Annotated in this window: 106 protein-coding genes and 1 pseudogene (2 of these 107 cut by a window edge); 48 read left to right on the top strand and 59 right to left on the bottom strand. The window is 73.4% G+C overall.

Annotated features, from left to right (window positions below):
• Both RKE38_RS04000 and RKE38_RS04005 read left to right on the top strand, forming a co-directional pair.
• Nucleotides 1-1,120 carry the 3' portion of a hydantoinase B/oxoprolinase family protein gene (locus RKE38_RS04000; protein WP_316006153.1) on the top strand. The gene continues 824 nt to the left of window position 1, outside the view, so 1,120 of the gene's 1,944 nt are visible here — the last part of the coding sequence; the start codon falls outside the window, past its left edge; it ends in the stop codon at nt 1,118-1,120.
• A gap of 9 nt (nt 1,121-1,129) precedes the next feature.
• Nucleotides 1,130-1,690, top strand: coding sequence for an NYN domain-containing protein (locus tag RKE38_RS04005; protein WP_316006154.1), 561 nt, complete (start codon nt 1,130-1,132; stop codon nt 1,688-1,690).
• Nucleotides 1,691-1,749: 59 nt separating this feature from the next.
• Here the strand turns inward: RKE38_RS04005 and RKE38_RS04010 are convergent, their stop codons facing one another.
• Nucleotides 1,750-2,256 (bottom strand): MarR family winged helix-turn-helix transcriptional regulator, encoded by a 507-nt coding sequence (locus tag RKE38_RS04010; protein WP_316006155.1) that lies wholly within the window; start codon nt 2,254-2,256, stop codon nt 1,750-1,752.
• A 129-nt stretch (nt 2,257-2,385) separates the two neighbouring features.
• Between RKE38_RS04010 and RKE38_RS04015 the strand changes: the two genes are divergently transcribed.
• From RKE38_RS04015 to RKE38_RS04025, 3 genes are all read left to right on the top strand, one after another.
• Nucleotides 2,386-3,177, top strand: a complete 792-nt coding sequence (locus tag RKE38_RS04015; RefSeq protein WP_316006156.1) for an SDR family NAD(P)-dependent oxidoreductase — start codon at nt 2,386-2,388, stop codon at nt 3,175-3,177.
• 159 nt (nt 3,178-3,336) lie between these two features.
• Nucleotides 3,337-5,145 carry a SpoIIE family protein phosphatase gene (locus RKE38_RS04020; protein WP_316006157.1) on the top strand — a complete coding sequence of 603 codons (1,809 nt, stop codon included), beginning with the start codon at nt 3,337-3,339 and terminating at the stop codon, nt 5,143-5,145.
• 199 nt (nt 5,146-5,344) lie between these two features.
• Nucleotides 5,345-5,884 (top strand): hypothetical protein, encoded by a 540-nt coding sequence (locus tag RKE38_RS04025; protein WP_316006158.1) that lies wholly within the window; start codon nt 5,345-5,347, stop codon nt 5,882-5,884.
• A 53-nt stretch (nt 5,885-5,937) separates the two neighbouring features.
• Here RKE38_RS04025 and RKE38_RS04030 read toward each other — a convergent pair whose 3' ends face one another.
• Complete coding sequence (locus RKE38_RS04030) at nt 5,938-7,734, bottom strand: hypothetical protein (RefSeq protein ID WP_316006159.1); 1,797 nt, start codon at nt 7,732-7,734, stop codon at nt 5,938-5,940.
• A gap of 145 nt (nt 7,735-7,879) precedes the next feature.
• The gene (locus RKE38_RS04035; protein ID WP_316006160.1) at nt 7,880-8,179 is read right to left on the bottom strand and encodes a DUF1905 domain-containing protein; all 300 of its coding nucleotides are present in this window, start codon (nt 8,177-8,179) and stop codon (nt 7,880-7,882) included.
• Between the two features lie 207 nt (nt 8,180-8,386).
• Here RKE38_RS04035 and RKE38_RS04040 point away from each other — a divergent pair, with 207 nt between their 5' ends.
• From RKE38_RS04040 to RKE38_RS04055, 4 genes are all read left to right on the top strand, one after another.
• On the top strand, nt 8,387-8,584 hold the full coding sequence (locus RKE38_RS04040; protein ID WP_316006161.1) for a hypothetical protein: 198 nt from the start codon (nt 8,387-8,389) through the stop codon (nt 8,582-8,584).
• Between the two features lie 191 nt (nt 8,585-8,775).
• Nucleotides 8,776-9,081: a hypothetical protein gene (locus RKE38_RS04045; protein ID WP_316006162.1), complete on the top strand. Its 306-nt coding sequence runs from the start codon at nt 8,776-8,778 to the stop codon at nt 9,079-9,081.
• 99 nt (nt 9,082-9,180) lie between these two features.
• Nucleotides 9,181-9,789 (top strand): YdeI/OmpD-associated family protein, encoded by a 609-nt coding sequence (locus RKE38_RS04050; RefSeq protein WP_316006163.1) that lies wholly within the window; start codon nt 9,181-9,183, stop codon nt 9,787-9,789.
• 33 nt (nt 9,790-9,822) lie between these two features.
• On the top strand, nt 9,823-10,716 hold the full coding sequence (locus RKE38_RS04055; RefSeq protein ID WP_316006164.1) for an arylamine N-acetyltransferase family protein: 894 nt from the start codon (nt 9,823-9,825) through the stop codon (nt 10,714-10,716).
• A gap of 44 nt (nt 10,717-10,760) precedes the next feature.
• Here the strand turns inward: RKE38_RS04055 and RKE38_RS04060 are convergent, their stop codons facing one another.
• Nucleotides 10,761-11,147, bottom strand: a complete 387-nt coding sequence (locus RKE38_RS04060) for a hypothetical protein (protein ID WP_316006165.1) — start codon at nt 11,145-11,147, stop codon at nt 10,761-10,763.
• Nucleotides 11,148-11,237: 90 nt separating this feature from the next.
• Here RKE38_RS04060 and RKE38_RS04065 point away from each other — a divergent pair, with 90 nt between their 5' ends.
• Together RKE38_RS04065 and arr are read left to right on the top strand one after the other, a co-directional pair.
• A complete protein-coding gene (locus RKE38_RS04065; RefSeq protein ID WP_316006166.1) occupies nt 11,238-11,960 on the top strand; it encodes a DinB family protein in 723 nt (240 codons plus the stop codon).
• Nucleotides 11,957-12,367: an NAD(+)--rifampin ADP-ribosyltransferase gene (arr, locus tag RKE38_RS04070; RefSeq protein WP_316006167.1), complete on the top strand. Its 411-nt coding sequence runs from the start codon at nt 11,957-11,959 to the stop codon at nt 12,365-12,367. The genes RKE38_RS04065 and arr overlap by 4 nt, the downstream gene beginning before the upstream one ends.
• Nucleotides 12,368-12,434: 67 nt before the next feature.
• Here arr and RKE38_RS04075 read toward each other — a convergent pair whose 3' ends face one another.
• The 3 genes from RKE38_RS04075 to RKE38_RS04085 form a co-directional block, all read right to left on the bottom strand.
• Nucleotides 12,435-12,962 (bottom strand): DUF4231 domain-containing protein, encoded by a 528-nt coding sequence (locus RKE38_RS04075; RefSeq protein ID WP_316006168.1) that lies wholly within the window; start codon nt 12,960-12,962, stop codon nt 12,435-12,437.
• Nucleotides 12,963-13,045: 83 nt separating this feature from the next.
• Nucleotides 13,046-13,444, bottom strand: coding sequence for a VOC family protein (locus RKE38_RS04080; RefSeq protein ID WP_316006169.1), 399 nt, complete (start codon nt 13,442-13,444; stop codon nt 13,046-13,048).
• Nucleotides 13,445-13,572: 128 nt separating this feature from the next.
• Complete coding sequence (locus tag RKE38_RS04085) at nt 13,573-14,190, bottom strand: hypothetical protein (protein ID WP_316006170.1); 618 nt, start codon at nt 14,188-14,190, stop codon at nt 13,573-13,575.
• A gap of 320 nt (nt 14,191-14,510) precedes the next feature.
• Between RKE38_RS04085 and RKE38_RS04090 the strand changes: the two genes are divergently transcribed.
• Complete coding sequence (locus RKE38_RS04090; RefSeq protein ID WP_316006171.1) at nt 14,511-15,221, top strand: DUF72 domain-containing protein; 711 nt, start codon at nt 14,511-14,513, stop codon at nt 15,219-15,221.
• Between the two features lie 95 nt (nt 15,222-15,316).
• Here the strand turns inward: RKE38_RS04090 and RKE38_RS04095 are convergent, their stop codons facing one another.
• The gene (locus RKE38_RS04095) at nt 15,317-16,990 is read right to left on the bottom strand and encodes a M28 family peptidase (protein WP_316006172.1); all 1,674 of its coding nucleotides are present in this window, start codon (nt 16,988-16,990) and stop codon (nt 15,317-15,319) included.
• Nucleotides 16,991-17,140: 150 nt separating this feature from the next.
• A complete protein-coding gene (locus RKE38_RS04100; RefSeq protein ID WP_316006173.1) occupies nt 17,141-18,064 on the bottom strand; it encodes a hypothetical protein in 924 nt (307 codons plus the stop codon).
• Between the two features lie 232 nt (nt 18,065-18,296).
• Here RKE38_RS04100 and RKE38_RS04105 point away from each other — a divergent pair, with 232 nt between their 5' ends.
• From RKE38_RS04105 to RKE38_RS04115, 3 genes are all read left to right on the top strand, one after another.
• Nucleotides 18,297-19,466 (top strand): CoA transferase, encoded by a 1,170-nt coding sequence (locus RKE38_RS04105; RefSeq protein WP_316006174.1) that lies wholly within the window; start codon nt 18,297-18,299, stop codon nt 19,464-19,466.
• A 17-nt stretch (nt 19,467-19,483) separates the two neighbouring features.
• Nucleotides 19,484-20,128, top strand: a complete 645-nt coding sequence (locus RKE38_RS04110; RefSeq protein WP_316006175.1) for a hypothetical protein — start codon at nt 19,484-19,486, stop codon at nt 20,126-20,128.
• A 91-nt stretch (nt 20,129-20,219) separates the two neighbouring features.
• Nucleotides 20,220-20,720: a hypothetical protein gene (locus RKE38_RS04115; protein WP_316006176.1), complete on the top strand. Its 501-nt coding sequence runs from the start codon at nt 20,220-20,222 to the stop codon at nt 20,718-20,720.
• A 37-nt stretch (nt 20,721-20,757) separates the two neighbouring features.
• Here RKE38_RS04115 and RKE38_RS04120 read toward each other — a convergent pair whose 3' ends face one another.
• Both RKE38_RS04120 and RKE38_RS04125 read right to left on the bottom strand, forming a co-directional pair.
• Nucleotides 20,758-22,077, bottom strand: a complete 1,320-nt coding sequence (locus RKE38_RS04120) for an acyl-CoA desaturase (RefSeq protein WP_316006177.1) — start codon at nt 22,075-22,077, stop codon at nt 20,758-20,760.
• Nucleotides 22,078-22,204: 127 nt separating this feature from the next.
• Complete coding sequence (locus RKE38_RS04125; RefSeq protein ID WP_316006178.1) at nt 22,205-23,311, bottom strand: ferredoxin reductase; 1,107 nt, start codon at nt 23,309-23,311, stop codon at nt 22,205-22,207.
• 86 nt (nt 23,312-23,397) lie between these two features.
• Here RKE38_RS04125 and RKE38_RS04130 point away from each other — a divergent pair, with 86 nt between their 5' ends.
• The 3 genes from RKE38_RS04130 to RKE38_RS04140 all read left to right on the top strand — a co-directional run bounded on the left by RKE38_RS04130 (nt 23,398) and on the right by RKE38_RS04140 (nt 26,946).
• Nucleotides 23,398-24,726: a helix-turn-helix domain-containing protein gene (locus tag RKE38_RS04130; RefSeq protein ID WP_316006179.1), complete on the top strand. Its 1,329-nt coding sequence runs from the start codon at nt 23,398-23,400 to the stop codon at nt 24,724-24,726.
• A gap of 67 nt (nt 24,727-24,793) precedes the next feature.
• Entirely contained in the window at nt 24,794-25,798 is a 1,005-nt protein-coding gene (locus RKE38_RS04135; RefSeq protein ID WP_316006180.1) for a carbamate kinase, read from the top strand.
• Between the two features lie 5 nt (nt 25,799-25,803).
• A complete protein-coding gene (locus RKE38_RS04140; RefSeq protein ID WP_316006181.1) occupies nt 25,804-26,946 on the top strand; it encodes a ring-opening amidohydrolase in 1,143 nt (380 codons plus the stop codon).
• A gap of 118 nt (nt 26,947-27,064) precedes the next feature.
• Here the strand turns inward: RKE38_RS04140 and purH are convergent, their stop codons facing one another.
• From purH to RKE38_RS04155, 3 genes are read right to left on the bottom strand one after another with little or no spacing between them, the layout of a single operon-like run.
• On the bottom strand, nt 27,065-28,690 hold the full coding sequence (gene purH / locus RKE38_RS04145) for a bifunctional phosphoribosylaminoimidazolecarboxamide formyltransferase/IMP cyclohydrolase (protein ID WP_316006182.1): 1,626 nt from the start codon (nt 28,688-28,690) through the stop codon (nt 27,065-27,067).
• The gene (purN, locus tag RKE38_RS04150; protein ID WP_316006183.1) at nt 28,687-29,313 is read right to left on the bottom strand and encodes a phosphoribosylglycinamide formyltransferase; all 627 of its coding nucleotides are present in this window, start codon (nt 29,311-29,313) and stop codon (nt 28,687-28,689) included. Before purN ends, purH begins: the two co-directional genes overlap by 4 nt.
• Before the next feature lie 60 nt (nt 29,314-29,373).
• A complete protein-coding gene (locus tag RKE38_RS04155) occupies nt 29,374-29,982 on the bottom strand; it encodes a helix-turn-helix domain-containing protein (RefSeq protein ID WP_316006184.1) in 609 nt (202 codons plus the stop codon).
• A gap of 85 nt (nt 29,983-30,067) precedes the next feature.
• Here RKE38_RS04155 and RKE38_RS04160 point away from each other — a divergent pair, with 85 nt between their 5' ends.
• Nucleotides 30,068-30,574, top strand: coding sequence for an ester cyclase (locus tag RKE38_RS04160; protein ID WP_316006185.1), 507 nt, complete (start codon nt 30,068-30,070; stop codon nt 30,572-30,574).
• 44 nt (nt 30,575-30,618) lie between these two features.
• On the opposite strand, the gene RKE38_RS04165 is transcribed toward RKE38_RS04160, so the two are convergent.
• Nucleotides 30,619-31,605 (bottom strand): LLM class F420-dependent oxidoreductase, encoded by a 987-nt coding sequence (locus tag RKE38_RS04165; protein ID WP_316006186.1) that lies wholly within the window; start codon nt 31,603-31,605, stop codon nt 30,619-30,621.
• Nucleotides 31,606-31,727: 122 nt separating this feature from the next.
• On the opposite strand from RKE38_RS04165, the gene RKE38_RS04170 reads away from it, so the two are divergent.
• Entirely contained in the window at nt 31,728-33,389 is a 1,662-nt protein-coding gene (locus RKE38_RS04170) for an MFS transporter (protein WP_316006187.1), read from the top strand.
• Here RKE38_RS04170 and RKE38_RS04175 read toward each other — a convergent pair.
• On the bottom strand, nt 33,306-34,541 hold the full coding sequence (locus RKE38_RS04175; RefSeq protein ID WP_316006188.1) for a DUF6350 family protein: 1,236 nt from the start codon (nt 34,539-34,541) through the stop codon (nt 33,306-33,308). The two genes, RKE38_RS04170 and RKE38_RS04175, sit on opposite strands and share 84 nt — an antisense overlap.
• A gap of 159 nt (nt 34,542-34,700) precedes the next feature.
• Between RKE38_RS04175 and RKE38_RS04180 the strand changes: the two genes are divergently transcribed.
• Nucleotides 34,701-35,201: a SigE family RNA polymerase sigma factor gene (locus tag RKE38_RS04180; RefSeq protein WP_316006189.1), complete on the top strand. Its 501-nt coding sequence runs from the start codon at nt 34,701-34,703 to the stop codon at nt 35,199-35,201.
• Nucleotides 35,194-36,612, top strand: coding sequence for a hypothetical protein (locus tag RKE38_RS04185; protein ID WP_316006190.1), 1,419 nt, complete (start codon nt 35,194-35,196; stop codon nt 36,610-36,612). The genes RKE38_RS04180 and RKE38_RS04185 overlap by 8 nt, the downstream gene beginning before the upstream one ends.
• A 78-nt stretch (nt 36,613-36,690) precedes the next feature.
• Here the strand turns inward: RKE38_RS04185 and sucD are convergent, their stop codons facing one another.
• The 5 genes from sucD to RKE38_RS04210 form a co-directional block, all read right to left on the bottom strand.
• On the bottom strand, nt 36,691-37,584 hold the full coding sequence (gene sucD, locus RKE38_RS04190; protein ID WP_316006191.1) for a succinate--CoA ligase subunit alpha: 894 nt from the start codon (nt 37,582-37,584) through the stop codon (nt 36,691-36,693).
• An 18-nt stretch (nt 37,585-37,602) separates the two neighbouring features.
• Nucleotides 37,603-38,787 (bottom strand): ADP-forming succinate--CoA ligase subunit beta, encoded by a 1,185-nt coding sequence (gene sucC / locus RKE38_RS04195; protein ID WP_316006192.1) that lies wholly within the window; start codon nt 38,785-38,787, stop codon nt 37,603-37,605.
• Between the two features lie 147 nt (nt 38,788-38,934).
• Complete coding sequence (locus RKE38_RS04200) at nt 38,935-39,942, bottom strand: DUF3048 domain-containing protein (RefSeq protein WP_316006193.1); 1,008 nt, start codon at nt 39,940-39,942, stop codon at nt 38,935-38,937.
• A gap of 117 nt (nt 39,943-40,059) precedes the next feature.
• Nucleotides 40,060-41,607 carry a M4 family metallopeptidase gene (locus RKE38_RS04205; RefSeq protein ID WP_316006194.1) on the bottom strand — a complete coding sequence of 516 codons (1,548 nt, stop codon included), beginning with the start codon at nt 41,605-41,607 and terminating at the stop codon, nt 40,060-40,062.
• A 110-nt stretch (nt 41,608-41,717) separates the two neighbouring features.
• Complete coding sequence (locus RKE38_RS04210; protein ID WP_316006195.1) at nt 41,718-43,757, bottom strand: M4 family metallopeptidase; 2,040 nt, start codon at nt 43,755-43,757, stop codon at nt 41,718-41,720.
• Between the two features lie 378 nt (nt 43,758-44,135).
• Here RKE38_RS04210 and RKE38_RS04215 point away from each other — a divergent pair, with 378 nt between their 5' ends.
• Nucleotides 44,136-46,043, top strand: coding sequence for an alpha/beta fold hydrolase (locus tag RKE38_RS04215; RefSeq protein ID WP_316006196.1), 1,908 nt, complete (start codon nt 44,136-44,138; stop codon nt 46,041-46,043).
• Nucleotides 46,044-46,181: 138 nt separating this feature from the next.
• Nucleotides 46,182-46,763: a hypothetical protein gene (locus RKE38_RS04220; protein WP_316006197.1), complete on the top strand. Its 582-nt coding sequence runs from the start codon at nt 46,182-46,184 to the stop codon at nt 46,761-46,763.
• 99 nt (nt 46,764-46,862) lie between these two features.
• Here the strand turns inward: RKE38_RS04220 and RKE38_RS04225 are convergent, their stop codons facing one another.
• On the bottom strand, nt 46,863-47,264 hold the full coding sequence (locus RKE38_RS04225; RefSeq protein WP_316006198.1) for a cobalamin B12-binding domain-containing protein: 402 nt from the start codon (nt 47,262-47,264) through the stop codon (nt 46,863-46,865).
• Between the two features lie 138 nt (nt 47,265-47,402).
• Here RKE38_RS04225 and RKE38_RS04230 point away from each other — a divergent pair, with 138 nt between their 5' ends.
• Together RKE38_RS04230 and RKE38_RS04235 are read left to right on the top strand one after the other, a co-directional pair.
• Nucleotides 47,403-48,389: a lipase family alpha/beta hydrolase gene (locus tag RKE38_RS04230; RefSeq protein ID WP_316006199.1), complete on the top strand. Its 987-nt coding sequence runs from the start codon at nt 47,403-47,405 to the stop codon at nt 48,387-48,389.
• A 117-nt stretch (nt 48,390-48,506) separates the two neighbouring features.
• Nucleotides 48,507-49,295: a M23 family metallopeptidase gene (locus RKE38_RS04235; protein WP_316006200.1), complete on the top strand. Its 789-nt coding sequence runs from the start codon at nt 48,507-48,509 to the stop codon at nt 49,293-49,295.
• Nucleotides 49,296-49,531: 236 nt separating this feature from the next.
• Here the strand turns inward: RKE38_RS04235 and pcrA are convergent, their stop codons facing one another.
• Together pcrA and RKE38_RS04245 are read right to left on the bottom strand one after the other, a co-directional pair.
• Entirely contained in the window at nt 49,532-52,018 is a 2,487-nt protein-coding gene (pcrA, locus tag RKE38_RS04240) for a DNA helicase PcrA (RefSeq protein ID WP_316006201.1), read from the bottom strand.
• A 62-nt stretch (nt 52,019-52,080) separates the two neighbouring features.
• Nucleotides 52,081-53,415: an FUSC family protein gene (locus tag RKE38_RS04245; protein WP_316006202.1), complete on the bottom strand. Its 1,335-nt coding sequence runs from the start codon at nt 53,413-53,415 to the stop codon at nt 52,081-52,083.
• Nucleotides 53,416-53,488: 73 nt separating this feature from the next.
• Here RKE38_RS04245 and RKE38_RS04250 point away from each other — a divergent pair, with 73 nt between their 5' ends.
• Nucleotides 53,489-54,343, top strand: a complete 855-nt coding sequence (locus tag RKE38_RS04250; RefSeq protein ID WP_316006203.1) for a uracil-DNA glycosylase — start codon at nt 53,489-53,491, stop codon at nt 54,341-54,343.
• 7 nt (nt 54,344-54,350) lie between these two features.
• A complete protein-coding gene (locus tag RKE38_RS04255; RefSeq protein ID WP_316006204.1) occupies nt 54,351-54,920 on the top strand; it encodes a GNAT family N-acetyltransferase in 570 nt (189 codons plus the stop codon).
• A gap of 15 nt (nt 54,921-54,935) precedes the next feature.
• Here the strand turns inward: RKE38_RS04255 and RKE38_RS04260 are convergent, their stop codons facing one another.
• Nucleotides 54,936-56,315: a HAMP domain-containing sensor histidine kinase gene (locus RKE38_RS04260; protein WP_316006205.1), complete on the bottom strand. Its 1,380-nt coding sequence runs from the start codon at nt 56,313-56,315 to the stop codon at nt 54,936-54,938.
• On the bottom strand, nt 56,312-57,004 hold the full coding sequence (locus RKE38_RS04265; protein ID WP_316006206.1) for a response regulator transcription factor: 693 nt from the start codon (nt 57,002-57,004) through the stop codon (nt 56,312-56,314). Before RKE38_RS04265 ends, RKE38_RS04260 begins: the two co-directional genes overlap by 4 nt.
• Before the next feature lie 159 nt (nt 57,005-57,163).
• Between RKE38_RS04265 and RKE38_RS04270 the strand changes: the two genes are divergently transcribed.
• The 3 genes from RKE38_RS04270 (at nt 57,164) to RKE38_RS04280 (ending at nt 60,560) form a co-directional block, all read left to right on the top strand.
• Nucleotides 57,164-58,324, top strand: coding sequence for a hypothetical protein (locus tag RKE38_RS04270; RefSeq protein ID WP_316006207.1), 1,161 nt, complete (start codon nt 57,164-57,166; stop codon nt 58,322-58,324).
• A 10-nt stretch (nt 58,325-58,334) separates the two neighbouring features.
• A complete protein-coding gene (locus RKE38_RS04275; protein WP_316006208.1) occupies nt 58,335-59,315 on the top strand; it encodes a quinone oxidoreductase in 981 nt (326 codons plus the stop codon).
• 90 nt (nt 59,316-59,405) lie between these two features.
• Nucleotides 59,406-60,560 carry a DNA polymerase IV gene (locus RKE38_RS04280; RefSeq protein ID WP_316006209.1) on the top strand — a complete coding sequence of 385 codons (1,155 nt, stop codon included), beginning with the start codon at nt 59,406-59,408 and terminating at the stop codon, nt 60,558-60,560.
• A gap of 59 nt (nt 60,561-60,619) precedes the next feature.
• On the opposite strand, the gene RKE38_RS04285 is transcribed toward RKE38_RS04280, so the two are convergent.
• The 3 genes from RKE38_RS04285 to RKE38_RS04295 form a co-directional block, all read right to left on the bottom strand.
• Nucleotides 60,620-60,982: a hypothetical protein gene (locus tag RKE38_RS04285; RefSeq protein WP_310150111.1), complete on the bottom strand. Its 363-nt coding sequence runs from the start codon at nt 60,980-60,982 to the stop codon at nt 60,620-60,622.
• A gap of 95 nt (nt 60,983-61,077) precedes the next feature.
• On the bottom strand, nt 61,078-61,755 hold the full coding sequence (locus tag RKE38_RS04290) for a response regulator transcription factor (protein WP_310150114.1): 678 nt from the start codon (nt 61,753-61,755) through the stop codon (nt 61,078-61,080).
• Complete coding sequence (locus RKE38_RS04295) at nt 61,742-63,076, bottom strand: PspC domain-containing protein (RefSeq protein ID WP_316006210.1); 1,335 nt, start codon at nt 63,074-63,076, stop codon at nt 61,742-61,744. Before RKE38_RS04295 ends, RKE38_RS04290 begins: the two co-directional genes overlap by 14 nt.
• A gap of 125 nt (nt 63,077-63,201) precedes the next feature.
• Between RKE38_RS04295 and RKE38_RS04300 the strand changes: the two genes are divergently transcribed.
• On the top strand, nt 63,202-64,608 hold the full coding sequence (locus RKE38_RS04300; protein WP_316006211.1) for a PspC domain-containing protein: 1,407 nt from the start codon (nt 63,202-63,204) through the stop codon (nt 64,606-64,608).
• A gap of 5 nt (nt 64,609-64,613) precedes the next feature.
• Complete coding sequence (locus RKE38_RS04305) at nt 64,614-65,033, top strand: hypothetical protein (RefSeq protein ID WP_316006212.1); 420 nt, start codon at nt 64,614-64,616, stop codon at nt 65,031-65,033.
• Nucleotides 65,034-65,062: 29 nt separating this feature from the next.
• Here RKE38_RS04305 and RKE38_RS04310 read toward each other — a convergent pair whose 3' ends face one another.
• Both RKE38_RS04310 and RKE38_RS04315 read right to left on the bottom strand, forming a co-directional pair.
• On the bottom strand, nt 65,063-65,719 hold the full coding sequence (locus RKE38_RS04310; RefSeq protein ID WP_316006213.1) for a response regulator transcription factor: 657 nt from the start codon (nt 65,717-65,719) through the stop codon (nt 65,063-65,065).
• Nucleotides 65,716-66,840, bottom strand: coding sequence for a sensor histidine kinase (locus tag RKE38_RS04315; protein WP_316006214.1), 1,125 nt, complete (start codon nt 66,838-66,840; stop codon nt 65,716-65,718). Before RKE38_RS04315 ends, RKE38_RS04310 begins: the two co-directional genes overlap by 4 nt.
• Nucleotides 66,841-67,017: 177 nt before the next feature.
• Here RKE38_RS04315 and RKE38_RS04320 point away from each other — a divergent pair, with 177 nt between their 5' ends.
• Complete coding sequence (locus RKE38_RS04320; RefSeq protein WP_316006215.1) at nt 67,018-67,746, top strand: hypothetical protein; 729 nt, start codon at nt 67,018-67,020, stop codon at nt 67,744-67,746.
• 34 nt (nt 67,747-67,780) lie between these two features.
• On the opposite strand, the gene RKE38_RS04325 is transcribed toward RKE38_RS04320, so the two are convergent.
• Nucleotides 67,781-68,476 (bottom strand): NUDIX hydrolase, encoded by a 696-nt coding sequence (locus RKE38_RS04325; protein ID WP_316006216.1) that lies wholly within the window; start codon nt 68,474-68,476, stop codon nt 67,781-67,783.
• A complete protein-coding gene (locus RKE38_RS04330; RefSeq protein WP_316006217.1) occupies nt 68,473-69,624 on the bottom strand; it encodes a glycosyltransferase in 1,152 nt (383 codons plus the stop codon). Before RKE38_RS04330 ends, RKE38_RS04325 begins: the two co-directional genes overlap by 4 nt.
• Nucleotides 69,625-69,658: 34 nt before the next feature.
• Between RKE38_RS04330 and RKE38_RS04335 the strand changes: the two genes are divergently transcribed.
• From RKE38_RS04335 to RKE38_RS04345, 3 genes are read left to right on the top strand one after another with little or no spacing between them, the layout of a single operon-like run.
• Nucleotides 69,659-70,480: a PIG-L deacetylase family protein gene (locus RKE38_RS04335; RefSeq protein ID WP_316006218.1), complete on the top strand. Its 822-nt coding sequence runs from the start codon at nt 69,659-69,661 to the stop codon at nt 70,478-70,480.
• A complete protein-coding gene (locus RKE38_RS04340) occupies nt 70,477-71,544 on the top strand; it encodes a lysylphosphatidylglycerol synthase transmembrane domain-containing protein (RefSeq protein WP_316006219.1) in 1,068 nt (355 codons plus the stop codon). Before RKE38_RS04335 ends, RKE38_RS04340 begins: the two co-directional genes overlap by 4 nt.
• Nucleotides 71,541-72,038, top strand: a complete 498-nt coding sequence (locus RKE38_RS04345) for a hypothetical protein (protein ID WP_316006220.1) — start codon at nt 71,541-71,543, stop codon at nt 72,036-72,038. The genes RKE38_RS04340 and RKE38_RS04345 overlap by 4 nt, the downstream gene beginning before the upstream one ends.
• Nucleotides 72,039-72,266: 228 nt before the next feature.
• Here the strand turns inward: RKE38_RS04345 and RKE38_RS04350 are convergent, their stop codons facing one another.
• On the bottom strand, nt 72,267-72,986 hold the full coding sequence (locus RKE38_RS04350) for a 4a-hydroxytetrahydrobiopterin dehydratase (RefSeq protein ID WP_316006221.1): 720 nt from the start codon (nt 72,984-72,986) through the stop codon (nt 72,267-72,269).
• 140 nt (nt 72,987-73,126) lie between these two features.
• Here RKE38_RS04350 and RKE38_RS04355 point away from each other — a divergent pair, with 140 nt between their 5' ends.
• Complete coding sequence (locus RKE38_RS04355; RefSeq protein WP_316006222.1) at nt 73,127-73,813, top strand: hypothetical protein; 687 nt, start codon at nt 73,127-73,129, stop codon at nt 73,811-73,813.
• On the opposite strand, the gene RKE38_RS04360 is transcribed toward RKE38_RS04355, so the two are convergent.
• From RKE38_RS04360 to RKE38_RS04375, 4 genes are all read right to left on the bottom strand, one after another.
• A complete protein-coding gene (locus RKE38_RS04360) occupies nt 73,747-75,300 on the bottom strand; it encodes a DUF222 domain-containing protein (RefSeq protein ID WP_316006223.1) in 1,554 nt (517 codons plus the stop codon). The two genes, RKE38_RS04355 and RKE38_RS04360, sit on opposite strands and share 67 nt — an antisense overlap.
• A 170-nt stretch (nt 75,301-75,470) precedes the next feature.
• Nucleotides 75,471-76,316: an aminoglycoside phosphotransferase gene (locus tag RKE38_RS04365; RefSeq protein ID WP_316006224.1), complete on the bottom strand. Its 846-nt coding sequence runs from the start codon at nt 76,314-76,316 to the stop codon at nt 75,471-75,473.
• A gap of 134 nt (nt 76,317-76,450) precedes the next feature.
• Nucleotides 76,451-77,380 (bottom strand): cobalamin biosynthesis protein CobB, encoded by a 930-nt coding sequence (locus RKE38_RS04370; protein WP_316006225.1) that lies wholly within the window; start codon nt 77,378-77,380, stop codon nt 76,451-76,453.
• Complete coding sequence (locus tag RKE38_RS04375) at nt 77,377-78,687, bottom strand: Mur ligase family protein (protein WP_316006226.1); 1,311 nt, start codon at nt 78,685-78,687, stop codon at nt 77,377-77,379. The genes RKE38_RS04370 and RKE38_RS04375 overlap by 4 nt, the downstream gene beginning before the upstream one ends.
• A 130-nt stretch (nt 78,688-78,817) precedes the next feature.
• Between RKE38_RS04375 and RKE38_RS04380 the strand changes: the two genes are divergently transcribed.
• Nucleotides 78,818-80,062 carry an AGE family epimerase/isomerase gene (locus tag RKE38_RS04380; protein WP_316006227.1) on the top strand — a complete coding sequence of 415 codons (1,245 nt, stop codon included), beginning with the start codon at nt 78,818-78,820 and terminating at the stop codon, nt 80,060-80,062.
• A 101-nt stretch (nt 80,063-80,163) separates the two neighbouring features.
• On the opposite strand, the gene RKE38_RS04385 is transcribed toward RKE38_RS04380, so the two are convergent.
• From RKE38_RS04385 to RKE38_RS04405, 5 genes are all read right to left on the bottom strand, one after another.
• Nucleotides 80,164-80,526 carry a hypothetical protein gene (locus RKE38_RS04385; RefSeq protein ID WP_316006228.1) on the bottom strand — a complete coding sequence of 121 codons (363 nt, stop codon included), beginning with the start codon at nt 80,524-80,526 and terminating at the stop codon, nt 80,164-80,166.
• A 199-nt stretch (nt 80,527-80,725) separates the two neighbouring features.
• Nucleotides 80,726-81,451 carry a lysophospholipid acyltransferase family protein gene (locus RKE38_RS04390; RefSeq protein ID WP_316006229.1) on the bottom strand — a complete coding sequence of 242 codons (726 nt, stop codon included), beginning with the start codon at nt 81,449-81,451 and terminating at the stop codon, nt 80,726-80,728.
• Nucleotides 81,452-81,456: 5 nt separating this feature from the next.
• On the bottom strand, nt 81,457-83,037 hold the full coding sequence (gene guaA, locus RKE38_RS04395; RefSeq protein WP_316007595.1) for a glutamine-hydrolyzing GMP synthase: 1,581 nt from the start codon (nt 83,035-83,037) through the stop codon (nt 81,457-81,459).
• A gap of 77 nt (nt 83,038-83,114) precedes the next feature.
• The gene (locus RKE38_RS04400; RefSeq protein WP_410055430.1) at nt 83,115-83,459 is read right to left on the bottom strand and encodes a DUF3817 domain-containing protein; all 345 of its coding nucleotides are present in this window, start codon (nt 83,457-83,459) and stop codon (nt 83,115-83,117) included.
• Complete coding sequence (locus RKE38_RS04405; protein WP_316006231.1) at nt 83,446-84,195, bottom strand: SURF1 family protein; 750 nt, start codon at nt 84,193-84,195, stop codon at nt 83,446-83,448. Before RKE38_RS04405 ends, RKE38_RS04400 begins: the two co-directional genes overlap by 14 nt.
• Before the next feature lie 139 nt (nt 84,196-84,334).
• Between RKE38_RS04405 and RKE38_RS04410 the strand changes: the two genes are divergently transcribed.
• Both RKE38_RS04410 and RKE38_RS04415 read left to right on the top strand, forming a co-directional pair.
• Entirely contained in the window at nt 84,335-86,155 is a 1,821-nt protein-coding gene (locus RKE38_RS04410; RefSeq protein ID WP_316006232.1) for an ABC transporter ATP-binding protein, read from the top strand.
• The gene (locus RKE38_RS04415) at nt 86,152-87,930 is read left to right on the top strand and encodes an ABC transporter ATP-binding protein (protein WP_316006233.1); all 1,779 of its coding nucleotides are present in this window, start codon (nt 86,152-86,154) and stop codon (nt 87,928-87,930) included. Before RKE38_RS04410 ends, RKE38_RS04415 begins: the two co-directional genes overlap by 4 nt.
• Before the next feature lie 592 nt (nt 87,931-88,522).
• On the opposite strand, the gene RKE38_RS04420 is transcribed toward RKE38_RS04415, so the two are convergent.
• The 4 genes from RKE38_RS04420 to guaB all read right to left on the bottom strand — a co-directional run bounded on the left by RKE38_RS04420 (nt 88,523) and on the right by guaB (nt 95,149).
• On the bottom strand, nt 88,523-90,271 hold the full coding sequence (locus RKE38_RS04420) for a GMC family oxidoreductase (RefSeq protein WP_316006234.1): 1,749 nt from the start codon (nt 90,269-90,271) through the stop codon (nt 88,523-88,525).
• Entirely contained in the window at nt 90,268-91,860 is a 1,593-nt protein-coding gene (locus tag RKE38_RS04425; RefSeq protein WP_316006235.1) for a succinic semialdehyde dehydrogenase, read from the bottom strand. Before RKE38_RS04425 ends, RKE38_RS04420 begins: the two co-directional genes overlap by 4 nt.
• 159 nt (nt 91,861-92,019) lie before the next feature.
• Nucleotides 92,020-93,141 carry a GuaB3 family IMP dehydrogenase-related protein gene (locus RKE38_RS04430; protein ID WP_316006236.1) on the bottom strand — a complete coding sequence of 374 codons (1,122 nt, stop codon included), beginning with the start codon at nt 93,139-93,141 and terminating at the stop codon, nt 92,020-92,022.
• A 421-nt stretch (nt 93,142-93,562) separates the two neighbouring features.
• Complete coding sequence (gene guaB / locus RKE38_RS04435) at nt 93,563-95,149, bottom strand: IMP dehydrogenase (protein ID WP_316006237.1); 1,587 nt, start codon at nt 95,147-95,149, stop codon at nt 93,563-93,565.
• 208 nt (nt 95,150-95,357) lie between these two features.
• Between guaB and RKE38_RS04440 the strand changes: the two genes are divergently transcribed.
• Nucleotides 95,358-95,651, top strand: a complete 294-nt coding sequence (locus RKE38_RS04440; RefSeq protein WP_310150196.1) for a WhiB family transcriptional regulator — start codon at nt 95,358-95,360, stop codon at nt 95,649-95,651.
• A 19-nt stretch (nt 95,652-95,670) separates the two neighbouring features.
• Nucleotides 95,671-95,892 carry an RNA-binding S4 domain-containing protein gene (locus tag RKE38_RS04445; RefSeq protein WP_316006238.1) on the top strand — a complete coding sequence of 74 codons (222 nt, stop codon included), beginning with the start codon at nt 95,671-95,673 and terminating at the stop codon, nt 95,890-95,892.
• Here the strand turns inward: RKE38_RS04445 and RKE38_RS04450 are convergent.
• The 3 genes from RKE38_RS04450 to groES form a co-directional block, all read right to left on the bottom strand.
• The gene (locus RKE38_RS04450) at nt 95,889-97,415 is read right to left on the bottom strand and encodes a hypothetical protein (protein WP_316006239.1); all 1,527 of its coding nucleotides are present in this window, start codon (nt 97,413-97,415) and stop codon (nt 95,889-95,891) included. The two genes, RKE38_RS04445 and RKE38_RS04450, sit on opposite strands and share 4 nt — an antisense overlap.
• Before the next feature lie 85 nt (nt 97,416-97,500).
• Nucleotides 97,501-99,117, bottom strand: coding sequence for a chaperonin GroEL (gene groL / locus RKE38_RS04455; RefSeq protein ID WP_316006240.1), 1,617 nt, complete (start codon nt 99,115-99,117; stop codon nt 97,501-97,503).
• Between the two features lie 140 nt (nt 99,118-99,257).
• Entirely contained in the window at nt 99,258-99,551 is a 294-nt protein-coding gene (gene groES, locus RKE38_RS04460; RefSeq protein WP_316006241.1) for a co-chaperone GroES, read from the bottom strand.
• A 256-nt stretch (nt 99,552-99,807) separates the two neighbouring features.
• Here groES and RKE38_RS04465 point away from each other — a divergent pair, with 256 nt between their 5' ends.
• The 3 genes from RKE38_RS04465 (at nt 99,808) to RKE38_RS04475 (ending at nt 102,809) form a co-directional block, all read left to right on the top strand.
• A complete protein-coding gene (locus tag RKE38_RS04465; protein ID WP_316006242.1) occupies nt 99,808-100,617 on the top strand; it encodes a GNAT family N-acetyltransferase in 810 nt (269 codons plus the stop codon).
• A gap of 36 nt (nt 100,618-100,653) precedes the next feature.
• A complete protein-coding gene (locus tag RKE38_RS04470; RefSeq protein WP_316006243.1) occupies nt 100,654-101,883 on the top strand; it encodes a THUMP-like domain-containing protein in 1,230 nt (409 codons plus the stop codon).
• Nucleotides 101,884-102,098: 215 nt separating this feature from the next.
• Nucleotides 102,099-102,809, top strand: coding sequence for a hypothetical protein (locus RKE38_RS04475; protein WP_316006244.1), 711 nt, complete (start codon nt 102,099-102,101; stop codon nt 102,807-102,809).
• An 11-nt stretch (nt 102,810-102,820) separates the two neighbouring features.
• Here RKE38_RS04475 and RKE38_RS04480 read toward each other — a convergent pair whose 3' ends face one another.
• Both RKE38_RS04480 and RKE38_RS04485 read right to left on the bottom strand, forming a co-directional pair.
• Nucleotides 102,821-103,645 carry a ribokinase gene (locus RKE38_RS04480; protein WP_316006245.1) on the bottom strand — a complete coding sequence of 275 codons (825 nt, stop codon included), beginning with the start codon at nt 103,643-103,645 and terminating at the stop codon, nt 102,821-102,823.
• Nucleotides 103,645-104,628, bottom strand: a complete 984-nt coding sequence (locus RKE38_RS04485; RefSeq protein ID WP_316006246.1) for a nucleoside hydrolase — start codon at nt 104,626-104,628, stop codon at nt 103,645-103,647. The genes RKE38_RS04480 and RKE38_RS04485 overlap by 1 nt, the downstream gene beginning before the upstream one ends.
• 146 nt (nt 104,629-104,774) lie before the next feature.
• Between RKE38_RS04485 and RKE38_RS04490 the strand changes: the two genes are divergently transcribed.
• The gene (locus RKE38_RS04490) at nt 104,775-106,034 is read left to right on the top strand and encodes a glycoside hydrolase family 3 N-terminal domain-containing protein (RefSeq protein WP_316006247.1); all 1,260 of its coding nucleotides are present in this window, start codon (nt 104,775-104,777) and stop codon (nt 106,032-106,034) included.
• Between the two features lie 104 nt (nt 106,035-106,138).
• On the opposite strand, the gene tsaD is transcribed toward RKE38_RS04490, so the two are convergent.
• From tsaD to alr, 6 genes are read right to left on the bottom strand one after another with little or no spacing between them, the layout of a single operon-like run.
• On the bottom strand, nt 106,139-107,188 hold the full coding sequence (tsaD, locus tag RKE38_RS04495) for a tRNA (adenosine(37)-N6)-threonylcarbamoyltransferase complex transferase subunit TsaD (RefSeq protein WP_316006248.1): 1,050 nt from the start codon (nt 107,186-107,188) through the stop codon (nt 106,139-106,141).
• Nucleotides 107,185-107,640, bottom strand: coding sequence for a ribosomal protein S18-alanine N-acetyltransferase (rimI, locus tag RKE38_RS04500; RefSeq protein WP_316006249.1), 456 nt, complete (start codon nt 107,638-107,640; stop codon nt 107,185-107,187). Before rimI ends, tsaD begins: the two co-directional genes overlap by 4 nt.
• Nucleotides 107,637-108,296: a tRNA (adenosine(37)-N6)-threonylcarbamoyltransferase complex dimerization subunit type 1 TsaB gene (gene tsaB / locus RKE38_RS04505; RefSeq protein ID WP_316006250.1), complete on the bottom strand. Its 660-nt coding sequence runs from the start codon at nt 108,294-108,296 to the stop codon at nt 107,637-107,639. Before tsaB ends, rimI begins: the two co-directional genes overlap by 4 nt.
• Nucleotides 108,296-108,781 (bottom strand): tRNA (adenosine(37)-N6)-threonylcarbamoyltransferase complex ATPase subunit type 1 TsaE, encoded by a 486-nt coding sequence (gene tsaE / locus RKE38_RS04510; RefSeq protein WP_316007596.1) that lies wholly within the window; start codon nt 108,779-108,781, stop codon nt 108,296-108,298. Before tsaE ends, tsaB begins: the two co-directional genes overlap by 1 nt.
• 13 nt (nt 108,782-108,794) lie before the next feature.
• Nucleotides 108,795-109,985: an alpha/beta hydrolase gene (locus RKE38_RS04515; protein WP_316006251.1), complete on the bottom strand. Its 1,191-nt coding sequence runs from the start codon at nt 109,983-109,985 to the stop codon at nt 108,795-108,797.
• Complete coding sequence (gene alr, locus RKE38_RS04520; RefSeq protein WP_316006252.1) at nt 109,982-111,163, bottom strand: alanine racemase; 1,182 nt, start codon at nt 111,161-111,163, stop codon at nt 109,982-109,984. The genes RKE38_RS04515 and alr overlap by 4 nt, the downstream gene beginning before the upstream one ends.
• A gap of 188 nt (nt 111,164-111,351) precedes the next feature.
• Here alr and RKE38_RS19565 point away from each other — a divergent pair.
• Nucleotides 111,352-112,002: pseudogene (locus tag RKE38_RS19565) on the top strand (MFS transporter); the annotation flags it as partial.
• 534 nt (nt 112,003-112,536) lie between these two features.
• On the opposite strand, the gene RKE38_RS04530 reads toward RKE38_RS19565, so the two are convergent.
• A protein-coding gene (locus tag RKE38_RS04530; protein WP_316006254.1) for a bifunctional ADP-dependent NAD(P)H-hydrate dehydratase/NAD(P)H-hydrate epimerase crosses the window boundary here: on the bottom strand, nt 112,537-112,635 show its end. It continues 1,308 nt past the right edge of the window; only the last 99 of its 1,407 coding nucleotides appear in the window; its start codon lies off the right edge, out of view — the gene reads right to left on this strand; the stop codon is at nt 112,537-112,539.

The following is a 112,635-nucleotide window of genomic DNA, read 5'->3' on the forward strand; positions in this document are numbered from 1 at the left end:
CACCAAGGTCAGCGACGCGCCGGCTGACCCCGAGAACGGCCGGCCCGCCGGGCCGCGTCTCATCATCGACTTCACCGGCACCAGCCCGCAGGCCAGGGGACCGATCAACCACTGCGGCGACTACGTCGGCGGCAACTTCCTCAAGAAGTGGCTCGCGCCGATCCTGCGCAACCTGGCCGAGTCACCCGAGCGGATGGCCGAGCTCGACGTCAACGAGGGCGTCGTGCCGCTCATCGAGATGCGCTTCCCCGACAAGGGCACGCTGCTCACGCCGATCTACCCCGCGCCGACCAACGCCCGCACCTTCGTCATCCTGCGGCTGCTCGGCGTGCTCGCCGGGGTCGTCGCCAAGGCGGTCGACGGCCGGATGCCCGCCGACCAGGAGACGATCCGCTACACCGGCGTCTACGGCAAGGACCGCGACGGCAACGACTACCTCATGCGCGAGGTCCTCGGCGGCGGCTCCGGCGGCCGCCACTACGCCGACGGCGAGGACACGATCCACGTGGTCCCCGACAGCCGGAACCTGCCGACCGAGTTCACCGAGTCCCGGTTCCCGTTCGTGGTCGAGCGGCTCGGGCTGGCGGTCGACTCCGGGGGTGCCGGGCGCCACCGCGGCGGCCTGGGCTACGAGAAGCACATCCGGATGCTGCGCGACGCCCACTTCATGTCGATCGCCGACCGCTCGATCCTCGCCTGCTGGGGGGTCAGGGGCGGCAAGGCGGGTATGCCGTTCAGCGTCACCATCGACCCCGGCGGGCCGGACGAGCGGGAGGTCGACGCGCTGGCCGATGCCGAGCCGGTGCGGGCCGGGCAGGTCATCCGGATCCGCACCACCGGCGGCGGCGGGTGGGGCGACCCGCTCGAGCGCCCCTACGCCGAGGTCGAGCAGGACCTGCGCTGGGGCAAGGTCTCCTTCGAGGGCGCGCACGCGGCATACGGCGTCGTGGCCTCGGGCACCAAGGACGAGCCGGTGGTCGACGAAGGGGCGAGCGACGCCCTGCGGGCCAGGATGCGGGGCGAGCGCGAGGAGTCGGGGGACCAGCCGTTCTTCGACCGGGGTCCCGGGTACGCCCGCCTCTCGGAGGGGAAGGCGGCAGCGGACGTCGACTGGCTCTAGCCTCGGGTCATGCCTCCGGCCGCGCGCACGACCTACGTCCTCGTCGACGGGGAGAACCTCGACGCCACCCTCGGCAACTCGATCCTGGGTCGGCGCCCCCGCCCCGAGGAGCGGCCGCGGTGGGAGCGGCTGCTGCAGTTCGCCCGCGAGCGCTGGAGCCAGGACGCGACCGGCCTGTTCTTCCTCGCCGCAAACACCGAGCTGCCGATGGCGTTCGTGCAGGCGCTGCTCGCCATCGGCTACCGGCCGATCGCCCTGTCCGGCGCGGCCGGCGAGAAGGTCGTCGACATCGCCATCCAGCGCACCCTGGCCGAGCTGCGGTCGCGTGAGGCGGATGTGCTGCTCGTCAGCAACGACGGCGACTTCGTCGACCAGGTGGAGGACCTGCTCGACGGGCGCCGGGTCGGACTCGTCGGCTTTACCGAGTTCCGCAACCGCGACTTCGTCGAGCTCGCCGAGGACGGGTTGGAGATGTTCGACCTCGAGTACGACGTGCAGGCGTTCAACGAGCGGCTCCCCCGCGTCCGGATCATCCCGATCGAGGAGTTCGACCCGGTCCAGTTCCTCTAGGTCCGGGGAGGGAACGGGTCGGGCCGCCGCCGGTGACCGGTCAGGCCGTCCGGCACCGGTCAGGCCGGTGGGCTCGCGTCCACGGCGGGGGCCCAGCCGCCCTCCTCGCGGATGGCGAGCAGGATCCGCCGGGTGATCTCACGGAGCTGCCTGGCCTGCGCGGCCGTCAACCGGTCGAGCACGAGGTCGTGCACGGTGCGCACGTGCCCCGGCGTCGCCTGCTCGAACGCCTCCAGCCCCTCCTCGGTGAGGACGGCCAGCGTGAAGCGGCCGTCGGCCGGGTCGGGGGTGCGACGCAGCCAGCCCCTCGACTCGAGCCGCGTGGCGGCGCGCGACAGGCGTGACAGCGAGCTGTTGGCGTAGCCCGCGAGGACGCTCATGCGCAGGGTGCGCTCGGGGGCGTCGGCGAGGGCGTAGAGCACGCCGTACTCGAAGTGCGTCAGGCCGGAGTCTCGCTGGAGCTGGCCGTCGAGGGCGGCGGGGAGCCACTCCAGCACGGTGGCCAGCGAGGCCCAGGTCTCGAGGGCGTCGCCGGTGAGGCGGGTGGGCGCGGGCTGCTCCGGCATGGCGGCAGCGTACGCGAACGCAGCGCGCTCGGACCGCCTCCGTGACTTGATCCGGAAAGTCATCGCCATCTAAGGTCACTTGCTCAGTCAAGTAAAAGAAGCAGCATGTGACGTGGATCGGGAGAGAGCATGGACCTGGGACTGACCGGCACGAGGGCCTTCGTGAGCGGCTCGACGCGAGGGATCGGCCTGGCCATCGCCCGGGCGCTGCTCGCCGAGGGAGTGGCGGTCGTCGTCAACGGCCGCGACGAGGAGACCGTCCGGGAGACGGTGGGCCGGCTCGAGGCCGAGCACCCGGGCAGCACCGTCGCGGGGATCGCAGGGGACTTCGGCGACCCCGCCCAGGCGACCCGGCTCGTGGAGTTGCTGGAAGACGTCGACATCCTGGTCAACAACGTCGGGATGTTCGAGGTCAGGGCGTTCGAGGAGGTCGGCGACGACGACTGGCAGCACTACTTCGACGTCAACGTCATGAGCGCCGTCCGGCTCTCCCGGCGGCTGCTGGGGCCGATGCTCGAGCGCGGCTGGGGCCGCGTCATCGTCATCAGCAGCGAGTCCGGGGTGAACGTCCCCGCCGACATGGTCCACTACGGCGTCACCAAGGCGGCCACCCTCGCGCTGGCCAACGGCCTGGCCAAGCGCACGCGCGGCACGGGCGTCACGGTGAACACGATCCTCGGCGGACCGACGTGGTCCGACGGCGTCGCCCAGGCCGTCGAGCAGGTCGCGCACGGCATGGGCACGTCCGTCGAGGACCTGAGGTCGCACCTCGTCTCCACCACCCCGACGTCCCTGGTGCAGCGCTTCCTCGAGCCGGCCGAGGTCGCAGACCTCGCCGTCTACCTCGCCAGCCCTCGCTCGTCCGCCACGAACGGTGCAGCCCTGCGCGCCGACGGTGGCGTGCTCACGACGACCCTCTGAGCGGCGGACCCGTCCAGCCCGGAATGCCGGAGAGTTCAGCGCGAGGGGGCACCGGGTGGCCGCCGGGCGGTACCTTGGGCCATCGAGCATGCGGTCCAACCCCTGGCCTCCATGAGCGAGCGCGCACCGCCGCGCGTCCATCTCGAGGAGGAGAGGGCGTTGGCCACGAGGACGGAGCCAGCCCAGCAGGGCGACGCGACGGCGTCGTCACGGCTGGTCGCCCTGTCGGCCGTCACGGCTCACCTCGCCAAGGCCGACGACCTGGCCACCATGTCCGACGTGATCACCCGTGAGGCCGGTCGCGTGCTCGAGGCCGATGCCGCGATCGTGGTCGTGCGCGAGGGCGTCGGGCGGCTGCGTGCCCACGGGACGGTGGGGCTGACACCCGAGCAGCTCACGCTCTACTCCGTCTTCGACCTCGACCTGGAGGGCCCGCTCGGCGAGGCCGTGCGCACCGGGTCCGTCGTGCGGATCCGGGACCGCGACGAGCTGGTCGCGCGGTACCCCTCCCTCGACGACGGCGTGGAGCGGTCGTCGGTGACGCTGCCCCTGCTGCGCGGCGGCGACGGCACGCCCGCCCTGGGCGCCATGGCCTTCCGGTTCGACAACCGGTGCATGGACCTTGCCGAGGACGAGCTGGCGGTCCTCTCGGTGCTCGCCGACGTGTGCGCCCAGACCGTGCAACGGCTGGCTGCCGAGAAGGAGCGGGCCGAGCAGGAGGCACGGGTGCAGTTCCTCGCCGACGCCTCGACCGTGCTCGCCTCGACCATGGACTACCACGAGACCCTCGCCCAGGTGGCCGGCCTGGCGGTGCCGTTCCACGCCGACTGGTGTGCGGTCGAGGTGCTCGAGGCCGGCGTCCTGCGGAGCCTGACCGTCGCCCACGTCGACCCGGCGAAGATCGCGCTCGCCCGCGAGGTGCAGTCGCGCTGGCCGTCCGACCCGGAGCGACCGAGTGGGTCCGCCGTCGTGGCCCGCACCGGCCAGAGCCTGCTCGTCGAGGAGGTCACCGACGAGATGCTCGTCGAGGGCACCCGGGACCCCGAGCACCTGCGCGTGGCGCGCGAGCTGGGGCTGCGCAGCGCGCTGTCGGTGCCGCTGCGGGCCCACGACCGGGTCCTCGGGGTGCTCACCTTCGTGTCCGCCGAGTCCGGGCGGCACTACACCTCGGCCGACGTGCCGTTCGCCGAGGACCTCGGGCGCCGAGCCGCCCTGGCGATCGACAACGCCGAGCTGTACTCCGAGAGCCGCCGCGTCGCGGCCGAGCTGCAGGCCACCCTCTCCCCGCAGGAGCTCCCCGCGCTCGACGGCTGGGAGTTCGCCGACCTGTACCAGCAGTCGGGCCGCACCGAGGTCGGGGGCGACTTCTACGACGTCGACGTCCTGCCCGACGGCCGGCTCGCGGTGGTCATGGGCGACGTCATGGGTCGAGGAGTGGACGCCGCCGTGGCCGGGTCGCGGCTGCGTGCTGCGACCCGGGTCCTGATGACCCAGGACGCGCACCCCGATGCCCTCGCCACGGCAGTGGACGCGTTCATGGAACGCGACCCGCTCATCCCCCTGGCGAGCGCGGCATACCTCCTGCTCGACGAGGGTCACGACGAGGGCTGGGCGACGGTTGCCGGTCACCCTCCTCCCCTGCTGGTCCGCGCCGACGGGTCGACCGAGTACATGGAGCTCGGTCGCTCGCCCCTGCTCGGGGTCGGCCCCACCGAACGCGCGGCGTCGGCCTTCCCCTTCTGTGCCGGCGACACGCTGCTGCTGTTCACCGACGGGTTGGTGGAGCGGCGCGGCGAGGACCTCGGGCAGCGGCTGCGGGAGCTGCGCGAGGTGGTCGCCGAGGGCATGCGCGACGGCGCAGGTGAGGGATCCCTCGGCGACTTCCTGGCGAACCTCGCGGAGCGCATGCTCGGGACGGAGCGCCACGACGACGTCGCCGTCCTGGCGCTGCGCCGCCGCCCGGCCTGACACGCGGCGCCGAGGCGCCGGACCACCGCGGCCCGGCGGTCCCGGCCGGGATCTACGCAGAATGGTGGAGCGCCCCTGCACCGCTCCGGGCGCACAGTCGAAGGTGGTCGACCGGGTCCGTCCACCCGTGGAGGCGCGTCGGCCACCCCGATCGAGCCCGGTACCGCAGCCGGGCGGCTGGAGACGCCGAGGAGGAGCAATGAGTCGCATCCACGTCAAGGGCCGCCGCGCCCCAGCGCCGCCGGCCCAGGAGGACCCGGTCGTGCGGCAGTACCGCTTCCTGCTGCGCGAGGCCCCGCCTGACGCGGTGGAGGCGGCCCATCGGGACGGCCTCGGGCGCCTGTCCCCCGAGGAGCAGCGGGAGGTCCTGGGAGCAGTGCAACGAGGGCTGGTCGCCGGCCAGCGGCTCCGGCCGGACGACACCGACCAGCTGGCCCACCTGCTCGTGCTCGGGGAGCGGCGCACCCCGAACGCCTTCATCGCCGCCTGCAGCCCCAGTGCCCTGAGGTCCTTGTCGCGGGTCGTGGTCGCGAGCGATGCGTGCTTCGGCCTCTTCGGACGGTATGCCGCCTGGGACGGCAAGGATCCCGAGCCCGCGGACGACTCCGCATGGGCCGATGCCGGCTTCAATCCCGACAGCGGCCGCTGGAACCCGTCACGGAAGGCTCCCACCGACGCCAGCGGCATCGCCAGCGGAACCGGTGGTGGCCTGGGTGGCGACGGGGGTGGCGGCGGCTGAGGGTCGCGGGGGTCCGGGAGCCGTGACGACGCCCGGACCCCCGCAACCGCTGATCACTGGGTCGTGAAGGCGATGTCGTCGTAGATCGGCAGCGGCGTCGAGTCACCCGTCGTCAGCAGCAGGCTGATCGACGCCGACAGGATGTAGCTGCACTTGGGCAGCGACGACACGGCCACGGGGTTGTTCGACGCGTCGAGCAGCTGCGTGACGGTCCCGTGGAAGTCGGGCGCGATCGCTGGCAGCGCGTAGTGGTACGGCCCGCCAGGTCCCGAGACGCCGATCGACATGCTCCCCAGGTTCGGCTGCGCCGCGGTGTAGTCGACGGTGAGGCTGTTGTGGATCCGGGCGCACCCGTGCCCGATGAGCTCCTCGATGTCGATGCTCACCGCGCCGAGCTGGTCGTCGACCCGCGTGGGCACCCACGAGCCGTGCTTCTGCACGTGGTCGTATGCCGTGTTGGCCAGGGCGACGCGCTCGGCGATGCCGGCCTGCACCTGGGTCGAGGGTTGGCCGACCTGGCGCATGACCATCCGGAGCGCGACGTACTCGTCGACGGCCAGACCCGCCGAGGCCGTGCTCTGACCCGCGACGACGGCTGCGAGGTCGTGCGTCTGCGAGGAGAGCGTGCGGCTGTCGAGGCCGAGCAGGTTGTTGTTCGGCACGAACAGGCCCGTGGTGAGGCTGTTGTCCTGCGGGACGGCGATCCAGCCCTGGGCGTCCGGCGTCACGGCGATCTCGTCCGGGCCGTTGGCCCCGAGGACGACGACGGCCTTGGTCTCGACGGGCGGCAGCGAGCCGGTGAGCCGCTCCCACGTGCCGATCTGCATCCGGACCATCTGCGCGGGCAGGACCGGCTTCCAGCCGCTGCCGTCGTCGTGTTCGAACCGGTACTCCGCCGGCTGGCCGCCGAGCAGCCGGCCGAGCACGCCGTTGAGGCGCAGCGCGGAGTAGAAGGCGCGGTCGTCGCCGATGGTGCGCCCGGTGCCGCCGGGCCCGCTGTCGAAGCCGGTGACGGTCTTGTAGACGCCGATGTGGTCGAACCACGGGTAGGGCTGGTCGGTGTCGCCCGGGACGTCCTCGACGCACAGCTCGACGCAGAAGCACGGCCCGACGTTCTGCCGGTCCTGCGCACGGCCCCGGGACCGCGGCTCCTGCAGCAGCACGCCGGTGGGGCCGTCCACCCGGAAGTAGACGTCGGGACCCGCGACGAGCTCGATGTTGATCCACGGCGACCACGGCGTCCTGCTGAAGTCCGCCACCGTGTAGTCGATCCGGAAGTGACCGCTGACGTCGGTCGTCGCGCTGCCGAGGGCGTCGTCCTGCAGCCAGTCCACGTCGAACGCGCTGACCGTGACCCCGGGCACGCCGATCTCCGTGTCGCAGACCCGGACGTGGCCACAGATGGACCACCAGCCGAGGCGTCCGCGCAGGCCGCACCAGATCCGGTGCGGGATCTCGTAGGACCAGGCCGCGGCATACCCCTCCTTGGTCTCGCGCCACTGCGGAGCCAGCGTCGTCAGCGTGAAGCTGAGTGGCTTGGGCGGGACCTTGTGGCCGGTCATGGTGCCGCAGTAGACGTCGACGTCGAAGGCGCCGCCCTCGTACCCGTCGCGCAGCTCGATGCTGAAGCCGCCGTCCTCCCCGACGACCCCCTCACCGAGGAGGGAGGTGGCGCGCTCGGCGGCGGCCGACTCCTCGAGCACCGTGGTGGTGTGCTTCGGCTCGGCCGCGGCAGCCTGGCTGACACGGTCGCCGGCGGCGTCGACGAGGCGGATGGTGGCGCCCACCAGCGGTTCCCAGCAGTCGTCGCAGAGCAGGCCGACGAGGCGGCCCGAGATCACGTATGACATGGCGTTTGGCTCCTATTACGTACGGCAGACCCCCGACGAGCCTGTACGCCTGAAGGAGCCGCGCCCGGAGGCAGTGATACCCCACCGGCCTCGAACGGACCCAAATGAGCGAAATGTCGTGCGCAGCAGGGCTTTCCGCCCCGCGTCAGGCCAGGCGCTCCTCCAGCCGGACCTCGACGAGGTCACCCACCGCCTTGCCGACCTGCTTCTGCAGCCTGGCCGAGACCGGGAGCATGTGGCTGCCGTCCCCGAGGGCCATGAACGACGTGGTGAAGGGCTGGCCGTCGATGGTGCCGCGGACCTTGACCCTCCCCCGCGTACCGAAGTACTCGACGGAGGGTCGCCACTTCACGCACGTCCAGGCGTCGTCGCTGCTCGTGGCCCTGCAGAGGGTCTCGGTGAACGTGACGTCCAAGGGGCCCGGGCCGTGCGTTCTGGTGCTCATACCGAGTTGGACCGCACCCGGCGCCGGGACTCATCGGCCAAGCGTGCCGGGCGCGCCCGTTTGTCCCCCGCCTGGGGCTTTTGGCATCGGCCGTTCGGGTGATTCCGCCGCCCTGACCGGACCGAGGGGTTTGGCGTCTCGTTGTAGGGGCAAGGACGAGGGACGTGCACAGAAGGGAAACCGGGCACGGTGGTGGAGAGGGACGACGTGGGGCCTGCGGCGGAGGAGCTGGACGACACCGCCCTGCGCCAGGAGATCGAGCTCCTGGCCGAGCTCCTCGAGAAGGTGGCGGACGCGCCCCGACCGTTGTGCCAGGAGGAGATCGACCGCGCACTGCACGTGGCCGAGACGTCCGAGGGACCAGGCGCGACGGCACCGCGCGGCGACGAGGAGCGCTCGCTGTGACCGGACATCACGGCCGGCGGTAGCTCGCCGGCACGCCCGGCGGCCCGCACCTGTGCGGTCGTCACCCTCCTGCACGGGCCGTACTGGACGTTTCGCCTAGCCACCATGGCGGAGGCACACCCACGGCCACGCTCCTAGGGTCACGGCACAGCGCGTTCAGCTGTGACCGTCACTGAACATGAAGGAGCGCCATGGTCGGCAAGCGCATCATCCTCGTCCCGGCATTCGCCGGGGCCCTCCTCCTCGTGGGGGTGTCCTCGGCGAGCGCCGGGGAGATCACCGGCAACGGCAAGCCCGCACAGGGCGCCACCCACGCCAACTCGATCTGCGCCTACTCGGGGCAGAACGACACCCCGAACGACCCGTTCCCCGAGGGCGGGCGCGTGCAGAGCTACGGCCAGCTGGTGAGGGTCGGGCTCAAGGACGCCGTCCCCGCCCCGGGCGTCGCCTGCAACGGGCACACCGGTTTCCTGGCCGGCGGCGGCGAGGAGCCCTGACGGGCCGGCTTCGGCCACGGCGCGCGGCGGGCGAGGCTCGCCGCGCGCCGTCACGTCTGCCGCGCCGGCGGCGTCGGTGCCCGGTGACAGGATGACCGCATGTCCGGTGCAGAGCCTCCCGAGGAGCAGCCGCCCCAGGAGGTGGCCGGCCTGCCGGTGGTCTCGTTCGCGACCGTGGCCGACTGCGAGGCGTGGTTCCGCGAGCACGGCACCGACCGGCGGGGCTTCTGGCTCAAGATCGGGCGCGTGGGCGCGGCCGCGAGCGTCACGTATGCCGAGGCACTGGACGTCGCCCTCTGCCACGGCTGGATCGACGGGCAGAAGCGGGGCTACGACGAGAGCCACTGGTTGCAGCGGTTCACCCCGCGTGGGCCGCGGAGCAAGTGGTCGCAGGTCAACCGGGACAAGGCGCAGGCGCTGATCGCCGCCGGCCGCATGCAGCCCGCGGGCCAGGCGCAGGTCGACGCGGCGCAGTCGGACGGCCGGTGGGACGCGGCATACGCCGGCCAGAGGAGCGCGACCGTCCCTGCGGACCTCGCCGCCGCCCTCGCGGCCGATCCGCAGGCCGAGGCGTTCTTCGAGACGCTCTCGGGGGCCAACCGCTACGCGATCCTCTACCGCGTCGCGGACGCGAAGAGGCCCCAGACCCGGGCCGCGCGCATCGAGAAGTTCGTCGCCATGTGCCACGACCACCAGACGATCCACTGACCCCAGGGCCGTCCGGCGGACCATAATCGGGACGTGTTCGCGCAGCCGCCCCGACTGGATGCCGCCGTGCAGCGGGCGTACCTCGACCGCCTGGGGCTTGCTCCGGAGCAGCCGTCCGAGGACGCGCTGCGGGGGCTGGTCCGGCGGCACGCGGAACAGGTCCCGTACGAGACCCTCTGGATCCAGGCCGGCGAGGGCTGGGGCATCGACCCGGTCGAGTCCGCCGAGCGCATCGCTCGTCACGGCCGGGGCGGGTACTGCTATCACCTCAACGGGGCGCTCGGCCTCCTCCTGTCCTCGCTGGGGTATGCCGTGCACGGCCACGTCGGAGGCGTGCACGGGGCCGAGGGACCTGCCCCGGCGTCGAGGGGGAACCACTTGGTGCTGACCGTGGAGCTGCCGCCGAGCGAGGCCAACCCCACGGGCGTCTGGTACGTCGATGCCGGTCTCGGCGACGCGCTGCACGACCCGCTGCCGCTGCTCGCGGGCCGGCACAGCCAGCCGCCGTTCGCCCTCACGCTGGAGCCCTCCCCCGACGGGTCGCACTGGCACCTGGTCCACGACCCGCGCGGCGGCTTCAGGGGCATGGTGTGGGACATGGCCGTGGCGCAGTGGGACGACTTCCGGCACCAGCACCACCGGCTCTCGACCTCGCCGGACTCGGGCTTCGTCCAGGTGCCGATGGCAGAACGCCGTGACGCGACCGGCGTCGACGTCGTCCGCGGCCTGGTGCTGAGCCGGATCGGGGACGGCGCCCGCAGCGAGCAGGTCACCGACCGGGCGGCGTGGTTCGACGCGCTGGCCCAGCTGTTCGACCTGCGCCTGGACGGGCTGGAGCCGGAGGCGCGCGACCGGCTCTGGGCCAGCGCCGTGGCTGCGCACCGTCGTTGGCTCGACGAGCAGGCGTCGCAGGCTCCTGCGACCTGATCGCCTGCCCCCACCAAGGCCCACACGGTGGGCCACGCTCCCAGCTACGAGGGGGTCGCCAGCGACGCCAGCACCCGTCGGCGCAGCAGCTCGTACTGCTCCCGGTGGTAGCGGGGACCGTCGGGCGGCCGCACCACGACCGTGCCGCCGACGACCTGTTCCTCGGGCAGGAACTGGTCCCCGGTGAGGTCCACGTCCGAACCGTCCGGGAGCCGGTTCCAGTAGTGGTGGCCGACCTGCTCTCCCGCGACGTGGACCTCGCCCTGGACGAGGTCGCCGCCCAGGACGTCCTGGACGACCAGCGCGGTCATGCCGCACTGGTCCCGCGAGGGGTTCTCGGGAGTCCACTCCTCACGCATGTTCGGGTAGCAGGTGTCGGGGCCCCAGGCCGCGAGGAGGTGGCTGCGGAGCTCGTCAACGGTGATCGGCATGCCCGCATGCTGGCAGCGGGCACCGACATCGGCGGGCCCGCTCGACGCCGTGTCCCGCACGGTGTCGGCGGTGCGCCCTAGCCTGACCGCGTGCGACGCTTCGACGACGAGGACCTCACCGGTGCAGAGTTCCGCGAGTGCGACCTGAGCAGGACGCGGATGGTCGGCGTCGTCATGCAGGACGCCGAGATCGACGGCCTGGTCACCCACCTCGTGGTCAACGGCGTCGACGTGATGCCGTACGTCGAGGCCGAGCTCGACCGTCGTCACCCGGTCCGGCTGCTGCTCCGCTCGGACCGGCCGGCCGACCTGCGCGAGGCCTGGCGGCAGCTCCAGGACGACTGGGCTGCGACCGTGGAGCGGGTCCGGTCCATGCCCGAGGGCAGCGAGCACCGCAGCGTCGACGGCGAGTGGTCGATGGTCCAGACCCTGCGTCACCTGGTCTTCGTGCACGACTCCTGGTTCCGGCGCTGCGTGCTCGGCGTCACCGAGCCCTTCACGGCGATGGGGCTGGGTCCCGATGCCGTCATGGACAGGGAGGACGACCTCGACCCGTCCGCACGGCCGAGCCTCGATGAGGTGCTCGCGGTGCGACGTCGGCAGGCTTCGGAGGTGGAGAGCTGGCTGGCGACCGTCACGCCTTCCCAGCTCGTGCAGGCCGCGCCCGTCCCCGACGACGACCGATGGCCGCCGTATGCCGCGGGGCGGACCGTGCGGCAGTGCCTAGGCACCGTGCTCAACGAGGAGCGGGAGCACCACGGTTTCTGCGTCCGCGACCTCGACAAGCTGTCACGGCCTACGCTGTCGCGGTGACTGACGTGCTGGACGAGGGTCCGTTCTTCCACGGCACGAAGGCGGATCTGGCGGTGGGTGACCTCCTCACCGCAGGCTTCCGGTCGAACTACCGACCCGAGGTCGTCATGAACCACATCTACTTCACCGCCCTGCGGGACGGGGCGGGACTGGCCGCGGAGCTGGCGGCCGGGGACGGTGCTCCGCGGGTGTACCTCGTGGAGCCGACGGGCGTCTTCGAGGACGACCCGAACGTGACGGACAAGAAGTTCCCCGGCAACCCCACCCGGTCCTACCGCAGCAGCGAGCCGCTGAGGGTCGTCGGCGAGGTGGACGACTGGACGCGCCTGGCGCCGGAGGCGCTCCAGGCATGGCGCGAGCGCCTCGCCGCGATCCTCGAGGACGAGCGCGGCGAGATCATCAACTGACCCCTGTTCACCGGCATACGGAGAAGACGCCCGGCGGCGGGCGCTGACCGGACGCGCCGCGTTCTGTCTACGGAGGGTCGACGTCCGAGCCGGCCTCGGTGCGCATCGTGTCCGTCCACGTGGCGCTCTCCATGCTGGTGGCGTCCTGGAGGGACGCGGCCAGCCGTGCCCTGCGGGTGGTGGGGTCATCGAAGGGGCTGACCTCGGCGACGTACCGGAAGGCCTGGTGCCGCAAGGTCTCGGCGGTCGCGCGGTAGGAGATCCAGTTGGGGTGGAACTGGAACATCTGCTGGGCGCCCTCGAGCACCACGACGCCTCCGGCCAGTGACGCGGTGAGCGCTGCCGGTGCCCCGGTGGCAGCGAGGACGGTCACGACGGCGCCGAGCGTGATCGCGGTGAGCTTGAGGCCCTGGTAGAGGAGTCGGCTGCGGGTGGCGGCCGAGTCGTACCAGCCGAACACCGCGACCAGCTCCTGCCAGAGGAGGTCGGCCCGTTCGTCCTCCGAGCGCGGGTCCGGGAGGCGTCCCTTCAACGACTGCCAGGCGACGGCGTCCGGGGCCCTGCCGACGGACGCCTGGTCGGCGCGGTTGCTCATGCCGTCGAGCGTGGCACGGCCGGCTCGGGCGGTGAAGAGGAGGAGAGCGCCAGCCGTGCGCCGACGGCTCTGCGCAGGTGGCGCTACTGCGAGTGCGGACGAGGGGTGACGGTCTGCCCGCCCCACTCCTCGGGCTCGACGTCCCGCAGCGTCTGGTTGAGGACCCACTGGTGCCCGAACGGATCCGTGATCGTTGCCTGGCGCTCGCCGTACGGCCAGTCCTGTGGCGGGTCGACGAGCTGGGCGCCCTGTCCGGCGGCTCGCTCGACCACCTCGGCCACGTCGGCGACCTTGAACATCACCTGGTGGGAGACCGCCGGCTCCGGCGTCCGACGCCCGGGCCGCACCTCGGCCACCACCAGCTCTGCCGCGGGGCCGTCCGGCATACCGAGCTGCGCACGATGACCCTCGCCGATCCGGACGTGCTCGACGAACCCGAAGACGTCCGAGTACCAGGCGACGGCGGCCCTGACGTCCGCCACGGTCAGCACAGGAGTGACGCGGGCATGCGGCGCCGACCGGTTCATGAGCACGCAGCCACCCTAGGACGAGGACGCACCGGTTGGGTATGCCGCGAAGCCGGGTTCCCGGTCTCGCCGGCACGGCCTCGCTAGGGGCTCGGCGTGATGCGGAAGGGGACCGTCCGGGTCTCCCCTCCCTGGAACCGCAGGGTCAGGACCGCGTTCCGCGTGTCCGCGGGAACCACGAAGAGCACGTCGCCCCGCTGGGTGGCGTTCGCCGGCAGGAGCTCATCGAGTCCGCCCGAGGCAGGCACGATGTCCTCGCCGACCGTCACGGCGAAGCTCGCATCCCAGAAGTTCGCGTCGTAGGCGCGGTAGCTGCGCCCTCGCACCGACATGACCAGCGCGAGCTTGCCGTCCGCGTCCGGCCTGGCGGTGGCTGCGAGGACCTCGTAGGAGATGTCCCCGACGCGGAACTCCCGCTTCAACGGGATGAAGACCTTGTACGCGGAGGTCGAGCCGGACCCGGATGAGCCCGAGGCCGGGAGGGACCCGGTCGCCGCGGCCACCGAGGGTGAGCCGGTCAGCCCGACGGGCGGCGGTGCCTTCGTGCTGGCCGCAGAGGTCGACGGAGTGGACGAGGCGTTGAGCCAGCCGACCTGGTTCAGCCCCAGCAACAGTCCTGTGGCGGCAGTGACCAGCGCCGCGACCGCCGTCAGGACGCCGGGCGCGCTGGACCACCAGCCTGCTCGCCCTCCCTCGGCCATGAGCGGCGCTCCTCTGCCTCCGGCTGGCCGTCGTCCTGCTCCAGCGGCCGCAGCGGACCTCCAGCGCCCCGTGCGGCTCCCTGCGTCCGGTCACGTCGGGCGTTGCTCTCCCAGTCCATGGTTCGAGGCCGGTGAGCCCGAGTCACCATGCAATCGTCGTAGTTTGCCCCCGGCTCGTTCCGGTTGCCCCTGCGCACGCAGGTGTGTGGACCTGGCTCCGGTTCGGCGATACTCGCCTGCATGGTCGAAAGGGAGGAGCCGCGAAAGTTCCTGGCAGGGCCCTCGTGACCCCGGCGGCCCTTGGGCTGACGGACGTCCGCGTGGGGCTGTGTGGTTGGACCGTCTCGCAGGCTTCGTACGCGCGTCGCTTTTCTGTCGTGGAGGTGCAGCACACGTTCTACGAGCCGCCATCGGATGCCGTCCTGGCGCGCTGGCGGGCCGAGGTGCCAGACAGCTTCGAGTTCACCATCAAGGCGTGGCAGGTCGTCACCCACGAGTCCAGCAGCCCGACCTACCGCCGCATGAAGCGCCCTCTGCCGGACAGCGCTCGTGGTCGGGTCGGCGGGTTCCGGACGACCCCTGAGGTCCTCGGGGGTTGGCAGCGGACTCTTGACTGCGCTCGGATCCTGCGGGCCACAGCCGTGCTGCTCCAGTGTCCGCAGAGCTTCCGACCCACGGACGAGAACGTCGCACGGCTGCGTCACTTCATGTCGCAGGCGGAACGGCCCGCCGGACGCGTGCTGTGGGAACCCCGGGGTGCGTGGCCCACACAGCTGCTGACGGAGCTGTGTGCCGAGCTGGACCTGGTCCACGTCGTCGACCCGATGCAGAGCGAGACGGTGACGCCGGAGCAGACCTACTACCGGCTGCACGGCACGACGGGTTGGCGGCACGTCCACACCGATGACGAGCTGCGCCGGCTCCGGGACCAGGTCCAGGGCCGGCAGTCGCCGTACGTCATGTTCAACAACATTCCCCGAGCGGGAGATGCCGAGCGCTTCCTCGCCCTGCTCTCGGACCGAGGTGCGTGAACGTCGACGGTGGTCCCGCCGTCGCGGCCGACGGAGGTGGAGGGAGTCGGCCGCGACGGCATACCGAGGGACAGCTGGGGTGACGCGACGGGTCGTCAGCTGGCGACGGCGCCCTTCAAGGTCCCCACCCGAGTGGGATGCGACAGCTTCTTCGCGTGCCCACCGTTGGCAGGCGAGGACGTGAACGCCTGACGGTCGTACGCCATGTGGCCGACCATGTACGCGAAGGTCTTCGACATCCAGGTCAGCACCTCGGGGTCGTTGTTCGACAGGTTGTCGCACCAGCGGAACGGGTTGTCGACGCAACCGCCGTCGTCCCCGGGAACCGTGCCCTCGAAGTTGCCGGTGTAGCCGCCGAACAGCGCGACGTCGGACGCGAGCTTGCAGCAGTCCTGGCCGGTGAGGACGCCGCTGGCCGGGATACCTGCCAGCTGGAACATGAACGCGTCCGTGCCGTCGGCCGAGAAGAGGATGTGGTTCTTCCCGATCGAGTTCAGGTAGTCGATCCCGTAGTCGCGCGCGATCGCCGACGGAGCCCAGATGCTCGGGGGCATCGGTGTCCCGGGGTTCCGCGAGAACAGGTCCACGCCGTCCTTCGGGTCGAGCACGCCCGCCACGTAGTTGGGCGTGGCGAGCACGTCCGCGTCGAGGTCGTACTTGATCTTCGCGAGCTCGTCCGCCGACAGCGTGTTGACGTAGTAGTCGGACCCGAGCAGCCCGAGCTCCTCGCCGCCGAACCAGATGAAGCGCAGCTTGTTCCGGGTGTTGGTGTTCTTCAGCTGCTGCGCGATGTCGAGGATCGCGGCCGAGCCCGAGGCGTTGTCGAGCATCCCCGCGCCGTAGATCGCGTCGAGGTGTGCGTCGACGACCAGGATGTTGTTCGGGTCGCCGCCCCTGGAGTCGGCGATGACGTTCCAGTCGGACCTGTTCGGGTCGTCGATGGCCTTGACGTCGATGGTCAGGATCGGGCCGGTGCCCCCGGTCGTCTGGCTCAGGAGCTGGCTGCCCACGGCATACGAGGTGAAGATGACCGGGATCCGCTCCCCACCAGACAGGGAACCGGCGAAGACGCCCGTACGACCGGGGTTGCCCTCGTTGAAGATCACGGCAGCAGTGGCCCCGGCCGCCTGCGCGTTCGCGACCTTCTGCGAGAAGGTGCAGGTACCACGCTGGATCAGCGCGATGTTGCCGGGCACGAAGCCGGCGAAGTCACTTGCCTGGCACCCGCTCGCGGAGCTGGGCGTCGGCGTCGCCGGCACGACGATCCCGCCCGCAGGCTGCAGCCTCGCGGTGGCCGTCCCGGCGACCGGTCCGGGGTTGAAGTCCGTGCCGAGCACGAACGACTTCGGGATCGGGGAGACCTCGTTCATCACCGGGGTGCCGACGAAGCTGAAGTAGTGGAACTTGTACTCCTGCAACGTCACGTCGTACCCGGCAGCCCTCATCACATCGGCCACGTAGTCGGCCGACGCCTTGTAGCCGGGCTCACCGGAGTTGCGGGAGGGGTGGCCGTCCGCGCCGGGGTTGGCGTCCGCGATCTGCTGGAACCTGACCATGTGCGCCCAGAGGTCTGCCCTGGTGACGCAGTCGACGAGCTTCTGCGGGGTGTCGTTGACCCGCTGGGCGCAGGCCGTCGGGTTGGCGTCGGACGCCGTGCCGGCGTCGGCGCTCGAGGCGAGCATGGGCAGGAATCCGGTCGCCGTCGCCACCGCTGCTGCGATGGCGAGTGCCAGCCGGCGCCCTCGTAGGCGTCCGTGTCGTGGGCTCATGGTGTGCTCCCTTGCTGACAGTGCTCCGGCTCGGGCGGAAATGTCACGAACCGCCACCATGTTTCGCCCCCGCCGCAGCGCCCACACCCCCCAATCTGCGTAGTTTGCGTGCGGCTCGTTCCGGACGACCCCGTATGCCGCGGGTGCGCGTCAGCGACGGATGACCACCGCCTCGTAGCTCGGGGCGGTCGGCGGCAGGCCGGTGTCGAACTTGGCGTTCGCCACGACGAGCCGGTCGCCGACCCTGGCCACCGTGGTGGGCACCTCGAACAGCGGACTGGTCAGCACCGCCGTCTGGGTGCCGCCCGAGAGGTCCCCGGCCAGCTGGTACTGCACGACCTCGTTGTCGAAGTTCCGCACCGCCCACAGGGTCCGTCCGGACAGCAGGATGCCGTCGACGTTGGGCACCGACACCCCCGGCAGCGCGCGGCTCGCGCCCGTCGACGGGTCGACGATGTTCACCGCCCCTTGGGCGGTGTGCGCGACGAGGAGCCATCGGCCGTCCGCCGTCGCCTGGATGCCGTTGTTGTTGAACGCGCCGCTGGTGTCGGCCGCAGGCCCGCTCAGCGCGAGCGTCGACATCGCGCCGGGAACCGCGTCGACCACCGGGACGAAGTAGAGCGAGGACCGGGACGAGTCGGTGAACCACGCGCCGCCCGGCACCAGGGCGACGTCGTTGACGAACGTCGGAGCCGAGGCGAAGTGGTAGGCGGCGACGGGCGCCCCGGAGCGCGTGTCGTACACGTACCCGTCACCCGTGGGCCCACCCGCGACGAAGAGCAGATGGTCGGCGAGGTCGGCCTTCATCCCCACCGCCCACCTCCCGGCAGGGGCGTGCACGACCTTGGCCGCCGTCCCGGTGCGCAGGTCGCCGAGGTAGACGTCCCCCGTGAGCAGGTCGCCTGCGTAGAACCGCGTGCCCCCTGCCGCAGCGACTCCCTCGGTGCCGGTTGCGCCTGGCAGCGGGATCACACCGGTCCCCACGCTGGCCCCCGCGGGACCTCCGATCAGTGCCACGCTCCCCACCACGGCCGTCGTCACGGCCAGCACCGACCTCAGCAGCTTCGACGCCATCGACCTGGTCCTCTCGTACGCCCGGCGCAGGGTGCGCCGGTGGGCCCCAGCCGACCTCCCTGCACGGGCGGCACCCTCCAGCGCACGCCGTGGCGGGGCCGCCCACCACCACCAAAAGGCGTACCGCCTGCCAGCGCGCCCCTGCCACCTGCGCCCCGCCGACCTGCGCCCCGCCGACCTGCGCCCCGCCGACCTCTCCCCGTCCGCCGACACCCGCTGACAGGATGAGCCCGTGACAGCACCGCTGGAGGACATCACCGTCGTCGACCTCTCCCGGGCCCTCGCGGGGCCGCACGCCGCGATGATGCTGGGAGACATGGGAGCCCGCGTCATCAAGGTCGAGACGCCCGGCACCGGCGACGACACCCGCGGCTGGGGTCCGCCCTTCGTCGGCCCCGAGGACGACCCGGTGTCGACCTACTACCTCAGCGCGAACCGCAACAAGGAGTCGATCACCCTCGACCTCAAGTCCGACGACGGCCGCGACGTCCTCACCCGCCTCGTCCGCGCGGCCGACGTCCTCGTCGAGAACTTCCGCCCCGGCGTCCTGGACCGCCTCGGCTTCCCCGTCGAGCGGCTGCACGAGCTGAACCCGCGAATGGTGATCCTGTCCATCAGCGGCTTCGGCCACGACGGCCCGCAGGGCGGTCGCCCCGGCTACGACCAGATCGCCCAGGGCGAGGCCGGCCTCATGTCCGTCACCGGTCCCGACGCGGACACCCCCCAGCGGGTCGGCGTGCCCATCGGCGACCTGCTCGCCGGCATGTACGGCGCCTACGGCGTCGTGGCCGCCCTGCACGAGCGGTTCCGCACCGGCCGCGGCCGCGTCGTCCGGACCAGCCTGCTCGCGGCCATCGTCGGCGCGCACGCGTTCCAGGGCACGGCCTACACGGTCGCCGGCCACGTCGGCCACGCCCAGGGCAACCATCACCCGAGCCTGTCCCCCTACGGCCTGTTCCACTGCAAGGACGGCGACATCCAGGTCGCCTGCGGCAGCGAGTCGCTGTGGGTCAAGCTGGCCACCGCGTTCGGCATCGACCCCGCCGCCCCCGGCATGGCCACCAACCGCGAGCGCACCGTCAACCGCGACCGAGTCACGGCCACCCTCAACGCCGCGTTCGCCGACCACCCGCTCGCCGAGCTGCTTCCCCGGCTCGCCGCACTCGGCATACCCGCCGGGGAGGTGCGCACCATCGACCGCGTCTACGACTGGGACCAGACCCGCTCGCAGGGCCTCGTCATCGAGGTCGACCACCCGACGCTGGGGACCATCGAGCTCCCCGGGCCGCCGATCCGCTTCGACGACAACGGGTATGCCGGTGGGCGGGCCGAGCACCTCGCGCCGCCGACGCTGGGCCAGCACGACAAGTCCGTCCGGACGTGGCTCGACGGGCTGGACTGACGCGGCATACTCCGCCCATGGGGGTTGTCCAGGGGGACGTGGGGCTCGACGACGCCGAGCCACGGGCGGCGCGACGCCCGTGGTGGCGGCGCTGGAGCCGGCGCCGGGCCTCGGTCGCGGTCGGCGTGGTCGCAGTCGTCGGCGCCACGATGTGCCTCACCGGGATCGGCACGGGTGAGGGACCGCTCGGTCCGACCGACTGGGGCGCGAGCGCAAGGGCGAGCCGCGATGTCGGCGACGAGTTCACCGAGGGAGCGGTCGCACTCGTCAACGACGGCTGGTTCGACGTGCACATCGAGAGCGTCCGGCCGGTCCCCGTCGAGGACGCCGCACGCGGGCTGGCGGTGACGTCGGTGCGGCTGGCACCACGGGTCCAGGGTCGTGACGGTATCGGGCTCGTGGACGGCTCGGGCGCAGAGGTCGTCCCCCTGGCGGACCGACGGCCACCCTCCGGCTACACCATCCCGCGCACCAGGGACGAGGGGCCGTTCGGCGGCAGCGCCGAGGTACTCGTCTCGTATGAGGTCACCCGCCCCGGCACCTGGGAGTACCGCGGGTACGAGGTCGTCTACCGCTCGGGGCTGGTCCGGCACCGGATCGTGCTGCCGTTCGCCGTCGGGGTGTGCACCCCGGCCGGCAAGGACTGCGGCCCCGCCAGCTGAGGCGGCGGCCACGTGGGGATGGACCGGGGCGGCACGGACCTGCCACCGTCGAGGGGACGACGTCGGCCGTCGAGCGATCCGGAGGCCCGTGATGGACGTGTCCACCTTCTACGCGCTGTTCTCCGCGACCTGCTTCACGCTGGTCGGTCTGTGGTGGAACGTCGTCCAGCGGCACGAGGCATGGCTCCGCCTCCCGGCCGTGCGTCGTGATGCCGGCGGTGTCTACCTGTCGTTCCTGCTGCCCGCCCTCATGGGGCTGTTCGCGCAGGTCGGCGGCACGACCGACCCCGGAATCTGGCGAGCGACCTTCGTCGTGGTCGCCGCGGTGGGGTGCTGGTCGACCCTGCACCTGCTCTCGCGGGCGCGCCGTGAGGGCGGGCCCGGCTCGCTGGTGCGGCCACGCACGGCCGCAGCAGCCCTGTACGCGCTGATCGCGGTGCTCGGTGTCGCGCCGGCACTGGCGGAGCCGTTGGACGTGACGCCGCTGCAGGCCGAGGCGATGCTGCTCGTCCTGCTCGTCACCCTGGCCCACTGGCTGGTGTGGGAGTTCATGACCCACACCGAGCCGGCGGACAACGCAGCCGAGGCCTGACGCGGGAGCGTGTCAGGCCTCGGAAGCGCAGACGGGGTCAGGCGGTGCGGGCGGAACCGCGGCCGCCGCGCAGCTTGCGGCGTACCCGCTTGCCGACGGCCTCGGCGGCGATGCCGACGCGGGTCCGGCCGGGCTGCGGGTTCGGCAGCGCGAGGGTGACGACCTGCTTCCACGCCGAGGCGACCTGCTTGGGCAGCGGACCGGTCGTGTAGGACAGGCCGTAGCGCTGGCAGATCTCCTGGATGCGCGGGGCGATCTCGGCGTACCGGTTGCTCGGCAGGTCCGGGAACAGGTGGTGCTCGATCTGGTGCGACAGGTTGCCGGTCATGAGGTGCATGGCCTTGCTGCCGCTGATGTTCGCCGAGCCGACCATCTGGCGCAGGTACCACTCGCCGCGGGTCTCCCCGTCGATCGAGGACTTCGCGAACGTCTCGACGCCCTCGGGGAAGTGGCCGCACATGATGACCGAGTGGGTCCACACGTTGCGGACGGTGTTGGCGACGAAGTTCGCGCCGAGCGTGTGGAAGAACGACGGACCCGACAACAGCGGGTGCAGCAGGTAGTCCTTGCGCGCCTGGCGGCCGATCTTGCGCAACACCTTGCCGGCGTCGCGGCGGAACGTCTCCTTGTCCTTGCCGCGGCCCTTGAGGTACGCGCCGACCTCGAGGTCGTACGCGGCGATGCCGTACTCGAAGAAGAGCATGTTGACGAAGTTGTAGACCGGCTGGCCGAGGTAGGACGGCGTCCAGCGCTGGTCCTCGTCGACGCGCATGATGCCGTAGCCGAGGTCGTTGTCACGCCCGATCACGTTGGTGAACGTGTGGTGCAGCTCGTTGTGCGAGTGCTTCCAGAACTCCGACGGGGACGCGTTGTCCCACTCCCACTCCTGGCTGTGGATCCGCGGGTCGCGCATCCAGTCCCACTGCCCGTGCATGATGTTGTGCCCGAGCTCCATGTTCTCCAGGATCTTCGCGACCGACAGGCCGGCCGTCCCGACGAACCACGCCGGCGGGAAGAGCGAGAACAGCAGCACCGCGCGCGAGCCCATCTCCAGGCCGCGCTGCCACTTGAGGACCTTGCGGATGTATGCCGCGTCGGCGGCACCGCGCGAGTCGAGGACCTCCTGGCGCAGGGCGTCGAGCTCGGCGCCGAGCGCCTCGATCTCCTCCGCGGTGAGGTGGCCGGCCGGGTCCGGCTTGCCGGACGGCTTGGCGGCGTGACGGCGCTCGGTGGTCACGGTCGACAGCCGGCTGTTGAGCGAGGTCGTCCGCTTGGGCGCGCTGGGCGTGCCGGCGAGCGAGCCGTCGATGCTCAGGTCGAAGTCGTCGGTGGTGGTGGTGCGGGCGGTGGCGGTCATGAGTGGGGCTGCTCCCGTTCTGTGGGGGTCTCAGGACTGGGTTCGGGTGCGTCGCCGTGGTGACGCTGGGTCGGTGGCGACGTCGTTGTCGATGGGGGCGCTACGCGGGGGCGTGGCGCCCGAGCGGTCAGAGGTCGATCTCGCACTCGCCGGCGGCGGCGGAGATGCAGGTCTGGATGCGGACGCCGTCGCCCTCGCTGGCGACGGTGAGCTCGCCGTTGCGCAGGTCGCGCACGGCGCCCTGCTTCAGCGGCACGACGCAGCCGAAGCAGATGCCCATGCGGCACCCGGACGGCATCAGCACGCCGGCCTCCTCGCCGGCGTCGAGGATCGGGGTGGCGCCGTCGGCCTCCACCACGGTCCCCTGGCGGCCGAAGGTCACGGTGCCGCCCTCGCCCTCGGCGATCACGACCGGCCGGAAGCGCTCGGTGTGCAGCCGCTCGGAGAGCCCGGCCTCGGCGTACGCCTCCTCGAAGGCGTCGAGCAGGCCGGTGGGGCCGCACGCCCACGTCTCGCGGAACCGCCAGTCGGGCACGAGCTCGTCGAGGTCGGCCGGGGCGAGGATGCCGTCTGTGTCGGTGTGCCGCTCGACGAGCGTCAGGCGACCGTCCTGCGCCCACGCCCGCAGCTGCGCGCCGAAGACGACGTCGTCACGGGTCGGGGCGGAGTGCACGACGACGACGTCGCGCAGTTCGTCGAGGTGGTTGCGCAGCATGCCCATGACCGGCGTGATGCCCGAGCCGGCGGTGACGAACAGCGCGCGGGCCGGGACCTGCTCGCCGAGCGTGAAGTCGCCGGTCGCCTGGTCGAGGTGGACCAGGGTGCCGGGCTGGAGCGCGCGGACGACGTGGTTGCTGACCTTGCCGTCGGGGATCGCCTTGACCGTGATCGAGATGAGCCCGTCAGGGGAGTCGACCGGGCAGGTCAGGGAGTAGGCGCGCCAGTTGCGCACGCCGTCGACGTCGACGCCGATCCGGATGTACTGACCGGGGACGTGCCCGCGCCAGGACCGGCCGGGCCGCAGGACGACGGTGGCGGCGTCACGGGTCTCGGGGGTGACCGAGACGACCCGGGCGCGCAGGTCGGCCCCCGCGCGCAGCGGTGCGACGAGGTCCAGGTAGTCGGAGGGGAGCAGGGGGTGCACGACGGCTTCGGCGACCCGCCACAGGGCAGTGCGCAGGGGTCGCCTCGTGGGCGCCGGCGACGCGGTGCGAAGTGGGAGAACTGCGGTCATGGTTCCATGATGGCTGCCCGGGTAGGCTAGTTTCCTGACCGCGACGCGTGAGTTCAGCGCGCTTTGTTGTTCGCAGGAGACAAAAGATGGCCACATCTGTCCCATCAGAGGCACCACGCCCCACCAGCCAGGGCTCGGCCGCCCCACCGACGAGGTCGGGCGGCTCCGTCGGGTCCGGCCCGGCTACCGCACCGTCGACCGGTTCCGCCACGGAGCGGGCTGCCGGGCTCACCCTGCCACCCGACGTCCTGTCCCGGCTCAAGGGGGCGCTGCCAGGTGTGGCCACCCACGCCGTCGAGGCCATCATCGAGGAGGTCCCGAGCTACGCCAGCGCCCGCGAGTACCTCGTTGGCAACATCGAGACGGCCGTGCAGGTTGCCCTCGGCACCTTCCTGTCGATCGCCGCCCGGTCCGACGACCCGAGCACCCCGCTCGGCCCGGCGCTCGTTGCGTCGTACGACCTCGGCCGGGGCGAGGCGCGCAGCGGCCGGAGCATGGACGCCCTGCTGTCGGCGTACCGCATCGGCGCGCGGGTCTCCTGGCGCGGGCTGAGCGAGGAGGCGGTGCGCGCCGGGATGAGCGCGGAGGCGCTGGCCCGGTTCGCCGAGCTCGTGTTCGCCTACATCGACGAGCTGTCGGCGGCCAGCGTCAGCGGTCACGCCGACCAGCTCGCCTCGGCCGAGCGGCTGCAGCAGCGCATGCAGGAGCGGCTCGCGCTGGACCTGTTGCGCGGCACCACCGAGGACGTCGTGACCCGTCGCGCGGAACGGGCTGGGTGGGAGCTGCCGCGCACGGTGACGGTGCTGCTCGTCCCCGACTCCGAGACCCACCACGTGCGGGGACTCGTCGACGGACGCAGCCTGATGCTGTCGGAGGACGTGCCAGGCGTCGAGGCCTCGGAGGACGTCGTGGCGCTCGTCGTCCCCGGCCTGACGCCGACGACCCGTCGCCGCCTTGTGCGCCAGCTCGAGGGGCACGACGCCGTGGTCGGGCCGACCGTCCCCTGGCGCCAGGCAGCCGCGTCGCACAGCCGGGCGCTGCGCGGGCGTGTGGCCCGCGGTGGCGAGCCCACGGCATACGACACCGACGCGCACCTGGCCGAGATCGTGCTCGCCGCCGACCCTCAGGCGCTGGCCGACCTGCGCGCCCGGGCGCTCGCGCCACTGGATGACCTGACCCCCGCCGCGCGCGAGAAGCTCGAGGAGACACTGCGGTTGTGGCTCCTCCTGCGGGGGCGGCGCGAACCGGTCGCGGAGGCACTGTTCGTGCACCCGCAGACGGTGCGGTACCGCGTGGGGCAGCTGCGCGAGCTGTTCGGCGACGCGCTCGACGACCCCCGGGCGGTCGCGGACCTGCTGGTCGCGCTGGGTGTGGCAGACCTGCCAACACCCGCGCCCGCGTTGGGCAGGTCCTGACGACGTCAGGTCGCCGGAGGGCTGCCTAGGCTCGCCGCACAGGTCGGGCGACGGGCGGGGAGGTGGAATGCGCGTACTCATCGCGCTGGGCGGCAACGCCATGACCGGCCCCGACGGCAGCGCCACGCCCCAGGCCCAGCGCCATGCCATCGCCGGCGCGATGGAGCACGTCGCCGAGGTCGTGGCGGCCGGGCACGACGTCATCCTCACCCACGGCAACGGCCCGCAGGTCGGCAACCTTCTGGTCAAGAACGAGCTCGCCGCGCACGTCGTCCCGCCTGTGCCGCTCGACTGGTGCGGCGCCCAGACGCAGGGGACCATCGGCTTCACCATCCTCGACACGCTCGAGGCCGCCCTGGCCCGGCACGGGGTGCAGCGCCGGGTGGCCGCGCTGGTCAGCCGCACGCTCGTCGACGCCGACGACCCGGGCTTCCGGCGGCCGACCAAGCCGATCGGGCGCTACCTGCCGCGCGAGCAGGCACAGGTGCTCGTCGACCACGGCGAGACCTGGGAGGACCGGGGCGAGAAGGGCTGGCGCCGGGTCGTCGCCTCCCCCGAGCCGGTCGAGGTGCTCGAGACGCCGACGTTGCTGACCCTGCTCGAGGACGGGTACGTCGTGGTCGCCGCGGGCGGTGGCGGCATCCCCGTGGTGCGCGCCGTCGACGGCTCCGTCCACGGGGTCGAGGCGGTCATCGACAAGGACCTCACCGCGGCCCTGCTCGCCCGGGCGGTCGCGTGCGACGTGCTCGTCATCGCGACCGACGTCGACCACGCCGTCGTCGGTTACGGGACTGCGGACGAGCGACCGCTCGGCGTCGTGTCGGTTGCCGAGCTCGAGGGGTATGCCGCGAGCGGTGAGTTCGCGTCAGGGTCGATGGGGCCGAAGGTCGAGGCGGCGCTGCGGTTCGCGCGGGCCGGTGGCACGTCGGTGATCACCTCCCTCGAGCGGATCACCGAGGCCGTGTCCGACCCGGGGGCGGTCGGCACCACGGTGGGCGGTGCACCCTCGGCGGGCACACGGCATACCGCGTCCCCTACTGCTGCAACGCAATCCCCACGAGACGGAAGGTGACACCCATGCCCGAGCCCATCGAGGTGCGCAAGGTCCCGATCCACAGCGTCTCCGACGCGTCCGAGCTGACGAAGCTCATCGACGACGGCGTCCTCGAGGCCGACCGGGTCATCGCCATCATCGGCAAGACGGAGGGCAACGGCGGCGTCAACGACTACACGCGGATCCTCGCCGACCGGGCGTTCCGCGAGGCGCTGGTGGCCAAGGGCGCCGACGCCGAGCGGGTCAAGGAGGTGCCGATCGTGTGGTCCGGTGGCACCGACGGGGTGATCAGCCCGCACGCGACGATCTTCGCGACCGTGCCGACGGAGCGGGCCGAGCAGACCGACGAGCCGCGGCTGACGGTCGGGTTCGCGATGAGCGAGGTGCTGCTGCCGGAGGACATCGGTCGGACCGCGATGGTGAGCAAGGTGGCCGACGCGGTCAAGGTCGCGATGGAGCGGGCGGGGATCACCGACGTGGCCGACGTCCACTACGTCCAGACGAAGACGCCGCTGCTCACGATCGACACGATCCGTGACGCCAAGAGCCGCGGTCACGACGTCTTCACCGAGGACACGCTCGCGTCGATGGACGTCTCCAACGGCGGGACGGCGCTCGGCATCGCGGTCGCACTCGGGGAGATCGAGATGCCGCGCGACGAGGACGTGCTGCGCGACCGGTCGCTCTACTCCTCCGTGGCGTCGTGCTCGTCGGGTGTCGAGCTCGACCGGGCGCAGGTGGTCGTCGTGGGCAACGCCCGAGGGATCGGTGGGCGCTACCGCATCGGCCACTCCGTCATGCGTGACGCGCTCGACGCCGACGGCGTGTGGTCGGCCATCCGTGACGCGGGGCTCGAGCTGCCCGAGCGGCCGCACTCCTCGGACCTGCAGGGGCGGCTGGTCAACGTGTTCCTCAAGTGCGAGGTCAGCCAGGACGGGCACGTGCGCGGTCGCCGCAACGCCATGCTCGACGACTCCGACGTGCACTGGCACCGGCAGATCAAGGCCGCGGTCGGTGGCGTGACGGCTGCCGTGACGGGTGACCCGGCGGTGTTCGTGTCGGTGTCAGCCGCGCACCAGGGCCCCGACGGTGGCGGCCCGGTCGCCGCGATCGTCGACCTCGGCTCCGGTGAGCCGACCGGCTACCGCTCCCCCGACCCCGCCTGAGACGTCACCCCTACTCTCGCAAAACAACGGTTGCTCGGCTTCCCGCGGGTCGTTGTCCCGCGGTTTGCCGAGCAACCGTTGTTTTGCGCGAAAGCCTTTGAGCCGGTGGGCGCGGCGACTAGTGGGCGAAGTGGCGGGTGCCGGTGAAGTACATGGTCACGCCGGCTGCCTTCGCGGCCTCGACGACCTCCTCGTCACGCACCGACCCGCCGGGCGCGACCACCGCGCGCACCCCCGCGTCGAGCAGCACCTGCAGGCCGTCGGCGAACGGGAAGAACGCGTCCGACGCAGCCACTGCACCCCGCGCACGCTCGGCGCCGTCGTCCCCGCCGTTGGCCCGCGACACCGCGAGGTGGCACGAGTCGACCCGGTTGACCTGCCCCATGCCGATGCCGACCGACGCGCCGTCCTTGGCGAGCAGGATCGCGTTGGACTTCACCGCGCGCACCGCCCGCCACGCGAACTGCAGGTCCGCGAGCGTCGCCTCGTCGGCCGCCTCCCCGCACACCAGCCGCCACCGCGAGGCGTCGTCGCCGCCGGGCACGTCGCCCTCGACGACCGCGTCCACCCGGTCGACCGTCTGGGCGAGGATGCCGCCGCTGATCGCACGGAACTCGACCGGGTCGGCATACCGCGTCATGTCGGCGGGCAGGCGCAGGAGGCGACGGTTCTTCTTCTGCCGCAACAGCTCCAGCGCGTCCTCGTCGAAGTCCGGTCCCACGATGACCTCGCTGAACGTCTCGTTCGCCGCAGCCGCCATGGCCGCCGTCACCGGGCGGTTCGTGGCGATGATGCCGCCGTACGCCGAGACTGGGTCGCACGCGTGCGCCGCGGCATACGCGTCCTCGATCGTGGCGCCAACGGCGATGCCGCAGGGGTTGGCGTGCTTGATGATCGCGACGGTCGGCTGGTCGCCGTGGTCGTTCGCGGCGCGCACGGCGGCGTCGGCGTCGACGTAGTTGTTGTAGGACATCTCCTTGCCGTGCAGCTGTGCCGCCTGCGCCAGGCCCGGCCGCCAGTGCGTGTAGAGCGCGGCTCCCTGGTGCGGGTTCTCGCCGTACCGCAGGACCGCCTTCTTCTCCCACGTCGCGCCGGTGAACGCAGGCCAGTGGTCCTCGCTCGGCGACAGCACCGTGCCGAACCACGAGGCCACCGCCACGTCGTAGGAGGCGGTGTGGGCGAAGGCCTGGGCCGCGAGCGCCCGCCGCTGCGCCAGCGTGAACCCACCGCCCGCGATCGCCTCGAGCACCGCCGGGTATGCCGCGGGGTCGGTGACGATCGCGACGCTCGGGTGGTTCTTGGCAGCGGCCCGCACCATCGTCGGGCCGCCGATGTCGATCTGCTCGACGCACTCGTCCGGGGTCGCGCCCGAGGCGACGGTCTCGCGGAACGGGTAGAGGTTCACGACGACGAGCTCGAACGGCGCGACGCCGAGGTCGGTGAGCTGCTCGACGTGGTCGGGCTTGCGGGTGTCGGCGAGGATCCCCGCGTGCACGATCGGGTGCAGCGTCTTGACCCGCCCCTCGAGGCACTCGGGGAAGCCGGTCAGGTCGGCCACCTCGACGACCGGGATCCCGAGCCCGGCGATCAGCGACGCCGAGCCGCCGGTCGACACGATCTCCACCCCGGCGGCGTGCAGCCCCTGGGCGAGCTCCTCGAGCCCGGTCTTGTCGTAGACGGAGACGAGGGCGCGGCGGACCTGGCGGACGTCCTCGCTCGGCCCGGGGGTGCTCACGGTGCTCACGGAATGCTGGCCTTCCCATCGGTGACGGTGATTCCCTCGCGGGCCGCGCGGCCCACGTACTCGACGAGCAGCGGGTGCTCGACAGCCTTGATGCGCTCGTGCAGCGCGTCCTCGGTGTCCCCCTCCAGCACGGGCACGGTCGCCTGCGCCAGCACCGGCCCGGTGTCGACGCCCGAGTCGACGACGTGCACGGTGCAGCCGGTCTCGGTGGCACCGGCGGCCAGCGCGTCGCGCACGGCGTGCGCGCCCGGGTACAGCGGCAGCAGCGCCGGGTGGGTGTTGAGGACGACCCAGCGGGAGAGGACCTGCGGGCCCAGGAGCTTCATGAAGCCGGCCGACACCACGAACGCCGGGTCGTGGTCGCCGATCCGGCGCGCGAGCTCGGCGTCCCACGCCGCCCGGTCCTCGTGGTCCTGGACGCGGCACACGAACGTCGGGATCCCCGCCGCACCGGCCCGGTGCAGGCCGGCGATGCCCGCCCGGTCCGCGCCGACCGCGAGGATACGGACGCCGTATGCCGGGTCGGCGGCGGCGTCGATGAGCGCCTGGAGGTTGGTGCCCGACCCGGACACGAGGACGACGATGCCGGTCGGCTCAGCGGTGCTGCGCTCGGGCGTCGTCACGGGGAGGAACGATACCGACCCGCGACGGGCCTCTGGCCGTCGCGTCCGGGCGCCGGACGGTCAGGCGGCGACCAGCTCGCGGACGAGCAGGTCGCCCAGCCACGAGCCGAAGCGGTCGGGTGACCAGCCCGCCTCCACGACCAGCGACTGGTAGACGCCGGGCGCCGCCATGGCCCGGAACAGTGCCTGCGCCTCGGGCAGCGGGACTCCCAGGCGGTCCTGCACCGAGGCGACCATCGTGTCCATGACCCGGTTGCGCCCCGCGAGCTTGGCACGCAGGAGCCTGCGCGTCGGGCCGTCCTCGTCGACCGCGGAGTCGAGCACCTGCACTACGTCGAAGCCCGCGGCATACAGGGCGGCGAGCCAACCAGCCGCACCACGGACGCGGTCGACAGGCTCCGCGAGCGCCAGCACCTCCTGCGCCCGCTCGCGGGCCCGGGCGTCCTCGAGCCACGCCTCGCAGATCGCCGAGAGGATCTCGCGCTTGGTCCCGAAGACCGTGTAGACGGTCCGAGGGGCGACCCCGGCCTCACGAGCCACCTCGGCAAGCGACGTCGTGGAGTACCCCTGCCCGGCGAAGAGCCGGCGGGCAGCTTCCGCGATGCGGCGCCGTGTCGCGAGTGCCTGCTCCTCGCGCAGGGACGACGACCTCTTGACCTCCTCGACCACGAAGAGGACAGTAGCAGTGCATTCAATGCAGCATCACTGCACTCAATACATCACCACTGCATGACCGACCTCTGGAGGACCTGCCATGACCACCACGACGACGGACACGACGAGCACGCGGCCGAGCCCCGCTCCCGCCTCCCCCAGCACAGCCACGGCCACGGCGCCGGACCCGGCCGCCGTGATGGTCCTCCGGCGCATCTTCGACGAGGGGTTCGCCACCGGTGACGGGGCCGTGGTGGACGAGCTCTGCTCCCCCGACCTCGTCGAGCACCAGTTCGGCATGGCCGGCAGGGGCGCCGAGGCGCTCGACCACCTCCGGGAGGCGATGGCGCAGGTGCACGCGGCCATGCCGGACATCGCCTTCACGATCGAGGACGCCGTGCAGTCCGGCGACACCCTGTGGGCGCGTGTCACCGGACGCGGGACGGCCACCGACCCGTTCTTCGGGCCGCCGAGCGGCCGCCCCGTCGAGATCACGGTGATCGACGTGGTGCGCGTGGTCGACGGCCGCATCGTCGAGCACTGGGGCGTGCCGGACCGGTTCGCCCTGCTCGCCCAGACCGGCGTCCTGGACCGGCTGCAGGCCTGACCGCCCGTCACCCCGGTCCGGCGACAGGCGGCGCAGCACGTCGATCAGCTGGAGGGAGCCGCGTCCCGCAGCTTCGCCAGTAGCGGCTCGGCCGCCTCGTCGAGGAAGCGCTGCTGGCCCTCGTCGCCGACCTGCACCACGGCGATGTCGGTGAAGCCGGCCTCCCAGTAAGCGCTCACCGCCTCGACGATGCCGTCGAGGTCCGGGCCGCACGGGATCGAGTCGGCGACGTCCTCGGGCCGGACGAACTGCGACGCCCCGGCGAACCCGGCGGGCGTCGGCAGGTCAGCGTTGACCGACCAGCCACCGCCGAACCAGCGGAACTGCTCGTGCGCGCGCTTGACGGCCGTGTCGCGGTCGGGGTCCCACGAGATCGGGATCTGGCCGATGGCCCGCGGCTTCGACGCCGAGTCGGGACGCGAGGCGAGGAAGCCCTCGATGAGCTCCTTCTCCGGCTGCACGGCGATCACGTGGTCGGCCAGCGGCCCGAACCGCTCGTACGACTTCTCCCCCGACACGGCCACGCCGATCGGGACGCCGCCGTCGGGGCAGTCCCAGACGCGGGCCGAGTCGACCCGGAAGTACTCGCCCTCCCACGTCACGAGCTTGCCGGTGTGCAGCTCGCGGATGATGTGGATGGCCTCCTCGAGCATGTCTTGCCGGACGCCGACGGAGGGCCACCCCTCGCCGACGACGTGCTCGTTGAGGTTCTCGCCGCTGCCGAGGCCGAGGGTGAAGCGCCCCTCGGACAGCAGCTGGAGCGTGGCGGCCTTCTGTGCGACGACGGCCGGGTGGTACCGCGTGGTCGGGCAGGTCACGTAGGTCATGAGCTCGAGCCGCTCGGTCGCCTGCGCCACGGCGCCGAGCACCGTCCAGGCGTAGGGGGCATGCCCCTGCTCGGTCAGCCACGGCGAGTAGTGGTCGCTGCTCACCGCGAAGTCGAACCCGGCCTCCTCGGCTCCGGTGGCGTACCCGACCAGCTCACGGGGTCCGGACTGCTCGGTCATGAGGGTGTACCCGAATCGCGTCATGCCCCCAACCTCACACGGCCCGCACGGCCTCGCACGCCAGCCGAGTTGGGGACCGCGCAGCTCCCCAACTCGGTCCGGATCGCGGTCGTGGACAGGACGGAGGCGACGTAGGCTCGGGGGTCATGACCGGGGTGTCGTCGACGGCGGGGACCATCGACGCCGAGCCGGCGGTGCCGCTCGACACCGCGCAGGGCCGGTGGATCGTGGCGGCCACCGTGCTGGGCTCCGGCGTGGTCGGTATCGACGCCACCGTCGTGAACATCGCGCTCCCCGCGATCGGCCGCTCGCTCGGGGCCTCCTTCGCGTCGCTCCAGTGGGTCGTCACGGCATACGCGCTGACGCTGGCGGCGTGCATCCTCGTCGGCGGCTCGCTCGGCGACCGGTTCGGCAGGCGACGCATCTTCCTCGTGGGGGTCGTGTGGTTCGCGGCGGCCTCCCTGCTGTGCGGCGCCGCCGGGTCGGCGCCGTTGCTGACCGCCGGCCGGGCGCTCCAGGGCATCGGCGGCGCCCTGCTCACCCCCGGCAGCCTCGCCATCCTGCAGTCCACGATCGCCCCCGCCGACCGGGCCCGCGCCATCGGGCTGTGGTCGGGCCTCGGCGGGGTGGCGACCGCTGCGGGCCCGTTCCTCGGCGGATGGCTGGTCGACGCGGTGTCGTGGCACTGGGTCTTCTTCGTCAACCTCCCCGTGGCCGCGGTCGTGGTGGCGGCGACGCTGCGGCACGTGCCGGAGTCGCGTGACAGCACGGCAGGAGGCCACCTCGACGTGCCCGGCGCGGTCCTGGGCGCCGTGGCCCTCGCCGCCGCGAGCTACGCCCTGATCGCCGTCGGGGGCGGAGGCAGCCCGGCCCTGGTCGCCGTCAGCGCGGCCGTGGCCCTGGTCGCGGCCGCCGCGTTCGTGGTCGTCGAGCGACGGTCGGACGCGCCGATGCTGCCGTTCTCGATCTTCTCCTCGCGGGCCTTCAGCGCCACGAACCTGGTGACCTTCATCGTGTACGGCGCCCTGTCGCTGGTCTTCCTCGTCCTCGTGCTCCAGCTGCAGGTCGTCTCGGGCTACGGCCCCATCGCCGCCGGGGTCTCCCTGCTGCCGGTGACCGGGCTCATGCTCGCGCTGTCGGCCCGGTCGGGGGCTCTCGCAGACAGGATCGGCCCGCGGCTGCAGCTGACCACGGGGCCCCTCGTCTGCGCGCTCGGGCTGCTCCTCATGCTGCGGATCGGGCCCGACGCGGACTACCTGACGACGGTCCTGCCCGGCGTGGTCGTCTTCGGGCTGGGGCTCGCCGTGCTGGTCGCGCCGCTCACCGCGACGGCACTGTCGTCCGCGCCGGCGGAGCACGCGGGGCTCGCCAGTGGGGTCAACAACGCGGTCGCCCGGACCGGGGGGCTGCTCGCCGTGGCCGCAGTGCCGGCCCTCGCGGGGCTGACCGGCGAGGTCTACGACGACCCTGTGCGGTTCGCGGAAGGGTTCCGAACCGTCCTGCTCTGCGCGGTGGTCCTGCTCGTGCTCGGAGCCTCCGCCGCCGCGCTGTTGAGCGAGCGCCGACGCCCGCGTCCCCACCGGCGGCCGCACGCCGTGCCCTCGTGCTCGGTGGCGACGCCCCCGGCAGTGGTGTCGGTCGCCTCATCGGCGGGGCTTGCGCCCGTCACCCCGTCGGCGGAGCACCCGATGGTCGCCTCACCGGCGGGGCACCCGCCGCTCGCCTCAGCGGCGGAGCTTCCAGCGGTCCCAGCCGAGGGCGACGAGGGACCCCAGGGCGACCTCGACGAGCAGCGCCAAGGTCATTGAGCCGGCCGGCGCGCCGATCCGGGCCAGCCGGGCCGCGCCCAGCGACGAGCCGCCGAGCACGTCGAGCAGGCCGACGGCGGCCGCCGTGACGACCACCGCGACGGCCACGACGCCCAGCTTGGTCCGCTGGCTCGACAGCCGCGAGACGGCGCGCAGCGCCCGCCAGCCCACGAGGGCGCCGACGCTCACCGGCACCAGCACGAGCAACGGCAGCGCGCCGGGGAAGGCGCCGGGCTCCGGCAGGGCACCGAGCACGGGGACCATCGGCAGGATCGAGGTCCGGCTCCCGGTCCAGGTCGCCGATGCCCCCTCCACGGCCGAGAAGCCCGTCCCGGCGAGGAACGACACCGCCCAGAGCGCGAGGTTGGGCAGCACGGCGAGCTGCGCGAGCACGAGGACCGCGCCCCCGATGACGCCGGGCGACAGCTCCGACTGCAGGTGGGCCACCCGGTCGAAGTGGAGGACGACCATCACGACGCAGACCACGATCCCGCTCGCGACCAGCACCGCCGCGCCCTCGAGCCCGGCACGCAGCCCCCTCGGGACAGCAGCGGGCAGCCAACCGGGCCGACGCATCGCCTCGCCGAGCAGCTCCGGCCGCCGCCGCACGTGCCGCACCAGGGTCAGCACAGCCGCGAGGACCGGGATCACGAGCACGGGCAGGGCCACCGTCCACGCCACGGGCGTCGGACCGGCCAGCGCCGCCGCGAGCCACCACAGGGCCGCGCACACGGCATACCCGCCGGTCCACGCCCCGAGCTCGGCGACCAGGCGCCGATGGACGAGGCCGCGCAGCGGGCGCGGTTCGCGGTCCTGCGCGGAGTCGAACGTCGCGCGCCCCGCCGACCACGTCGCCCCCAGGACCGCCAGCAGCAGGAACAGCAGGGGCACCACGGTGACGGTGGCCGCGCCGACGCGCAGGTGCGCACCCCCGCCGAGCAGCCACAGGCTCGCCCCGGTGCCGAGGGCCGAGGTCCACGGCACGGTCGACTGCGACGCGGCCACCCAGACGAGCAGGGCGGGCAGGACGAACACACAGGCGCTGACGGCGGCGGCTCCGGCACCGGCGAGCGCCGCCCGCCGCAGCCCGGCCGGGTCGACACTCCCCCGGTCGGTCGTCGTTCCCCCGCGCAGCAGCTCCATCACAGTCATGACCGCTCCATGGTCGCCGACCCGCGGCGCCGATCCGCCGAGCAACGCCGAGGGCCGGCAAGAAATGTCCGAACGCGCCGCAACCCGCGCGTGCCGAGGCGCGTCTGCTGCGGTGTGATGGCCCTGGGGACCCGAGGAGGCAACGCCCGGGAGGTGTCGATGGGACCGCGCTCGGACGAGGACGAGTTCGACGCGTTCTACCGCGACACCTCGCGGCGCGTCGTGCACCTCGTCTACGGGTTCACCGGGGACCTGACCGTCGCGCAGGACAGCACCCAGGAGGCGTACGCCCGCGCCTGGCAGCAGTGGTCGACCGTGCGGAACCACGACGACCCGCTCGCCTGGGTCCGCACGGTCGCCCGGCGCATCGCGATCTCGGCCTGGCGCAAGCGCACCAGCCAGGACCGCGCGTACGAGCGGCACGGCGCCCATGAAACGACCGGGCCACCGAACGAGGACCGGGTCGCCGTCGTGGCCGCGATGCGCGAGCTGCCCGACCCAGTGCGCGAGGCCGTGGCCATGCACTACATCGGCGACCTGTCGATCGACCAGATCGCCCACGAGACCAACACCCCCGCAGGCACCGTCAAGGCCCGCCTGCACCGGGGCCGCGCACTGCTCGCGCAGGCCCTGAAGCACGAGGAGACCGACCATGGCTGAGCACGACGAGTGGACCGCGGCGGACGACGCCCTGGTGCGCCGCGCCATGGCGACCCTGCGCACCGACGTCGAGTCGCTGCCGCTGCCCGACGTCCGCTTCGTCAGGGCGAGGGGGCGGGCGCGTCGGCGCCACCGGTTTCTCGCGCTGAGCGCCGCGGCCGCGGCTGCCGTGGTCGTCGCCGGCACCGTCGGGTATGCCGCGTGGGGGCCGGCCTCCTCGCGCACCCCGGTCACGCCGGCCTCGAGCGGGCGGACGGCGTCGACGACAGCTCCCCCGTCGACCACGACCACCGCGACCGACAGCCTGGCCCAGCCGGGGGCGCTGCCCCAGCTGACCGAGTGGACCTCCTCGCTCGGGCTCACCGGGACCGTGCGACTCACCCCGGTGAAGCCGTTCGGGCCCATCGAGTGCCTGTCCTCCGAGCCGGGCACCAAGGTGCAGCAGGAGGAGGTCACCCGGGCCCCGGAGTTCCAGGGCGGTGCGACGCGGTTCCGCATCGGGACGGGCCAGGACCCGCAGACGGCTGCCGAGAACATCGCCTCGGACCTCGCCGGCTGCCAGCTCGCCCCGGGCTACACGGTCACGCCGCAGTCGTCCGGTGCCTTCCCCCGGCTGTTCTCGTACACGGCGGGTGACGCCGGGTCCGGCTGGTGGGTCGTCGCAGCAGGCCCGCACGACGTGGCGGTCATCCAGCTGAACCAGAACGACCGCCCGAAGTCCGGCTTCACCCGCGCCCAGGTGGTCAAGCTCGCCGACATCGCCGAGCAGCGGCTCGCCCGCTACGGCTCGGGCACGACGAAGACGGCCACGTCCACGCCGGACACCAGCGGCCCCAAGGCCCTGGACGAGAACATGCAGGTCGTCGGCCCCGCCCCGGTCCCCTCGTCGGCGCTGTTCGTCGCCGCGTCGCAGTGGAGCTCCACCGCCCTCACCGGCGGGGCTGCGACGAACGCCGGCCCCGGCGCCCTCGAGGGCTCGACCACGGTGGCCTCGTGCGAGACCGACCAGCAGCAGGCCGCGATCGGCGGCCGGGTCGGGATCGTCTCGGTGCGGGTGGGCACGAGCAGCACCGGCTACATCGGTCGGCAGCGGGTCCAGCTCGACGACTCCACCGGCTCGGACACCCAGCAGGCCTACGTCGACGCGCGGCTGGCGGAGGCGAAGAAGCTCTTCGGCCGCGGGTGCGCGGTGCCCAACGCGAAGATCAGGTCGACGCCCGGACCCACCGCGGGCACCTGGCGGCTCGACACCGTCTTCACGGACGGGACGGCCACCCTGTCGGAGTGGGTCGGCGTCACCGCCCAGAAGACGCCCGGAGCCGTGTCGACCGTCGTCATCACGAAGATGGCCGACCCGAAGCAGGGTTTCGCCGAGCTCGACCGCCTGCTCAACCTGGCCCGGCAGAAGTAGGCACCCGGCATACGCCGCGACGACGCGAGGCCGCCACCCACCAGGGTGACGGCCTCGCGAACTGCGGTGCGGCAGGACCTACTTCTGCAGGCCCTGCATGATCTCGCGCATGAGCTCGGCGGTCTCGGACGGCGTCTTGCCGACCTTGACGCCGGCGGCCTCGAGGGCCTCCTTCTTGGCGGCGGCGGTGCCGGACGAGCCGGACACGATCGCCCCGGCGTGGCCCATGGTCTTGCCCTCGGGGGCGGTGAAGCCCGCGACGTAGCCGACGACCGGCTTGGTCACGTGCTCCTTGATGTATGCCGCGGCCCGCTCCTCGGCGTCGCCACCGATCTCGCCGATCATGACGATGGCGTCGGTCTCCGGGTCCTTCTCGAACGCCTCGAGGCAGTCGATGTGGGTGGTGCCGATGACCGGGTCGCCGCCGATGCCGACCGCGGAGGAGAAGCCGAGCTCCTTGAGCTCGTACATCATCTGGTAGGTCAGGGTCCCCGACTTGGAGACCAGGCCGATGCGGCCCGCGCCGGCGATGTCGGCCGGGATGATGCCGGCGTTGGACTTGCCGGGGCTGATGAGGCCGGGGCAGTTCGGGCCGACGATGCGGGTCGTGCCCTTCGCACGCGAGTAGGCGTAGAACTCGGCGGTGTCCTTGACCGCGATGCCCTCGGTGATGACGACGGCCAGCGGCATCTCGGCGTCGATCGCCTCGACCACGGCCGACTTCGCGAAGGCCGGCGGGACGAAGATGACTGACACGTTCGCCCCGGTCTCCTTCATCGCCTCGGCGACGGTGCCGAAGACGGGGACGGTCACGCCGTCCTCGAAGTCGACCGTCGTGCCGGCCTTGCGGGGGTTCACGCCACCGACGATCGCGGTGCCGGACCTGAGCATGCGCTGGGTGTGCTTCATGCCCTCGGAGCCGGTCATGCCCTGGACGATGACCTTGGAGTTCTCGTCGAGAAAGATTGCCATTTCGCTTCTGTCCCTTGCTCAGTTGGCCTGCGAGGCCAGCTCGGCGGCCTTGCGGGCCGCGCCGTCCATGGTCGCTTCGATGGTCACCAGCGGGTGGTTCGCCTCGGCGAGGATCCGGCGGCCCTCCTCGACGTTGTTGCCGTCCAGGCGCACGACGAGCGGCTTGGTGGCCTCGTCGCCGAGCGCGTTCAGGGCGCCGACGATGCCGTTGGCGACGGCGTCGCAGGCGGTGATGCCGCCGAACACGTTCACGAACACCGACTTCACCTGCTCGTCGCCGAGGATGATGTGCAGGCCGTTGGCCATGACCTCGGCCGAGGCGCCGCCGCCGATGTCGAGGAAGTTGGCCGGCTTGGGCGAGCCCGGGAACTCCTCACCGGCGTAGGCGACGACGTCGAGCGTGGACATGACCAGCCCGGCGCCGTTGCCGATGATGCCGACGGAGCCGTCGAGCTTGACGTAGTTGAGGTCCTTCTCCTTGGCGGCGGCCTCGAGCGGGTCGGCCGCGGCCTTGTCCTCCAGGTCCGCGTGGTCCGGGTGACGGAAGTCGGCGTTGCCGTCGAGGGTCACCTTGCCGTCGAGGGCGATGATGTCGCCGTCCTCGGTCTTGACCAGCGGGTTGACCTCGACCAGCGTCGCGTCCTCGTCGCGGTAGACCTCCCAGAGCCGCTGCAGGACGGGCACGATCTTGGCGCCGGTCTCGGCGTCGAAGCCGGCGGCCTCGACGATCTCGCGGGCCTTGGCCTCGTCGACGCCGGTGTTGGGGTCGACCTCGATGCGCGCGAGGGCCTCGGGCCGCTCGACCGCCAACTGCTCGATCTCCATGCCGCCCTCCTTGCTGCACATCGCGAGGTAGGAGCGGTTGGCGCGGTCGAGCAGGATCGAGAAGTAGTACTCCTCGGCGATGCGCGCGCCCTGGGCGATCATCACGGTGCCGACGGTGTGGCCCTTGATGTCCATGCCGAGGATGGCCTGCGCGTGCTGCTCGGCCTCGTCGGCGGTCTTGGCGACCTTGACGCCGCCGGCCTTGCCGCGGCCGCCGGTCTTCACCTGGGCCTTGACGACGGTCACGCCGCCGGACTTCGGGCCGATCTCCTCCGCGGCCGCGCGGGCCTCGGCGGGGGTGGTGGCGGTCTTGCCGGCGAGCACGGGCACACCGTGCGCCTCGAACATGTCTCGGGCCTGGTACTCGAACAGATCCACGTCTGACGTCCTCGTCTGGGGAAGGGTGTGGTTCGCGCCCGAGACTAGTCCCGTGCGCGGAGGGCGGCGCCCGGGGGTGCGGGGAGTGGGACCAATCTCACCGCTGACGCGCCGCGCACGGCCTCCACGGAGTCGACCGGCACCTGCTCAGCGCACGGTGGCGGTGCGCCCGGTGGGCTCGAGCAGCACCCACACCGGGCCCTGCGGGGCGAACGTGACCACCTGGCCGCCCGCGGTGAACGTCGTGGGCGACGTCGCGCTCGCCCTCGACCAGGTCGCCTGCCAGGCCCGGCCGCCGCGCAGGACGAGGGCCTTGCCGGTGCCCACGAGCTGTTCCACCGGGGTCGGGCGGCCGTTGACGTCGCGGTTGCCCGACGGCTTGCTCGTCACGTACTGCACCACCACGGTGGCTGCGCCGTACTGCGTGCCCGAGGGGCTCACGTCGGGGCGACCGTCCGTCACCACGAGGTACTGCCCCCGCTTGGCGTTCCAGCGCAGCGAGACCGTCGCGGCCGGCCAGGTGGCGGTGACCGAGGTCGCCGCAGACCCGCCCGCGATCGGCGGCCCGTACCGGAAGCCGATGTCGCCCGGCCGCACGCTGCCGCCGGCCCGGGCCAGGAGGGCCTTGGGGTCGCCGATGAGGTTGTACGGGGCAGGCCGGGAGCGGTCGCGCCGGTAGCCGCGGCCGGACTGGTCGTTGCTGAGGTTCACCTGGGCACCCCGCGCCAGGATCCTGGCGGTGTAGGACGACGAGCCGGAGTACGCGAAGGCGACCTTGCCCCAGTTCGCGAGCAGCGTGACGTCGGTCTCGCGGCCGCTGCGCACCGGCCCGACCTCCCGCGCCTGGTGCCGGCTGAAGACCGCGAGCAGGCGGGTGAGCCCACCCTCGACCGGCTCGACGTAGACGACGTCGGCCTTGTCGAGCCCGATCCGCGGCCGGGCCGCGGAGGTGTTGTCGATCTTCACGGCCAGGACGGGGCCACCGGTCAGGGGGACGGGGCCGGCCGGCGTGGTCGTGGTGGTGGTCGTGGTGGTCGGCGGTGTCGTCGGCCGCCCGCACGAGGGCCCCGAGCAGCTGCCGGAGCACGCTGCCGCACCGGCGACGACGGCCAGCGCCAGCGCTGCCGGGACCGCCCGGCGGGCACCGCGCCTCATGTCCTCAGGATAGGTCGTGTCCGCACGCTGGGAGGGCAGCGGCGCGCTGACACGACGGTGCGCCGCCGGCACGAGGGCCGGCGGCGCACCACGGGGGTGAGGCGGGTCAGGCGGAGGTCAGCAGGTCTGCGACCCCGCCGGGACGGCGATGGCGTCGAACGCGCTCTTGACCGCCACGCAGGTCGGCGAGCCGGCGCCGTACAGCTCCTTGGCCGAGGCGATCGCACCCTCGCGGGCCGCCTTGTAGTCGCTGCGCGAGGTCAGCTTGGTCGACAGGGTGCGGTACCAGACCTTCTCGATGGCCGCGCGGCCCGCGCCCGTGACCGCGGGGGCGCCGCCACAGGTCGGGCTGTTGTAGGCGACACCGTTGACGGTCCTGGCGCCCGACCCCTCGGAGGCCATGAAGAACCAGTGGTTCAGCGGGCCCGAGGAGTAGTGCGGGTCGAGCCGGCTGGTGCTGGAGGACCAGCAGTCCTGCGAGCGGCCGTCCTTGCTCGGCCTGTCCATGTAGCGCAGCGGCGTGCCGTTGCCGTTGATGTCGATCTTCTCGCCGATGAGGTAGTCGCCCGGGTCGGCGGAGGAGTTGGCGTACCACTCGACCGCGGTGCCGAAGATGTCCGACGTGGCCTCGTTGAGGCCGCCCGCGTCACCGCGGTACACCAGCCCGGCGGTGTTCTCGGTGACGCCGTGGCTCATCTCGTGGCCGGCGACGTCGATCGCGGTCAGCGGCTTGGCGTTGTTGGCCCCGTCGCCGTAGGTCATCTGGGTGCCGTCCCAGAACGCGTTCACGTACGCGTTGCCGTAGTGGACCCGGCTGCGGGCGCCGGTGCCGTCGTCCCAGATCCCGTTGCGGCCCAGCACGTTCTTGTAGTAGTCGAACGTCTTCTCGGCACCGTAGTGCGCGTCGACCGCGGCGGTCTGGCGCGACGAGACCGAGCCGTTGCCCCACGCGTCGTCGGCGTCGGTGAACTGCGTCCCGGTGCCGGTGGTCGCCCCGTTGAGGTCGGTCGTGTAGTTGCCCACCGAGTCCTTGAGCAGGTAGCTGCCGCCCGACAGGGTCGTGCCGAGCGAGACGGTGCCCGAGTACATCGAGCTGCCGGTGCCGGGCGTGATCTCGTCCCAGGAGTCGAGCGTCGCCCCGGTCGTGGCGTCCACGACGGTGTGCAGGCGGCTCGGGGTCTGGTCGGCCTTGACGCCCTCACGCACGGTGTCCCAGGCCAGGCGCCCGCCGGACTCCGCGGCATACACGACGAGGTCGGAGCGCGTCGCCCCGCCGGCGCGCGAGGACGCCTGGGCCGCACTCAGCTTCGGGGATGTCGAGGCGACCGCGACGGACTTCGCCGCGTTCCAGCGCACGGACCGGGTGGCGCCGGCGGCGGAGCGCTCGACCACGAGGTCGCCGCCGACGACGCGCAGGCCCTGGAAGGTGCGGTCGTACCGGACGTGCACGGTGCCGTCCGGGTCGGTGACGGTGGAGCGGACGACGAGGGCCTGCCCCGGGCCGAGGCCCAGCGAGCGGGCCGCGTCGGCGACACGGGACTGCTCGGCGGCCACGCCGGGGACGGGCCGGACTGCTGCGGCGGGGGCCGCGGACGCCGAGGAGAGCGGAACTCCTGCGGCGAGGACTGCGATGCCTGCGACGGCACCGGTGGTGAGACGGTTCACTGCGATCTCCTCCATGAGATGGGCGCGCCTGCGGCGGCGCTGGTGCGGTGGGAGCGGACCCGGGCCCGGAGGACGCCCGGGGCCGCCCCCACCGGTTCAGGGGTGACGCGTCAGCTGGTGGCGACCGACGTGTCGTCAACGACGAAGGACGTCTGGAGAGACGAGTCCTCGTTCATCAGGAACTTCACCGCCACCGTCTTGCCCTTCCAGGCGGTGAGGTTGAAGGACTTCAGCGTGTACGTCGCGTTGGTGCCGACGTTGGAGTACGTGGCCAGCGTCGTCGTGGTCGAGCCGTCGACGACCTGCACCTTCATCGTGTCGTATGCCGTGGTGCCCGACTCCGCGGTGTCCGTGCGCAGGTAGAACGACAGGGTCGCGCTGGTCACGGTCGAGGGGATCGAGACGCTCTGCTGCTCGGTCTCGGTGGCGGTGGTGCCGTTGCCGCCGAGCCACATCTTCCAGGAGCCGGTGCGGGCCGGACGCCCAGTGTTGTTGGTGATCGGGCCGGAGGTGCCGGTCCAGATCGTGGCGCCGGACTCGAAGCCCGGGTTCTGCAGCAGGTTCCCGCTCGGCGGCGTGGTGGTGCCGCCGCTGCAGCTCGCGCTGCCGGCCGGGACGGCGATGGCGGTGAACGCCTTCTCGACCGCGGCGCAGGTGGCGCTGCTGGCACCAAAGAGCTCGATCGCCGAGGTGATGGCGCCCTCACGGGCGTTGAGGTACGTGCTGCTCGAGGTCAGCTTGGTCGACAGCGTGCGGTACCAGACCTTCTCGATGTTGCTGCGGCCGGCGCCGGTGACGGTCGAGCCGTCACAGGTGGGGCTGTTGTACGAGACACCGTTGATGGTCTTGGCGCCCGAGCCCTCGGAGGCCAGGTAGAACCAGTGGTTCAGCGGGCCCGAGGAGTAGTGGGGGTCCAGTCCGCCGAGCGAGGAGGACCAGCAGTCCTTGGACGCGCCGTCCTTCGAGGGCTTGTCCATGTACCGCAGCGGGGTGCCGTTGCCGTTGATGTCGATCTTCTCGCCGATGAGGTAGTCGCCCGGGTCGGCGGAGGAGTTGGCGTACCACTCCACGGCGGTGCCGAAGATGTCCGAGGTCGCCTCGTTGAGGCCGCCGGCGTCGCCGCTGTAGTTGAGGCCCGCCGTGTTCTCGGTGACGCCGTGGCTCATCTCGTGGGCCGCCACGTCGATCGCGGTCAGCGGCTTGGCGTTGTTCGCACCGTCGCCGTAGGTCATCTGGGTGCCGTCCCAGAACGCGTTGTTGTACGCGTTGCCGTAGTGGACGCGGCTGCGGGCGCCGGTGCCGTTGTTCCAGATCCCGTTCCGGCCCAGCACGTTCTTGTAGTAGGCGAAGGTCTTCTCGGCGCCGTACTCGGCATCGACGGCCGCGGTCTGGCGCGAGGACGTGGACCCGTTGCCCCACACGTCGTCGGCGTCGGTGAACTGGGTGCCGGTGCCGCTCGTGGCCCCGTTCAGGTCGGTCGTGTAGTTCCCCACCGAGTCCTTGAGCAGGTAGGAGCTGCCGGACAGCGTCGTGTTGAGGGTGACCGTGCCGGAGTACATCGAGTTGCCGCTGCCGTTCTCGATCTCGTCCCACGAGGTGATGACGGCTCCGGTCCGGGCGTCGACGACCGTGTGCAGCCGGCTCGGCGTCTGGTCGGCGCGGACGCCCTCGGTGACGACGTCCCAGGCGAGGCGCGGGGAGCCGCTGCCCGCCCAGACGACGAGCTCGCCGTCGTTGCTCCGCGCCGCGTAGCCGGCCCGGCGCGAGCCCGAGGCCTCGGCTGCCGACTCGGTGACGGACGGGGTCGTGGAGGAGACGGCGACCTTGCCGCTGGCGTTCCAGCGCACCGTGCGCAGGGCACCGCTCGAGGTCTTGTCGAGCACGAGGTCGCCCCCGAGCACGCGCAGGCCCTTGAAGGTGCGGTCGTAGCGGACGTGCTGGGTGCCGTCGCGGTCGGTGACGACGGACCGGGGCACCAGCGTCTGGTCCTTCGACAGGCCCAGGGCGTCGTGGTCACGGTCGGCTGCGGCCGAGCTGGCGGAGGGGGCCGGGGTGGCGGACTGCGGTGCGGCTGCTGCTGCGGACAGTGGGGTCGCCACTGCCGCCGCGACTGCGACGCCGAGGGCGGCGCCGGTGGACAGTCGGATCACGGGTTCCTCTTCTCTGAGCGGGCGCAGGTGTGTGCTCCTGCGCTGCATGGGGTGACGCCGCGGTCCCTCCGGCGCGACACGGGGATTGGTCGCTGGCTCGGGCGCCGTGCCGACCCAACCCCGCGTCCCGAGCGCCGGTCAACGAATCTGGCGAAGACTTTGCCAAAAGCGTGGAAACCCCTCTGCGACACCGAAAACGGACCCGGATTTCCCCCGGCTTTCGCCAAGCGAAGTCCATCCCGACACCCGACCGAACGGTCAGCTTCCCGGCATGCGGACCGTCCGACCAGCATGTGGGCGCGTAACCCGCTCCCCGGCGACCTCGTTGTCAGCACACCGGCGGCGCCAGCGGGCCCGCCCCCGAACCGTGGAGGCCCGATGACGCGCCACTCCCCCAGGCACCACAGCAGCACCCGAACCACGTCGGCCCTGGCCGCGGTCGTCCTGGCAGGCGCCGGGATGATCGCGACGAGCGCGACCGTCGCCGCCGCGGCCACCACCGCCACCACCCTGGACGGCGTGGACGTCTACACCGGCCTGCACTTCACCGTCCCGGCCGGGAACGACGACCTCGGACAGCCCCAGACCTGCACCATCGACGCCGACCTGTACCGCCCGCACTCCTCCGGCCCGTCGGCCCGCGTCCCGGCCATCCTGACGACGAACGGGTTCGGCGGGAGCAAGACCGACCAGGCCGGGCTGGGCCGGGCCTTCGCCGAGCGCGGCTACGCAGTGCTGTCGTACACCGGGCTCGGCTTCCCCGACAGCGGGTGCAAGATCTCGCTCGACGACCCGGGCGTCGACGGCAAGGCAGCGAGCGCGCTGGTGACCTTCCTCGGTGGTGGCGGCAGCGCAGCATACGACTCGGCGCAGGTGGGTGGCACCACGACCGGGCCCGGGTCGCTGACCGTGGACTTCACGAAGCTCGACGACGCGGCAACCCACGACCCGCGCATCGGGATGATCGGCGGCTCGTACGGCGGCCAGATCCAGTTCGCCACTGCCGCAACGGATCCCCGCGTCGACACCCTCGTCCCGCTCATCACCTGGAACGACCTCCGGTACTCCCTCGCGCCCAACAACACGAGCTTCACCAGGGGCGTGACCTACGCGAACTCGGCCCCGGGCACGGAGAAGCTCGGCTGGACCAACCTGTTCTTCGGGGTGGGCATCGCCGACGGCGTCCAGGGCGCGACGGTCGACCCGACCCGCGACGTCGGCTGCCCCAACTTCGTCCTCGAGGCCTGCCAGGCCAAGGCGACCCTCGACACCCTCGGCTACCCGACGAGCGACACCTACCGGCTCACCGACCGCGTCTCCGTGGGCCACTACGCCGACAAGGTGAACGTCCCGACGTTCCTCATCCAGGGCGAGAACGACACGCTGTTCGACCTGCAGGAGGCGGTCGCGACCTACCGCCAGCTTCGCTCGCGCGGCGTGCCGGTGACGATGGCCTGGCAGTCGTGGGGCCACTCCGGCGGTGCGAACGGCAACAGCGGCGCGGCCCCGGGCGAGCTCGACCTCAGCGGCCAGCACATCGAGGACACCTACCTCGGCCTGCGCATCAAGAACTGGTTCGACCACTACCTCAAGGACAGCACCGTCTCGACCGGTCCGGGCTTCGCGTACTTCCGCGACTGGGTCTCCTACACCGGGAGCGCCGCACCCGCCTACGCGTCGGCGCCGAGCTACCCGGTCGGGACGCGCCGGTCCTGGTACCTCTCCTCCAGCGACGAGCTCGTGCCCTCCAAGTCGGCGATCCTGCCCGGCACCACCTCGTGGTCCAACCCCGGTGGCGGCGCGCCCGCGTCGTACACCGAGGTGTCCGGGCTCGAGGGGCAGGTCTCGCTGCCGTCCGGCCTCACGACTCCGTACGACACCCCGGGCACCTTCGGCGCCTGGACGACCTCCCCGCTGGCGACCCCGGTGACCGTCGTGGGCTCCCCGACGCTCGACGTCCGGTTCGACTCGCCGGTCGTGGCGGGGACGCAGGCCATCGGCCCCAGCGGCCAGCTCCAGGTCTTCGCCAAGCTCTACGACGTGGCGCCCGACGGCACGCAGGTGTTGGTGCACAAGCTGATCAGCCCGGTCCGCGTCGCCGACGTCACCCAGCCCGTGCACATCGAGCTTCCGGCGATCGTCCACCGCGTCGACGCCGGGCACCGGCTGCGCCTCGTCCTGGCCAGCACCGACGCGGCATACAAGAACGCGTATGCCGTGCAGCCGGTGACGGTGCACGCCTCGCCGACGGAGCCGGCAACGCTGTCCGTCCCGACGGTCGGCTGACCCACCGCCCGGGGGTGGCCCGGGTCACACCAAAGGTGTTGGCGCACAGGACCTAGGGCCCTCGTGGGGCCGGTGGACCGGTTGAAGCATGGAGGTGCAGACAACCGGGCCATCGGCCCACCGAGGAGGAAAACCACCATGACAACCGTCCAGCGCCACCCCAAGCTCGATGTCCTCGTCGAACACGACGTGGTGACCCATGTGGCAGCCCGCAGGATGCTCGCGGTGCTGCGCGTCGCCTTCGGGCTCACCTTCCTGTGGGCCTTCTTCGACAAGCTGCTCGCCCTCGGCTGGGCGACCGGCACCAGCCAGACCACCGGAGCGGTGGACCGGTTCGGACCGGCCGCGTGGATCCACGGCGGCAGCCCTACGACGGGCTTCCTGAAGTCCGTCGACCCGGGCAACTGGTTCCACGGGTTCTTCACCGGCATGGCCGGGTCGGCCTGGGTGGACTGGCTGTTCATGATCGGCCTGGCCGGGATCGGGTTCGCCCTGACCTTCGGCATCGGGATGCGCATCGCCGCAGCGACCGGCGCGCTGCTCTACGCCTTCATGTGGGCGGCATCGTTCCCGCTGGCCAACAACCCTGTGATCGACGACCACGTCATCGGTGCGGTCACCGTGATCGCACTGGCGCTCGTCCTCGCCGGTGACGAGTGGGGCTTCGGGCAGCGCTGGGCCCGCACGTCCCTGGTTCGCCGGTACGGATGGCTGCGGTAACCCGCAGCAGACCGCGCCTCCACGGCGCGGCACGGGAGGGGCCGGGGCGGACGCCCGGCCCCTTCTTCGTGCCCGGGGTCAGAGTCGTCGTGCCCGGGGTCAGAGGGGGGTGACGTTCCCGCGGACCCACTCGACGATCTCGGTCGTCGTGGCTCCCGGCGTGAAGACCTTGGCGACACCGATCTTCTCGAGCTCGGGGATGTCGCCCTCGGGGATGATCCCGCCGCCGAACACCACGATGTCCGATGCGTCGCGCTCGCGCAGCAGCTCCATGACCTTCGCGAACAGGGTCATGTGGGCCCCGGAGAGCACCGAGAGGCCCACCGCGTCGGCGTCCTCCTGGATCGCCGCCTCGACGATCTGCTCGGGGGTCTGGTGCAGGCCGGTGTAGACGACCTCCATGCCCGCGTCGCGAAGTGCGCGGGCGACGACCTTGGCGCCACGGTCGTGTCCGTCGAGCCCGGGCTTGGCCACGACGACGCGCAGGGGGGAGTCACTCATGTGCGCAGACTAGCCACTCCCGGCGGCCCTCCCCGACACGGCGTGAGGTGCCCCACGTCAACCCAGATCGTGAAGACGGGCCGGTCCGGGCGCGTCCGGCCTGCAGGATGCGCGGACACCGTCTAGGTTCAGGAGGTCATGTCGCAGAGCGCCTCCCGCCCGCGTCGACGTCCCGCAGAGCCGCGGGCCACGTCGGGTTCCGCTGCGCGCCCCGCACCCGCCCTCGTGCGGGCGGCTCGCCGGGCAGTCTCCGCCACCGAGGCCGCGGGCGACATCGTCGGCGGGGCCGCGAAGGCGCTGGCGACCCCCACCGGTCTGGTCGGCGCCGCCGTGGAGGCGGCGTGGCTCACCACCCACATGGCGCTCTACCCCTGGGGGGTCCTCGGCCGGCACGGGCGCGAGAGCCAGCTCGGGTACCGCGTGGAACACCTCCCACCCGTGCAGCGCGGGCTGGTCATCTCCGACGTCGAGGCCGCCGGGACGCCGATCCTGCTCGTGCACGGCATGGTCGACAACCGGTCGATCTTCACGCTGCTCCGGCTCGGGCTGCGCCGCCGCGGGTTCGGCCGCGTGACGAGCATGAACTACTCGCCCTTCACGACCGACGTGCGCACCGCCGCGGCCCGCCTCGCCGAGGAGGTCGAGGCCCTCGTGGCCGAGACCGGCTACGAGCGGATCCACGTCGTCGGCCACTCCATGGGCGGGCTCATCGCGCGCTACTACGTCACCCGCCTCGGCGGCGACGAGCGTGTCCACACCCTCGTCACCCTGGGCACGCCGCACCAGGGCACGTACACGGCATACGGCTGGCACAGCTCGCTCACCCGGCAGCTGCGCCCCGGCAGCGGCCTGATGCGCGAGCTCGACCAGCCCGTCGAGGGCTGCCGGACGCGCTTCGTCGTCTACTGGTCGGACCTGGACCAGATGGTCTTCCCGCAGCGCCACGGCGCCCTCGACCACCCCGACCTGGCGGCCCGCAACATCCCCCTCCACGGGGTCGGGCACATGTCGCTGCCGATCCTGGGCAGCGTGGTGCACGGCATCTCCTCGACGCTGGCCCACCTCGACGCCGAGGGCCACACGGTCACCCCCGGCGTCACGGAACTGCACCCGAACGCGTCCTGACGGGAAAAAATACCGGGACGAAACGGACGGTTTTCGCCGAGTCGATTTTGGGTAACGAACCGGTCACGCTAACCTCGGTGACTCCCGTGTCCCCCCGCACGTCAGGTCATCTACTTCGTGAGTTCTTCCTCCTACGAGGGTCGTCACCGCGCCCCGGGTCGCCATCGCGCGCCCCGGCGTGGTGCCCGCATCCCTGTCGGACTGAAGAGCGGCTTCCTGCTCCCGAGCGCAGCCGCTGCCGCCCTCGTGGTCACCGCCAGTGGCGCCACCGTCGCCGAGTCCGCGCCCACCGTCTTCGACCTCTCCGGGTCGGCGGCCAAGGCCAAGGCGGCCAACGCCGCGGCGGCCGAGTTCGACCGGGTCGAGTCCGAGCAGCAGCGTGAGGTGCAGGCCTCCGCGGCCGCCAACCGGGTCACCGAGGCGGCGCGCATCGCCCGGGACGCCGAGCGCCGCAGCCTCGCCAAGAAGCAGGCGGCCGCCGCGGCGGTGCGCAAGGCCGAGGCCGCCCGCAAGGCCCGCGAGAAGTGGGTGCCCGCCATCGCCGGGGCCGCCTTCACCTCGGGCTTCGGCTGGCGCTGGGGGAAGATGCACGAGGGCAACGACTTCGCCACCCCCGTCGGCACCCCGGTCCACTCGATGTCCACCGGCACGGTCACCTTCGCCGGCTGGGAGAGCGGCTACGGCAACAAGGTCGAGATCACGTACTGGGACGGGACCCTCTCGGTGTACGCCCACCTCAGCTCGATCAGCGTCTCGGTAGGCGACAAGGTCGACCCGGGCGAGGTCGTCGCCCTGTCGGGCAACACCGGCCACTCGACCGGGCCCCACCTGCACCTGGAGATCCACCCCAACGGCGGCGCGGCCATCGACCCGGCCCCCTGGCTGCACGCGCACGGCCTGCAGTAGCCGCCGCTCCCCTGCTGCGAACGAAGCCCCGCGACTCGACGGTCGCGGGGCTTCGTCGTGCTGCGGCCCGCTCGGCTGCACTCCGGGCCACTGGACCCGGCATACCCGTCCCAGGACCGCGGTCAGATGGCCCGAAGTCGGAGCCAAGCCGCCACTCCGGGCCACTGGACCCGGCATACCCGTCCCAGGACCGCGGTCGGATGGCCCGAGGTCGGGAAAGCCGGCAGGGGCTCGGGTCAGAGCTTCTCGAGGGGGGCGTACCGCAGCAGGAAGCGCTTGACGCCGGTGTCGCCACCGAAGTCGACGTGGGCCTGGGTCTTGTCGCCCTCGCCCTCGGTCTTGACGACCGTGCCGAGGCCGTACGAGTCGTGGGTGACCTTGTCGCCGGCGTGCAGGGCGATGAGCGGCCGGTTGCCGGGCGACCGGACACCGGGACGCGACGCCAGGGTCGCCACCGCGGGCGTCGAGGGCCGGCGGGTCGACGTCGCCGCCTCCGCCCGCTGCCAGTCGAGCAGGTGCATGGGGATCTCGTCGAGGAACCGGCTCGGCGGGTTGTACTGCGGCGCACCCCACGCCGAGCGCACCGCGGCCCGCGACAGGTGCAGCCGCTCGCGGGCCCGGGTGATGCCGACGTACGCGAGCCGGCGCTCCTCCTCGAGCTCCTTGGGGTCGCCCAGCGCCCGCAGGTGCGGGAACGTGCCGTCCTCGAGCCCGGTGAGGAAGACGACGGGGAACTCCAGCCCCTTGGCCGTGTGCAGCGTCATCAGCGTGACGACGCCCTGGTCGGCCGCCTCCTCGTTGTCCGGGATCTCGTCGGCGTCGGCGACCAGCGACACCTGCTCGAGGAAGTCCTCGAGGCTGGCGACCTCACCCGTCTCGGCCCGGGTCTCGTCGAACTCCTGCGCGACGGCGACTAGCTCGGCGAGGTTCTCGATGCGGGTCTCGTCCTGCGGGTCGTGCGACGCGCGCAGCTCGGCGAGGTAGCCCGACCGGTCGAGCACGGCCTCGAGCAGGTCGGCGACGCCGCGCTCGTCGTCGGCGTGCACCTCGCCGAGGCCCTCGAACAGGGCCGTGAAGCCCTTGATCGCCGTGACCGAGCGGGTCGCGATGCCGGGGGCGTCCTCGGGCCGGCCGAGCGCGGCCACGAACGGGATCCGCTCGCGCTCGGCGAGCGCGGCGATGCACGCCTCAGCCCGGTCGCCGATGCCGCGCTTGGGGACGTTGAGGATGCGACGGAGGTTCACCGTGTCTGCGGGGTTGGAGAGCACGCGCAGGTATGCCAGTGCGTCCTTGACCTCGCGGCGCTCGTAGAACCGCGTGCCGCCGACGACCTTGTACGGCAGGCCGACGCGGACGAAGACCTCCTCAAGGGCACGGGACTGGGCGTTGGTGCGGTAGAACACCGCGACGTCCTTGGGCTTGACCCCGGCCCTATCGGACAGCTCGTCGATGGTCTTGGCGACGAAGGCGGCCTCGTCGTGCTCGTTGTCGGCGACGTAGCCGACGATGAGGTCGCCGTCGCCGCTGTCGGTCCACAGGTTCTTCTTGCGCCGCTCGGGGTTGCGGGCGATGACCGAGTTGGCGGCCTGGAGGATCGTCTGCGTGGACCGGTAGTTCTGCTCGAGCAGGATCGTCCGGGCGTCGGGGTAGTCGTCCTCGAACTCGATGATGTTGCGGATCGTGGCGCCGCGGAAGGCGTAGATCGACTGGTCCGCGTCACCGACGACGACGAGCTCGGCCGGCTCGACGACGGGGCCGTCGGTGTTGCCCGGGGCGGAGCCGTAGCCGCCGACGAGCTCGCGGACGAGCTGGTACTGCGCGTGGTTGGTGTCCTGGTACTCGTCGACGAGCACGTGGCGGAACCGGCGGCGGTAGTGCTCGGCGACGTCGGGGAAGGCCTGCAGGATGTTGACCGTCGTCATGATGAGGTCGTCGAAGTCGAGCGCGTTCGCGGCCCGCAGCCGGCGCTGGTACTCGGTGTAGGCCTCGGCGAGCATCCGCTCCTGGTGCGTGCCCTCGGTGACCTGCGAGGCGAACGTCTCCTCGTCGACGAGCTCGTTCTTGAGGTTGCTGACCTGGTGGCTGAACGAGCGCGGCGGGTAGCGCTTGGGGTCGAGGTCGAGGTCGCGCAGGACGAGGGCCATGAGCCGCTGGCTGTCGGCCGCGTCGTAGATGGAGAAGGTCGACTTGAGCCCGACCTTGCCCGCCTCCCGGCGCAGGATCCGCACGCACGCGCTGTGGAACGTCATGACCCACATGGCCTTGGCCCGGGGCCCGACGAGGGCGGCCACGCGCTCGCGCATCTCGGCGGCGGCCTTGTTGGTGAAGGTGATCGCCAGGACCTGGCCGGGTTGCACCCCACGGGCGGCGAGCAGGTAGGCGATGCGGTTCGTGAGCACCCGGGTCTTGCCCGACCCCGCGCCGGCGACGATGAGCAGCGGACTGCCCTCGTGCAGGACCGCTGCGCGTTGCTGCGGGTTGAGCCCCTCGAGCAGCGCCTCCGGGTCGGTCCCGTGCTGGTGCCCGTCACCGGGCCCACCGGGTATGCCGCCGGGCCGCCCCTCGGCCGCAGCCTGCGCCCATGTGGGCACACCCCGCTCGTCGACGGCGGTGGCGCGCGCGGTCGCCGCGCTCGGGCGCCCGCCGGAGTCGCCGGAGGGACCCTGCGTGTCGGCAGGGCCCTGCTTGTCTGAAGGAAAGAGGTCGTCGAACAGCGTGCTCATGTCCCCTCAAGCCTACGTGCCGAGGACGACACCCACGAACGCCGCGAGCGCGGCGACGCGGCTCAGCGGGGGTGGTCGCGGCCGGTGGGTGCGGAGACGGCATCGGGCGCGTCGGCCCACCCACCGGTGCGGCGGACCCGCGCCCGGGGCAGGGCCTCGCGCACGAGCGGGGCGACCACGGCGATCGGGGCCGGGCGCTGCCACGCGGCCCGCAGCCGGGCCCGGCGCTCGAGGTCGAGCTGGACGAGCACCTGCTCGACGGCCGCGAGCACGGAGCCGCGCAGCAGCCACAGCTCGAGGCGCCCCTCGGGCCGGCTGGTGAGCAGCTCGGTGAGGATCGCCCGCGTCTCGCGCAGGATCTCCAGGCTCTCCGCGAGCGCCTCCTCCGCCCGCTCCTCGGCCCCGCCCGCCTCGGCGTGGACGAGGCGCCCGTAGGCGCGCAGGCAGTCGCCGATGTCCGCGAGGACCACGGAGAAGGCCAGCCGCGCGTCCTCGTCGAACGCGTCGTCCGCGTGCTCCTCCGCCCGCTCGTCCTCGTCCGGCGGGAGCTCGGCGAGGATCACGGTGAACAGCGCCCGGATCGCCAGCACGGTCGCCTCCAGCCGGTCCAGGCCCTCCCGGAGCCCCGGCTCCACGTCGGCCGTCGTCAGGGCCCTCGGGTTGAACCGTCGCCCCTCCTTGACCTGCGTGACGATCGTGGAAGCCTCCGCCACCTGCGAGGCGACCCCCCGGGTCTCGTCGGCCCAGCGCTCGACCTCCGCCCGGCGCAGGCGCTCGGTCGCCATGGACCTCGATGCGCCGTCGAGGCAGTCAGCCGTGGCGTACGCGACGCGCAGCACCGCCACCCCGGCCCGGCCGGTGGGCACCGCCGACGGCAGCACGAGGTTGAACAGCACGCCGACGGCGGCTCCCACGAGGGTGAGGGCGACCCGGGCCTCGGCGGCGACGTCGGGCGACCCGACCGCGAGGATGAGCATCGCGCTGATGGGCACCTCGAGCGCCTGCTCGCCGAGCCGGAAGACCCTGGCGAGGAACAGGGACGCGGCGATGACCGCAGCGAGGCTCCACCACGACAGCCCGGCGAGGGAGGAGAACCCCACCGCGACGAGCACCCCGGTCAGGACGGCGCCGACCCGCAGCAGGCTCATGCGCAGCGTCGAGAACGCCGACGCCTGGACGACGAGCAGGGCCGTCAGGGGTGCGGTGAGGTCGACGGAGATTCCCGTCACCTGGCGGGCGATGAGCCACGCGACGACGGCCGCAGAGGTCAGCCGCAGCACCCAGGACCCGGTCGGCCGCAGCCGTGCGGGCACGTCCCGCCAGCGCGTCGGCCGCCCCGGCCACGCCCGGTCGGCGGCAGCCGACAGCCCCGCGCGCACCCGGCTCCTGTTCGCCATCCCGGAAGGGTGTCACGGCCCACGCCGGTGCGACAGGCGGGCGCCATGCCGGCGCCCCGTCTACCGTGGCCGGGTGGCCGAGACACAGCAGGACGCACCCGGGCCGCTGGAGCCGCACCCTCTGACCGGCGACCTGTTCCCCTCCCCCGTCCCGCCCGGCACGGGCTGGCCCGGCGACCCGGCCACCGCCGCCACCCCCGTCGCGAACGGACCGGCCGACGTGGTCCGCCTCGCGAACGAGGCGACCACCGTCGGGGAGCTCGACGCGCGGGTCTCGGTCTGCCGCGCCTGCCCGCGCCTCGTCCATTGGCGCGAGGGCGTCGCCACCGCGGGCCGGCGCGCCTCGTTCGCCGACCAGCCGTACTGGGGCCGGCCCGGTCCGGGCTTCGGCGACCCGGAGGCCGAGCGGATGATCGTCGGCCTGGCCCCCGCCGCCAACGGCACCAACCGCACCGGGCGCATGTTCACCGGCGACCGCTCCGGCGACTGGCTGTATGCCGCGCTGCACCGCGCCGGGTACGCCACCCAACCCACCTCGGTGGCCGCCGGCGACGGGCTCGAGCTCCATGGCATACGGATCGTGGCGACGGTGCGCTGCGCCCCGCCGGCGAACAAGCCCACGACGACCGAGAAGGCGACGTGCGCGCCGTGGCTGGACCGCGACCTGCAGCTGGCGGCACCGCGGCTGCGCACGATGATGGCGCTGGGGTCGATCGGCTGGGACGCCACCCTCGGCGCGGCCCGCCGGCTCGGGTGGACGGTGCCACGCCCCAAGCCACGCTTCGGCCACGGCGCCGAGACCCTGCTCGGGCTGCCCGACGGACGGGAGGTCCGACTGGTCGGCTGCTACCACGTGAGCCAGCAGAACACCTTCACCGGCAAGCTCACCGAGGCCATGCTCGACGCCGCGATCGCCCGACTGCGATAGTGCCCGGGTGGTCCTGCTCGCCACCCCGCACGTCCGGTTCCACCGCTCCTTCCTCGAGGCGGCGGACGAGTTCCGGGCGGCCGGGCAGCACCAGTACGACGGGATCCTCGACTGGCCGCCGGAGGGCGACTTCCCCGGCCTGCGGTTCACCCGCGAGGGACTCGAGGACCCGGACGAGTTCCGGCGCCTGGTGGACAACCGCACCGGGGACGAGCACCCGGGAAGCCTGCGGCCGCCAGGCTGGACCACGGCCACGCACTGGTGGCTCGAGGACCCCGACGAGGCCGACCGCTTCGTCGGCGCGATCTCGTTGCGGCACAACATCACCCACCCGCTGCTCGCGACCGTCGGCGGCCACGTCGGCTACGGCGTCCGGCCCTCCGCCAGGCGGCGCGGGTTCGCGAGCGACGCCCTGCGGCAGGTCGTCCCCCTGGCCGCCCGGCGCGGCATCGCACGGCTGCTCGTGACCTGCGACCTCGACAACACCGCCTCGGCCCGTGTCATCGAGTCGTGCGGCGGGGTGCTCGAGGGCGAGCTCCAGGGCAAGCGCCGCTACTGGATCGACACCGCCGGCTGAGACCGGGCAACCCCTTCAGGCGGCGGGGGCGGGCGCCTGGCCGCCGACGAGCGGCAGCCGGACCCGGAAGCAGGACCCGCCCTCGGGCGCGACGTCCGCCTCGACCCGTCCGCCCATCCCGGTCACCAGCTCGTGCACGAGCGCCAGGCCCAGCCCCGTCCCGACGGGCCGCACGCCCCGGTACCGGTCGTGCAGGGCCGACCGCTCGAAGGCGACCGCCCGGTCCTCCTCGGTGAGTCCCGGGCCACCGTCACGCACCTCCAGCACCGCCTCGGCCCCCTCGACCCGCAGCGCCAGCACGAGCGGCCGCCCCGCGGGCGTGACGCGGAGCGCGTTCTCGGCCAGCCCGTCGACGACCTGCCGCACGCGGGCCGGGTCTGCCACCACGTCCACGGCGCCGGGCGCGCGCTCCAGGCCGAAGGTCAGGCCCTCGGCCTGGCACCGCCGCCCCCACACCTGCCCGGCGGCGTCCACGAGGGTCCCGAGGTCGAACGGCCCGAGGTCGTACCGGAAGTCGTCCGCGCCGACCCGGGCGAGGTCGAGCAGGTCGGAGACCAGCCGCTCCAGCCGTGAGGACTCGGCGACGATCGTCGCGCCGGCCGCGGGCACCGCCGGCCCCGTGGCGACCCCGTCGGCGAGCGCCTCGCCGAACCCGCGGATCGCGGTCAGCGGCGTGCGCAGCTCGTGCGAGACGGACATCAGGAACTGCCGCTGCCTGCGCTCGCTGTGCTCGAGCGCCTCGGCGAGGGCGTTGAGCGAGGCGCCGACCTCCGCCAGCTCCGCCGGCCCCTCGGGCATGACCCGCACCGATCGCTCGCCCGACGCCAGCCGGTGGGCCGCGGCCGCCGTCCGGCGCAACGGCGCGGCCAGGCGCCGCGCGAACGGCACCGCCACCCCGACCGCGACCACCAGACCGATGACGAGGGCGAGGAGCACCCGGTCGAAGAGCCGCAGCGTCTGCCCGATCGCGAGGTCGGTGCGCTGCGCGAGCACCACGACCTGACCCGAGGCCAGGGGGCGGACCTCGACGAGCACCTGGCGACCGTCGACGCGCAGGGTGCGCGAGACCTCCTGGTCCCGCTCCCCCTGAGGCAGCCGGGTGTATGCCGTCCGGGCCAGCGGGTCGCCGACCAGTCGTCCGGTCGTGGTGAGCCAGGCGACGGGGGTGTCCTGGCGCCGGACCACGCGCAGGGACGGGCCGATGTCGGCGGGGCGGCTCGCGTCGAGGATGGCCGCGACGAGGTCGGCCTTGCTGTGCAACGCCTTCCGGGCCTGGGACTGGTCGGCGGACCGGACGAGCCCGAGCGAGACGAGGGCGGCCACGACGACGGCGACCGTGGCGACGGCCGCCATCGCCACCACGGTGCGGCGCTCGAGCTCCCCCGGCCGCCTCACGGGCGCTCCACGCCGTAGCCGACGCCCCGGACCGTCCGGATGGGGCTGGCCCCGCCCAGCTTCGAGCGCAGCTGCGCCACGTGGACGTCGACCGTGCGCGAGCCGTCGTCCGCCGGGTAGCCCCACACCGCGGACAGCAGCTCGGCTCGCGTGTAGACCCGTCCGGGCCGGGCCATGAGGTGGGCCAGCAGGTCGAACTCGGTGGTGGTGAGCGCCACAGGTGACCCGTCGACGGTCGCCCGCCGGGTGTCCGGCTCGAGCACGACGGCGCCGACCGCGAGGCGCGGCGCCGGGGCCGCTGCGGCGTCGCGGGCCCGCTGCTGGCGGCGGACGAGCGAGCGGACGCGCGCGGCGAGCTCCCGGGGCGAGTACGGCTTCGTGACGTAGTCGTCGGCCCCCAGCTCGAGGCCGAGGATCCGGTCCACCTCGTCGTCACGGGCGGTGACGAAGACGACCGGCGTCCAGTCGTCGGCCGCCCGGAGTCGGCGGCAGACCTCGATGCCGTCCACGGGCCCCGGCAGCCCGATGTCGAGCAGCACGACGTCGACGCCGCCGGCGGCGAGGCGGTCGAGGGCCGCGACGCCGTCGCCGACGAGGACGACGTCGTGCCCGTCGCGCTCGAGGTAGAGCCGGGCGACCTCGGCGATGGCCGGCTCGTCCTCGACGAGCAGCACCCTGGTCGCGGTCATCGGCGGGGTCCCATGGCGCAACGCTGGCGGACGCGCCGGTGCCGCGGCAAGGCCGACGCGGCGGTCGGCGGCGATCGAGAGGGCTTCGCGCCCGAACCCGAACACTCCCCGAACATTCCCGTCACACTCCCCGCACACGGCAGGGGCACCGTTGCCGGCATGACAACGCGCACGCTCCTCGTCCGGTGCGCCGCCCTGCTCACTGCCGGTGCGGCCCTCGTCCACGTCGGTGTCGCCGGCCAGCACTTCTCGGAGTGGTGGGCCGCGGGACTGTTCTTCCTCGTCGTCGCCGCTGCGCAGATCGGGTGGGCCCTGTGGGTCTGGTCGCGCCCGGCGACGCGCACGATCCTCCTGGCGGGGGCCGCCGGCTCGGTGGCGCTGGTCCTGCTCTGGGTGGTGTCCCGCACGAGCGGGCTGCCGTTCGGCCCGGGGGCCGGCGTTGCCGAGCGGGTCGGTGCGGCCGACGTCGTCTGTGGGGTGCTCGAGGTGCTGGCCGCGGCACTCGCGGTCGTCGCCACCGCGACCGAGCGGCAGCCGCGCCTCGCCGGCCCGGCGCCCCGCCGGGCTGCGGGCATCACGGCCGGCGTGGCGGCTCTAGTCGTCCTCGCCGGCGGGACGGCCCTCGCGTCCCCGACGCACGACCACACCGACCTCGCGGCCTCCGCGACCGCCGGCCACGACCACGCGGCGGACGCCGGCTCCGGTGCCGGCACCGCCGGTGGCTCCGGCCACCACCACGACGTCCCCAACCTGCCGGACACCTCGAAGGCCACCGCCGCGCAGACCGCGGCCGCACGGGACCTGCTGCAGCGCACCATCGCCGCGACGGCGGCATACCGCGACCCGGCCGTCGCGACGAAGGCGGGCTTCGACGTCCAGGCCGCCTACGAGCGGAAGCTGGCGAAGCTCGAGGCCGCCGGGCGCGCGCCCAAGGACGGCCGGGTCATGGCGATCCACGTGCCCAACAAGGCCAACCGCACGGACGGCCGCATCCTCGACCCGACCAAGCCGGAGACGCTCGTCTACGCCCGCACGGCCCAGGGGAAGTTCGAGCTCGTCGGCGTCATGTTCACGGCCGAGAAGCAGACCCCGCCGGCGCTCTACCAGCCGTACCTGCGGTGGCACACGCACACGTTCTGCGTCGGCGGCGGCAAGCCCAAGGTCAAGCCGGAGAACGGTTCCTGCCCGGCCGGCACGACCGAGCGCGAGTCCGGCGCGATGACCCACGTGTGGTTCGTCAGCCCCGACCAGCTGGCCCAGGCGTTCGCCCGCAAGCCCCCGGTCAAGGCCCTGGTCGCCTACCAGAAGTCGCTCGCCTAGGGTCGCTCCCATGACCACGGCCCGCGCGCTCCTCGTCCCCCGCACCGGCGACTCCTCCGTCCTGGAGGTGCGGGAGGTCGAGGTGCCGCCGCCCGGTCCCGGCGAGGTGCAGGTCGAGGTGGCCGCGGTCGGCGTCAACTTCATCGACGTCTACCAGCGCCAGGGCGTCTACCCGCTGCAGACGCCGTTCGTCGCCTGCTCCGAGGGCGCCGGCACCGTGACCGGGATCGGCGACGGCGTGACCGAGGTCGCCGTGGGCGACCGGGTCGCGTGGGGGCAGGGCCTCGGGGCGGCTGCCACGGTGGCGAACCGCGCCGTGGACTCCCTGGTGCCGGTGCCCGAGGGTCTCGGCCTCGACGTGGCCGCCGCGGCCATGCTCCAGGGCATGACCGCGCACTACCTCGTCACGAGCACGTATGCCGTGCACGAGGGCACGAGCGCGCTGGTCCACGCCGCCGCCGGCGGGGTGGGACAGCTGCTCGTGCAGATGATCACGGCCAGGGGCGGCCGCGTCATCGCGACAGCCGGCTCGGCGGACAAGCTCGAGATCGCGCGGCGGCTCGGCGCGGCCGCCACGATCGACTACACGCAGTCGTCCGACCTCGCCGCCGAGGTGCGGAAGGCCAACGGGGACAAGGGAGTCGACGTCGTCTACGACGGCGTCGGCAAGTCGACGTTCGACGCCTCGCTGGCCTCGCTGCGGCCCCGCGGGATGATGGTGCTCTTCGGCGGGGCGAGCGGACAGGTGCCGCCGTTCGACATCCAGCGGCTCAACTCCGGCGGCTCGCTCTTCCTGACCCGGCCGACGCTCGGCCACTACATCGCGACGCGCGAGGAGCTGCTGGAGCGCGGCACCTCCGTCCTCGGAGACCTGGCCTCCGGCGCGCTCGAGCTCGAGATCGGCGGCCGGTACTCCTTCGACGACGCCAAGGAGGCGTACGACGACCTCGAGGGCCGGCGCACGACCGGCAAGCTGCTGCTCGTCCCCTGACGGTCGTCGACGCGCGGGACCGGCGTCGACGCGCGGGACCGGCGTGCGGGCGCCCTGCACCAGCCGCGCGCGTCGGTGGTGCAGGGCAGGATGGGCAGCGTGACCACCTCGCCCACGGCCCGGCCGTGGGTGCTGCACGTCGACCTCGACCAGTTCCTCGCGGCGGTCGAGGTGCTGCGGCACCCCGAGCTCGCCGGGCTGCCCGTGGTCGTGGGCGGCCGGGGCGACCCGACCGAGCGGGCCGTGGTGTCGACCGCGTCGTACGAGGCGCGCGCGTTCGGCGTGCGGTCGGGGATGCCGCTCAAGACGGCGGTGCGCAAGTGCCCCGACGCGGTGTTCCTCCCCGTCGACGCCCCGGTCTACGAGGAGGCGTCGGCGCGGGTGATGGAGACGCTGCGGGCGGTGCCGGGCGCCGTTGTCGAGGTGCTCGGCTGGGACGAGGCGTTCCTGGGCGTGACGACCGCGGACCCGGTGGCGTGCGCGGAGTCGATCCGTGCCGCCGTGCTCGAGGCGACCGGGCTGCACTGCTCGGTCGGGATCGGCGACACCAAGGTCCGCGCGAAGATCGCGACCGACTTCGGCAAGCCGCAGGGCGTCTACCAGCTCACCCGGGACAACTGGTTCGAGGTCATGGGAGAGCGGCCCACGACCGCCCTGTGGGGCGTGGGCACGCGCATCGCCGCCCGGTTGGCGAGCCACGGCTACCGGACGGTGCAGGAGCTCGCCGACGCCGATGAGGCCGTCCTCGTCGCCGAGTTCGGACCGGCCATGGGGCCGCACTACGGCCGCCTCGGGCGCGGGGTCTCCTCCGCGCGGGTCGACGACACCCCGTGGGTCGCCCGGGCGCACGGCCGCGAGATGACCTACCAGACGAACCTCGCCTCGCCGCAGGAGGTCGCGGACGCGATCTCCGCCCTCGCCGCCCAGGTCGTCGAGGACATCCGGGCCGAGGGGCGTCCGTGCCAGCGGGTCGGCCTCAAGGTGCGGTTCGCGCCGTTTTTCACGACGAACCGCATCCGCAAGCTCACCACCCCTACCTTCGACCCGGAGGTCATCGCCACGACGGCGCTCGAGCTCTTCACCGCCCTCGAGGACGAGCGCCCGGTGCGGCTCCTCGGCGTGCGCGCCGAGATGGTGCCGCCCGAGGGCGGGTATGCCGACCCGCGCAGCACCGGGCGCGGCGGCCCGAGCGCGCGGGGCGCGGGGACGGCCGGCGCCACCGACGAGGTCACGCCCGAGCGGTGAGGCGCCGGTGCGTCCTGGGGACGCGCTGCGGCGATGCCCTCAGCAGGCGGTCGTGCGGGTCAGCTCCAGAGCGCGGCGACGAGCACGTTGAGGACGCCGAGGCCACCGGCGGCCATGACGAGGCCGCGGGTCGACTGTCCGCCCCGACGGCCACGGGCGCGGGCGATCTCGATGCAGGCCAGGGCCGCGATCGCCACGACGAGCTTGACCCCGATCTTGGCGTGGTTGAGGTCCTCACCGAGCGAGGACACGGACTCGGCCAGGCCGACGAGCAGCAGGCCGGTGACGAGCTGGGCCCGGGCACCCCAGGCCATGAGCTCCACGGTGTCGTGACCCCTCCACGCGAACGCCGCCCAGCCGCCGACGAGGGCGGCCATGCCGAGCAGGTGGAGCACGACGAGGAGGTTGTAGACGAAGCTCATGGCGCCACCCTAACCGGGCGGCCTGGGCGCGCCGACGCGGCTCAGCGCGAGGAGAGTGCTCGGCGGGACGGACCCGCCCGACGCGAGGATGCGCCTCAGAGCAGGCGGCGACCCATGGCCCAGGCGGTGAGCTCGTGCCGCGAGGAGAGCTGGAGCTTGCGCAGCACCGAGGAGACGTGGGTCTCCACCGTCTTCACCGAGATGAAGAGCTCCTTGGCGACCTCCTTGTACTGGTAGCCGCGGGCGATCAGCCGCATCACCTCGCGCTCGCGCGCGCTGAGCCGGTCCAGCTCCTCGTCGACCTCCGCGATCTCGCCTGCTGCGGCGCCGAACGCGTCGAGGACGAACCCCGCCAGCCGGGGCGAGAACACCGCGTCCCCGTCGGCGACCCGGCGGATCGCGCGGGTGAGGTCGGTCGCGTTGATGGTCTTGGTGACGTAGCCGCGGGCACCCGCGCGGATCACGGCGATGACGTCCTCGGCGGCGTCGGAGACGGACAGGGCGAGGAACCGCACCGGCTGGCCGCCGGCCGTCTCGAGGCCGCGACAGCCGTGGAGGACGTCGACCCCGCCGTTGCCGTTGCCCCCGGGCAGGTGCACGTCGAGCAGCACGACCGCCGGCCGCGTCTCGCGGATCACGGCGACCGCCGTGTCGACGTCGGGCGCCTCGCCGACGATGTCGACGGTCTCGCCGATCTCGGCCCGCACCCCCGACCGGAACATCCGGTGGTCGTCGACGAGGACGACCGGCACTCGGGTCTCAGGCGTGTTCATTGCTCTCCTCCGGGACGTCTGCTGCCACGGGCGGCAGCGTGAAGCTCACCTCGGTGCCCTGCTCGAGCCGGCGGACCCGCGCGGTCCCGCCGTGCCGCTCCATCCTGCCGAGGATCGAGCCGCGGACGCCGAGCCGGTCGTCCGGGACGTCGTCGAGCTCGAAACCGGGACCGTGGTCGCGGACGAACGCCTCCACCCCCGCCGGCCCCACCTCGAGGTAGAGGGACACCGGGGGCTCGCCGTGGCGCACGGCGTTGAGCAGGGCCTCGCGGACGGCCCGCGCGAGCGCCCGCCCGCCGTCGTCGAGGGGCCGGTCGCCGGTGGACACCACGTCGATCGGGGTGCCGTGGAGGTCCTCGACCTCGTGCGCGGCCTCGGCCACCGCGGCAGCCAGCGTCGCCTCGGAGTCGGAGGGCCCGGCATACAGCCACGAACGCAGCTCGCGCTCCTGGGCGCGCGCCAGCTGGGTGACCGCGCCGGGGTCGTCGGCCTTGCGCTGGATCAGCGCGAGCGTCTGCAGGACCGAGTCGTGCAGGTGGGCCGCGATGTCCGCGCGCTCGGTGGCACGGGCGGCCTCCGCCTGCTCGTGCCGCAGGTCCTGCCAGAGCCGCAGGCCCCACGGCGCCGCGATGAGCGCGACACCGGCGAGCACGGCGACGACGGCCGCGCCGATGTCCCACATGGCCGACAGCGAGCGCCCGCGCGTCGCCATGATGACCAGGCCGGCGAGCGCCAGGACGCCGCCGAAGACGAACCGGGCGGTGCTGAACCGGCGGGTGCCCGACTCCGACCCGAGCCACCGGCCCCGCTGCGCCTCGTCGAGCTGCGACCACGCGATGACCGCACCGACGGCCACGACGAGGAGGGGCGCGAGGATGCCCAGGCGGGCGTTGAAGCCGGCGTTCTGGGCGATGACGACGAGGCCGGCCAGCAGGACGAGGCCACCGACGACCAGGACACGGGTGGCGTCACGCTCCCCCTCCTCGGCCCGGGCCTCCTCGGGGTCGACCTGCGAGGGCGCGACCGGGACGGCTGCGGGGTCGATGGTGCGCCGGCCGCCACGAACCACGCCGTCCCGCGACTGCGGGGACAGCGCCCACAGGAACACGTAGGCGACCAGGCCGGCACCGGTCGGGATGCTGGTGAGGACGAACGCCGCCCGCACCCACCACACCGGCCAGCCGAGGTGGTCGGCGAGCCCGGCGGCCACGCCCGCGATGACCTTGCCCTCGACGGGACGGCTGAAGACGCGCCGGGCGGCGCGGCGCTCGGCGGTCCTCGCCTCCTGCGTGGTCGCAGGTCGCTCGTACGGGGTGGGCATGTCCTCATCCTGACGCACGCGCGAGCCGAAACCGAGCGGAACAGGGGTCGCCCGGGGCTGCTTCAGGGTCGGTTCAGGGTCGACCCTCATGGCAGCGCCCGCGCCCGGTCGACAGCATGGTCGGTATGACGCAGACCCCTGGGCCGGCCGCCGGCCCCACCGCCGCACCCGCCTCCGGGCTGGACCGGTTCTTCGACTGGCTCCGGTCCATCGACCTCCGCCGCGACGGCGAGGAGAAGTGGCTGGCCGGCGTCTGCTCCGGCATCGCCACCCGACTCGGCGTCGACCCCATCGTGATCCGCGCGGCCCTCGTGCTGCTCGTCCTCATGGGCGGCATCGGCATCACCGTCTACCTCATCGCGTGGGCCTTCATCCCCAACAACCGCGAGGAGATCGTCGCCGAGCGCGCGATCCGCCAGGGCGACGTCCTCGGCATCATCCTGCTCGTCGTCATCGGGCTCTCCCTCATCGGCGGCCCCGGCATCGGCCACGACAACGGGTTCGTCTGGTTCTGGTGGGTCGCCATCCCGGTGGCCGTGGTCGTCTGGCTCGTGGCCCGCCACCGCGACGGCAGGCCCGCGCACGGTTCCGCGACCCCCGCGGGCGGGACCGGGTACGCCGCGGGCGGCACCGGGACCGCCGCGGGCGGCACCGGGACCGCCGCGGGCGGCACCGGGCACACCGCGGGTGCGACGCCGTCCGCCTCCGCGACGGCCCCCGGCTCCACGGCAGGACCCGAACCGATGGCGTATGCCGCGCCGTCGGCCACGGCCACCGCCGACCACCCGGCCTGGCCGCCGCAGGGTCCGGTGCCGCCGGCGCCCGTCGCGCCGCGGCCGCCCAGGGCTCCCCGCCCCCCGCGCCGTCGCAGTGCCGGCTTCGTCGGCGCCCTGCTCGTCGGCGGCCTGGCCCTGGCGGTCTACGGCCTCACCCTGTGGCTGCACGACGCCAACTCCTGGCCCGGCAGCGACGAGACCGTCGCCCTCGCCGCCTCGCTCGCCGTGTTCGGCGTGGCCCTGGTCGGCCTCGGGCTGGCCGGCTACCGGGCCGGGCTCACCGCCTTCGTCGCCATCGTGCTGGCGTTCAGCACCTGGAGCGCCTCGGTGGTGCCGAACCTCAACCTCGGCGGCGGGATCGGCGACCGGGTGTGGCGACCCGCGGCGACCGACACCAACCCCCGGTACCGCCTGGGCATCGGCTCGGCCGAGCTGGACCTCACCGACGCCGCCAACGACCCCTCGACCCCGGCTCGAGTCGACGCCCGCGTCGGCATCGGCGAGCTGCGGATCCGCATCCCGAAGGACCTGACCGTCGAGGTGCGCAGCGAGGTCGGCGCGGGCGACATCTCCCGCACCGACCCCACCCCGGACGTGTTCCCCGGATCGCCTTCGGACAGCGACCTCTTCAACAGCTCGAGCTCCGTCCGCGACGGACGCAACGTCAGCACCACCCAGACCTTCGGCAGCGGCACCCCCGACGTCGTCGTCGATGCCCACGTCGGCCTCGGCCAGATCCTCATCGGCAAGGAGTGACTCCCGTGACCACCCCCATCCCCGGCAGCGCCGGAGACCCCCAGGACCCGCAGCCCACGGGCAGCGACCCCACCCGCGAGATCGAGCTGGACCAGACCGGCCCGGTGCAGCCCTCGGCCGACAGCCGGGTGTTCGGCACCGCGCAGGCGGGCGCCCACGAACAGCCGGCGCCGGCTGCCTGGGACGCCCCGACGAGCGTCGAGCGCGAGGAGCCGCAGCGACCCTCGGGGCCGCACCTGCCGCCGGTCCTGCTCGGCATCGTGTGCCTCGCGATCGCGGGTCTGGCCATCTGGCAGGAGGTGACCGACGTCCAGGTCGACTGGGGCAACGTCGGCCCGCTCGGGATCGTCGCCATCGGCGCCCTGCTCGTGCTGCTCGGCCTGGTCGGGCTGCTCGGCTCGCGCCGCCGGGGCCGGACGAGCTGACCCTCCACGGCGGTGGCCGCGAACCGCGGTCACCGCCGTTCTGGCGCCCGGAGGCCGGCCTCCCGGGCCAGGACCACCGCCTGGACCCGGTCGCGCAGGTCGAGCTTGGCGAAGAGGTGCCGGACGTGCGTCTTGACCGTCGCCATGCTGATGACCAGCTCCTGGGCGATCTCGGCGTTGCTGCGGCCCGCCCCGATGAGGGCGAGCACCTCGCGCTCGCGGTCGCTGAGCGAGGCGAGCACTGCGGCCAGCTCTCCCGGCACCGGTGGGCTGACGCGGTAGTGGTCCAGGACGCGGGCCAGGACGGTGGGCGCGACGACGGGCTCACCGGCCGCCGCCCGGCGCACGGCGTCGACGAGTCGCTCGGCGGTGACGTCCTTGAGCAGGAACCCCACCGCACCGGCCCGCAGCGCGTCGGCGACGTGCTCGTCGAGGTCGAACGTCGTGAGCACGAGCACCCGGCTCGCCCCGCCCGCTGCGGTGATCCGCCGGGTCGCCTCGACCCCGTCGACCCCGGGCATGCGCACGTCCATGAGGACGACGTCGGGCTGCAGCGCCGCGACGGCCTCCACGGCGCTGGCACCGTCGGCGGCCTCGCCCACCACCTCGACGCCGCCGAGCTCCAGGATCATCCGCAGGCCGGTCCGCACGAGGTCCTGGTCGTCGACGAGCAGGACCCGGGTCACGCCGGCACCCGGTCGCTGCCCGGGGCACGGACCACCGGCAGCGTCACGCGCAGCTCGAAGCCCCCGTCGGTGGCGTCCACGGCATACGTCCCGCCGAGCAGCTCGGCGCGATGGCGTATGCCGGTGAGCCCGCGGCCGTCGTGGACCGGGCCCCGGCCGGGGCGGGCGTTCCGGGCGGTCACGGCCACCTCGGTGGGGCCCCAGTCGACCCCGATCGCGACGTGCTCACCCGGCGCGTGCCGGGCGGCGTTGGTCAGGCACTCCTGCACGACGCGGTGGACGGCCAGCCCGGCCGCCGACTGCTCGGAGCCGGGCGTGCCCGTGACCGTGAGGGCGTTGGGCACGCCCGCGGCGCGGGCCCGGCCGGCCAGCTCCACCACCCCGCCGACCGCGTGGCCGTCGCGCCCAGGGGCCAGCAGGTCGACGACGCCTCGCACCTCCGCGAGCGCGCGGTGCGCGGTGGAGCGGATCGTCTCGACCGGCTCCGCCGCGAGGTCCGGCCTCAGCCTGAGGGCCTGCGAGGCCGCCTCCGCCTGGATCGCGATGAGGGTGAGCTCGTGGCCCACGACGTCGTGCAGCTCCTGCGCGATGCGGGCGCGCTCGGCGCCCACGGCCGCCTCCTCGGCCCGGAGCCGTTCCTCCCGGAGCTGGTCCGTGAGGGCGGCCAGCGCCTCGTTCTGGCCCCGAAGGTGGCGGACCAGCCGGCCCGCGAGCACCGGCGCCACCACGACCAGCACGGCACCGACCGCCGCGACCGGCAGCTCCGGCCCCAGCAGGGTGCCTACGGCCGACGCCGTCGCCGCCCACGCCGTGGTGAGGCCAACGGCCAGCCGCGGCCGGCCACGGTCGCCGAGGGCGAAGAACTGCAGCACGACCACGACGAACCCCAGCACCGGGTAGCCCTCCAGCGGCACGAGCCAGAAGGCCGAGGACACCAGCGCCGACTCGACCGGGAAGGTGCGCCGCCACGCCAGTGGGAGCGTCGACCCCAGCACGTAGAGGACGCCCGTCGCCGGCCCGGCGATCGGCACGACGACCAGCTGGGCGAGCCCTGCGAGCGTGAGCGCGAGCGCGAGGGCGGCGTCGAGCCTCGTGCTCCTGATCCGCTCGACAGCGCCCACGGCCCGAAGCCTAGGGACGACCGGCACCCGCGCACATCAGCCCGTGGGATGACGCGGGAGGGCTCGCCGGGACGACCCGGGTGCAGACCCCGGGTCGATGTGGCGGCCGGGCGGCGATTCCTACCGTCGACCAGCGGGGCGCAGACCTGCCCCGCCCACCGACGAGAGGACACCACGATGACCGCCACGACCCAGCCGACCGATGCGCTGCTGCACCTGCCTGCGCCGGCGCCGACCGAACCGGAGGCCGACCCCACCCGCCACCCGCTCACGCGGCTCAGCACCTGGTTCGGCGTGGCCTTCGCGGGGTGCCAGCTCGCGGTGATGGTGGTCATGGCCACCGTGGTGCTGCCCCAGGCGGGCTCACCCGGCGACCCGGCCCTCGCGCGCGGCCAGCGGGTGCTCGACGCCCAGGGCTCCTACCGCCTCGGCAACTTCGCCTTCGTCCTCGCCGGCACCCTGCTGCTCGGCTTCCTCGGCGCAGTCGTCGCGCACCTGCGCCGGGCCGACAGGTCGGGCACGCTCGCCACGGTGGCGGGCGCGGCCGGTGCGCTGCTCGCGCTGGTCTGGCCGCTGGGCGGGGTGCTCCACGACGTGGCGCTCGAGACGGCTGCGAGCGGGACGGACCTGCGCATCCTCGCGGGGTGGGACTCGATCGCGCCCTTCGCCCTCGCGTTCTCGGCACTCCCCCGGGTGTTCTTCCTCGGTGCCGTGGTCCTCGGGCTCCGCGCCGCCGGGTCGGCGCCGTGGCTGCAGCGGACCGGGCTCGTGCTCATCCCGCTGGCGCTCGTCGGCAGCGCCACCCTCGTGACCGGCGCCCTGTTCCCCCTGCTCGCCCTCAGCACCCTCGGGTACGAGCTGTGGGTCGGCGCCGTGGCCGTGCACTGGCTGCGGTCCACCCGCTGAACCCGGGCGGCCGGTCCCACCGGGGACCGGTCGCTCAGCCCGAGAGCCAGCGGGTCAGGGAGGTGGCGAAGCCGGTGAGCGCGCACGCGCCCACCTCCTCGCGCGCCACCCACCGCACCGACGCCGTCGATCCGCCCACGTCGTGCACGACGGGGTCGGTCGGGTCCGGGCACCACGCGGCATACACGACCCGCACGGCGTGGAAGTCCTCCAGCCGGCCGCTCGGCGCCCGGCCGACCCAGTGCGAGGTGGTCACCTCGAGCAGCTCGGGGGCGTCGACGCGCTGGCCGCTCTCCTCCCAGACCTCGCGGTGCAGGGCGGCCAGCGGCGACTCCCCCGGGTCGAGGCCGCCACCGGGCAGGGTCCACCGGCCCGGTGCGGCGGTGCGCTCGGACAGCTCGGTGAGCAGGACCCCGCGCACGCTCGTCACGACGCCGTACGCGGCAGTGCGCTGGTAGGGCTCGGGCCGCTCGTCCTCGCCGACCACGAGACCGGGGTCGGTCGGGACCGCTCGCGCCCCGGCGGTGGTCGGGGTGGCGGCCGCGACGGCATACCGCAGCTCCATCACGCCGCCGACGAGGTCGGCCGACTCCACGTGCAGCACCGCCCAGCCGCGACGAGCCAGCTCGCGCACGGGGTCCGCGCCGTGGGCCAGGGCGAAGCGGTCGACCTCGCGTCCCGGCCCGGTGGCCGCGACGACGGCGATGGGGACGGAGTGCGGCGCGCTCACGGGCCGGCCGCCCGGGCGTACTCCCGCTCGGCGAGAGCGGCCACCGCCGGCCAGTCCTGGGCGGGCGGCTGCGTGCGGTTGGTCGTCGCGATCGTCCGACGCAGCCCCTCGTCGCGGACCAGCCGGGCGAGCGCCCGCGCGAGCTCGTCGTCGTCGTCGCCCAGCAGGCCGTTCACGCCGTCGACGACGAAGTCGCCCACGCCCGTGTCGCGCCGCGCGACCACGGGCAGGCCGGCGGTCCGCGCCTCCAGGGCGGCGATGCCGAACGCCTCGAGGCGCGCGGGCGTGAGGTAGACGTCGCTGTCCCAGTAGGCGGCGCGGAGCTCCTCGCGTCCGACGCGCCCGGGCAGGCTGACCCAGTCGCCGAGGTCGTGGTGGTGGACGTACGCCTCGAGCCGTCGGCGCTCCGGGCCCTCCCCGAACAGGGTGAGCGACATCCGTGCGCCGGCGGGAGCGAGCTGGCGGGCGCGGTGGGCGACCTGGAGGACCGCCAGGGGACGCTTGCGCGCGGCGAAGCGCATCGCCGCGACCACCCGCACGGGACGGGCCGCCTCCCTCGCCTCCCCCGCGGCACCCGCGTGGCCGGGCGGCCCGGGAGCGCGCCAGTGCTCCACGTCGATGCCGTTGGGGAACACGTGCACGGGCACGTCGTGGCCCACCACGCCGGCGACGTTCGCCGCGGCCACGCTCGACACCGCCGACAGCGCGGCCCCCCGGGCCCCCCAGCGCCGGGCCTGCCCCAGCACGCGGAACAGCGGTGCCGAACGGTCCATCAGGCAGTGCCACGTGATCGCGGCCGGCAGGTCCAGGCCCAGCGCGACCCGCACCATGTCGGTGGCGAAGGGGCTCACCACGCCCATGTGCACGTGGGCGACGTCGAACCCGCCCTCGGCGAGGCGGCGGCGGACCTCCGGCGGGGCGAGCGGGTTGACGGGCAGCTCGAACGGCAGCCGGACGGCCATGCGGTGGACCGGCACGCCGTCGACCGGCCGCACGACCCCGTGCCGCTCGCCGCGCGGTCCAGGGGTGGCCGTGAACACCTCGACCTCGTGACCCCGCGCGCGCAGGTGGGCGGCCAGGTCGTGCGTCTGGACCTCGATCCCGCCCAGGCGGGGCAGGTAACAGTCGGTCAGGAGGGCCACCTTCACGATCAAGAGCCTCCCATGCGACAGGATGGCCGTGATGACCCCCACGCTGGTGGCGTTCCACGCCCACCCGGACGACGAGGCCCTGCTGACGTCCGGCACCCTCGCGCGCGCCGCGGCGGAGGGTCACCGGGTCGTCGTGGTGGTCGCGACCGACGGCGACCTCGGCCTGACCTCGTCGGAGTACGCCGCCGACGGCCGGCTCGGTGAGCGGCGGCTGGAGGAGCTGCGCCGCTCGGCGAGCGCCCTGCGGGTCGCACGGGTCGTCTACCTCGGGTACGCCGACAGCGGCCTCGGCCCCGAGACCCACCCCGACCCGCCGGGCCGCGTGCGCTTCGTCCGCGCGCCGCTGGAGGAGGCGGCCTCGCGGCTGGCGCAGGTGCTCACCGAGGAGCGGGCGGCGGTGCTGCTCACCTACGACCGCAACGGGGGCTACGGCCACCGCGACCACGTGCGGGTCCACGAGGTGGGGGCCCGCGCGGCCGAGCTGGCCGGGACGCCGCGCGTGCTGCAGGCGACCGTCCCCCGCGACACCATCGCGCGGGCGGTGGACCTCGCCGCGAAAGTGTACCGGTTCCCGCCGGAGTTCGACCGGGACTCGTTCAAGCGCGCCTTCAGCGCCCGCTCCGAGATCACCCACCGCGTCCCCGTGTGGCGGTATGCCGCCCAGAAGCGTGCGTCGATGCGTGCCCACGCGTCGCAGTCCAGCGCCGACGACGGGGCCGACCGCACGCTCGCGGCGTTCCTGCGGATCCCGCGCCCGCTGTTCGACCTGGTGTTCGGGCGCGAGTGGTTCGTCGACGCCGCGCAAGCCCCGGGGATGCCGGTGAGCCGGGACGTGTTCGAGGGCCTCGGGTGAGCACGGTGGTGGTCACGGAGCCGACGAGGAGCCGCAACCGGGTGCGACGGGTCGCCCAGGCGGTGCTCGGGCTCGGCCTCGCGGCGGCCCTGCTGATCTGGGGCCTGCCGTACTTCGGCAAGACGACGTGGTCGCACGTGTGGGAGGTGCTGACGCGGGTGCCCGCGAGCACCGCCCTGCTCCTGCTCGGCGGCGTGGTGGTGGGCCTGTACTGCTACACGTTCACGCTGACCGCGTCGATGCACGGCCTCAGGCACTGGCAGGCGCTCATCGTCAACGTCGCGGGCTCGTCCGTCGGCAACCTGCTGCCCGGCGGCGGGGCAGTCGGCCTGGCTGCGACGTACACCATCTGCCGGTCGTGGGGGTTCTCCCGGCGCGAGATCTCGACGTCGGCGATCGTCACCGGCGTGTGGAACGTCCTCGCGCGGATCGCCTTGCCGTTGCTGGCGATCGTGGGCCTGTATGCCGGGACCGACCCGGACGTGCCGCGCGCCCTCGGGGACGCCGCCCTGGCAGGAGCCCTCACGGGGTCGCTCCTGTTCGGCGCGTTCGTCGCGATCCTCGTGTCCGAGCGGGCGGCCGTCGCGATCGGGCAGGGCATCGACCGGGTCCTGGGCCGCCTCTGGCGCCGGCGCTCGATGAGCGTGCACGACCTGGTCGTCGACCTCCGCGCCCGCATCAGCGACATCGTCCGGACCGGCTGGATCTCCATGACCCTCGGGCTCGTGGGGTTCTTCGGCGTGTACTACGGGATCTTCCTCGTGTGCATGCACGTGACCGGCGTGCACCTGTTCTACGGGCAGCTGTTCGCGGCGTACGCCATAGGCCGGCTCGCCACCGCGGTCGGCGTCACCCCCGGCGGCTTGGGCATCACCGAGTCGGTCACCGCAGCGGCGCTCGTCGCGTGGGGCGCCGAGCCCGACGCGGCGGTCGCGGGAGCGGTGCTGTTCTCGGCATACACGCACTTCATGGAGATCCCGCTCGGTGCGCTCGGCTGGGCAGCCTGGACGCTGAGCCCGAAGAAGGAGCCCGTCGACGACGTGCCCCTGGAGCAGACGACGTGAGCGGCACGGGCGACGTGAGCGGCGCGGGCGACGTGAGCGGCGCGGGCGAACCAGGCGAGGCGAGCCCCGAGGCCGGGCGCCCGAGCAGCGACGCGGGCGAGCGCGCCGACTACCACGTGCGCATGCAGGAGCAGCGCCGGGCGCGGGAGTCGGCCAAGGCGCAGGTGCTGCTCGACGAGTTCGTCCGCACGGCGACCGAGCGCGGGCTGGCGACCACGGAGCTCACTGCGCGGACGTGGAAGGGCACGAGCCGCTACCGCACGGGTGTCCGCGGCTGGTACCTGCGGCTCGACCGCTCCGTGGGGGTCGACCCCGACGGGCGCTACTACTCCCTGCTGGTGCCGCCACGGTCGCTGGCCCGGTTCCGCGGCGTCGAGGTGGCACCGAGCGACCCGCCGCTGCAGGTGGGCGAGGGCGCGCGCGACGGGGAGTCCGTCACCCTCGCCGAGCTGCTGCGGCTGCGGCTCGAGGCCGGCGACGACTTCGTCGACTGACTGCGGCGACTCAGCGCGGAGGTCGTCGGGCGCGGGCCACGCGTGTCGGCCGCCAGCTGGGGCCAGCCCCAGCCGGCCCGTGGCCGGCTGGGGCCGGCCCGTGGTGGCATCGCCCCATGACCGGCATCCGCCGGTGGTCAGTATCCGCCGGCGACCGGCATCCACCGGTGGTCGGCATCCGCCGGTGGTCGGCATCCGCCGGTGGTCGGTGTCCGCCGGTGGCCGGTGTCAGTCCGTGCTGGCGGCGGAGGTGTCCACGCAGAGGACTCCCCGGTTGCCGTCCGGGTCGGCGATGACGGTGAGCCCGGGCGACTCGCTGTCGTCGACGACGGTGCCACCTGCGGCGACAGCCGCGGCGATGCGCGCCTCGACCGCCTCGGGCGGCACGTAGACCTCGAGGTGGAACCGTTGGCGCGGCCCCTCGTCGTTCTGGCCGTCGCCGTCGCCGTCGCCGAACCACAGGTTCGGCACGCGCCCGGTGGCGTCCCGGACCTCGTCGCCCGGGGTGCCCCGGCCCTGGGCTCCGGCGTCCCCGGTCAGCAGGGCGGCCCAGACCGGTGCGACAGCCGCCGAGCGCGCGGTGTCGAGGCCGAGCTCGACCTCGCTCACCGAGGCCGGGTCTGCCCGGAGCCCGTGGTCGCCTGCGATCTCGGTGACCCGGCGAGCCAGGTCGACGTCCTGCTGGGTCACCCACTCGACGACGTGCTCAGTGCCCTCGTCGTCGCGGTAGATCGCGTCGTCGCTGACGAGCTCGAGGTCGACGTACCCCGTACCCATCGCCACCCGCGGGTGGTGCCCCAGCGCGTCACCGGCCTCCCCCACCACCGCCAGGAACCGCACGGCTGCGCCGAAGTCGTCGACGAGGTACCTGGCATGCAGGCCCTGCGCCAGCTTGCGCCACTCGGTCAGGTTCGCCTCGGCGATCTGCTTCCCCCTCAACATGTCCATGCCCCGGCACCCTAACGCCGATCCAGCCGCCCAGGCGGTTTCACGACGTGGCCGCCAACTGCTGTCGGCCGGGTCCGTGGCAGTGCATCGTGACACCTGCCAACCGCCCCGGGAACCGGTCTCCGCGTCATGATCTGGACATGACGACGCTGCAGCGGGTGCTGGCTGTCGCCGAGGGCGACTGGGTCGAGGACCGCCTCATCAAGGGCGGGGGCGACGGCGTGCCGGCGGGAGCGGTGGTGCCCACAGGCTTCGACCGCGTCGTGCGTGTGCTGCACCCGGCGGGCGACGGCCGGACGTGGGCGCAGGTCGCAGCCGACGAGGGTCGCGTCATGCATCCGTTGGCGCAGTGGTGCGGCATCTACCCGGCCTTCACAGGAACCGGGCGTTCGAGCGACGTCGACCCCGAAGAGGGGTCCATGCCTCCTCGGGTCCAGCGGGCGGTCCTCGATCACTGCGTGGCCACCGGTCCCGTGTTCTACGCCGTGTGGGACGGGTTCGGCTTCTGGGACTCGCCCCACGGTGGGCCGACGATGCGGGGTCGGGGCGGATACCGCCTCTTCACCGGTCCCAAGGCGGTCCTCACGACGTGGCCCGGCATGGCCCCGCCGTGGCGGCAATCGGCCAACCTCGTCTGGCCATCAGACCGCTCGTGGTGCATCGCCACGGACATCGACTGGGACAGCACCTTGGTCGCCGGAAGCCCGACGCTTGCCGGCGCCCTTCTCGGGGATCAGCGTCTGGAAGCTGTGGAAGTCGCCTACGAGGACGACCTGAGCTGGCTCGGGGACCGGGTCAACCCGACCCCGTCCTGGCTCGTCCGCTGACCTGCGAGGTCGGCGTCGTACGTCGCGGTCACGCCAGGCGTCATCCGGGCGTGGGGACGTGGTGGCAGGTCGCGGTCGGGGGTGAGCTCGATGTCTGCCCAGCGGGCGTGCTCGCCGGTGGGTGGTCGGTATGCCGTGGAGCGACCGGGGTGCCCGACCGCGGCTATCGGCCCGGGACTGGTGCCCATCTCTGTCACCGTCGGGGGGCCGGGTGGCCCTGGTGGATGACCGCCGGCGATCCGGATGCCGTGCCTGTTGGTGGCCGTGAGGCCGTCGGGTCGGCCGGGGTCGCCGGTGATGGTGACGTCACCGCGGGTGGCGGCGTCGTGGTGGAACGAGCACAGGGACACCTGGTTGGACAGGTCGGTGCTGCCGCCGTCGGCCCAGGCTGTGAGGTGGTGGACCTCCAGGAAGCGGGTGGCGGTGCAGCCGGGGAACCGGCAGCCGCGGTCGCGGTCGGTGACCAGGCGTCGGGCGCGGTCGGGCAGGATCCGCATGGCGCGCCCGACCGACACGGGATGCCCGTTCGTCTCCCACACCGGTTGGACCAGCCCGTTGGTCAGGAGCCGGTCGAGGAGCACCTGGGGGATGGCGCCGCGGGCGTTGACCCACGCGCCGTCGGTCGACAGGTGCACGTACACCCGGTACCGGCCCGCCCGCGACGACCCACCCGAGCCCTTGCTCGGGCCGCCCTCGCCCACGTCGTCTCGGCCGGCGGCAGCCAGCGACCGGTGGGCGAGCAGCTCGAACGCGTCGGCATGGGTCGGCGACGGGCCCCTCGTCGTGGACGGCCGCTCCGCACCGGGACCGGGCTCGCCGCGGGTCTGCAGGAACAGGGCGTCCTTGGCCTCCCGCACCGCCTGCTCGACCAGGGCACCGACCGTGGCGGGGGCGGTATACCGCAGCTGGAACCGCCCGTCCCGGTCGTAGCCCATCGACAGCTCCGGCCGGGCGCACGCCCGCCGCACCGCATCGCTGTTGCCGGGGGCGCTGCTCCCGTCGTCCTGCTGGGTGCCGTCAGCCGGCTCACCGGCGGCGTCGGCCCCGTTGTCGCCGTCCTCGGTCGGGGCCACCGCGAACGCGTGTCGGGACACAGCCCGGCGCAGCTGCGGCACCGTCATGTGCCGGGCCAGCTCGCCCACAGACCGCTGGTACCCGGCCGGCACGTGGTGCGCGACCACCGCCGCCTGGTCCAGCGACAGCTCCCCCGCCGCGACCGCGTCCGCCACGACCGGCAGCTCCGCCCGCCGCCGCGCGACCGCGGCCACGTCCCTGGCATGCGCCGGCGACAACCCGGCCCGCACGACCAGGTAGTGCTCCACCGACCGGAACCCGCCATCACCCCAGTGCCGGCCCTCCAGCAGCTGCGCAGCGATGTCCACCAGCTCGGCGTGCGCCGCGTTCAGGGCCCCGGCCACCGCGGCAGTGCGGTCCCACAGGGCCCGCTGGGCCCTGTCCCGCTGCACCGCGATGTCGCTGACCGGCATAGCCCAATCGTACACCTGTTCGAACTGGTGAGCGAGAGTTGTGCACAGCGAATTCGACTGCGGCGCAACGAATCTCGCGGAGCTACGTGGTGCAACGGTCCGCTGCCCGCCGCCCGACCACCGGCCGTTGCACCCCAGAACGCGAAGGCGCGGTGGAGCGTCCGCATCCGTCAGCCCAGGAGCGGCACCAGCGCTCGGCCGTAGGCTCGCTCGACCTTGCGCGGGGCGTCTCCCGACGCCGGCGACCCGCGCCCGTCGAGGCAGTCGGCGAGCAGCCGGAACAGCGCCGCCCGCACCACCGCCTGCCGCCCGACGCCGGTCGACCACGGGTCGAGCACCGACCCGTCCGCCCCGTGCCAGGCCACCGCGTCCAGGAGGCACAACGCCTCCGCCCACCGCGCGGGCCGCCAGTAGGGGGCCACGTCGATCACGACAGGAGTCCCGGACGCGTCGAGGAGCACGTTGCCGGCCAGGTCGCCGTGGACGAGCTGGTCCGGCCCGAGGTCGACGTCGGCGCGTTCCTCGACGAGCCCGCGCACCAGCCCGGAGCCGGAACGCTCCGCAGCGGAGGCCAGGTCATCGGCCGGCCCCCAGGCCAGCCGATCGGCGACCGCCCACCGGTCCGTCCGCGCGTCCAGCCCCGCGGGCCGTGCGCGAACGGCCTCGTCGAACCGGGCGTGCAGCAGCCTGCCGGTCGCGGCGAGCAGCGCCGGGTCGTGGCACGCGGTGGTGTCCGGTTCGTACCGGCTCGCGCCCCAGCCCTCGACCACCCACGAGCCGTCCCGGGCCGGGATCGGCATGGCGACCCGCACGCCGGCCCGGCCGGACACCCGCTCGAGGTCCAGCCTCACCGCGAGCGGCGCCAGCACCGGGTTGAGCCACGCCGCGGTCTGCGCGTCGCGCCCGGGTGACAGCACGAGGTCGCCCGCCACGACACTGCGCCCCTGTCCACCCGGCACGGGGCGGACGTCCCCCGGCACGGCGAACAGGTCGAGGACCCGCTCGGACACGGTCATCGGCGCTCCGCCGGGCTCAGGACCGGAGGCGCCTGCAACTCCGGCGCCACCGCCGGCAGCTCCGGCGCCACCGCCTCCAGTTCCGGCGCCACCGCCTCCAGTTCCGGCGTCGCCGCCCCTACCGACCGGTCCCGTCACCGGCGCACGAGGCGACGCACCTGCCGGTTCCGCGCCTCGTCGGCATACGCGTCGTCCTGCGGGACCGGCTCGAACGGCCGGCCGGTGGCGCGCTCGGCCGCGAGCCCGATGAGGGCGTCGGCGAGGGCAGGGTTCGCCGGAAGGATCGGCCCGTGCAGGTAGGAGCCGATCACGTTGCCGCTGCGGGCGCCCTCGGTGCCGTCGGTGCCGTTGTTGCCCAGGCCCGAGCGGACCCGGCCGAACGCCGCTTGCCCCGAGCCGAGGGTGGTCGAGCCGGAGTGGTTCTCGTACCCCACGACCGGGCCGAAGTCGGTGTCGAGCACGACGGGGCCGATCATCCTCTTGGCGTTGCCCTGCGTCGTCACGTCGAGGATGCCGAGCCCCGGCAGGCGCTTGCCGTCGACGGTGATGAACGCGTTGCCGAACAGCTGGTACATCCCGCAGATCATCAGCATCGGCACGCCGTCGGCGGCCATCGCCCGCAGCCGGTCGCCCAGCCGCTCGAGGTCGTCCTCGACCCGGACCTGCCCGGAGTCCTGGCCGCCGCCGCCGAGCAGCAGGTGCGCCTCCTCGGGGAACGGTGCGCCGGGGTGGTGCTGGTGGACGACGGGCACGTAGCCGTGCCGGCGGATCCGCGCCGCGATGGTGCGGGTGTTGCCGAGGTCGCCGTAGATGCTCATCTCGCGCGGGTACAGGTGCACGACGTGGATCACGCCCTTGCCCTCGCGCCCCGCGTCGGGCACCCGGGCCGAGCCGGCCGGCTCCCCGGGGATCGGCACGTCGACGGGGGCCGGGTGGGCGCCGGCGTATGCCGTGCCGTCGCCGGCAGGGATGGGGCCCAGTCCGTCCGGGCCGGCGCCCTGAGGGCTCTCGTCCGCGCCACGGAGGTCCTGGCCCTCGTCGTGCAGGTCCTGGCCGTCGCTCATGAGGCCTCCTCGCCGATGTCGGGCAGGTCGTACCGGGCGGCGAGCGTCCGCCGCAGGGCCATCATCGCCGTGTAGGTGCAGAAGATCCGCTTCGGCTCGTCCGGGTGGCCGGCGAGGAAGGCGTCGAGGGCCCGGTCGAGGTCGGCCTCGACGGCATCCACGGGCACGTCGTCGTACTGCAGGCGCAGCGCCATGTCGTAGGCGCGGACGCCCGAGGTGAGGGCGACCCCGCGCTCGCGCAGGCTCTCGAAGCTCACGTCGTAGAGCCAGGACACGTCGCGGCCGTCGGCGTAGTTGTCGTTGATCGCGACCATCGTCGCGACCGGGGTCGAGCCGTAGGTGCCGAGCGCGACGGTGAAGCCTGCGGGGTTCTTGACCAGCACGAGCTCCAGCGGCTGTCCGTCGACCATCACGACCTCGCCGCGGCCGAACGGCGGCGTCACCGCGCGCAGGGCATCGGCGGCCACTGCCGGGTCGAAGGCGTCGCCGAGGAGCGCCCGCGCGGCCGTCGTCGCGGCCGTCGCGTTGATCATCGCCGCGAGGCCGCGCTGCTGGAGCTCGAGGGGCCCGACGGAGGCAGAGCCGTTCTCCCCGAACAGGATCGAGAACGTCCGGTCGTCGGCCGGCTTGAGCAGGCCGTCGTCGGGACCGGCGACCGGCGGCGTGAAGTCGTCCTCGAACCGGACGTCCTGCTCCTGGAGCTCGGGCAGGCGGTCGGCGATGGAGCCGTCCACCCCGAACCACGTCACGGTGACCCCCGGGGCCACCCGGTCGCGGATCCGAGCGATGAACGAGTCGTCGATGTTGAGCACCACGCCGGTCGTCGTCTGCTCGGCCAGCGAGGCGAGGAGCTGTGCCGTGTGGTCGATCTCGGCGAACCGGTCGAGCTGGTCGCGGGCGACGTTGAGCAGCAGGGCGTGGGTGGGCTTGACCGCGTCCGCGAACCGCAGGGCGTGCGCCTCGTCGAGCTCGAGCACCGCCATGTCGGCGGCCAGGCGGCCGCTCAGGGGCAGCTCGCCGAGCATCGAGGAGATGACACCCCTGGTGAAGTTCGAGCCCGTCGGGTTGGTGAAGACCGTGCGTCCGTGTGCGCGCAGCACCGCCACGAGCATCTTCGTCGTCGTCGTCTTGCCGTTGGTGCCGCTGACCACCACGATCCCGCCGCGGACGTCACGCAGCGCCTGGGTGAGGAACCCGGGGTCGACCCGTTCCGCCACCAGGCCCGGAAGCGCCGACCCGCCGCCACGCAGCCTCGACGCAGCCCGCGCCGCCTTGCCCGCGACCACTGCCGCCGTCGTCCTCAGCACGGGTCAACCCTAGCCAGCGACCCGCGGCGCCGGTGACACGGCACGGCCTCGTCGGCCCACCGCTGGTGTCGGGGGCGGGCGGCCCGGACACCCGCGGTGGGCCGCAGCCGCGCGGCATACGATGCGGGCCATGCCGCCCGAGCCCACCACCGCGCCCTCCACCCCCGACGCAGGCTGGCTGGCCGCGGAACGCGCACGGCTCTGGGACTTCGCCCGCGGCTCCGTGCACCCCGCCGGCGGGTTCGCGTGGCTGGACGACGACGGACGCCCCGAGCTCGACCGCCCGGTCGAGGCCTGGATCACCTGCCGGATGACGCACGTGGCGGCCCTCGAGGTGCTCGCCGGGAACGCCGACGCCGAGCCCGTCCTCGACCACGGCGTCCGCGCGCTGCGTGAGGTGCTGCGCGACGCCGAGCACGGCGGCTGGTTCTCCGCGGTCGACACCGCCACCGGTGAGCCGGTCTCGACGGGCAAGGCCTGCTACGACCACGCCTTCGTCCTGCTCGCGTCCTCCAGCGCCACGGCGGCCGGCCACCCCGACGGGGCCGGTCTGCTCGCCGAGGCGAGGGCCGTCTTCGCCGACCACTTCTGGGACGACGAGGCGGGCATGGCCGTCGAGGCGTGGGACCGCGGCTGGACGACGCTGGAGGACTACCGCGGCGTCAACGCCAACATGCACACCGTCGAGGCGCTGCTCGCCGTCCACGAGGTCACCGGCGACCCGCAGCCGCTGCGGCAGGCGGCCCGCGTCGTCGAGCGCGTGGTGCACGGGTTCGCGCGCGACAACGACTGGCGGCTGCCCGAGCACTTCACCCCGGACTGGACCGCCCTGCCCGACTACAACCGCGACTCGCCGGCCGACCCGTTCCGCCCCTACGGCGTGACCATCGGGCACCTCCTGGAGTGGTCGCGCCTCACCCTGCACCTGCGCACCGCGCTCGGGGACGACGCCCCGGACTGGCTGCTCGAGGACGCCGCAGGGCTGTTCGACCGGGCCGTGGCCGACGGCTGGCACGCCGACGACTGCGACGGGTTCGTCTACACGACCGACTTCGACGGGACGCCCGTCGTGCGCCAGCGGCTGCACTGGGTGGTCGCCGAGGGCATCGGCGCGGCCTGGGTCCTGGCCCGCGAGACCGGCGAGCACGACTACGCCGACTGGTATGCCGCGTGGTGGGCGCACGCGCAGGCGTGCTTCATCGACCGCGAGCGCGGATCGTGGCGGCACGAGCTCGACGAGCGCAACCAGCCCGCGGCCACGGTGTGGAAGGGCAAGCCCGACGTCTACCACGCCTACCAGGCGGCGCTGCTGCCCTCGCTGCGCCCGGCTGCCTCATTCGCGGGCGCCCTTCGGGGCACTGACGCCCCCGCCTGACGCGGGGACGACGCGGGCCGGGCTCCCCGGCATACCTCAGCGCCGTCCCGGACGCGGACGGGTGGGGTGACGAGTCGCCACCCCACCCGCGGTGTGGTCGGTCAGCTGTGCGCCGCGGCGTGCGCGTGGACCCAACCAGCGTGGTCGGCCACCTCGAACGCCCACACGACCAGGATCGATCCCATGAACACGGCCAGCAGGACCTCAGCGGCCGCCGTCTCCGCCAGCACCAGGGTCACGATCCCCAGCACCGCTGCGAGCCCGGCCAGCACCGCCTGTGTCGTCCCGACACGGTCGTGCTCGTTGGCACCCCTGAACGTGAGGAATGCCGCAGCACCCAGAACCAGGCCTAGTGCGGACATCCCTCGGGGGTCCTTGATGAAGGGCATCTCGCCGTTGACCAGGTACCCCACATAGGGGATGCCGATGGCCAGCACGAGCACCGTCGCCACAAGGTCTCTCATCGTCAGTCTCATCACTACACCTCCTTCCACGGCTCCATCGTCCCGACGAAGGACCTGACGCCGCAGGGGACAAGGTCCCCGCACCTCGCGCGGATCTCGCAAGACAACGGTTGCTCGGCAAACCGCGGGACACCATCCCGCGGTTTGCCGAGCAACCGCTGTTTTGCGGGTAGGTCCCTCGCCGGGGCGAGCGGGTCGCTCAGCTCCCCGCAGCCAGGGCGGCCTTGACGTCGGAGGCGTACTGGTCGGATCGCTCCTGGCCCGACAGCTCGGCGATGGCGTCCATGGTCGCGTCGGTGACCGCCCGGAGCAGCGCGCCCTTGGAGTACTGCCGCGACAGCCCCGCCACGTCGACCGGCGGCCCGAACCGCACGGTGACCTTGGCCGGGTGGAAGCCGTTGGACCCGGCCGGCTGCACCTTGTCGGTGCCGATCACGGCGCACGGCAGCAGGGTCGCCCCGGTCGCGAGCGCCATGCGGGCCACGCCGGTGCGGCCCTTGTGCAGCCGCCCGTCGGGCGAGCGCGTGCCCTCGGGGTAGACGCCGAACGCCTCGCCCTGGCGCAGCACCTCCTCGCCGAGCTCCAGCGACCTCATCGCCGCCCGCGGGTCGGACCGGTCGACGGGGATGGTGCCGGCCGTCGCGTGGAACCAGCGGACCAGGCCACCGCGCAGGCCGCGGCCCTGGAAGTACTCGGCCTTGCCGAGGAAGTGCACCTGCCGCCCGGACGCGAGCGGGATGACGATGGAGTCGATGAACGACAGGTGGTTCGAGGCGACGATGAGCGCGCCCGACCGCGGCACGTTCCGCCTGCCCTCGACGGTGAGCCGGGTGGCCAGCGACAGCGGCGGCCCGATGAGGACGTGCCGCATCACCCAGCGGCTGGCGGAGTCCTCCAGCGTCGCCAGCGAGACGGGCCGACCCACCCGCGTCACTCCCACTCGATGGTGCCCGGCGGCTTGCTCGTCACGTCGAGGACAACGCGGTTGACCTCGCGCACCTCGTTGGTGATACGGGTGGAGATCTTGGCGAGCACGTCGTACGGCACGCGCGTCCAGTCCGCGGTCATGGCGTCCTCGGACGACACCGGGCGCAGCACGACGGGGTGGCCGTAGGTGCGGCCGTCGCCCTGGACCCCGACCGACCGGACGTCGGCCAGCAGCACCACCGGGCACTGCCAGATGTCGCGGTCGAGGCCGGCGGCCGACAGCTCGTGCCGGGCGATGGCGTCCGCGGCGCGCAGGACCTCCAGGCGCTCGGCCGTCACCTCGCCGACGATGCGGATGCCGAGGCCGGGGCCGGGGAACGGCTGGCGCCAGACGATCGCCTCGGGGACGCCCAGCTCGAGCCCGACCTGGCGCACCTCGTCCTTGAACAGCGAGCGCAGCGGCTCGACGAGCTTGAACTGCAGGTCGTCGGGCAGTCCGCCCACGTTGTGGTGGCTCTTGATGTTTGCCGCACCGGTGCCGCCGCCGGACTCCACGACGTCGGGGTAGAGCGTGCCCTGGACCAGGAACTCGACGGGGTGCTCGTCGTCACCGCGGCTGCCGACGACGTCGCGAGCGGCCTGCTCGAAGACGCGGATGAACTCGCGGCCGATGATCTTGCGCTTCTCCTCGGGGTCGGACACCCCGGCGAGCGCGCTCAGGAAGCGCTCCTTGGCGTCGACGACGACCAGGTCGACCCCGGTCGCGGCAACGAAGTCCTTCTCGACCTGCTCGGCCTCACCGGAACGCAGCAGGCCGTGGTCGACGAAGACGCAGGTGAGCTGGTCACCCACGGCCTTCTGCACCAGGGCCGCCGCCACCGAGGAGTCGACCCCGCCGGAGAGCGCGCACAGCACCCGGGACTCGCCGACCTTCTCGCGGATGGCCCCGACGAGCTCGTCGACGACGTTCGCGGCGGTCCAGTCGCCGGCGAGACCCGCCCCCTTGTAGAGGAAGTTCTCCAGCACCCGCTGGCCGAACGTCGAGTGCATGACCTCGGGGTGCCACTGCACGCCGTAGAGCCGGCGCTCGTCGTCCTCGAACGCGGCGACGGGCGCGCCCGCGGTGGACGCGGTGACGCGCATGCCGTCCGGCGCCTGCGTGACGGAGTCGCCGTGGCTCATCCACACCGACTGGTCGGTCGGCTGGCCGTTGAAGAGCGTCGAGGACGGGTCGGACACCTGCGCGGGCGTCGCGCCGTACTCGCCGAGCCCGGTGTGCGCGACCGTGCCGCCCAGCGCCTGCACCATGGCCTGGAAGCCGTAGCACATGCCGAAGACCGGGACCCCCGCCTCGAGGACCGCACGGTCGAGGCCGGGCGCGCCCTCGGCATACACCGACGACGGGCCACCGGAGAGGATGATCGCCGCCGGGTCCTTGGCGAGCAGCTCCTCGACGGAGGCGGTGTGCGGCACGACCTCGCTGTAGATGTCCGCCTCGCGGACCCGCCGCGCGATGAGCTGGGCGTACTGCGCGCCGAAGTCCACGACCAGCACCGGCCGGGACTGCAGCGGCGTCGCCGGCACCTCGACGCGGTCGCCCTCGGGCGCCTCCACGCGGTCGTCGTCCTGGGCCTGGGTCACGTCACTGGCTGCGGCGTCGGTCACGGGGAAAGGCTACCGGCCAGCCGCGGCTCGACCTCCGTCGCCACCCGTCGCTCGATCCAGAACGCCACGAGCGGGACGCACGCGCCCACGACGATCGCCGCCATCCGCCCGAACGACCAGCCGACCTTGAAGCCGAGGTTCGCCACGGTGAACACGAAGACCATGAAGATCAGGCCGTGCACCGGGCTCCACCACGACAGCGCCGCGTTGTCGAAGCCGTACTTGAGGACCATCTCGGCGATCAGCACGAACATCGCGAGGCCCGCGAGGATCGCCATCACCTTGAACCAGCCGAGCGCGCGGCGCGCGCCCTGCACATCCCGGATCTCAGTCGTCGTCACGTCGGGCATCCTCTCGCACCATCCTGGACCACATGAACACGGCGAACGCCGCGAAGACCCACCACTGCACGGCGTATGCCGCGTTGCGCCACTTGAGGCCGCCCTCCACCTCGGGCGGGGGCACCCGCTGCACCCCGGCAGGGGTGGGGATGCCGGAGCCTGTCGCCGTCCGCTCCGTCTGGGCGAAGACGAACGCGTTGTAGAGCTCCCCCGGCCACTCGTTGACGAGCACCGCCAGGTCGACCGAGCCGCGGGCCTGCTGCGGCCACGCCGGCAGGCCGGGCGGCGGGTCGGAGGGCGACTCCCCCGGGGCGAGCGAGCCGTCCACCGACACCGTCCCGGTCGGCGGCTCGACCGGTCGCGTCGTGTCGGTCACGAACCCGCGCACGACGGCGATCCGCGCGTTGCTCTCGGTCACGTCGAGCGGCGTGACCACCCAGTAGCCGGTGCGGCCCTGGAGGCGACGCGGGCCGACGAGGAACTGGCCGTCCGCGGCATACGTCCCGATCGCCGTGACGCTGCGCCCGGACTGGGGGTTCGGGAACGGCTGGTGCGGCCGGATGACGGTGTCGAGCAGGGCCGGGCGCGCCTCGTGCGCCTTGCGCAGGGCGTCCGCGAGGCCCTTGTCCTGGGCGACGTGGAGCTGCCACAGGCCCAGCTGGATGCAGCCGGCCACCACGACGAGGACGACCGCGAACAGGCCGAGCCAGCGCGGCTTCAGGGCGGTTCGCAGCACGCGACGAGGCTACGTGACGTCCCTGTGCGCACGGACACGAGGCCCGACGGCCCCGCGGACGACCTGCCGCCTGCACCGTCCGGGCAGCCGGAAAACCGGTGTCGTCGTGTCCGTGCCCACGCCTACCGTGGTGCCCCTGATGCGCGAGATCCCCTTCCCGGACCCGGGCCGGCCCGACACCCGGAGCACGGTCCGGTTCCTCGTGTGGGTCGCGGCGCGGCAGTGGCCCACCCAGCTCGTCGGCATGGCCAGCGGCGCGGTGTGGATGCTCGCCATCGCCCTCATCCCCGCCGCGGTGGGCAAGGGCGTCGACGAGGGCATCGTCCCCGGCGACGCGGCGGGGCTGGTCCGCTGGGCGCTGGCGCTGCTCGGGCTGGGCGCGGTCGCCGCGTCGATGGCCGCGGCGCGGCACTGGTTCGCGGTCCAGAACTGGCTCTACGCGTCCTACCGTGGTGCCCAGCTCACCGCCCTCGGGGTCGAGCGCGCGGGGCCCGCGCTGACCCGCACGTTGCCCTCGGGCGAGGTCGTCGCCGTGTTCGCCAACGACGTCATGCGGCTCGGAGGGCTGTACGACGTCATGGGACGGTTCACCGGGGCCGTCGTCAGCTACGTCGTCGTCGGGGCGATCCTGCTCGCCGCCTCGCCCCCGCTCGGCTGGCTGGTGCTGCTCGGCGGCCCGGTCATGCTGGGGAGCCTCACCCTCATCGTGCGCCCGCTGCAGCGGCGCCAGGCGCGCCAGCGCGAGGAGGCCGGACGGCTCACCACCCTCGGCGCGGACACCGTGGCGGGGCTGCGCGTCCTGCGCGGGATCGGCGGGGAGCAGACGTTCCTGCGGCGGTACGAGGCGCAGTCGGCCAGGGTGCGCGCCACGGGATTCCGCGTGGCCGGCCTCCAGGCGGCCCTCGACTCCGCGCAGGTGCTGCTGCCGGGCGTGTTCGTCGTGCTCGTCACCTGGCTCGGGGCCCGCCAGGCGGTGGAGGGACGGATCACGCCGGGACAGCTCGTGGCGTTCTACGGGTACACCGCGTTCCTCACCATGCCGCTGCAGACGGCCGTAGAGGTGATCGACCGCGGCATCCGGGCGCACATCGCGGCGGGCCGGATGCTGAGGGTCATGGCGATCGAGCCGGACCACGTGCCGGGGCAGGATGCCCGGGCCGAGCTGCCCGACCCCGGCGCCGACCTCGTCGACCCGCTGTCGGGCACCGTGGTCCGCGGCGGCGTGCTCACCGCGATCGTCTCGGCGCGGCCGGAGGAGTCGGCCGCGGTGGCCGAGCGACTCGGCCGCCACGGCCCCGGGCCGCACCAGACGACGTGGGGCGGCGTCCGCCTCGACGACCTGCCGATCGAGCAGGTCCGGCGGTCGGTCGTGGTGAGCGAGCCGGACCCGCGCCTGTTCACCGGCGTCCTGCGCGAGGAGCTGCTGGCCGCCCGGTCGCCGTCGCTGTCGCGGTCGGCTGTGGCGTCCGCGTCGGGTGTGGCGGTGGCGGCTCCGGCACCCGCGCCTGCTCCGGCCGGGACGGCGACGGCGACGGCGACGGACGCGGAGGTGCGCCGGGCCCTGGAGACCGCCAGCGCGCTCGACGTGCTGGACGCGGTCCCCGACGGGCTCGACGGGCTCGTCGAGGAGCGCGGGCGGTCGTACTCCGGAGGTCAGCGGCAGCGGCTCGCGCTCGCACGGGCGCTGTTGACCGACGCCGACGTCCTCGTCCTCGTCGAGCCGACGAGCGCGGTCGACGCCCACACCGAGGCCCGCGTCGCCGAGCGACTGGCTGAGCACCGGCGGGGCCGCACCACCGTCGTCACCTCGGTCAGCCCGCTGCTGCTCGGTCAGGCCGACGAGGTGGTCCTGCTCGAGGACGGCCTCGTCACCGCCCGTGGCACCCACCGCGAGCTGCTCGCGGACCCCGAGCACCCGGCATACCGGCACATCGTCATCAGGGAGGAGGAGCCGGCATGATGACCGACCACGCCCGGCGCACCCTGCCGGTGGCCGACACCGCCGCCGTCTGGCGGCACACGCGTGCGCTCGCGTCCGAGCACCGGGGGCTCGTCGCCCAGGTGCTGGTCCTCCACGCCCTTGCCGCGCTCGCCGCCCTGGCCGCACCGTGGCTGGTGGGGCGGCTCGTCGACCTCGTCAGCGGGAACGGCCACACCGGCGACGTCGACCGGATCGGGGTGCTGCTGGCAGTGGCGGTCGTCGTGCAGACGGGGCTGACCTGGGCCGCCCGGCGCGCGGCGTTCCTGCTCGGCGAGACGGTGTTCGCCCAGCTGCGCGAGCAGTTCGTGGCGCGGGCGGTCAACCTGCCGCTGTCGACGGTCGAGCGGGCGGGCACGGGCGACCTGGTGGCGCGCACGACCAACGACGTCGAGGCCCTCTCCCACGTCGTGCGGTTCGGGGTGCCGTCGCTGTTCGTCGCGTCGATGACGGTCGTGATGACGGTCGTGGCGGCCCTGCTCACCTCACCGCTGGCGACCCTGCCGATCCTGCTCGGGGTGCCGTTCTACTGGTTCTCGACGCGCCGCTACCTCCGCAAGGCCGGCGACGGCTACCTGTGGGAGCGCGCGACGTATGCCGCGCTCAACGGTGTCGTCGCCGAGACCGTCGACGGCGCGCGCACCATCGACGCCCTCTCGCTGGCCTGGGTGCGCCGCAGCCGGTTCCACGACGCGCTGCGCGAGTGCTACCGCGCGGAGCGGTACACCCTGGGGCTGCGGCTGCGGTGGTTCCCGGCCGTGGTGTTCGGCTACTACGTGCCGACGGCGGGCGCGATCGTGTGGGGCGGCTGGCTGGCGATCAACGGGCACATCACGGCGGGCGTGGCGACCGCGGTGACGCTGTACATCCAGCAGATGGTCGGCCCGCTCGACGAGCTGCTGGGCTGGCTCGACGAGATCCAGGTGGGGGCGACGTCGCTGGCGCGGGTCATCGGCGTCGGCGAGGTGCCGCCGGACCGGGAGGCCACCGGGGCACGCCCCGACGGGTCCCGGATCGAGGTCGACGACGTCCGCTACGCCTACCGCGCCGGGCACGACGTGCTGCACGGCGTCTCGCTCGACCTGCGGCCCGGAGAGCGGCTCGCGATCGTCGGGCCCTCGGGCGCGGGCAAGTCGACGCTCGGTCGGCTCATGGCCGGCATCGACGGCCCACGCGAGGGCAGGATCGACGTCGGCGGGGTACCGCTCGTGGACCTCGACCTCGGCGACCTGCGCGGCGAGGTGGCGCTCGTGACCCAGGAGCACCACGTCTTCGTGGGGTCCCTCGCCGACAACCTGCTGCTCGCCCGTCCGGGTGCCGGCACCGAGGAGCTCGAGGAGGCGCTGCGCGCCGTCGACGCCCACGAGTGGGCGCTCGGGCTGCCCGAGGGGCTGGAGACGGTCGTCGGCAGCGGGGGCCACGCGCTGACCGAGGCGCAGTCGCAGCAGGTGGCGCTCGCCCGGCTGGTGCTCGCGGACCCGCACACCCTGGTGCTCGACGAGGCGACCTCGCTGCTCGACCCGCGAGCGGCCCGGCACCTCGAGCGCTCCCTGGCAGCCGTCGTCGAGGGCCGCACGGTCGTCGCGATCGCGCATCGGCTGCACACGGCCCACGACGCCGACCGGGTCGCGGTGGTGGAGGACGGGCTGGTGAGCGAGATCGGCACGCACCACGAGCTGGTGGCCGCCGACGGCCCGTATGCCGCCCTGTGGGCCTCCTGGCGCGACGAGCCCTCGCCGGCGTCCCGGGAGCGGTAGCCCGCGCGGGCCCCGAGGGCGCCCGAGCGGGGGGCCGCGAGCAGTGGGCGCTGGGCAGCAGGTCCCGGACAGCAGGTCCCGGGCAGCAGGCCTCGAGCAGCAGGGCTCGAGCAGCACGTCTCGAGCAGCACGTCTCGAGCAGCACGTCTCGAGCGCCACGTCTCCAACGGTCCGCGTTCTCGCAGCGCTCTGCGCTGCCCCGCTGCCGGGGGCAATGCACAGCGTCACGCCCCCGGCGCCACCCACCCCAAGGTCACCCTCACCACGCCCTGCACTGCCCCGCAGCCGGGGGCAATGCATAGCGCTGCTGCAGTGCCCGTTGTCCCTGGCAGCGACGCGGGAAGCCGGTGCCAGGGAAAGACACAAATTTTCCGTGACGGCGCGTAACCCCGCGAAAGAGCCGTCGTTGTCTGGGTGGTGTGGCTGGAGACCCACCCCCGGCTCGTCTCCAGTCACACCACCCAACGCTGACGGTTGGCGGGGGGCAGGGGGCCCCGTCAACCGTCCTTGGTGTCCGGGGCGGGACCCGACGTCGCGCCGGGCGCTCGACCGGGCTGGAGGCCGTGCGGCCGTCCAGACGGCGACGCCGGTGTCAACCGCCGAAGCTGGGCGCCGTGTCGGTCGCAGGCAGGGCCGACGCCTCCTGCGCCGCGGGCCCGTACCGGGTGACCGCAGGCCGCGGCGCGGGCACCGCCTCGACCCGCACGTACCCCTCCTCCTGCGCCGGTCGCGGGTCAGCTCCGCCCTTGACCGGCCAGAACGACATCGCCCGCTCCGCTTGGGCGGTGATGGTCAGCGACGGGTTCACCCCGAGGTTCGCCGACACGGCCGACCCGTCGACGACGTGCAGGTCGGGGTAGCCCCACACCCGCTGGTACCCGTCGACCACCCCCCGCTCCGGGCTCGAGCCGATCGCGACCCCGCCGAGGAAGTGCGCCGTCAGGGGGATGTCCGCGACCTCGCCCAGGCTGCTGCCCGCGAACGCCCGCAGACCGGTCGCCTCCCCGAGCCGCCGCGCCAGCACCCGCATCGCCTCCTGCCCCTCCGGGATGAAGGTCGGGTTCGGCTCGCCGTGGCCCTGCCGGGACGTCAGACCCCAGCCACCGAGGAGCCCCCGACGGCCGCTGACCTGCAGCGAGTTGTCCTTGGACTGCATGACCAGCCCGATGACCGTGCGCTCGCTCCAGCGGCGCACCGAGAACGAGCGCACGAAGACGACCGGGTGCTTGACCGCCTCGACGAGGAACTGCACGGGTCGGGGCAGCCGGCCGCCGGGCACGAGGATCGTCGCGAGCAGGCCCATGGCGTTCGAGCCGGGGCCGTAGCGGCAGTTCTCGACGTGGGTGTCCGCGGTGGGGTGGAACGAGGACGTGATCGCCACGCCGCGCGAGAGGTCCGCGCCTTCGGGCACGCGCTCGGTCATGGCGCCGTTGAGCGCCTCGGAGTTGGTCCGGGTGAGGTGCCCCAGCCGCTCCGACAGCCGCGGCAGGACCCGCTCCTCGCGCATGCGGTGCAGCAGCTTCTGGGTCCCCCAGGTGCCGGCGGCGAGCACCACCTGCTCGGCGGTGACGGTCCGCCGGCTCCCACGGGACCACGCGCCCGTCCGCTCGTGCGTCACGGCATACCCGCCACCGGGGCGCGGCTCGACCCGGACGACGGTGCGCATCGGCTCGATCGTGGCGCCGAGCGACTCGGCCAGAGCCAGGTAGTTCTTGACGAGGGTGTTCTTGGCGCCCACCCGGCAGCCGACCATGCAGTTGCCGCACTGGGTGCAGCCGGTCCGCTCCGGACCCGCGCCGCCGAAGTAGGGGTCGGGCACCCGACGCCCGGGCATGCCGTAGAACACACCGGTGGGCGTCTTGCGGTAGGTGTCCTCGACCCCGAGGTCGCGGGCGGCGAGGCGCATGACCTGCTCGACCACCCCGTCGCACGGGTTCTCGACGACGCCGAGCATCCGGCTCGCGGTCTCGTAGTGCGGTCCGAGCTCGGCCTGCCAGTCGGTGATGTCGGCCCACTGCCGGTCGGCGAAGAACTCGGCCGGCGGCACGTACAGCGTGTTGGCGTAGTTGAGCGAGCCGCCGCCGACGCCCGCACCGGCCAGGACCACCACGTCGGGCAGCCGGTGCACCCGCTGCACCCCGAAGCACCCGAGCCGCGGCGCCCACAGGTAGCGGCGCAGGTCCCACGACGTCCGCGCGAAGTCCTGGTCGGCGAACCGGCGCCCGGACTCCAGCACGTGCACCCGGTACCCCTTCTCGGCCAGCCGCAGCGCCGTCACCGAGCCGCCGAAGCCCGACCCGACGACCACGACGTCGTGGTCGAACCCGCCGTCGGTCCTCACCGGCGACCGACCGCCTTGAGCGCCTGCAGCGCCGAGGTCATGACCCGGACGTAGGTCTCCTGCGACATGCCGAACGCCGGACCGATCGGCAGGCCGTACTGCACCGTGACGTTCTGCGACTCGGTGTACTTGAGGATGCCCTCGGCGCCGTGCCGTCGCCCGACCCCGGACTGCTTCATCCCGCCCATCGGGCTGGCCACGCTCCCCCATGCCGCGGCATACCCCTCGTTGACGTTGACGGTCCCGGCGTGGATCGCGGTGGCGACGCGCTTTCCCCGGCCCACGTCGCGGGTCCAGACCGAGGCGTTGAGGCCGTAGTCGGTGTCGTTGGCGAACCGGATCGCCTCCTCGTCGCTGCCGACCCGGTAGACCGACACGACCGGGCCGAACGTCTCGCCGTCGCGCAGGTCCATCGCGCTCGTGACGCCCTCGAGCACCGTGGGCTCGTAGAAGTACGGGCCGAGGTCGGGCCGGGCCCGCCCGCCGGCGAGCACGCGCGCCCCCTTGGCCCGGGCGTCCTCGACGTGCGCACTGACGCGGTCGAGCTGGGCCTGGGAGACCAGCGACCCCATGTCGGGCCCGTAGGCGAGGTCGGCGCCGAGCCGCATCGCCTTCACCGCGGCGACGAACCGCCGGGTGAACTCGTCGTGCACCGCGTCGTGCACGAGCAGCCGCTCCACGGAGATGCACAGCTGCCCGCCGGAGGAGAAGCACGCCCGCACCGCTCCGTCGACGGCGCGGTCGAGGTCGGCGTCGTCGGCGACGTACATGGAGTTCTTGCCGCCGAGCTCGAGGGAGTACCCCACCAGCCGGCTGGCCACGGACTCGGCGACGGCGCGACCGGTGGCCGTCGACCCCGTGTAGCAGACGTAGTCGGTGAGGTCGACGACCGCCTGGCCCACGGTCGGCCCGTCACCGAGGACGACCTGCAGCACCGACTCGGGCAGCCCCGCCTCGGTGAGCAGCTGCACCGCCTGCAGCGCGGTCAGCGAGGCCTGCAGGTCCGGCCGCAGCACGACCGCGTTGCCCGCCATGAGCGCGGGGATCGCGTCAGTGATGGCCAGGCTGAGCGGGTAGTTCCACGGGCTGACGACGCCGACCACCCCGCGCGGGTGGTGGTGCTCGGTGCTCTGGGTGAGCACGGGGAAGAGGCCGGGTCGCCGTCGTGGACGCAGGTATGCCGCGGCCGAGCGCGCGTAGTGCCGCGCCACGATCGCGACGTCGGCGACCTCCTCGAAGGCCTGGGCGCGAGTCTTGCCGGACTCGAGCTGCACGATGTCGAGCAGCTCGACCTGCCGCTCGAGCACGAGGTCGTGGTAGCGGAGGAAGACCCGCTCACGCAGCTCCAGCGGCGTCCGGGCCCAGGCCCGCTGGGCCGCCCGGGCGGCGTCCACCGCGACGGCGACGTCCTCGCGCGTCGAGAGCGGTAGCGTCGCGAGCGGCGCCCCCGTCAGCGGCGTGACGCTTCGGTGCTCCGCCGCCCGGGGGGCAGCCACCACCCGCCGGGTGAGCCGGCGCACGAGCGCCGGGTCCACGGCATACGTCGCGGTGGGGTCGGTCTCGGGATCGGCGATGAGCTCCGGAGCCATGGCGTCAGCCTAGGTCCGCGACCCGTTCCTTACCAGTAGTCAGTTACGCGACCTGTCCCACACGGGTACTCACTTGTTGCCACCTGGTGGTCACGCAGCCGCCCCCGAGGGCGCACGGTGACCACGAGCTGGCAACAAGAGGAAAGGCCGTCGAGCGGGTCAGCTCTGCTGGTAGGGCGCGACGACGACCTCGACGCGCTGAAACTCCTTGACGTCGGAGTACCCGGTCGTGGCCATCGCGCGACGCAGCGCGCCCACGAGGTTGGTGGTGCCGTCGGCCACCCGGCCCGGGCCGAAGAGGATCTGCTCGAGCGAGGCGACCGCCCCCACCTCGACCCGCGACCCGCGCGGCAGCTCCTGGTGGTGCGCCTCGGGGCCCCAGTGCAGGCCGCGACCCGGCGCGTCGGTGGCCCGGGCGAGCGCCGCACCGAGCATGACCGCGTCGGCGCCGCACGCGATCGCCTTGACGATGTCGCCGCTCGTGCCGACACCGCCGTCGGCGATGACGTGCACGTAGCGGCCGCCGGACTCGTCGAGGTAGTCGCGCCGGGCGGCGGCGACGTCGGCGATCGCGCTGGCCATCGGGGCGTGGATGCCGAGGGTGCGCCGGGTCGTGTGCGCGGCGCCGCCGCCGAAACCGACGAGGACGCCGGCCGCGCCGGTGCGCATGAGGTGCAGGGCCGCGGTGTACGACGCCGCGCCGCCGACGATGACCGGCACGTCGAGCTCGTAGATGAACCGCTTGAGGTTGAGCGGCTCCGCCCGGCCGGACACGTGCTCGGCGCTGACGGTGGTGCCGCGGATGACGAAGAGGTCGACGCCTGCGTCGACCACGGTCTTCCAGAACTGCTGGGTGCGCTGCGGGCTCAGGGCACCGGCCACGGTGACGCCGGCCTCGCGCACCTCGCGCAGACGCTGGGCGATGAGCTCGGGCTGGATCTCCGGGGCGTACAGCTCCTGCATCCGGGCGGTCGCGGTTGCAGGGTCGAGCGTCGCGATCTCGGCCAGGACCGGCGCCGGGTCCTCGTAGCGGGTCCACAGCCCCTCGAGGTCGAGGACGGGGAGCCCGCCCAGACGGCCGAGCGCGATCGCCGACTCGGGCGACATGACCGAGTCCATCGGCGCGGCGATGACGGGGATGTCGAAGTGGTAGGCGTCGATCTGCCAGCCGACCGAGACCTCCTCGGGGTCGCGCGTGCGGCGCGAGGGCACCACGGCGATGTCGTCGAAGGAGTAGGCCCGGCGTCCGCGCTTGCCGCGTCCGATCTCGATCTCAGTCACCGCGCAAGGCTATCGGCCACAGCCCGCCGGGCCGAATGCGGCGGGGCGCCCACGGCAGCTTCGCGGGATGCCCTGGCCGACTGCACGGGCCGCCCCCGGCCGACTGCACAGGACGCGCCGGGTGGGGTACGGGGGATGCACGGCACCCCGCCGCCGGGTGAGGGGTGCCGACGACGGGGCGCCTGGGGACGCCGTACCACGCACCAGCGTGGTGACGACGAAACCATGGTGCTCCCCTGCTCGACCCGAGGGGGACGGGCCGTGCTGGAAGCGTAGGCGCGCCCGGTGCGGCGACGGATCACCCCAAAGGCGTACGCGTCCTCCCACACCGTCTGGACGCCCGTGCGGGTCGCCTGACGGACCCCGCCCCCGGTCGTCGGGTCGCCTGAGTGCAGCCTGCCCCGACGCGTGGGGCTCGGCGTCAGCGACCGCCGTAGTTGGGGGCCTCGACGGTCATCTGGACGTCGTGCGGGTGGCTCTCCTTGAGCGAGGCCGAGGTGATCCGCACGAAGCGGCCCTTCTGCTGCAGCTCGGGGATGGTCCGGGCGCCGATGTAGAACATCGACTGGTGGAGGCCGCCGATGAGCTGGTGCGAGACCGCCGCGAGCGGGCCCCGGTAGGCGACCTGCCCCTCGATGCCCTCGGGCACGAGCTGGTCGTCGCTGGTGACCTCGGCCTGGAAGTAGCGGTCCTTGGAGTAGGACTTCTTGCCGCGGCTCGACATCGCGGCGAGCGAACCCATGCCCCGGTAGGCCTTGTACTGCTTGCCGTTGACGAACACCAGCTCCCCCGGGGACTCCTCGCACCCCGCGAGCAGCGAGCCCAGCATCACCGTGTCGGCGCCGGCCACGATGGCCTTGGCGATCTCGCCGGAGTGCTTCATGCCGCCATCGGCGATGAGGGGTACGCCGGCCGGCTTGGTCGCCAGCGAGGCCTCGTAGACCGCGGTGACCTGCGGGACGCCCACACCGGTCACGATGCGGGTGGTGCAGATCGAGCCCGGGCCCACGCCCACCTTGACGGCGTCGGCACCGGCGTCGACGAACGCCTGGGCGCCCTCGCGGGTCGCGACGTTCCCGCCGATCACCTGCACGTGCCGGGTGGCGGGGTCGGTCTTCAGCCGCTCCACCATGTCGAGCAGGAGCCGCACGTTGCCGTGGGCGGTATCAGCCACCAGTACGTCGACCCCGGCCTCGATGAGCGTGGTTGCACGCTGCCAGGCGTCACCGAAGTAGCCGATGGCGGCTCCGACCAGCAGGCGTCCGTCGGCGTCGTAGGAGGCGTGCGGGAACTGCTCGGACTTCACGAAGTCCTTGACGGTGATCAGGCCTGCCAGGCGGCCGTCGTCGTCGACCAGCGGCAGCCGCTCCCGCTTGTGCTTGCGCAGCAGCAGCGTCGCTTCGTCGCGGGAGATGCCGACCGGGCCGGTGATCAGCGGCATCGGGGTCATGACCTCGTCGACCTTGGTGGTCGCCCACTCCGCGACCGGCGTGAAGCGCAGGTCGCGGTTGGTGATGATGCCCAGCAGCCGGTTCGAGGCGTCGACGACCGGGAGGCCGGAGACGCGGTACTCGCCGCAGATCCGGTCGAGGTCCTCCAGCGTCGCGTCCGGGCCGATCGTGACCGGGTTGGAGATGATGCCGGTCTGGGTCCGCTTCACGAGGTCGACCTGGTAGGCCTGGTCCTCGATCGAGAGGTTGCGGTGCAGCACGCCCAGGCCACCCTGGCGCGCCATCGCGATCGCCATCCGGGACTCGGTCACCGTGTCCATCGCGGCACTGACCAGGGGCACCTTGAGCGAGATCTCGCGGGTGAGCCGAGAGGTGGTGTCGATGTCCGACGGCGCGAGGTCGGAGTGACCCGGCAGCAGCAGGACGTCGTCGTACGTCAGGCCCAGCTTGGCGAAGGGGTCGTGGGCCGGCTCGGCCGGCGCGGGGCCGGGCGCGGGGGCCGCAGCGGCCTCGTGAGCGGTCAGGTCGGGCAGGCGGTCGTCGACACCAAGGCTCATTGCCCAATCGTAAACCGGCCGCCTGCGCCCCTCGTGCGCGCGTGGTCCCCGAGCCGCCGACCGGCGCGGCCCGGCGTCCACGATGCGGGACCTCGACAGGGACCTGCTCGCCCTTGAACAAGTCCATACCCTCCGTTCAGCCCTGCGCCGCTTCGCGAGCGGTAGCGTCCGAAGCGTGCGGCAGCGTGCCGCGGGAGAGCAGGACGACATGGCTGAGTTGTCACGGCTGCCGGGACCCGTCGCCGATCTGTGGGAGTGGCAGCTGCAGGGCTCCTGCCGCCAGAGCAACCCCGACGTCTTCTTCCACCCCGAGGGCGAGCGCGGTCCCGCCCGCCGGTCCCGGGACTCCGAGGCCAAGCAGGTCTGCCTCGGCTGCCCCGTCCTGGCCCAGTGCCGCGAGCACGCGCTGCGGGTGCGCGAGCCGTACGGCGTGTGGGGCGCGATGACCGAGGACGAGCGCGAGGCGCACTACGCCGGACACGCGGCACCCGCCGCCAGCTGACGCTCCTAGACTCGGGGTCGTGAGCCTGCTCGAGATCCCGATCCGTGACGAGTCCATCCGGCTCGGCCAGCTGCTCAAGCTCGCCGGGGTGGTCGAGGACGGCGCCATGGCGCGCGCGGTGGTCGAGAACGGTGAGGTCCTCCTCGACGGCACCGTCTGCCTGCGCCGCGGCACCCAGGTGCGCCCGGGCCAGACCGTGGAATATGCCGGGGAGTCCATCCAGGTCGTCCGCCCCGCCTAGCGGTAGGACACGTCGAGCCCGGTGCTGACCATCGCGGCGGACGCCGGGCCGAGCCGGAGCCACTCGCGGCGGTCGAAGTCGACACCGAGCTGCTCCGGGCAGGCCCCTGCCAGGTCGACGACTCGGCCGGTCGTGGTCCTGACCCGCAGGACGTACAGGGCGTTGGACCCGCTGCACGCCGGTCGCGGCTGGCGGGTGGAACCGTGGCTCGCCAGCTCGGCGTCGAGCTGCGCCACCTGCGACTGTGCCAGGACCAGCCTCGTGACCGGGCGCATCCTGGGGACCCGGCCGCTCACCGGCAGCGGGTGCAGGCACAGGGTCGCCAGGTCGAACCGCGTGCCGCGCGGCAGCGGCTCGGCCCCCGTCGCGCCCGTCCGCGGGTCGAAGACCGGTGGGCAGGTGAGGAAGCCGTCGGCCCAGCGCACCTGCGCGCGCACGGTGTCCTGCTCCGCCTCGGCGCGGTAGAAGCTGTCCAGGGTGGGCCACCCGTTGCAGCGCAGGCTCTCGTTCGCGTAGGTCGCGACGTGCCCGTCGGACGACTCCACGAGCACCCGGAATGCGGGCCCCTGCGGGACGTCGCCGCACCCGGACCCGGCGTCCCGCCTGGTCAGCACGACCATGGCGATCGCGCGGGGGTCGGTCACCGGCTGCGACGGGGGCAGGTAGCCGGTCCAGACCGAGTCGTCGTCGGTCCGCGCGCACACCACGACGCCGACCACCGGGTTGCCGGGCGGCCCGAGGCCCGAGCCCGGCGGCACCACGGGCGCGTCCTGCCGGCGGACGCAGTCGGAGGAGGCGAGCGCTGTTCGGGACGGTGTGTGGACCGACGGCGTGGGCTGTCCGGGCGCCCCCAGGCGGGGCGCGGCGACGGATGCCGCGATGGCCGCCGCACCCAGCAGCACCACGGCGGCGCCTGCCCACCCGGCGGTCCGGCGAGCCCTGGACGGGCGCGCGGCCGGGGGTCCGGCGAGCCCGTCGAGCGAGGGGGACGCCGGGGCCAGTCGGTCGAGGGAAGCGGCGAGCCCGGCCGCGTCGAGGCCGGTGGCCGTCTCCAGCGACCCCACGGCCGCGTCGCGACGGCGGCGGGCGGCGGCCACCGGCTCGTCGAGCGCGGCGGCCAGCTGGGCATCACCCAGTCCGTCGAAGAGGGCCAGGACGACCCGCGCCCGGTCGGCGGGCGACAGCGCCAGCAGCGCCGTGAGCACCCTGCGGTCGTCGGCCGGGGCCGCGCCCCCTGCCACGACAACCCGACGCACCCCGTGCCGGTGCAGGTCGACGAGCACCCGGCGCAGCTCCGCGTCGTAGGAACCGGCCCCGACGTCCGCCAGGTGGGCCCAGCGGGGCCACGCCCGGGCCAGCGCCGCACCCACGAGCCGTCGTGCGCCCTCGTCGCTGCCGGTCAGCAGCCAGGCGGTGCGCAGCAGGTCGACGCCTCGGGCCTCGACGTACTCCTCGAAACCCGGCGCGGACGCATACCGCTCCATCGCGACCACCTCGCCGCGCCCGCGCACCCCGTGGCGCACGGGCGACCTCTCCAATGTCGCACACGGCGAGGGCCCGCCCCCACCGGAGTGGGAGCGGGCCCTCGCGAGCAGGGAGGCGGCTGGCTCAGTGGCCGTGGCCGTGCCCGTGACCGCCGGCGGCCTCGGGCTCCTCCTCCTTCTTCTCCACGACGAGCGTGTCGGTGGTGAGGACCATCGACGCGATCGAGGCGGCGTTGCGCAGGGCGGAGCGGGTGACCTTGACCGGGTCGATGACGCCGGCCTTGACCAGGTCGACGTACTCGCCGGTCGCGGCGTTGAGGCCGTTGCCGACCTCGAGCTCGCGCACCTTGGAGACGGCGACGTAGCCCTCCATGCCGGCGTTCTCGGCGATCCAGCGCAGCGGCTCGGCCGCGGCCTTGGCCACGATCGCGGCGCCGACCTTCTCGTCGTCCTCGAGGCCGAGGCCGTCGATGACCGAGGAGGCGTGGACGAGGGCGGAGCCGCCACCGGCGACGATGCCCTCCTCGATGGCCGCGCGGGTCGCGGAGATCGCGTCCTCGATGCGGTGCTTCTTCTCCTTGAGCTCCACCTCGGTGTGGGCGCCGACCTTGATGACGCAGACGCCGCCGGCGAGCTTGGCGAGGCGCTCCTGGAGCTTCTCGCGGTCCCAGTCGGAGTCGGTGCGCTCGATCTCGGCCTTGATCTGGTTGACCCGCCCGGTGACGTCGTCGGCCGAGCCGGCGCCGTCGATGATCGTGGTGGTGTCCTTGGTGACGACGACGCGGCGGGCCTGGCCCAGCACGTCGAGGTCGGCCTGGTCGAGCTTGAGGCCGACCTCCTCGGAGATGACCTGGCCACCGGTGAGGACGGCCATGTCCTGCAGCATCGCCTTGCGGCGGTCGCCGAAGCCGGGGGCCTTGACGGCCACGACGTTGAACGTGCCGCGGATCTTGTTGACCACCAGGGTCGACAGCGCCTCGCCGTCGATGTCCTCGGCGATGATCAGCAGCGGCTTGCCGCTCTTGACGACCTTCTCCAGGACGGGGAGGACGTCGGCGATCGCGGAGATCTTGCCCTGGTTGATGAGGACGTAGGCGTCCTCGATCACGGCCTCCATGCGCTCGGCGTCGGAGATGAAGTAGGGCGAGATGTAGCCCTTGTCGAACTGCATGCCCTCGGTGAACTCGAGCTCGGTCGTCGCGGTCGAGGACTCCTCGACGGTGATGACGCCGTCCTTGCCGACCTTGTCGAAGGCGTCGGCGATGGTCGACCCGATGGTCTGGTCCTGCGCGGAGAGCGCGGCGACCTGGGCGATCTCGTCCTTGCCCTCGATCTCGCGGGCGACCTTGAGCAGCTGGTCGGACACGGCCTCGACGGCCTTGTCGATGCCGCGCTTGAGGCCGGACGGGGCGGCACCCGCGGCGACGTTGCGCAGGCCCTCCTTGACCATGGCCTGCGCGAGCACGGTGGCGGTGGTGGTGCCGTCACCCGCGACGTCGTTCGTCTTGGTCGCGACCTCCTTGGCGAGCTGGGCGCCGAGGTTCTCGTACGCGTCCTCGAGCTCGACCTCACGGGCGATGGTGACACCGTCGTTCGTGATCGTGGGGGCGCCCCACTTCTTGTCGATGACGACGTTGCGGCCCTTGGGGCCGAGCGTCACCTTGACGGCGTTCGCGAGCGCGTCGACACCGCGCTCGAGCGACTTGCGAGCGGAGTCGTTGAACTCCAGCGTCTTGGCCATGAAAGTCCTTCGTTCTCAGTGAAGTTCGGCGGTATGCCGAGCTGCCGGCATACGCGGGAAGGGTGCGTTGCGCACAACGCAGCACGCCCCGCGCGCGACCCCAGCGGGGCCCGCCGGGGCGTGCTGTGTGTGGTGCGTCGTCAGCCGACGACGGCGAGGACGTCGCGCGCGGAGAGGATGAGGTACTCCTCGCCGCCGTGCTTGATCTCGGTGCCGCCGTACTTGCTGTAGATCACGCGGTCGCCGACGTTGACGTCGAGCGGGACGCGGTTGCCGTGGTCGTCGATGCGACCCGGGCCGATCGCGAGGACCTCGCCCTCCTGGGGCTTCTCCTTCGCGGTGTCCGGGATGACGAGGCCGGACGCGGTGGTCTGCTCGGCCTCGACGCTCTTGACGACGATGCGGTCTTCGAGCGGCTTGATGGAAACCGACACGATGGTGACCTCCCCTTCGGGAATGTCGGAGTGGACAGGTGGATGCTGTGCGTCGCAGTCGTTCGGCCGCCGTCGCGGGGGTCGGCCTGCTCCTGCGTTAGCACTCGGCGAACCGGAGTGCCAACGGCAAATCTAGGCACCCTGTTAGCACTCGGTCAACTCGAGTGCCAACCCGTGTCGCGACGTTCGCCGTGGGCGGACGACGGCCCGGATATCCGGTTGAGCGGGTCGAGCCCGCTGCGGCAGGGTGGCGCCCGTGACCGACTCCCCCGACGCCCTGCTCCGCGCCTACGACGAGCAGCTCCGCGTCGAGGTCGCCTCGGCCGTCGCGGTCGAGCGGATCGGGCCGCTGGCCTGCGCCACCTACCTCGGCGGGCGTGGCTTCATCACGTACCGGAGCCTGGACACCGACGGTGAGCCCGCGACCGAGGAGCGCGTCCGCGAGCTCGTCGACGCGGCGCACGCGCACTACGAGCAGGACCCGGCCATCGTGCGGGTGGAGTGGAAGACGCGCGGTCACGACCACGCGCCGGGGCTGCACGACGCCCTCGTCGCGCGCGGATTCGTCCCGGACGAGCCGGAGTCGGTGATGGTCGGCGAGGCACGGCTGCTCGCGTACGACGTGCAGCTGCCCGAGGGCGTGGTCGTCCGGCAGGTCAGCGACGAGGACGACGTCCGGCGGATGCTGGCGATGCAGGCCGAGGTGTTCGGCGACTCCCCCGAGCTCGCCGCCGAGATGGAGCAGCAGATCTTCCACCGCCTGCGCACCCGCGACGACATGGAGATGTGGGTCGCCGAGGCCGGCGGCGAGGTCGTGAGCGCGGGCCGGCTCGAGCCGGTCGAGGGCACCGAGTTCGCGGGAATCTGGGGCGGGGCGACCCGTCCGGAGTGGCGTGGCCGGGGCATCTACCGCGCGCTGACGTCGGCCCGGGCAGGGTCGGCCCTGCGCCACGGCAAGCGGTACGTCAACAGCGACTCGACCGAGTTCTCCCGCCCGATCCTGGAGCAGTCGGGGCTGGTCAAGGTCACCACCACGACGCCCTACGAGTGGCGCCGCGACCGCTGACCGACCCCTCGCGCGCGGTAGGGAACAATGCCGCGCATGGACCTGGCCCTGCTGCGACGGCTCACCACCGGCGAGGGGTGGGGCCTGCTCCAGTCGCTCCCGCCGTACGACGAGAAGGAGGCGCTGTCGCTGCAGGACCGCCTGCGCGGCGTCGGCTTCGACGCCGACCTCGTCGCTGCGGCCCTCAACCAGTCGAGGCTGCGCGCCCGCGCCGTCGACAAGTTCGGCGAGTTCGCCCAGGGCATGGTCTTCACCTCCGACGGCCTCGAGCAGGCGACCCGACTGAGCGTGGCGGCTCGGCACGCGCAGCGCTTCCGGCAGGCCGGCATCTCCACCGTCCACGACCTCGGCTGCGGCATCGGTGCGGACGCCATGGCGATGGCCGGACTCGACCTCCGGGTCCGGGCCATCGACGCCGACGAGGTGACGGCGGCCATCGCCGCCGTCAACCTGCGCCACTGGCCCGAGTCCACGGCGGTCCAGGGCCGGGTCGAGGAGTTCGTCCCGCCGGCCGGTGAGGGCGCCCGTGGCGTGGGCGCGTGGCTGGACCCGGCGCGGCGTACGCCCGGGGTCGCCGACGTGCACGGGCGCACCCGCCGCGTGTTCGGCCTCGAGTCCATGACGCCGAGCTGGGAGCAGGTGCAGGAGATCGCCCGCGCCCTGCCCGCGACGGGCGTGAAGCTGGCGCCTGCGTTCCCGCACCACGCGCTGCCCGCGGGGGCCGAGGCCCAGTGGACCTCCCTGTCCGGCGAGGTGCTGGAGTGTGCCGTCTGGTTCGGGCCCCTGGCACAGGCCCCCGGGCGGACGGCGGCCCTGCTGCGCCCCGGCGCAGCCCCGGTCGTCGTGACCGAGGCCGACGCCCCCGAGCACGAGCGGGTCGCGTCGCTGGGTGCGGTGGGTTCGTGGCTCTACGAACCCGACAAGGCCGTGCTGCGGGCAGGGCTCGTGGGTGCGGTGGCTGCGGCCGTCGACGGGTGCGAGCTCGACGAGGGGGTGGGCTACGTGAGCGCCGACCGTGCAGAGGACGTGCCGTTCGCTCGGAGGTTCGTCGTCGTCGAGGCGATGCCGTTCAACGTCAAGGCGCTGCGCGGGTGGCTGCGCGACCACGGCTTCGACCGGCTCACCGTCAAGAAGCGCGGGGTGTCCGTCGACGCGGACCTGCTGCGCCGCCAGCTGCGCCTGCCGGCCAAGGGCTCGTCGGAGGCGACCGTCGTCCTGACCCGCGTGCGCAGCAACCAGGTGGCCCTCATCGTCCGACCCGCCTGAACGGGGCGGGTCCGAGACCGGCCGGGCGCGGGCCGCGGCGGGAGGCGACCGGCGGCTCGCGACGGGCCACGGACCGGCCGTCAAACGCCTTCGTCCACAGGCACTGCCACGGCGTCCGGCGCGTCCACAGCGACTCGCCGTGACCTCTTTGTGACCCGGCGGGCCCTTCGGTACGGTGACCGCTGGTCCCCCCGCCAACCAGGAACTGCCACCTCATGCCCGACCAGCCCACCCGCTCCGGACGACACCGCGCTCCTGCCGCGCCCCGCCCCCTGCCGCGGCCATTGCTGTTCGCCCTCCTGCGCCCCACGCGCGCCGGCCTGCTCAAGACGACCGGCGGCCTGGTCGCCGCGGTCGGCGCCCTGAGCGCGTGGTCGGGACCCATGACGGCGGCGCCCGTCTTCGACCTTGCCGACGCCCCGCGGCCCGTCGCCGCCACCACGGTGCGCGCCCCCGAGACCGCCCTGACCGCGCCCCAGACCTACGGCCTCATCGGCTTCGAGGCGACCGCACGCCGTGGCGCCTCCCCGTCTACGAAGGCTGCGTCGGCCGACCGCGCCGACACCGCCGCCTCCCGCGGCATCCGGCGCACGGGCCTGAGCCCGGAGCTGGGACTGACCCAGCACGGCCTCATCGTCCTCAACGCGATCCGCGACCACTTCCCCGAGATCCACACCTACGGCGGCTTCCGGGCCGGCGACATGGACCACGGCACGGGCAACGCGGTGGACACGATGATCAGCTCGCGGGCCCAGGGCGACGCGGTCGCGGCCTACGTCATGCAGCACGCCGCCGAGCTCAACGTGAAGTACGTCATCTGGTACCAGCGCATCTGGTACCCCAGCAGCGGCACGTGGAAGGCCATGTCCGACCGCGGCAGCCCCACCGCCAACCACATGGACCACGTCCACGTCTCGGTGAACTGACGCCGCTCCCCTCAGAGCTCGGGGTCCGGCTGCGCCCCGAGCCTGCGCACAGCGTCGGCACCGGCCAGCGAGGCCCGCTCCACTGCCTCGACCCGGTCGGCACCGTCCGCGAGCGCGGCGGCCAGCGCGCCGCAGAAGGCGTCGCCCGCCCCGGTCGTGTCCACCACCTCGCCGGCGGGCACGGCGACACCCTCGTGCCGCACCCCGTCCCAGGAGCACCCGGCCGCCCCGAAGGTCACGAGCAGCGACCCGGGCAGCACGTCGCCGTCGGCGAGCAGCATCGCCTCGTGCTCGTTGACCACGAGCGGGTCCGCGAGCGCCGCCACGTCGTGCGGTAGGGCGGCATACGGCGCGGCGTTGACCACCACGCGCACACCGCGGGAGTGGGCCGCCCGGACGGTTGCCGCCACGACCTCCAGGGGCACCTCGAGCTGGAGCAGCAGGACGTCGCCGGTGCCCCAGCCGGCGAGGTCGGGCGTCGTCGCGCGGGCGTTGGCGCCCGGGACGACGACGATCGCGTTCTCCCCCTCGCCGTCCACGGTGATCCACGCCTGCCCCGTGGCCACGCCGGGCACGACGTCGACCTGCGCCACGTCGACGCCGTGGGCCCGCAGGCGGTCGAGGTATGCCGTGCCGGCACCGTCGTCGCCGACCGCGCCGGCCATCGTCACGCCGGCGCCGGCGGCAGCCGCTGCCACGGCCTGGTTGCCGCCCTTGCCCCCGGCGAACCGGCGCAGGTCCGGGTCGGCGAGCACGGTCTCGCCCGGTCGCGGGTGGCGGTCCACGGACGCGACGAGGTCGACGTTCAGGGAACCGAGGACGAGGACGCGACCCATCAGCCCAGGCCGCCGGTGACCGTGTCGAACCAGAGGGTGGCGTAGCGCCGGGCGTCGACCTCGAGGCAGACGTCGATCTCGGACCGCGCGCGGCCGTGCGGGTCGTGGGTGAGGCCGCCGCTCCAGTCGCGGCGGTCGACGATGGTGCGGCCCCGCGACCAGGTGCCCGCGAGCTCGACGCGGACGGGCAGGGTGGCCCGGGTGACCCCGGCCGGCTCGATGACGGCGCACACCGCTCCGGCGTCGCCGATGGTCGCCGAGTCCGCCCCGAACCGGTCGCACTGGAAGGCGATGAGCCGGGCCGCGAGGTCCGCGCCGTCCCCCGCGGCGGCGTCGAGCAGCGGCTGGACCGACGCCCGGGAGACGCGGGGCTCGTAGAACACGTCGAGGCCGTACATCGTGACGGCGATCCCGAGGTCGGCGCAGGCGTCGAGCACGATCGCGGCGGCCTCGGGGTCGTGGAAGACGTTGAACTCGGCGGACGCGGTCGCGTTGCCCTCGGCCGCGGCCCCGCCCATGAAGACGACCTCGCGCAGGCCCGCGGCGACCTGCGGGTAGGTCCGCAGCAGCAGCGCGACGTTCGTGAGCGGCGCGAGCGGCACGAGGGTCACCCGGTCGGCCGGGTCGCCCGTCACGGCGGCCGCCAGGAGCACGTCGCGCAGCAGCTCCACGGCGTGCCGCGGGTCCGGCTCTCGGGTGGACCGTGGCCAGTCGAGGTCGCCCATCCCGTCGCGGCCGTGGACGTGCCGGGCGTCGACAGGGTCCTCGAGCAGGGGCAGCGCTGCCCCCGCCGCGACCGGGACGTCCTGCCGGCCGACGACGTCGAGCACGGTCAGGGTGTTCGTCACCACCACCTCGAGCGGGGCGTTCCCGCCGACGCAGGTCACCGCCCGCAGGTCGAGGGCGGGGTGCTGTGCAGCGAGCAACAGGGCGCACGCGTCGTCGACGCCCGTGTCCACGTCGAGCACGACCGGCAGAGCCATGCCGCGATCCTGCCAGAGCAGCTGCGGACGAGGCGGCCCCGGTCGGTGCCGGTGCGGTCGGGACGCGTGCGGTCGGGACGCCTGCGGTCGGCCGGGAGGGTCGGTGCCGGTTCGGTCGGGGGCGCAGGCCGGGATAGGTTCGTGCGATGACCTCGACGCGCCGACCCCGACCGGTCCTCGGGACCGGCGCCGCGGCCCTGGTGCTGGCGCTGGCCGCGGGGTGCACGAGCGGGACCGGTGGCGGCTCGGGCACCACCTCGGCCTCGAGTGCGCCGACGAGCCCCGGCTCCCCGACCACGGGCACCAGCACGGGCACGGGCACGCCGAGCCGTACGTCGCCCCCGAGCTCCTCCACGACGACGGCCGCCCCGTCCTGCGGCACCCGGCTCGCCGCAAAGCTCACCCCCGCCCAGCGGGCCGGCCAGCTCCTCATGGTGGGGCTGCAGCCCACCGGCAGCTCGCGCGCGCTCGCCGCCCAGGTCCGGCGCCAAGGGCTTGGGGGGGTCATCTACCTCGGGGGCTGGACCTCCGGCTCGGCGACCGTGCGGGCGGTCTCGGCCCGGCTCCAGGCGGCGGCCGGGGGCGACCTGCTCGTCGCCGCCGACCAGGAGGGCGGCCAGGTCCAGCAGCTGCGCGGCCCCGGGTTCACCCGCATGCCGTCCGCACGCACCCAGGCCACGACGTCGCCGGCGACCGAGCAGCGCAACGTCACGACCTGGTCGGGCGAGCTGCTGCGTGCGGGGGTCAACCTCAACCTCGCACCCGTCGCCGACACCGTCCCGACCTCGCTGGGCGCGGCGAACCAGCCGATCGGGCGCTACCGCCGGGACTTCGCCCCCGGCTCGCCCACCACCAACGCGACGTATGCCGCGGCCTTCGTCCGTGGGTCCCTCGCCGCCGGGGTGGCCCCGACCGCCAAGCACTTCCCGGGCCTGGGGCGCATCACCGGCAACACCGACGTCACGACCGTCGGCACCACCGACTCCACGACCGACGGCGACGACCCCTACCTCGCGCCGTTCCGGGCCTCGATCGCGGCGGGCGCGCCGCTGGTGATGATCTCCTCGGCGCACTACCCGCGGATCGATCCCGACAACCGGGCGATGTTCTCCCGGGCGGTCGTCACGGGGCTCCTGCGGGGCGAGCTGGGGTACGACGGCGTCGTCATCACCGACGACGTCGGGGCTGCCAAGGCCGTCGCTGCGATTCCCGTGGGGCAGCGGGCGACTCGTTTCATCGCCGCCGGTGGCGACATCGTCCTGACCGCGGAGGCTGGCCAGGCGTCGACGATGCTGGCCGCCATCGCCGCGAAGCGGAAGGCCCCGGCGTTCGCCGCGCAGGTCGACGCCGCGGCCGCGCGCGTGCTCGACCTCAAGGCCGACCTGAAGCTCGTCAGCTGCAACTGACTCTCCAGCCCCCTGCCATCCCGGGTTTGGGGGTGCAGGGGTGATGCATGTCCCACTCCAGCACCCCCGAACCCGGGAGGTGGGCGCAGTTCCGGCCTCGACCGCTACGACTGGATCTCGGTCACCGGCATCGAGGAGTCGGCCGGCAGGGCGAGGTCAGAGGGCGTGCGGCCCTTGAGCACCATCTGGGCGCCGAGGGAGGCGACCATCGCGCCGTTGTCGGTGCACAGTCCCGGACGCGGCACCCGCAGCGCGATGCCCGCCTCGTCGCAGCGCTCCTGGGCCATCGCCCGCAGGCGCGAGTTGGCAGCCACGCCGCCACCGATCTGCAGGTTCTCGACGCCGTGCTCCTTGCAGGCGGCGACCGCCTTGCGCGTGAGCACGTCCGTGACGGCCTCCTGGAACGACGCGGCGACGTCCGCCACCGGCACCGGCTCACCGGCCGCCTCCCGGGCCTGCACCCAGCGGGCGACGGCCGTCTTCAACCCGGAGAAGGAGAAGTCGAACCGGTGGCGCTCGAGGTCCCTGCCGGTCGTCAGTCCGCGGGGGAAGTCGATCGCGACCCGGTCCCCCTCCCGCGCCGCGCGGTCGATGTACGGGCCGCCCGGGAACGGCAGGCCGAGGACTCGGGCGACCTTGTCGAACGCCTCGCCCGCCGCGTCGTCGATCGTCGACCCCAGCGAGGTGATCTCGGAGGTGACGTCGGGGACGAGCAGCAGCGAGGAGTGGCCGCCCGACACGAGCATCGCCAGGGTCGGCTCGGGCAGCGGACCGTGCTCGACGATGTCGACCGCGACGTGCGACGCGAGGTGGTTCACGCCGTAGAGCGGCTTGCCGAGCGCGACCGCGAGCGACTTGGCGGCAGCCACACCGACCATGAGCGCACCGGCCAGCCCGGGGCCGGAGGTGACCGCCACCGCGTCGAGGTCGGCCAGGCGAACACCGGCGTCACGGGTCGCGCGCTCGATCGTCGGGATCATCGCCTCGAGGTGGGCGCGGCTGGCAACCTCGGGCACCACGCCGCCGAACCGCGCGTGCTCGTCGACGCTGCTGGCGATCGCGTCCACCAGCAGGGTCTCGCCCCGGACGATGCCGACACCGGTCTCGTCGCAGGACGTCTCGATGCCGAGCACCAGCGGCTGGTCGGCGATCATGCCGGCACCTCCTCGATGAGGACGCGACGCATCACGAGCGCGTCCACGTCACCCGGCTGGTAGTAGCGGCGTCGCACCGTGAGCACCTCGAATCCGTTGCTGTCGTAGAGCTTTCGGGCCGGCGCGTTGTCCGCCCTGACCTCGAGCATGAGGTGCTCGGCGGAGTCGGCGCGTGCCCGCGCGACGAGCTCCTCCAGCACCGCGCGCCCGAGCCCGCGGCCCTGCGCCTCGGGGGCGACCGCCATGGTCATGACGTCGGCGACGTCACCGCCGAGGTCGAGCCCGCCGTACGCCACCACCGCACCCGACTCGTCCTGCTCGACGACGTAGGACCGGCGGGGCCGCCCGGCCAGCTCGGACCACCATGTGGCCTGCGACCACGCGTCGTCGGGGAAGAGCCGCTGCTCGAGGGCGTCGAGCGCGGGGATGTCGGTCCAGTGCACGTCCCTCACCGCTGCGCCCGCTCCGCGGTCGTCAGGGCATCCGGCCGGCGCAGGTAGAGCGGCTCGACCGGCATCGGCTCCCCCGCGGCGATCCGCGCGGCGGCCACCTCGGCGAGCACGGCCGCGTCGACGTCGAGGACGTCCACCGCGTGGGGGAACAGGTCCGGGTAGAGCACCGGTCCCCGCCCTGCCGTCGGCAGGGCGCGCAGGTCCTCGGGCAGGTCGGCCGGGCGGTCGACGTGCGGCTCGGTGAGCCGGCGCACGCCGGCCGGCTCCACGGCATACCGGGCGGTGTAGACCTCTTTGCGGCGGGCGTCGGTCGCCACGACCAGGTCGTCGCCCTGGACGAGGCCGCGCGCCTGCGCGGCGAGGACGTCGAGGCTGCACACGCCGTGGACCGGTATGCCGCGGGCGTGCCCGAACACCAGGCCCGTCACGATGCCGACGCGCAGGCCGGTGAAGGGGCCGGGCCCCGTGCCCACCACGACGTCCGTGACGTCGGCCGGGGTGCACCCGGCCTCGTCGAGGCAGCGCTCGACCAGCGGGGTGACGTGCTCGGTGTGGCCGCGGGCGTCGAGGACCGTGGCGGCGCAACGGGTGCCGCTGTCGTCGCGCACGGCGACGGTGATCGCCGAGGTCGAGGTGTCGATCGCGAGCAGCAGCATCAGGCCTCCTGCGCCAGGGTCGCGAGCGCGTCGGTGTCCCAGTGGGACCCGTGCGCGTCGAGCCGGACCGTACGGGTGTCCTCGCCCCTCAGGACCAGCTCGAGCCGGTCGTCGGCGAGGTCCTCGGCCAGGCCGTGGCCCCACTCGACGACGGTCACGGAGTCCTCCAGCGAGGCATCGAGGTCGAGGTCGTCGAGCTCGGCGAACCCGCCCAGCCGGTAGGCGTCGACGTGCACGAGGGCGGGTCCGCCGACCAGCGACGGGTGCACCCGGGCGATGACGAAGGTGGGCGACGTGATCGGTCCGCGCACCCCGAGCCCCTCGGCCAGCCCCTGCGTCAGGGTGGTCTTGCCGGCGCCGAGCTCACCGGTCAGGACGACGAGGTCGCCGGCGCGGAGCAGGCGACCCAGCCGCTCGCCCCAGGCTCGGGTGTCCTCGGCAGCGACGAGGGGCGGGCTGGTGACCGACCAGGACTGCCAGCTCACGGCGGGCGAGGACTCAGGCACGACGGGACCTCCGGCGCGGTGCGGGCGTCCGCCGCGCGTCGGCGACCCGGCGCTTCTTGGCCAGGTCCGTGAGCGTGCGGCGGACGCGGGGCTTGCCCTCGACGGGGACGCCGGCCTCGGCCGCGCGCATGCCCCGCTCGATGAGGGAGAGGAACTGCTCGTCCAGCACCTCGGGGTGCTCGAGCATGATGATGTGCCCGGCCTCCTCGACGACGACGTGCTCGGCGCCGGGGACGAGCCGCACGATCGCCTCGGAGTGCGCCGGGGGTGTGAGCAGGTCCTGGGCGCCGTTGAGCACGAGGGTCTCGATGCCGTGGAACTGGGCGAGGGCCTTGCGCTTGTCGTGCACGTCGATCGAGGGCAGGAAGTCGGCCATCACCTGCAGCGGCGTGCCCATGATCATGTCCGCGGTGTAGCGCACGGTCTCGGGCGAGACCGGCGAGGCGAAGCTGTACCGCTCGACGATGAGGTCCTCCACCTCGCGGCCGACGCGGCGGGCGGTGTCGACGAGCGCCTGACGCGTCCCCAGCCGGGACAGGAAACGGGGCCCGAGCCGGCCCAGGACCCGGCCGACGAACTGGCCGAAGCCCAGCGTCAGCATGTTCTCCCCGCCGGCGCTGGTCGCCACGAACGCCGCGGCGACGACGCGTTCGCGCACCACCTCGGGGAACTGCTCCGCCATGGACATCACGGTCATGCCGCCCATCGAGTGGCCGATGAGCACGAGCGGGCCGTCCGGGACCGTCTCCTGCACGACCCGGTGCAGGTCGCGGCCGAGCTGGTCGATGGTGCAGGACTCCGCCGGGGCGAGCGCCGACCGCCCGTGGCTGCGCTGGTCCCACAGCACGACGCGGTAGCCGGCCTCGACGAGCGCGCGCCGCTGCAGCACCCAGCTGCGCAGGCTGAGCGTGTACCCGTGCGAGAAGACGACGGTCGGCTTGCCCGGCGAGGCGGCGGCCGGGTTCCCGTCGTCGACCTCCACGTGAAGGCTCACGCCGTCGTCGGCGAGGATCTGCATCTCGCGGTCGGCGGTGTGGGTGTAGGTCCCGTGCGGCGACAGCACGGACAGCCGCGCCTGCCGCTCCCCGCGGACCTGCCGCGCGGCGACGCCCGCGGCCGTGGCGACGCCGGCGGCGGCCAGGCCGACGCCGAGCCCCACGAGACCTCGGTTCGCGGGGCTCACAGGTCCTCACCGCCCACGTAGACGCGCGGCACCCGGGCGCCGACCCGGGTCACGACCTCGTAGTTGATGGTCCCGGCTGCGACGGCCCAGTCCTGGGCGGTCGGCTCACCCGAGGCCCCGACGCCGAACAGCACGGCCTCGTCGCCGGCCACGGCGGCGTTGTCGGCCCCGAGGACGAGCACGAACTGGTCCATGCAGACCCGGCCGGCCACGGCATACCGGCTCCCGCCGACCTGCACCGGTCCCCGGCTGGAGGCGTGGCGCGGGATGCCGTCGGCGTACCCCATCGGCACCAGGCCCAGGCGCGTCTGCTCGCTCGTGGTGTAGGTGTGGCCGTAGGAGATGCCCTGGCCCGCGGGGCAGTCCTTGACCAGCGCGAGCCGGGCCACGAGCCGCATGGCCTCGCGCAGCCCGAAGTCCTCGGGCGCGCCCAGGTCGGGCACGGGCGAGAGGCCGTAGACCGAGACGCCGGGGCGCACGAGGTCGTAGTGCGCGGACGGGTTTGTCAGCGTGGCCGCCGAGTTGGCCAGGTGGCGCACCTGCGGCCGTATGCCGGCCTGTTCGAACTGGGTGAGCAACCCCTCGAAGCGTTCCTGCTGGGCGCGCACGGTGGGGTGCTGCGGCGCGTCGGCGTAGGCGAAGTGGGAGAAGACGCCGACGACCTCGACCGCCCGGTCGGCCTGGGCACGGGCGACGTCGTCGATGAGCGCGTCGAGGTCCGCGTCCCAGGCGCCGTTGCGGCCGAGGCCGGTGTCGACCTTGACGTGGATCCGGGCGGTGCGGCCGGTGGCAGCGGCGGCGTCGAGGGCCTGCTGCAGGGACCACTGCGCCGCGATGCCGAGGTCGATGCCCAGGGCGACCGCCTCGGTGAAGTCCTGCCCCGGCACGTGCAGCCACGACAGCACGGGCACGTCGACGCCCGCCTGGCGCAGCTCGACGGCCTCCGGCAGCTGGGCGACGCCGAGCCACGTGGCGCCCCCGCGCACGGCCGCCCGGGCAGCGGGCACGAGCCCGTGCCCGTACGCGTCGGCCTTGACCACGGCCATGACCTCGGCCGAGCCGGCGCGCTCGCGCAGCGCGGCCACGTTGGCGCTGATGGCCCCCAGGTCGACCTGCGCGCACGCGGGAAGCCCCGGCGGAGCCGGGGCGGGAGGGGTGCTGGAGGTGGTGTCGCTCATCGGGATCCAGTCTTCCATGCCTGCGACGAGCGCTCTCGGCGACCGGGCATGCTGGGCGCGTGACCCCGACCGCCGATGCCCCGGGCTCCCCCGGCGATCCGGACCTTTCCGGCGGCCCGGACCTGCCCGTGGAGTCGGACCTCTCGGGCGACCGGGCGGCGCGGCGGGCCCGGTGGGCCGTCTCGGCGATGTTCGCCACGAACGGGGCGCTGTTCGCCGGGGTGGTGCCCCGCTACCCGGACATCACCAGCGCCCTGCACCTGTCGAGCGCGGCGTTCGGCACGGCGGTCGCGGGGTACGGGGTGGGCGCGGTGGTGGCGGGGCCGTTCGCCGCATCGCTGGTGCGCCGGTTCGGCTCCGCCCGGTTCGCCGTCGCCACGACGATCGGGGTGGCGGCCAACCTCGTGCTCATCGGTGCGGCGCCCGTGTGGGGCCTGCTCGCGGCCGCGCTCGCGCTGGCGGGGGCGCTGGACTCGCTCACCGACATCGCCGAGAACGCCCAGGGCCTGCGGGTGGAGCGCAGCCTGCGGCGGTCGGTGCTCGGGTCGATGCACGCCATGTGGAGCGTGGGCGCCGTGGCGGGCGGGGCGCTGGGCAGCGCCGCCGCGGGGCTCGGCATACCGGTGGTCCTCCACCTGGGTGTGGTCGGCGCAGTCGCTGCGGCCGTCGCCCTCGTGGCCGGCCGCGCGATGCTCCCGGGCCACGAGGCGCTGCCCGACGACGAGCCGGCGACGACCGTGGCGCCACCGCGCGGCCACCACCTCCGGCGGGCCGGCCTGCTCCTCGCCCTGGCGGCGGTGGCGTCGATGGGCCAGCTCATGGAGGACGTCACGGCCACGTGGAGCGCCCTGTACCTGCGTGAGTCGCTGGGGGCCGCGGCCGCGGTCGGGGGCCTGGGGTTCGTGGCGCTGCAGGTCACCCAGACGGGCGGACGGCTCGTGGGCGACCGCCTGGTCACCTCCCACGGCGACCGTCTCGTCGCCCGGGTCGGGGTCGTCCTGGCCGGTACGGCGATGACCGTGGCGCTGCTCGTGCCGAGTCCCGCCTCCGTGATTGCCGCCTTCGCCGTCGTGGGGCTCGGCATCGGCACCCTCATCCCGGCCGGGCTGCGGGCGGCCGACGGGGTGCCGGGGCTGCGCCCCGGGTCCGGGCTGACGGTGGTGGGCATGGGGTTGCGAGTGACGTTGCTGCTGTCACCCCTGGGGACGGGGTTGCTGGCGCAGGCGCGGGGACTGCCTGCGGTCCTGTGGGTCCTGCCGGGTGCGGCCGTCGTCGTGCTCCTGCTCTCCCCCAGCCTCCCCGCGCGCAGGGTCCGCTGAGGCGTCGGCCCGCAGACGCGCCGACCACCGCTGGTCGGGTGGCGCTGGGTCCGCTCAGCGACGCAGGAGGGCGGCGACCGTCCCCGGGACGGCCTGGGCCACGGCGAGCGCGCGCACCGGACCACCCGGGTTGGCGCGGTCGGCGGCGACCCC

Source organism: Phycicoccus sp. M110.8 (genome assembly GCF_032464895.1).
Taxonomy (GTDB): domain Bacteria; phylum Actinomycetota; class Actinomycetes; order Actinomycetales; family Dermatophilaceae; genus Pedococcus.

Excerpts from the sequence above, each read along its gene's own strand:
- RKE38_RS04005 (WP_316006154.1), top strand. The coding sequence starts at position 1,130 with ATGCCTCCGGCCGCGCGCACGACCTACGTCCTCGTCGACGGGGAGAAC.
- RKE38_RS04010 (WP_316006155.1), bottom strand. The coding sequence starts at position 2,256 with ATGCCGGAGCAGCCCGCGCCCACCCGCCTCACCGGCGACGCCCTCGAG.
- RKE38_RS04015 (WP_316006156.1), top strand. The coding sequence starts at position 2,386 with ATGGACCTGGGACTGACCGGCACGAGGGCCTTCGTGAGCGGCTCGACG.
- RKE38_RS04025 (WP_316006158.1), top strand. The coding sequence starts at position 5,345 with ATGAGTCGCATCCACGTCAAGGGCCGCCGCGCCCCAGCGCCGCCGGCC.
- RKE38_RS04030 (WP_316006159.1), bottom strand. The coding sequence starts at position 7,734 with ATGTCATACGTGATCTCGGGCCGCCTCGTCGGCCTGCTCTGCGACGAC.
- RKE38_RS04035 (WP_316006160.1), bottom strand. The coding sequence starts at position 8,179 with ATGAGCACCAGAACGCACGGCCCGGGCCCCTTGGACGTCACGTTCACC.
- RKE38_RS04045 (WP_316006162.1), top strand. The coding sequence starts at position 8,776 with ATGGTCGGCAAGCGCATCATCCTCGTCCCGGCATTCGCCGGGGCCCTC.
- RKE38_RS04050 (WP_316006163.1), top strand. The coding sequence starts at position 9,181 with ATGTCCGGTGCAGAGCCTCCCGAGGAGCAGCCGCCCCAGGAGGTGGCC.
- RKE38_RS04060 (WP_316006165.1), bottom strand. The coding sequence starts at position 11,147 with ATGCCGATCACCGTTGACGAGCTCCGCAGCCACCTCCTCGCGGCCTGG.
- RKE38_RS04075 (WP_316006168.1), bottom strand. The coding sequence starts at position 12,962 with ATGAGCAACCGCGCCGACCAGGCGTCCGTCGGCAGGGCCCCGGACGCC.
- RKE38_RS04085 (WP_316006170.1), bottom strand. The coding sequence starts at position 14,190 with ATGGCCGAGGGAGGGCGAGCAGGCTGGTGGTCCAGCGCGCCCGGCGTC.
- RKE38_RS04095 (WP_316006172.1), bottom strand. The coding sequence starts at position 16,990 with ATGAGCCCACGACACGGACGCCTACGAGGGCGCCGGCTGGCACTCGCC.
- RKE38_RS04100 (WP_316006173.1), bottom strand. The coding sequence starts at position 18,064 with ATGGCGTCGAAGCTGCTGAGGTCGGTGCTGGCCGTGACGACGGCCGTG.
- RKE38_RS04110 (WP_316006175.1), top strand. The coding sequence starts at position 19,484 with ATGGGGGTTGTCCAGGGGGACGTGGGGCTCGACGACGCCGAGCCACGG.
- RKE38_RS04115 (WP_316006176.1), top strand. The coding sequence starts at position 20,220 with ATGGACGTGTCCACCTTCTACGCGCTGTTCTCCGCGACCTGCTTCACG.
- RKE38_RS04120 (WP_316006177.1), bottom strand. The coding sequence starts at position 22,077 with ATGACCGCCACCGCCCGCACCACCACCACCGACGACTTCGACCTGAGC.
- RKE38_RS04125 (WP_316006178.1), bottom strand. The coding sequence starts at position 23,311 with ATGACCGCAGTTCTCCCACTTCGCACCGCGTCGCCGGCGCCCACGAGG.
- RKE38_RS04130 (WP_316006179.1), top strand. The coding sequence starts at position 23,398 with ATGGCCACATCTGTCCCATCAGAGGCACCACGCCCCACCAGCCAGGGC.
- RKE38_RS04135 (WP_316006180.1), top strand. The coding sequence starts at position 24,794 with ATGCGCGTACTCATCGCGCTGGGCGGCAACGCCATGACCGGCCCCGAC.
- RKE38_RS04140 (WP_316006181.1), top strand. The coding sequence starts at position 25,804 with ATGCCCGAGCCCATCGAGGTGCGCAAGGTCCCGATCCACAGCGTCTCC.
- RKE38_RS04160 (WP_316006185.1), top strand. The coding sequence starts at position 30,068 with ATGACCACCACGACGACGGACACGACGAGCACGCGGCCGAGCCCCGCT.
- RKE38_RS04165 (WP_316006186.1), bottom strand. The coding sequence starts at position 31,605 with ATGACGCGATTCGGGTACACCCTCATGACCGAGCAGTCCGGACCCCGT.
- RKE38_RS04170 (WP_316006187.1), top strand. The coding sequence starts at position 31,728 with ATGACCGGGGTGTCGTCGACGGCGGGGACCATCGACGCCGAGCCGGCG.
- RKE38_RS04175 (WP_316006188.1), bottom strand. The coding sequence starts at position 34,541 with ATGACTGTGATGGAGCTGCTGCGCGGGGGAACGACGACCGACCGGGGG.
- RKE38_RS04180 (WP_316006189.1), top strand. The coding sequence starts at position 34,701 with ATGGGACCGCGCTCGGACGAGGACGAGTTCGACGCGTTCTACCGCGAC.
- RKE38_RS04185 (WP_316006190.1), top strand. The coding sequence starts at position 35,194 with ATGGCTGAGCACGACGAGTGGACCGCGGCGGACGACGCCCTGGTGCGC.
- sucD (WP_316006191.1), bottom strand. The coding sequence starts at position 37,584 with ATGGCAATCTTTCTCGACGAGAACTCCAAGGTCATCGTCCAGGGCATG.
- RKE38_RS04200 (WP_316006193.1), bottom strand. The coding sequence starts at position 39,942 with ATGAGGCGCGGTGCCCGCCGGGCGGTCCCGGCAGCGCTGGCGCTGGCC.
- RKE38_RS04215 (WP_316006196.1), top strand. The coding sequence starts at position 44,136 with ATGACGCGCCACTCCCCCAGGCACCACAGCAGCACCCGAACCACGTCG.
- RKE38_RS04220 (WP_316006197.1), top strand. The coding sequence starts at position 46,182 with ATGACAACCGTCCAGCGCCACCCCAAGCTCGATGTCCTCGTCGAACAC.
- RKE38_RS04225 (WP_316006198.1), bottom strand. The coding sequence starts at position 47,264 with ATGAGTGACTCCCCCCTGCGCGTCGTCGTGGCCAAGCCCGGGCTCGAC.
- RKE38_RS04230 (WP_316006199.1), top strand. The coding sequence starts at position 47,403 with ATGTCGCAGAGCGCCTCCCGCCCGCGTCGACGTCCCGCAGAGCCGCGG.
- pcrA (WP_316006201.1), bottom strand. The coding sequence starts at position 52,018 with ATGAGCACGCTGTTCGACGACCTCTTTCCTTCAGACAAGCAGGGCCCT.
- RKE38_RS04245 (WP_316006202.1), bottom strand. The coding sequence starts at position 53,415 with ATGGCGAACAGGAGCCGGGTGCGCGCGGGGCTGTCGGCTGCCGCCGAC.
- RKE38_RS04265 (WP_316006206.1), bottom strand. The coding sequence starts at position 57,004 with ATGACCGCGACCAGGGTGCTGCTCGTCGAGGACGAGCCGGCCATCGCC.
- RKE38_RS04270 (WP_316006207.1), top strand. The coding sequence starts at position 57,164 with ATGACAACGCGCACGCTCCTCGTCCGGTGCGCCGCCCTGCTCACTGCC.
- RKE38_RS04275 (WP_316006208.1), top strand. The coding sequence starts at position 58,335 with ATGACCACGGCCCGCGCGCTCCTCGTCCCCCGCACCGGCGACTCCTCC.
- RKE38_RS04280 (WP_316006209.1), top strand. The coding sequence starts at position 59,406 with ATGGGCAGCGTGACCACCTCGCCCACGGCCCGGCCGTGGGTGCTGCAC.
- RKE38_RS04285 (WP_310150111.1), bottom strand. The coding sequence starts at position 60,982 with ATGAGCTTCGTCTACAACCTCCTCGTCGTGCTCCACCTGCTCGGCATG.
- RKE38_RS04290 (WP_310150114.1), bottom strand. The coding sequence starts at position 61,755 with ATGAACACGCCTGAGACCCGAGTGCCGGTCGTCCTCGTCGACGACCAC.
- RKE38_RS04295 (WP_316006210.1), bottom strand. The coding sequence starts at position 63,076 with ATGCCCACCCCGTACGAGCGACCTGCGACCACGCAGGAGGCGAGGACC.
- RKE38_RS04300 (WP_316006211.1), top strand. The coding sequence starts at position 63,202 with ATGACGCAGACCCCTGGGCCGGCCGCCGGCCCCACCGCCGCACCCGCC.
- RKE38_RS04320 (WP_316006215.1), top strand. The coding sequence starts at position 67,018 with ATGACCGCCACGACCCAGCCGACCGATGCGCTGCTGCACCTGCCTGCG.
- RKE38_RS04335 (WP_316006218.1), top strand. The coding sequence starts at position 69,659 with ATGACCCCCACGCTGGTGGCGTTCCACGCCCACCCGGACGACGAGGCC.
- RKE38_RS04350 (WP_316006221.1), bottom strand. The coding sequence starts at position 72,986 with ATGGACATGTTGAGGGGGAAGCAGATCGCCGAGGCGAACCTGACCGAG.
- RKE38_RS04355 (WP_316006222.1), top strand. The coding sequence starts at position 73,127 with ATGACGACGCTGCAGCGGGTGCTGGCTGTCGCCGAGGGCGACTGGGTC.
- RKE38_RS04360 (WP_316006223.1), bottom strand. The coding sequence starts at position 75,300 with ATGCCGGTCAGCGACATCGCGGTGCAGCGGGACAGGGCCCAGCGGGCC.
- RKE38_RS04365 (WP_316006224.1), bottom strand. The coding sequence starts at position 76,316 with ATGACCGTGTCCGAGCGGGTCCTCGACCTGTTCGCCGTGCCGGGGGAC.
- RKE38_RS04370 (WP_316006225.1), bottom strand. The coding sequence starts at position 77,380 with ATGAGCGACGGCCAGGACCTGCACGACGAGGGCCAGGACCTCCGTGGC.
- RKE38_RS04380 (WP_316006227.1), top strand. The coding sequence starts at position 78,818 with ATGCCGCCCGAGCCCACCACCGCGCCCTCCACCCCCGACGCAGGCTGG.
- RKE38_RS04385 (WP_316006228.1), bottom strand. The coding sequence starts at position 80,526 with ATGAGAGACCTTGTGGCGACGGTGCTCGTGCTGGCCATCGGCATCCCC.
- RKE38_RS04410 (WP_316006232.1), top strand. The coding sequence starts at position 84,335 with ATGCGCGAGATCCCCTTCCCGGACCCGGGCCGGCCCGACACCCGGAGC.
- RKE38_RS04415 (WP_316006233.1), top strand. The coding sequence starts at position 86,152 with ATGATGACCGACCACGCCCGGCGCACCCTGCCGGTGGCCGACACCGCC.
- RKE38_RS04425 (WP_316006235.1), bottom strand. The coding sequence starts at position 91,860 with ATGGCTCCGGAGCTCATCGCCGATCCCGAGACCGACCCCACCGCGACG.
- guaB (WP_316006237.1), bottom strand. The coding sequence starts at position 95,149 with ATGAGCCTTGGTGTCGACGACCGCCTGCCCGACCTGACCGCTCACGAG.
- RKE38_RS04440 (WP_310150196.1), top strand. The coding sequence starts at position 95,358 with ATGGCTGAGTTGTCACGGCTGCCGGGACCCGTCGCCGATCTGTGGGAG.
- groL (WP_316006240.1), bottom strand. The coding sequence starts at position 99,117 with ATGGCCAAGACGCTGGAGTTCAACGACTCCGCTCGCAAGTCGCTCGAG.
- RKE38_RS04470 (WP_316006243.1), top strand. The coding sequence starts at position 100,654 with ATGGACCTGGCCCTGCTGCGACGGCTCACCACCGGCGAGGGGTGGGGC.
- RKE38_RS04475 (WP_316006244.1), top strand. The coding sequence starts at position 102,099 with ATGCCCGACCAGCCCACCCGCTCCGGACGACACCGCGCTCCTGCCGCG.
- RKE38_RS04480 (WP_316006245.1), bottom strand. The coding sequence starts at position 103,645 with ATGGGTCGCGTCCTCGTCCTCGGTTCCCTGAACGTCGACCTCGTCGCG.
- RKE38_RS04485 (WP_316006246.1), bottom strand. The coding sequence starts at position 104,628 with ATGGCTCTGCCGGTCGTGCTCGACGTGGACACGGGCGTCGACGACGCG.
- RKE38_RS04490 (WP_316006247.1), top strand. The coding sequence starts at position 104,775 with ATGACCTCGACGCGCCGACCCCGACCGGTCCTCGGGACCGGCGCCGCG.
- tsaD (WP_316006248.1), bottom strand. The coding sequence starts at position 107,188 with ATGATCGCCGACCAGCCGCTGGTGCTCGGCATCGAGACGTCCTGCGAC.
- tsaB (WP_316006250.1), bottom strand. The coding sequence starts at position 108,296 with ATGCTGCTGCTCGCGATCGACACCTCGACCTCGGCGATCACCGTCGCC.
- alr (WP_316006252.1), bottom strand. The coding sequence starts at position 111,163 with ATGAGCGACACCACCTCCAGCACCCCTCCCGCCCCGGCTCCGCCGGGG.